We start from the raw sequence: 115343 nt of genomic DNA, 5'->3' as shown, positions 1-115343 counted from the left end.
TGCGATCAATTGCGATTGAGGTTCTGAACTGGCATGATCGGCCGTCTGGCCCGACTCGATAAATTCCCTTTAAAATCACGCTTGAAAATAATGAACACGTGTGCAATATGAACGCGCGTTCACTCTTGAGGAGATGGTTGTTGCGCATGGACTCGATGTCTTATCCGGATACATTGGCGGCTCGCGCCGAACTCTGCCGCAGCGTTATTCTTTCCGCCGGGGAACTGGTGCTGAAAGGTTTTCAGGGCGAAGCGACGCGCAGCTTCTCGATGAAGGGGCCGCAGGATTTCCTGACGGTGACGGATGCTGCCTCCGAGGCGCATATTCGCGGCGCGATCGCAGCCGGTTTTCCCGATGACAGTTTTTTTGGAGAAGAAGGCGGCGGAGAGATCGGCGACCGCGTCTGGGTGGTTGATCCCATCGACGGCACCGCGAATTTCGCCCGCGGCATTCCGCATTTCTGCATCTCCATCGCTTATGTCGAAAACGGACAAACCGAGATCGGCGCGATCTATAACCCCGCGCTCGATGAACTTTATTTTGCCCGTCGCGGCGAGGGCGCAACGCGCAACGGGCTGCCAATCCGGGTATCGGAGACGCAGCGCTTCGATGCGGCGTCGATCGAAATGGGCTGGTCGACCCGCGTGGCAAATGCCACCTATCTCGATGTCGTCAGGAACCTGCTCGACATGGGCACGAATGTCCGCCGTGCCGGCTCCGGCGCCATGGCGCTCGCCTATGTGGCGGATGGCCGTTCCGATGCCTATCTCGAATTGCATATGAATTCATGGGATTGTCTTGCGGGGCTGCTACTCGTCAGCGAAGCTGGCGGCGATGTCTGCCCTTTCCTGGAAATTGGCAGTATGAGGGAGGGCGGACCGGTGCTGGCCGCAGCCGGCGGTGTTGCCAGGGGCGTCAGCGAGGCGTCGAAGATACCTTTGGCCGAGCGGCAGCCGTCGGATCGGCAGCGGGCGGCGTCGGCCTGATTTCTTGACGGGCGCCCGTCCGTCCAGGGCCTGGCAAGGGCGCTTCGTGCATATGGAGGAATGAAATGGATGGACCCGTTTATGCCCGGCCTGCAATCAGCCTGATTGCGGAAGGGCTCGGCCCGCATAATGCCGCGCTTTATATCGGCGGCAGCGATGGTGCGAGTGATCTCGGGCTCCTGCGCCGGCACGGCATTACCACTGTCGTCAATTGCGCCGTCAATCTCGACATCAATCTCGTGCAGGCGGCGGCGGAAGAGGGCGACAGGCGCCCCGTGGGTTATGGCGATATCCGCTATTACAAGCTTGGCCTGATCGACGGGGAGGGCAGCCCCGACACCATGATGCTGGGGGCCTATTACATTCTTGACGGCGCGCTGCGTCAGACCATGCCGAAACGCGAAACCTATCCTTTTGCCGATGGTGGCAATGTGCTCGTCAACTGCCGCAGCGGTCGCAGCCGCTCCGTCTCGCTGGTGGCGCTTTTCCTGCACAAGCAGCAGCCGCACCTTTACCCCACCCTTGACGACGCGCTGGCCGTGATCCGCACCAGACGGGAATTGCGGCCTGATGAATGGTTCGAGACGCCGAAACCCATGCTTTATGCCGCCGCCCGCCGTGCTTCCGACTGGATCGACATGGTTGACGGCAGAAAGACCGCCCCATCATGCTGACACGTGCGCTTCCTTCCGTCGCCATCATTGCCGATGCGCATTTCCACGACACCGCCGCTGATTTCGGGTTTCCGGGCATGGAGATCGATGGTGAGCGCATCACCATGCGCAGCTGGTCGGACACACGCGAATCCACCCGGGTTTTCAACGAGAGTGCCGATGCGCTACATGCCGCGCTCGATGAGGTGCGGCAGCGCGGCATTCGCCATGTGGTGCTGCTTGGCGATTATACCGATGACGGCCAGCGGGCGACCACCGAAACGCTGAAGGGCATTCTGGAGCGTCATCGCGATGCCCATGGCACCGCCTTTTATGCATTGCCCGGAAATCACGATATTTTCGGCCCGCGCGGCCGGCACCATACCAAGGAATTCCTGACGGATAATGGCCGATGCCTTTCCGTTTCGAGCGATGCACGGCGGGCCGGGGAGCGGGTTGTCGTCAGCGACCGGATGTATTGCGAGGGTTACCCTGTGGGGCTTGGCCCCATGGCAGACTTCGGTTACTTCCGCCAACCGGATTATCTGCATTGGGAAACGCCTTTCGGGACATCTGATGCGTCGGAAGACCGTCTCTACGAGGTACGCTCGCCCGATGGGCGCAATGTCTACCAGCTGATGGATGCCTCCTATCTCGTCGAGCCGGAGCCGGGGCTCTGGCTCATGATGATCGACGCCAATATTTTCGAGCCGCTCGATGGCACGTTCGAGGCGGGCGAGGAAGCGGCCTTCACTGACAGCACTTCCGGCGGCTGGAACGCGCTTTTGCGCTGCAAGCCCTTCATCATCGACTGGATTGCCGATGTGCGTCATAGGGCAGAGGCGCTCGGCAAGACATTGCTCGGTTTCTCCCATTATCCGGCGCTTGATCCCTTTGATGGTGCAAGTGGCGCCGAAGGCGCGTTGTTCGGCGAAACCAATGTCGTGCGCCGTACGCCGCGCAAGGCGGTGGAGGATGCGTTGCGTCAGGCCGGGCTTGCCGTTCATTTCAGCGGGCACCTGCATGTGGAAGGCGTGACGAGACGTGGCGATGAGGAGAATTCGCTCACCAATATCGCCGTACCGTCGCTGGTCGCCTTTCCACCTGCCTTCAAGGTCATCCACCCTTCGCGGCAGGAGATCGCCGTCGAAACGGTGGAAATGGGCGCTCTTCCGGTCAACAGCCGCATTTGCCGGGGTTACGCGCAGGAAACTGCGCTGGCAGGCGAGGGCGAGGACAGGGCGTTTACGGCGGCCAGCTATGTTGATTTTCTGCTGGCCCACAAGCGGGCGCTGATCAGACATCGCTATTTCATCAAGGAATGGCCGACTGAGGTGGTTGCGGCCATTGCGGATAAAACCGTGCGCGAGGTTGTTGGTCTGCTCGGGCGAGAGGGGAGCCCCTCGTTTGATGATATCGCAGCACGTTCCGAACTGCCGATGTTCGAGCTGATTGCCGACTGGTATTGCCTGCGTCAGGGCGCGGGTCTGGCGCTGCCGCACATCCAGCCGCAGAGACTTTCCCTCTATCGGGTGCTGGCGGCGCGTTTCGGTCGTGAGGCCGATCATCATGATGGGTCCGTCGAAAGCTTTATCGAAATCTTCTTCGGTGCGCTCGGCCTGTTTCTTGGTCGCGCTGAAGGCGGCTCAGGCGATTTCACGCTTCGCCTCGCGCCACGGCAAGAGCGTGTAGCGGTGTGATCTGAAGGTTTTGCAACGGGCGGAGCTGCGTCGCGGCCCTGTGCAGAACCGGCGACGGGAACGACAGGCGAGGTGATCCGATGGAATCGGTCGTTGTCAGCATCAATCTGTTCGGCGCGGTGGCGTTGCTGCTTTTCGGCCTCGCGCAGATCAGGGACGGAATGTCGCGCGCCTTCGGCGCCAAGCTCCGCACCGGTCTTGCCGCGGGCACGCGGGGCGGATTTCGTTCCTTCATTGCCGGTCTCGTGGCGACAATTGCCCTGCAGAGTTCGACCGTGACCGCGCTGATGGTTGCCTCCTTCGTTGAAAAAGACCTTATCGCGCCGGCCATGGCGCAGATCGTGCTGCTCGGCGCCAATGTCGGCACCGCGATGACAGCGTGGATTGTCGCGCTCGGGCTTGGCTGGCTGTCGCCGATGCTCATCCTCGCGGGCGTCATCCTGCTGCGGGGAAAATCGGCCCAGCGGCAGGGAGCGGGTGCGGCTCTTGCCGGGGTCGGCTTGATGCTGCTTTCCCTGCATCTTCTGTCGGCCGCGACCGATCCCATCAGGCAATCACCGGCGCTCAGCCTCTTCATTACCATGCTTGGCAATGCCTGGCCGGTGGCGCTGGTTTTCTCCGCCATATTGGCGGTGCTGGCATCCTCCAGCCTTGCCGTCGTGGTTCTCATCCTGTCGCTTGCCGCCAGCGGCGGCATCGAAACGAGTCTTGTCATCGTTTTGGTGCTGGGCGCCAATCTCGGTGGTGCGGTGCCGCCGGTGCTTGCGACCCTGAAAGCACCCGTGGCAGCGCGCCGGGTTGCCGTTGGCAATCTCATCGTCCGGGCAGTCGGCTGTTTTCTGGCGCTGCCTCTTGCCGGATATGGCGCGGCCTTTCTGGATATGTCACCCTTCTCGCACGCCAATCTTGCGGTCGATGCCCATCTTTTCTTCAATCTGGCTGTTGCCGCCATCGCATGGCCGCTCTCGCCGCTGCTTTTGCGGGTAACGAAGGCAATGCTGCCGGAAAAAGAGGGAAGCGAAAGCAGTCGCAGCTATCTCGACAGTCACGATCTCGATCAGCCGGTTGCAGCACTTGCCGGCGCGAGCCGCGAGGTGCTGCTGGTTGGCGACCTGATCGAGCGCATGCTGCGGCAGGCGAGTGAGGCGATGCGCGACAGCGATGTCGCGAAGCTCAACGACATCAGCACACTCGAAGGCCGGGTCAACCGTATTCAGCATGACATCAAGGTCTATGTCTCGAAGGTCGGGCAGGATGGGCTGAGCCGCAAAGACCAGCGCCGCGCGATGGATATTGTTGAATATGCCATCAATCTCGAACATATCGGCGATATCATCGAGAAGGGCATTCGGCCGGAAATCGCCAAGAAGATCGATCTCGGCCTCAGGTTTTCCGACGACGGCAAGAGCGAGCTGGAGCGTCTTTTCGCCGTCACGCTCGACAATATCCGCATGGCCCAATCCGTCTTCGCCACCCGCAATGCCGGTCTTGCCCGGCGGCTGGTGGAGGTGAAGGAAGATGTGCGCCGCCTCGAAAAGCAGTCATCGGAGCGCCATCTGCAACGCCTGCGCGACGGCCGGGCCGACAGCATCCAGACCAGCTCCGTGCATCTCGACATGCTGCGTGATCTGAAACGCATCAACGCCCATATTGCCGCCGTCGCTCATCCTATCCTCGATGAAAGCGGTCTCCTGATCGAAAGCCGTATCAGGCAGGCGGTTTAGCGCGCCGTGATGCGCTCCACCATGGAAACGGGCACGACCTGAAGCCGCGTTTCCGGCTCGTCACTGTTGAGTGCGGTCAGGACCTTCTCGGTCAGGGCATCAAAGGATTGGGCAACGGTCGTCAACTGATAACTCTTCCAGCCGGCCTGCGGAATATCATCGAAACCGACAATCGAGAGATCTTCCGGTACCCGGCGGCCCATTTCCAGCCGCGCGGCGTCCATGAAACCGAGCGCCAGCAGATCGGTCACGCAGAAAGCGCCATCGATCGCCTTGTCCACCAGCAATTCACAACCGGCCTGATAACCGCTGTCATAGCTAGTCGGCCCGCCGGACCAAGGAACGACCTCGATCCCCTCGACCGTCATGCGCTGGGTGAAGGCGCCGGCGCGGCGCAGCTGCGCCGGGGTCTGGCTGCCACTGGAAATGACCGCGACCTTCCGGCATTTGGCCGCCACGAGCCGCATGGCGGCCAGATCGGCGCCGTGGGAATCGTCGCTCAGCACCATATTGGTGTCGGTGCGGTCGAGACGCTGGTTGATGAGGATGAGGCGCACGCCGTTGGCGATGCATTCGTCGACAATCGAGGCCGGCGGTTCACCGGAAAGAACGACGATCGCCTGGGCGCGGAACTCGAAAAGAAGCTCGATCAGCGGCGCGATGTCCTTGCGGGCATCCGCCGCATTCAGCAACAGGCATTGCAGGCCACGCCGCAGGAGGCCGATGCTGAGCAGATCGAGCTGCTTTGAAATGAAGGGCGAACTCAGATTGGCGCCGACGACCCCGATGAGGTTGGAGCGATCATTATTGAGGCCCTGTGCCAGACGGTTGACGCGATAACCAAGTTCCTGCGCGGCTTTCAGCACCTTGCGCCGGACTGCTTTTGAAACGCTGCCGCCGGGAGTGAAGGTGCGTGAAACGGCGGAGCGTGAAACCCCGGCTTTTTTCGCCACCTCTTCGGCCGTCACGAACCCTCTCGCCATTCAACTCCCCCGTTGCGAAATCCTATGCCTGATACCACAGGCCATATGGCATCGGCTATTCCAATCGAAATTTTTCGGTTGCGCGCCGTTCGCTCCCGGAGCGCCGATCGTACCTGTTCTGCGAAAACGTCTCATCCGTTCCATTATCTTCGTGTGAGGTAAAACATTCCTCTCGACCGCCGTGTTCAAAAGTTACAGTTTTGTGACAAAAAAGCATTTTAAAACAAATAAATAAGTTAGTGATCACGTGTGCATTTTTTCGTTGACAAAACGCCTTTTAAGACTGATCATGCATTCCAAGGTCGAGCAGGATATGGAATTTTTATTCCACATCCGTTTTGCCGGCGATGTTTTCGGGAGGAGCTGGGATCATCGTTATTGGCGGGTTCGGCACCCGCTTCAGAAGCATTGATGCATTGCTGAAGGTCAACGCACGCGCCGCCTGTTTCGCAGGCTGCGCGAAGGCAGATGCTTGCCGGCGTGTCGGGGCAATGGCGTGGCCATACGGGGAGAGATAATGGCTCTTTTAAGTGAATCAACGAAGGCGGAGGCATTGGGGCGTCCCCCTGCGACCGCGCCTTCGGCATGGCAGGCCTGGCGATACCGCCTCAAGGTCGCGCTCCGGGAGCCGACGACGCTGATCGGCGTTCTGACGGCCCTGCTTTTTACCTATCTGATCGTCGTTCCGATCATTTCGATTATTCTCGACGCCGTCCGCGTCCAGTTCGGCCATGAACGGCGTCTTGGCAAGGATGTTGGCGACCTCACGCTTTATTATCTCGACAGGGCGTTTTTCTCGCCTGTCGCGACAGACCTTTTCTGGCGGCCGCTCTTTAACACGCTGACAGTGGCTTTCGGGGCGATCGCGCTTTCGCTGGTCATCGGCACCGTGCTTGCTTGGCTTATCAGCCGTACGGACATGTTCGGTCGACGCTGGTTCGCCACCGCGCTGATCGTGCCCTATATGTTGCCGGCCTGGACCTTCGCGCTGGCATGGACGACCCTGTTCAAGAACCGCACCGTTGGCGGCCAGCCCGGCTGGTTCGAGGCTATCGGCCTCACACCACCGGACTGGGTTGCCTATGGGCGTTTCCCGATCACCATCATCCTTGCCCTGCATTATACGCCTTTCGTCATCCTGCTGTTCGGCTCGGCACTTCGCCGCTTCGATTCGCAGCTTGAAGATTCCGCGCGTATTCTCGGCGCTCATCGTTATCAGGTGGCCTTGCAGGTCATCCTGCCGCTGATGCGCCCGGCGCTGCTGTCTTCCATGGTGCTGATCTTTGCGAAGTGCCTTGGTGAGTTCGGCGTACCCTATGTTCTCGGGCTGCCCGTGAAGTTCGAAGTCCTGTCCACCTCGCTGTTCCGCAGCATCGCCTCGCGCCAGACCGGTGTTGCCGGTGTCGTTGCGGCCTCGATCATGCTCATCGGCATCATCACGCTGATGATCGATGCCCGCCTCGTTCGCGAAGCGCGCCGGTTCGTGACCATCGGTTCGAAAGGCTCGATGAACCGGCAAAACCGCCTCGGCAAGATGCGGCTTCCGGCAACCGGCTTTGCGGCTGCCATCTTCATCCTCAGCGTCGGTCTGCCGCTTCTGACGCTGGCGCTCTCGACCATCATGAAAATGCCGGCCAAATTCACGCTCGACAACTTCACGCTCGATTACTGGATTGGCACCAACCTCAACACCGTGGCTTTGCAGACCGGCGTGCTCCTGAGCCCCGATCTCTGGGCGGCGGCGAAAAACACGATGATGATCGTCGGGCTTGCCTCGCTGACATCGGGCGTTCTCGGTCTCCTGGTCGGTTATGTCGTCATCCGCACGCCGGTGCGCGCCCTGTCGGTCTATCTGCGACAGGTAACGTTCCTGCCCTATCTCGTGCCCGGCATCGCTTTTGCCGCCGCCTATCTGTCGCTGTTTGCCGTTCCGCGCGGGCCGATGCCGGCGCTCTATGGCACGGTGACGATCCTTATCCTGGCGCTGATTGCCGACCAGATGCCCTATGCCTCACGCGCCGGCATCTCGGCCATGACGCAGCTTGGAAAGGACCCGGAAGAGGCGGCGCAGATTGCAGGGGCCGGCTGGTTCCGCCGCATGATCTCCATCGTCATCCCGATCCAGAAGGGATCGCTGGTGACGGGGGTTCTGTTGCCCTTCATTTCGGGCATCAAGGGCTTGAGCCTTTTCGTCATCCTCGCCGTGCCGAGCACGGACGTGCTGACCACCTATTCGCTGCGGCTGGTCGACTACCATTACACGCAGGCCGCCAACGCCGTGGTGCTGATCATCGCCGGCATCGCCTATTTCGGCACGCTGTTGGCCCAGAAACTGACCCGCACAAATCTTGCAGAAGGACTTGGAAGCTGATGCCTACCATCAACCTGCGCGGTGCGCAGAAAAACTACGGTGTAAATTCCGCAAATGCGGTTTCCGATCTCGATCTTGAAATCCGTGACGGCGAATTCATGTGCCTGCTCGGCCCTTCCGGCTGCGGCAAGACCACGACACTGCGGATGATCGCCGGCCTCGAAAACCTCTCCGGCGGGGAAATCCGCGTCGGCGACCGGGTGATCGATTCCGTTACCGATGGCATCTTCGTGCCGCCGGAAAAGCGTGAAATGGGCCTGGTCTTCCAGAGCTATGCGCTGTGGCCGCATTTGACGATCGAGCGCAACACGGATTTCGGCCTGCGTCTGCGCAAGCTGCCGAAGGCCGAACGTGAAGCCCGTGTCGAGCGCGTCATGCAGGCGCTCGACATTGCCAAATATCGCGACCGTTACCCGTCGCAGCTTTCCGGTGGCCAGCAGCAGCGCGTGGCGCTTGCCCGCATGCTGGCCGTCAATCCCGGCGTTCTGCTTCTGGACGAGCCGCTGTCCAATCTGGATGCCCGGCTGCGGCTGGAAATGCGCGCCGAGCTGAAGCGGCTGCACAAGGAGTTCAAGACCACCATCGTCTTCGTGACGCACGACCAGTGGGAAGCCATGACGCTTGCCACCACCATCGCCGTCATGAACGAGGGCACGCTGCAGCAGATGGGCACGCCGAACGACATCTATGATCGTCCGGCCAACCGCTTCGTCGCCGAATTCGTCGGCAGCCCGCCGATCAATATCCTGACCTTCGGCCAGCCCGGCGTCTCGGATGTTGCCGACAAGGCGGAAGCCTATTTTGCAGCGCGTTATCCGCAGCTGCGCGGCATTGCCTCTATCGGTATGCGGCCGGAGGCGATGGGTTATGCGATGAAGCCTGAGGATGTGCCGCAGGGCAGCTTCTCCGGCGAGATGACGGTAACGGGCGTATTGCCAACCGGCGGCAGCTGGATTCTCGAACTCAGAAGCGAAAACCACACGCTGTTCCTGACCACCCATTCCCTGCCGCGTATCGACAGTGGCGACCGCGTGTTCTTCCACGTGCCGTCCGAGGCCCTGCACGCCTTTGACGCCAAGGGGCAGCGGATCACCGAGGCGGACGCCGTTCTACGCAACAGCACCTACAACTGAAAACGCCGATAAAGACGGCTGAAGGAGAAACAGTATGAAGCGGACAATGACGGGTTTGAGCCGGCTGTTATGTGCAACGGCAATTGTTGCGACGTTTGGCAGCGCGGCGAAGGCGGAAGAGCCGTTCGACCTCGATGCCCTGATCGAGGCGGCAAAAAAGGAAAAGCCGATCACCGTTTACGACAGCACCGGCAAGATCGTCGAAATGGCGAAGAACTTTGCCGCGAAATATGGTGTCGGTGCCGAGGGCGCGAAGGTCAAGGCCTCGGCTCAGCTGGAGATGATCATCCGTGAGGCGCGCGCCAACAATATTCAGGGCGATGTCTCGATCATCAGCGATGCGCCGGCGGCGATGGCGCAGCTTATTCCGATGGGTTTTGTCGAAAGCTGGCTGCCGCCGGATATGGCCGGCAATATTCCGCCGGAATATCAGGATCCGCTCACCGTCGTCACCAGCGCCAATGTCTGGGCCTATAATAGCGAGCTTCTCGACAAATGCCCCGTTTCCAACATCTGGGAACTGACCGACCCGAAGTGGAAGGGTAAGGTGGCGATGCAGGATCCGCTCGGCAAGGCCTCCTATGTCGACTGGTTCAACCAGATGGCCAGCCACGGCGACGGTGAAGTGAAGGCGGCCTATAAGGCGCTTTACGGCAAGGACCTCGAAACCGGGGAAAAGAGCGCAACCGCGGCATGGGTGAAGGCGCTTGCCGCCAACGCTCCGCTGCTGACCGATGCCGATGCGGCCGCCGCCGAAGCCGTTGGCGCTCCCGGCCAGAAGGAGCCCTTCATGGGCCTCATCAGCTCGGCGAAGTTCCGCGACAATGCCGAGAAGGGCATGAAACTTGGCCTCTGCAAGGAGCTGAAACCGTGGGTCGGCTGGCTCTATCCGGGTGTCGGCCTGATTACCAAGGGCACGAACAGCCCGAATGCGGCAAAGCTCTTCATCCATTACGTCATGACCGCCGAAGGCATCGCGCCGCAGGCGATCGACGGCAAGATGTCGACCAACAAGGAAGTGAGCCTGCCGGCCGACGAGCCTTCGGGTATCGGCGCCGTTCTCGATGACATTCTGCCCTACAGCATGGCGACCAGCCTCGACGACTGGGATGCGCGTGAAACCTGGCAGGACTTCTGGCGCGTGAACTACAAAAAATAACGGGGGGACCAACTGGTGACGATCACTACTCAGAACAGGAATGGCAATGAGCGCAGGCGGCGGGGGACCGCCTCCGCAATTTGCCTTGGCTTCTCGCTGGCACTCAGCGGGGTCGCCTATGCGCAGGACGCATTTAATCTCGATGCGCTCATTGATGCCGCGAAGAAGGAAAAGCCGATCACCGTTTATGCGGTGACCGGCAAGATCGTTGATACTGCGCAGGCCTTCACCGCCAAATACGGCGTGCAGGCGAGCGGCAAGAAGGTGAACGAGGCGACGCAGGTTGAGCTGATGATCCGCGAGCATCGGGCCGGCAATGTCGTCGGCGATGTCAGTGTCGCAACCGATGTCGCCTCCGCCATGGGCGAGCTTCTGCCGGAGGGCATAGTCACCAGTTGGGCACCGCCGGATATGGAAGGCGATATTCCGCAAAAGCTGCGCGATCCGCTCGTGGTCGTCTCGGACCCGCATGTGTGGACCTACAATACCGAGAAATACGACACATGCCCGGTCACCAACATCTGGCAGCTGACGGAGCCGAAGTGGAAGGGCAAGCTTGCCATGCTCGACCTCTTCGACAAGCCGCTTTATGCCGACTGGTTCAACCAGATCGAAACCCACCACGATGCCGATGTCGCTAGGGCTTATGAGGATCTTTACGGCAAGAAGCTGGAAACGGGCGAAAAAAGCGCAACGGCGGCCTGGGTGAAAGCCTTTGCCGAAAATGCGCCCCTGCTGACGGATTCGAGTTCGGTTGCGGATGCGGCCGGTGCGCCGGGGCAGACCGATCCTTTCTTCGTCATCACTTCGGTGGCGAAATATCGTGACAACGAGGCCAAGGGGCTGAAGCTCGGGCTTTGCAGCGGCGTAAAGCCCTTTTCCGGCTTTCTCTACCCCGGCTTCGGTCTGATTGCCGGTCAGACGAAAAGCCCGAATGCGGCAAAACTTTTCCTGCATTACCTGATGACGGAAGAGGGCATCGCACCCCAGACCGCTGACGGCAAACTCTCCGGCAATACAAAAATCGCCCTGCCGGCGGATGAACCCTCGAAGGTTGCCGATCATCTCGATGAGCTGATGGCGTTCGATGCCGCAACGGCGGCCGACGACCTCGACAAGCGTGAAGGCTGGCAGGATTTCTGGCGGGTAAACTACAAAAAATAAACGGAAGGCGGGCGCCAAGCCCGCCTGTCTTTTCCTTGGGAGGGGAAACGATGAAAAGAACAAATTTGAGAGCGGTGTCAGCCATTGCTGCGGCAATGATCGGATTGTCTGCCATGGCTGCTGCGGCCGAAGAGGCCTTCGATCTGGATAAGATCCTGGCGGCGGCAAAGCAGGAAAAGCCGATCAATATCTATGACAGCACCGGCAAGATCGTCGAGATGGCCGATAAGTTCAGCGCGAAATACGGGCTGAAGGCAACGGGTGTGAAGGTCTCGGCCAATAGCCAGCTGGAGATGATCATCCGTGAAAGCCAGTCCGGCAACGTGCAGGGCGATGTGGTGCTGATCACCGACGCGCCATCGGCGCTCGCCCAGCTTCTGCCGGCGGGTTTTGTCGAGAATTACCTGCCGGGCGACATGGCCTCGAAAATCCCGGCGCAGTTTCAGAACCCGCTGGCCATTTCCACCAACGCCAATGTCTGGGCCTATAATACCGAAGCCCATGACAAATGCCCGGTGGGCAACATCTGGGAACTGACCGAGCCGAAATGGAAAGGCAAGGTCGCCATGGTCGATCCCTTGAGCAAGAGCACCTATACGGACTGGTTCAACCAGCTCGAAGCGCACGGCAATGAAAAGGTGGCGGCAGCCTACAAGGCCCATTCCGGCAAGGAGATGGAGGAGAAGGGCGCGGCAGCCGCCTGGATCAAGGCGATGGCTGCAAACGGCCCGCTTGCCACCGAAGGTGACGACCCGGTGGCGGAGGCGGTCGGCGCTCCCGGCCAGAAACAGCCCTTCTTCGGCCTGCTCAGTTCGGCAAAGTTCCGCGACAATGCCGATAAGGGCTACAAGCTCGGCCTCTGCACCGATCTCGATCCCTGGGTCGGCTGGACCTATATCAAGCTCGGCCTGATGGCTACCAAGACCAGAAGCCCGAACACGGCCAAGCTCTTCATTCACTACGTCCTGACGGAAGAGGGCATCGCCCCGCAGATGAAGGACGGCAAGCTGCCGACCAATACCGACATCCAGATGCCGGCTGACGAGCCTTCGGGGCTGATGAAGGTCGCCGACAGGCTGATGGGTTACGATTCCGCCACCGGTCTCGATGATTTCGACCGGCGCGAGGAGTGGCAGGATTTCTGGCGCGTCAATTACAGGAAATAATCCCGGCTGGCGCGGCATGAACCGCGCCGCCGCCTCTTTCTCATGGGAATGAACAGACTGGATATGCCGATGCAGACATCACGCTCCACCGAACGGGAACCTGAAAATGAGAAGGCGCTTGCCCACTCCGTGCGGCTGATGGAAATCGCCGAGACCGCCGCACGTGCGGTGCGTGATCCGCTGCTGGCCGCGTTTCGCTCCGATATGGCCGTAGACTACAAGGTCGATCTCCACGATATCGTCACCATTCACGACAAACGGGCCGAAGCCGCCATCCGCGCCGTCATTCTCGAAAGGGAGCCCAATTCGGCGATCATGGGTGAAGAAGGCGGACAGATCGGCAGCGGCGCGGTACAATGGTATGTCGACCCGATTGACGGTACGGCGAATTTCGCCCGCGGCCTTGCCTTCTGGTGTGTCTCCATCGCCGCCGTCATCGACGGGAAAACCGTTGCCGGGGTGGTCTATGATCCCGTGACAGACCAGATGTTTTCCGCCGAACTCAAGGCTTCCTATCTGAACGGCGAAAGGCTGCAGTCCCGCAGCGTCGCAGATGAGACGCGCGCGACGCTGATCACCGGCTACCCCGTTTCGCGCGATTTCCGGCTGGATGGGCGGGATGTGGCGCTTGCCAATTTCGGCACTCTTGCCGAGACCTTTTCGACATTGCGCCGGCCCGGCAGCGCCGCACTCAGCATCGCCCATGTCGCGGCCGGCTGGACGGATGCGGCCGCCGGTTTCGGCGTCAATGCCTGGGATGTGGCCGCCGCCATTCTCATCCTCAGGAATGCCGGCGGAACCTATGAGCAGCTGACCCTCGGAAAAGTGGCGGAGGGTTCCGCCGATTTCCTCTGCCCCGGCTATATCGCCACGGGCGAGGGGGCGAGCTATCCAACATTGAACCGGGTGGCACGATCCATATCCGAAGGCCGCATCGCCAATGCCGCGATACGGCTGAACCAAACGACCGCGAAGTTCTGAAGACGTTATAAATGACGGCGGCCATATAGGCGCCGATGGAGACATGACATGCCGCAACCGCAACAGACCCCAGCCCGAGAGCCGGAAAGCGGCGAATTGCCGAAGCTCAGCCGCATCTATGAGCGGCATCCGCTTTATGGCGTCGATCTGTTCATTTCGGGCAAGGAGGGCGCGAGCGACCTTAATCTCCTGCGCCAGAACGGCATCACCACCGTCGTCAATTGCGCCGTCAATCTGGACTTCAATTTCGTGGAGCAGTCACAGGTCGTTTCCGATCATGAAGGCAGTGTCTATGGGCCGGGCGAAATCCGCTACTACAAGATCGGCCTGATCGACGGCGCCGGAAATCCCGATACACAGATGGTGGCGGCCCACTATATCCTGCGCGCGGCGCTGGAGCAGATATTGCCCGACAAGCCGTCCTATCCTCGTCGGGAACGCGGCAACGTGCTCATCAATTGCCGGGGTGGCCGTTCGCGCTCCGTCGCCGTTGTCGCGCTTTTTCTGCATCTGACGCTGCCGGTGGAGTTTCCGACACTCGATGATGCCATCGGATTTGTGCGGGTGAAGCGCGAACTGCCGGAAAACGAATGGTTCAAGGCGCCGAAACCCGTGCTTGCGGATGCCGCCCGCCGTGCCGCTGGCTGGATCGCGATGATCGACGCCGCGCACTGAAGAGAGGCTGCCGTTGCGTCACCTGATTTGGGGGATGCGGCGCACCTGCGGTGTGAGACCCGCCAGATAGGCCGAGAGGTTGCCAGTCAGCATCCTCCCGGCTTTTCGGTCTTAGGCTTCGTTCACCGCGTTGTTCCATGCCCGGACCTTCTCGATGTTCCGTTCCGAGCGGGATACGATCTCGAAAGCGAAGCCGTCGCCGGAAACCCGCTCGCCGACTTCGGGAAGGCGATTGAGACGCCACAGGATGTAGCCTGCCACGGTGGAGTAGCGGTCGGCCTCATCCACCAGATCGATGTCGAGAAGGTAGGATGCCCTTCTGACATCGACGGCGCCGTCGATAAGCCAGGAGCCGTCTTCGGCCTTTTCCGAAATCAGCAGCTCCTCGCCCTCATCAGGGAATTCGCCGGCGATCGCCTCGAGAATATCCGTCGGCGTGGCGATACCCTGCAGCGTACCGTATTCATCGATGATGACGGCCATCTGCAACGGAGACTTGCGCAGCTGTTCCATGACCTGCAGGGCGGTGGCGCTCTCATGCACCACAAGCGGCTGCCGCAGCGAGCTTTCGAGATTCAGGCTGCCGTCACGCAGAAGATCGCGCAGCAGGTCCTTCGTGGCGGCAACGCCGACAAAGGAGTCCAGCTTGCCTTGCGCCAGCATCAACCGGGAATGGTCGAGTTCCAGCAGGCGGTGGCGCAGCGTCTCCGGGTCGGCGTCGATATCCAGCCAGTCGATCTCGGTGCGTGGCGTCATGATCGACACGACGGGGCGCTCGGCAAGTGTCAGCACGCCGCGGATCATGTCCTTTTCTTCGGATTTGAACAGGTCGCTGAGGGTGGCCTGTTCGGCGATAAGATCGGCCGTCTCGCCAAGCGGCTGCTCACCGATCCGGCCGCCGAGAAGCCGCAGGATGGCGTCGGAGGTGCGTTCACGCATATCACCGGCGGTGATGCGCTTTTCGCGGTTGCGCCTGCCAAGCTGGTTCGCCGCCTCAATGAGCACGGAAAAGCCGATGGCCGCATAGAGGTAACCCTTCGGAAGATGGAAACCGAAACCTTCGACGATCAGGCTGAAGCCGATCATCAACAGGAAGCCAAGGCAGAGAATGACCACGGTCGGATGTTTCGACACGAATGTCATCAGCGGCCTGGAGGCCGCCATCATCACCGCCATGGCCACGCAGACGGCGGTGATCATCACCCAGAGATTATTGACCATGCCGACGGCGGTGATGACGCTGTCGAGCGAGAACACGGCATCGAGCACGACGATCTGCACGATGACCTGCCAGAAGACGGCATGGACCACCTTGCCTTCTTTCGGCTTATGCCCGCCCTCCAGCCGCTCGTGCAGTTCCAGGGTTCCCTTGGCAAGCAGGAACGCACCGCCGAGGATGAGGATGAGGTCGCGCCCCGAGAAGGAGAAGTCCGCGACGGTGAACAGCGGCCGTGTCAGTGTGACGATCCACGAGATCGAGAACAGCAGCAGGATGCGCATGACAAGCGCCAGCGACAGACCGATGATGCGCGCCCTGTGGCGTTGGTGTGGTGGCAGCTTGTCGGCAAGGATCGCGATGAAGACGAGATTGTCGATGCCGAGGACGACTTCGAGAACGATAAGGGTGACGAGGCCGATCCAGATGTTCGGATCTGCGAGGAATTCCATGTTCAGGAGCCTTTATGGGAATGGGTGCGAACGCGCAAAGCCCCGGACCGAACATCCGAGGCTGAAAGCTGTCGCGTTGAGGGAAACAAGAAAATCCGAGGCTGGCTTCGCGTCACGCGAGCCAGCCTCGTTCGGTGTCGACTACTGTCGGTACTGTCGCCTTCGTCAGGCATGGGGTGAATTTATCCCGCTATCCGTGAATTCTTGTGCTGGCCGAATTAGCAGATTTTCATCGGACAGAAAAGCGTTTTCATTCATCCCGACCGGATGTGGGCCATTGATGCCGGGTGTGGAATGTTTGCGAAGCGGCGGAATTTGCCTGCCTGGTACCATCACCGCGCGCGGCTTGGCCTCTTTCTGGCGGGGGTCATGCGTCGCGTGATCCAGGCGCCGGCGAAGGCGATCAGAATGGCGATTACCGTCGCCAGAACCGCAAGGCCCAGCCAGTGGACCTCTGTGAGTTCGCCAAACTGTTCCGCGCCCTTTGCCGCGAGCCAGCCCGGGGCAAGCAGCACAGGCACCCAGAGAATGGCGGAGGCGATGTTGGCAGCCTGGAAGCGGCGTTGATCCATCCCGATCATGCCCGCGACCAGAGGAACCGTGCAGCGCAAAGGTCCGAAAAAACGGCCGAAGAACACGGCAAAGAAGCCGTATTTCCGGAAAAAGAGCCGCACCCGCGCGACCCGTTCGCGATAGTGCCGCAATGGCCATCGATGAACCACGCTCGGCCCCAGCCATTTGCCCATCATGTAGGATATGATATCGCCGAGTACCGCGCCGATGATTGCTCCTGTGACCACGGGAAAGGGGTCGATGACGCCGCTGCCGACCAGCCCACCGATCAGGAGCATCAGCGCCGTGGCCGGAATTATGAGCCCGAGAATGACGATCGACTCCCCGAAGGCAATGAAGCCGACAATCGCGCCCGCCCATGCCTGATGTGTGCGAATGAAGGTTTCCGTTGCTTCGAGAAGACTGTCCAAATCGAACTCCGCAGATATTCACGATGACGAAATTGTTACCGCCGCCCGAACCGCCGCCGGTGGCACGGCCGGATCAGTCAATGCTTGACGAGACGGCGGTAAGACTTGTTGCTATCGCGTTTTCCCGCCGATGTCCGATGTCGTTCGCTGGTCTACGGCCTTGCCATCGAGAATGCTTTTGAGGACATCGAGGCGGTCGTTGATCAGCCATCCATAATAGTTTTCGACCGGCAGGCGGGTTTTTGCGCCTGCATCCACGGCTGCCCGCAGGCGTTCGGCGCGCCGCCTCGGCTGGCCGACATTGTAAAGCGTGGCGGTAATGCCGGGATTGCCCGAGATGTCGAAGCCTTTTTCCCTGTAGGCGTCGATGGAATCCCTGATGATGGCGGCGATGTAGATGATGCTGCGGTCGGGGTCCATGACGTCGCGGTAGATTTCCTTCGGCCTGTCCGCCGAGAGTTTCGGCAGGCCGCTCGTTCTGTTGACGAGGTCGGTGACCTGCAACGCCGTCAGTGGGCTGATCTGGCCAAGACCGAAGGTCTGCCCGGCATAAAAGGGCTGGAAGAAGGCACGCTGGAACGAGATGGCCTCGTAGCTGGCGCCATCCACCACCTTGCCGCGGAAATCCTCGTCCCAGACGGTATCGCGGCAGCTCCATTGTTCGGAGGTGGTGGCAAGCGGCTCGCAGGACCGGAATTCCGGCCGCTGGAGGAATGTCTTCAGGGAAACGCCATTATAGCTGAATTTGATATCGAGTTCGGCGTAGGAAATGGCCTTGACGTAATAGGTCTGCAGGCGATCCACGGCCGAGACGTTGAAGGTGTGCTCGCCGACGATGGCGCCGACAATGTGGATCGGGTCGATGCCATAGGCTGCCGCCGCCTTCTTGATCTTGCCGACGAGGGCGGGCTCGCTGTTCAGGAGATCAATCGTCTTGCGGAATTTTTCCTCGTAGGTCGTATAGAAAGCCTTGGTCCGGATCGCCGAGGCTCTCGGTATTTCCGGCTGCTCCGCCGAGCGGTTTCCGGGGGGAACGACAGTCATCTGCTGCGCCACCGCGTAATTGGGAAGGCAGGCCAATGTCAGAATGACGGTGGCTGCGCGGGTGATCTTCGCAAACAGGCTCATGCAGCGTTCTCTGTAATGTGGATTTATTGCGGTGACGGCTCCTTCATAGGCAGGCCCACCATGCATGGCAAGTTGCCGCCGCTCACATTACCGTTGCCGGTGCCACGAGGGGCGTGGACGGTGCGAGGGGAGGAAAACGCCGCTATTATCGGTATCGTTAAAAGTCGAGTGATTTGTTTCAAGTGAAGTCAAGCCGGTAGCGGTAGGTCATGTCATCAGGAGATGGACATGACCTATTTCAAAAAAATACTGCAAGCATGTTTTCTGCTGACCGCTGTGGGCCTGCTTTCGCCGGCAGAGGCTTCGCCCTCGATGTCGACGGGTGCGATCACCTCGCAGCCGGTGGGGCACTATGAATTCTGCCAGCGGCATTCGGCGGAGTGTCAGCCCGTGAAGGCCATGCCGCCGCTTCATCTCACGCCCGACAACTGGAAAACCATCGTTTCCGTCAACAGCACCGTCAATGTCGAAATCGACCAGCGTTCCGATATGGAAGTATGGGGTTACGAGGACTATTGGGAATATCCCTACAAGGGTGCCGGGGATTGCGATGACATCGTGCTGGAAAAGCGCAAGCGCCTGATGGATATCGGCCTGCCGGCCTCCAACCTGCTGATCACCGTTGTCCGTGACGAGCGGGGAGATGGTCATGCCGTCCTCACGGTAAGGACGGATCGCGGCGATTTCATTCTCGACAATATGAAGCCGAAAATCCTCCGCTGGGACGAGACGCCCTATAGCTATCTCAAGCGTCAATCCACCAACCATGCCGGTCGCTGGGTGGATATTGATGGCTCCGGTTCGCCGGCCATCGCCGCGCGGGAGGTCGATCGTGGCACCGCCGTGCCCGCAACCACCGCGCGCCGCAACATCATCGATCTGTTCAGGAACCGCTGAACCAGCGGTTTCCGGGAACCTGCTGCAACACCTAGTCCTGATGTTTCAGGGCATCGACTGCGGCTTCGGCGCGCGCGGCCGCCTCCCTTGCTTCACGCGCAGCATCGGAGGCTGCTTCAGGATCGGTGGAGGAACCATCATAGCCGCCCATGGCGCGCTCCCCTATGCCGATGTGAAAATCCTTCAGCTGGAAAGCGGCAAATGCCAGAAGGGCGGCAATGCCAATAAGCAACCATGTCTTCCTGTTCAGGTTCATTCGCGTTTCCCCGATCATCAGTCGGTGATGTGCAATTCGATCGCCTGTGACGAGAAGCAACCGATGAAGCAGGATATCGGGTCGCCGTCCGTCGTCTGGTCTATCGCGGTATAGGCGAGGACCGGCAGGGATTTCGACGATTTGAGGAAATGATGTTCGTGCGGAGCGGGCAGCCTTGCGACGACGATTGTTTTTGCACGGTGATAGTCATTCACGCCGAACCGTTTCAGCGTTTCGCTGATCGATCCAAGTTCCTCGAAAATCTCCGGAAAGCCGGAAAACCGTGTCGCGCAACAAAAGCGCGTGCCGATGCCGATGGGGTGGCCGTTGGCGTAGGCGCCGATTTCCAGGGCGATCAGCGGCGCTTTTGCACCAAGACCAAGAGCTGCCGCGACGTCTTGCGTCGCCGGTTCAAGCCACCAGCGCAGCAGTTTGCGTTCCGGGCGCGCATTCACGGCTTCAAGATTGCGGTCGAAATGCACGCGGCGGCCAACGACGTAAGGGATCGGCGCTTCGCTGACAAATGTGCCGCTGCCGTGCAGAATGCGCAGCAGGCCTTGTTCTTCCAGTGATGCCAGCGCGCGGCGCGCGGTCATACGGTTGACGTTGAATTCCCGGGCGATGTCCTGGCTGGAGGGAATTTTTTCGCCGGGCTTCAACTGCCCCTGTTCGATCCGCCCGCGCAATGCGGTGGCGACCTGCCGCCAGAGCGATTGTGTTTCTGATGTTCCTTTGTCCATGCGCGGCGTCCGATTGTCTTGCAGATGTCATATGAATGAGTTTAAAGGTATATACCTCTTATTCGAGGTTTATTCCATTTATAACTCATTCATCCCGGTTGTCCGCGTGAATACCAGTATTTCGCGTTATCGCTACATTGTTTGGGATTTTGAGGGCACCCTTGCCGTTCGCAGGGGACGTTATACCGGCGCGCTGGAGGCCGCAGCGGGAATGGCCGATCCCGCCTTCCTCGGCATGGCTGACAATATCCGTCCGTTTTTGTCCGGCGCGTTTCCCTGGCATCGGGCGGAACTCGCGCATGCCTTTGCGGGAGATGCGGAAGGATGGTGGCGCGCCATTCTCACGGCAGCCGAAGCGGCGCTCGTGGCACTGGGCATGGACCGAGGCATGGTGGCGGAGGTCGCAGAACACTCGCGTGAGATCTATCTCGATCCCGCCGGCTGGGAAATCGATCCGCAGGCGATGCCCGTGCTGGCAAAATTATCCGCGGCCGGCTGGCGTCATGTGATCCTGTCCAATTTTGCGCCGGAACTGCCGTTACTGGTGAAAAGCATCGGGCTCTCCGGTTACATGGATGACGTTTTTTCCTCCGGGCAGATCGGCCTTGAGAAGCCCTCGGTCGCGCTTTTTCGTCATGTGGCCGGGGTTCTGGCGCCGCATCGTGCTTGCTGGATGATTGGCGATAATCCCCATGCCGACATTGCGGGCGGCCGGGCCGCCGGTCTCGCGACCATCTTGCTGCGACCTGAAGGCCCGGGGCCCGGACTTTCGGTCACCAAGCTTTCCGCCATTCCCGCCATCATTTTAGAGGAGAACCGACCATGACATGTTCCGAGGCCATCGCCCTGTCGATGAAAGACAGGCTGCGCCAAATCCCGTCGCTGAAAGCGCCGCTTCCGGAGTGCGATCCGCTTGCGCTGCCCGATACGCCGCAGGACGCTTTCGCCCTGTGGCTGGACGATGCCCTCAATGAAGGTATCCGCGAGCCGCATGCCATGACCTTGTCCACGGTGGACGAGAATGGTTGGCCCGACGCCCGCATGCTGATCCTGAAAAACCTCGATAAGCGCGGCTGGCATTTTGCCGTAAAAGCCGAGAGCCCCAAGGGGCGGCAGATCGAAAACAGGTCGCATGTCGCTTTGACCTTCTACTGGTCTGCGCTCGGACGGCAGGTCCGCCTGCGTGGCCCCGCAATCATGCTTTCCGATGGCGAATGTGCGGAAGATTTTCTCGACCGACCCGTCAGTTCGCGGGCCAGCGCCATCGCCTCGCGGCAAAGCGAAATTCTGGAAGCGGGCGAGGGCCTCGAAAGCCGCATGGCCGAGGCGCAGGCCCTCATCGCGGCCAATCCGGATTATGTTTCGCCGGGATGGCGGGTCTATGCCGTTGCGCCTGTTGTGGCGGAGTTCTGGCAGGGGGCGTCCGACCGCAATCACAAGCGGCTGCGATATGTTCTCGCCGGGGACGGCACGGCATGGGACAGGTCTCTTCTCTGGCCGTGAAACCGACCCGGACCGTTGGAAACCGTTTTGGTTTGCCGACGGTCCGGTGTCTCGCTTGTCTTCGGCTTATCGGCTTGCGAGACCGACGCCCGTTTCCTCATCGAAGAGATGCATATCCGACGGGTTGATATCGAGGCCTATGACCTCGCCGGCTTTGACTTCGCTGCGTCCCTGCACCGCGATGATCAGTTCCGTGGATGTGCCGGTTGTGAGGAATGTGGCCGAGCCGGTGGTTTCCACGGCCGAAACGGGCAGCGTCAATGCCGCGCCATTTGCCGCTACGGGCCTTATGTGCTCCGGCCTGATGCCGACGATCACTTGTTGGCCCGGCGGCAAGGCGGCCGGATTGCTGATTGGTTGCTGCGGCTCGCCTTCGCCGAACCGCAACAGAAGCGAAACGCCATCCGGGCTGACGGTAGCCGGAATGAAATTCATCGCCGGTGAACCGATGAAGCCCGCCACGAAACGATTGACCGGGCGGTCGTATAGTTCCAGCGGCGTGCCCTGCTGTTCGATGATGCCATCGCGCATGACGACGACATGATCGGCCATGGTCATCGCCTCGATCTGATCATGGGTGACATAGACAGAGGTTGCGTGCAGGCGGTCGTGCAGCGCGCGGATTTCCTTGCGCATATGGACGCGCAGCGCCGCGTCGAGATTGGAAAGTGGCTCATCGAACAGGAAGGCCTGCGGATTGCGGATGATCGCCCGGCTCATGGCCACGCGCTGGCGCTGGCCGCCGGAGAGTTCGCGCGGATAACGCTTCATCAGCTTGGAAAGACCTGTTGTGGCGGCAACCTCTTCCGCCGCCTTGCGGGCCTCGGCCTTGGCCACGCCACGCATACGCAGCGAATAGGTGAGGTTTTCCTCCACTGTCATATGCGGGTAGAGCGCATAGGACTGGAACACCATGGCCACATCGCGCTTGCGCGGCGGCACGCCATTCATGAGCGTTCCGGCAATGCGCATGTCGCCGGCCGATATGGTTTCCAGCCCGGCGAGTGAACGTAAAAGGGTGGATTTGCCGCAGCCAGAGGGGCCGACAAGTGCGACGAAGGTGCCCTTCCTGATGGAAAGGTTGATGTTCTTCAGCGCATGGAAGGCGCCGTAATATTTGTTGACGCCGGAAAGTTCGATCTGAAGGGTCATTTGAGCGCTCCTGAGGTCAGGCCGGAAACGATGCGGCGCTGCAAGAGAATGAAGAGGGCGAGAATGGGCGTCACATACATGGTCGCATAGGCCATGATGTTGTTCCATTCGCTGGTATTGGGGCCCATGAAGGAATTGAGGCCGACGCTGGCGGGCTGCAATTCGGCCGCCTGTATCATCGATTTCGAATAGACGAATTCGCCGAAGGCCTGCATGAAAATGAGGATGGCGCTGACGAGAATGCCGTTTCTGGCAAGCGGCAGCACGATATTGAAAAACGCGCCGACCCGGGAGTTGCCATCCACCAGCGCCGCCTCTTCCAGCTCCTGCGGCACGGCCATGAAGGTGGCGCGCACCAGCACGACGAAGAAGGGCATGCTTTTCGCCGCTATCGCGAGGATGACCGAAAGGCGCGGATAATCCAGAAGCCCGAATTGCGAGAAGCCGACGAAGATCGGTGTGATCATCAGCGATGCCGGCAGAACCTGCAGCATGAGGATGAGAAACAGACCGATATCCACCCAGACATTGCGATAGCGGGCCAGCACATAAGCGCAACCGACACCGAGAATGGTGATCAACAGCACCGCGCTGGACGCGATCAGCACCGAGTTCCACAGGTAACGCCCCATGTTGCGGCTGTTCCACACATAGGCATAGGTCTGCCATTGCGGATCGCCGGGCCAGAAGGAGGGCGGGTTGGCGAACATCTCCGAGCCGCTCTTAAGCGATGTCAGATACATCCAGTAAAGCGGGAAGAGGTAGATGATGGCGAGCACGATGGCGATTGCCAGCATCAGGCGATTGCGGTTGGTGGTGCTCATCCGCGCACCTCATGCCGTGTGGAACGCACATAAACGATGGAAGCCAGCATGACGAAAACGATCATGATGACGGAGATCGTTGCGCCCTTGCCGAAATCATATTGCCGGAAGGACAGGTCCCAGGCCCAATATTGCGCCACGTTGGAGCTGTTGTTCGGTCCGCCATCGGTAATGGCGGCGAAAAGATCGAATTGCTGCAACGTGAAGATCAGCCCGAGCGAGACGATCGCGCCGATGGTGGAGCGCATCATCGGCAGGGTAATGGTGTAGAAACGTTGCCAAGCGTTCGCCCCGTCCAGCTCCGCCGCCTCGTAAAGATCGCCGGGGATTGAGGCAAGACCGACGGAAAGCAGGATCATGTTGAAGGAGGTGCCGAGCCAGACATTGGCGATGACGACGGCCCAGAGCGAAAAATTCGCATCCGAACGCCAGAAGATATTGCCCGATATCAGGCCGCTTTCCCGCAGGAAGAAATTCAGCACACCGAAATCGCCGGACAGGATCCAGTTCCAGATGGCGCCGACGACGAGGCCGGGCATGACCCAGGACACGAGGAACAGGCCGCGCAGCCAGGTGGCGCCGGGAAAATTCACCCAGAAGAACAGCGCCAGTCCGAAGCCGATGGCGAACTGTCCGGCAATCGAGGCGACCACGAAGGTGACGGTGTTCATCAGGATCGGCAGGGTTTCCGGCTGCCGGAACAGATCGACGTAATTCTTGAAGCCGACAAACGGGCGCACGAAGGTGCCCAGGCTGAACATGTCGACTTCCTGGAAGCTCATGACAATGTTGTAGATGAGCGGCAGACCCGCCATGACGAACAGGAAGCCCAAGGGCAGGGCGACAAGGACGATGTCGAAACCGCGACCGTCACTGACGCTGGAAAACAGTTTTTTCATGAAACATCCTCGCAAGCTCCGCTTGGGGCCGCCGCCGCATTTTGCGACAGGCGACCCCACCGGGAGGAACCCTGCGGATGGGCGTCGGACATTCCGCTCGCCCGTCCATCCAATCAGCCTTCGACCAGCTTTATCTTTTCAGCGGCCTGATCGAGCGCGGCTTTCGGCGTCATCTGTCCCGACAGGGCGCCCTGGATGGCGTCCTGAATGGCCTTGGAAATCTTCGGCCATTCGGGTGAGGGGCCACGTGGCTGCGCATATTTCAGCTGCTCGACAAAGGTCTTCAGCGCCTCATCCTTCAGCGCATTGCCGGTGGGCGGTACGGGAACATCCGAGCGCGCCGGCAATTGACCGAAGTTCTTGAACATATCCTTGTCTTGAGACGCGAAGAATTCGATGGCCTTGAAAGCCTCTTCCGGGTGCTTGGTCTTGGAGAAGATCGCCCAGTTATAATCGCCCATGGCCGAAGACCGGGGGGCGTCCGGTGTAGGCACCGGCAGCAGGGCAACACCCCAGTCGAACTTAGCGTCCTTCAGCATGCGGTCGATTTCCCATGGGCCGGAAATGACCATGGCGGCATTGCCGGCGTTGAAGGTGGCGGTGGAATCCCACTGGCTGCGCGTCAGCGTGTCCGGTGACGCCAGCTTTTCATCAAGCATCAGTTTCCACGTTTCGAGCGCTTTGACGGCACCCTCGGTATTGATGTTTTTGTAGGTCGCGCCCGCCATCTGCGCCCAGGGCAGGAACTGGAAGGTGCCTTCCTCATTGGCCTTGGCGCTGAAGCTGATGCCATAGACGTTCTTTGAAGGGTTGGTCAGCTTGCGGGCTGCTTCCACCAGCTCGTCCCAGGTCTGCGGCGGTTTTGCCGCATCGAGCCCGGCGGCCTTGAACAGGTCCTTGTTGTAGTAAAGCGCAATCGTATTCGTCGCCTTCGGCACGCCGAAATATTTGCCGTCCCACATCACCGATTTCAGCGGCCCGGGAAAATAGTTTTCCGTCTTGATGACATCCGACTTGGCGATCATGTCGGTCACGTCAAGAAAGGCGCCGCGGGCGGCGAACATGGCGTGGTTGGGGTTGTCGATGGCGATGATGTCGGGCGCATTGCCGGTCGAATAGGCGCGCATCGCTTCGCTCACCACATCGTCGAACTGCAATTGCCGATATTCGATCTTGATGCCGTTATTGAGCTTGTTGAACTCGTTTATGAGGTTCGGTGCCGGCTGGATATCACGATCCAGCGACCACAAGGTCAATGTCACGTCCTCTGCGTGGGCGGCAATCGCGCCGGCGGATACGCCCGCCAGCACAAATGCGCCGGCCATCATGCATTTCGCGATACCCATAATCTCCTCCTTTTGGTTATCGTCGCTGCAGTTTTCGGAAACCTTCTCCCCAAAGGTTTCCGTTATGTCGGATCGACGACGAAATCGCCGCCGCGGCATTTTTTCAGATAGTTCAGGCCATGCACCTGGCCCGTCATTTCCAGCGCATCGCGATAGACGGGGTCATGCCAACCTTCGATGTCGATGGAGCCGGACCAACCGGCAAGGCGCAGTTCGGAAATAATGTCGGTCCAGTTGCTGTCGCCAAAGCCCGGCGTGCGCATGAAGACGAACTTCTCCTTGCCGAAAATGCCGTGCTCGCGAATGACGTCCCAGCGGATGGTCGCGTCCTTGCCGTGCACGTGGAAAATCTTGTCCGCCCATTTGCGGATCTGCGGCAGCGGATCGATGAGATAGACCATCTGGTGGCAGGGTTCCCATTCGATGCCGATATTGTCATCCGGCGTTTCGTTGAACATCATTTCCCAGGCGTCCGGATTGTGGGCGATGTTCCAGTCGCCTGTCTGCCAGTTGCCGTCCATGGCGCAGTTTTCAAAGGCGATCTTCACGCCCTTGTCGGCGGCGCGTTTTGCAAGCTCGCTCCAGATTTCCCTGTATCGGGGCAGGCTCTCGGGCAGGGGCTTGCCACGCAACCGGCCGGTAAAGCCAGCAACACAGGTCGCGCCAAAATGATGGGCATTGTCGATGCAGTCTTTCCAGCCCTGCAATGTCTGCAGGTCGATCTCGGTTTCTTCCAGCGGATTGCCGAACATGCCGAGCGTGCTGATGGTGATGTCGCGCTCACCGATCGCCTCGCGGCAGCGCTTGCCGAGTTCAGCGATGTCCTGACCGTTGGTCGTCTGCCAGAAGAACGGCTCGAAGCTTTCAAAGCCGAGATCGGCGATCTGGCCGATGCGCTCAGCCGCCTGTCCCTTGGTGGCGCTGACCATGGTGCCGATACGGATGGATTTTGCCGGATTGCTCACGTCTTTCAGTCCTTATGCTGCAATGGAAACACGCTGACCAAGGCGGGCGCTTTCAATCGCGCCGATCACCATGGCAAGGCTGTTGATGTTGTCGAAAGAGGCCGTCTCCGGCATCCGGCCGGTGCGGATGGACTCCAGGAATGACAGAATGACGCTGGCGTGGCCGCGTGTATCCCGTTCAGAAACGCTATCGGAAACGTTTACGGTCGTGAAACCTCGCAAGAGGCCCTGTTCATCGCCCGCCACAGAAGCCGAGAAACCGTCTTCACCATCCCAGAGGATCATTCCCTTCGAGCCGATCAGCCGCCAGCGGGCTTCCCAGCTGGTTCTTTCACCCTCGGCGCACCAGGAGCCACGATAGGTGAAGACCACATCGTTGGAGAACTCAAAAATGGCATTGGCGCTTGCCCCGTGGGCATACCAGGAACCGGCCGGGTTCTTTTCCACGCAAAAGACGGAGAGGGGTTTTTCATTGGCGACAAAACGGGCTGCGTCAAAGGTATGGATCGCCATGTCGAGAAGCAGGACGTTCTTCATCTCTTCACGGAAGCCGCCGAAATGAGGGCCAAGGAAAAAATCACAATGAATGGCCGTCAGATCACCAATGATGCCGTCTTCCACGGCGCGTCGTAGCCGCCGGACACCCGCCACGAACCGCCGATTTTGCACTACCGCGTGGACTTTTCCGGCGTTTTTGGCCAGTTCCACCAGGCTCGCCGCCTCTTCCATCGATGCCGCAAGCGGCTTTTCGCTGAGCACATGGCACCCGGCCTCAAGGCCTGCCGCGACCACGGCAAAGCGCGCCTGCGGAATGACGACATCAAATAATATGTCTGCTTTTGTTTGCGCCAGCACCTCACGGAGATCGGTGCCGATGACCGCGTCCACCAGCCCGAATTCTTCGGCAAGTGCGCGGGCCGTGCCCTCGTTCAGATCAACCAGCCCGGCGATCCTGATCGCGCAGGCGATTTCCGGCGTGGATTGAATGGCGCGCAGCCAGCCTTTGGCCATGGCTCCGCACCCGCATAAAACGGCGTTGAATGTCATCTCATCTCCCCGGACTCTTTCGCAAACTCCTCTTTGCGCAAAGCGTCGTAAACGTTTACGAGACTATGACGATGATGTTAGATATGTCAAGACCGTAAAGGGGCGCGTTGATTGCGCATCCGGTTTGGGAGGGGAATGCATGAAAGGAATCCGTCAGCTTGCCGATTACCTGGAGATATCGATAGGCACCGTTTCCCGTGCCCTGAACGGCAAGCCCGATGTGAACGAGGAAACGCGCCGTCGCGTTCTGGAAGCGGCGGAAAAGCTTGGTTATGTCGCCAATCAATCGGGCCGCAGCCTGCGGCAAGGCACCACCAATGTCATCGGCCTGATGACAGGCAGCGACGCGCAGACGGTGGAGAATTCCGACAACTTCTTCATGGGTGTGACGGATGGCCTGCAAAGCGTGTTTTCCGGCCACAATCTCGATCTGATCGTTCTTCCCTGTCCGGGGGAGGAAGATCCGGACGAATATCTGAAGCGCATGGTGGCGCGCCGCATGGTTGACGCGATGATCATTTCCTCGACCCGTCGGATCGACAAGCGTGTTGATTTCCTGAAACAGACCCGTCTGCCTTTTGTGGCGCTCGGCCGCACCTCGTCCAGCACGGACCATGCCTGGATCGATCTCGATTTCGAAGGCGTGGCGAAAAGCGCCGTCAACCGGCTGGTGGCCGCAGGTCATCGTACCATTGCGGTGGCGGCTGCCGACAACGACATCAATCTCGGTTATGTCTTTCTGGAGGCCTATAAACGCGCCCTCGAGGAAAACGGCATAACATACGATCCGTCTCTGGTTATCCGCACAAAATCGAGCGAGCAGGGCGGATATCATGCCGCCAGTGAGTGGCTGCAGATGCGGCCGCGGCCGACAGCCATCGTCCTGATCTATGAGTTGATGGCGGTTGGTCTTTACCGGCGGCTTGCCGAAGTCGGCCTCAAACCGGGGCGCGATCTCGCCGTCATCGGTTTTCGCGACGGCCCACGCGGCCAGTTTCTCGAACCGCGCCTGACCAGTTTTCGCATGTCGCTGCATGATCTTGGCGTAACGGTCGCCCAGACGCTTTTATCGACCATGCCGGCCTTTGCGCCTTTCTATCCGGATCAGGCCCGCCATTGCATCTGGCCGATGCAGCTTGTGGCGGGAGAGAGTGATCTTGCCCCTTAGGCGCTAACACCCGGGCATCAGGGCGATAGCATCGGTAGCGGCGGCTCGCCTATGTCAGAGTTTGTAGTCTTGAATGCTCACGACGCCGAATGGATTAAATTTGTAACTATCGTCCTCATAGCGCATGTCATTGGACAGGGTGGCATGATGAGCCGCTACTGTCGTTTCCACACCATCGCGCGCCATCTGATCGGCAATATCGTCCATCAGCGCGGCGATCTTCAATTGCTCCGGATTGGTTGACGGCAGGTTTTCGTCTTTCCGGATAAAGCCCACCTCGATATCAGGCAGCCCGACCAGATGAAATCCGACGCTTGCCATGCCGTTGGCATCGTCGCCGATCGGTCGGCGTGCGAAAGCGAGACGGCAGGTTCTGGCAAGCGCCAGCAGATCACCTGACGCGGCGTCGCTGCGCGACTGCTCGAAAAGCTCTTTCCAGCGCCGTGCTCCATGCGCGACGCCTGCGCTTTCGCCTTTGACGGCGATGGCGCCGTGGTCGAGCATATGTTGCACGAACTGCAAGGCCGTGGCGGATATCATGACCGCATTTTCCGCGTCCATCGACGGGCCAAGCACATAAAGAACCGAACCGTGTCCCGCGACAGCCTCTTCGTCGGCCTCCTGATAGGTGTCCGGGTCAACACGATCCCAGCACACACTGAAGGATCGCTCCATCCGGTCGTCCGGTTCATCCTGCGAATATTCCTCATCGATACTGAAATCGGCAGCAAATGTGTCGACTGCGGTGCGAGCGCTTTGTTGGAGCGCTGCCAGACCTTTTTCTGTTCCGAGGAAACACAGAACATGCCGGGGTTTATATTCGGACCGGGATTCGGCAAAGGCCGATGATTTGCTTGCAGCTTTGCCGAGGGATGGCGCGCCCAGAACAAGGCTGCCCAAAAAAGCGAGAACACCGCGACGCTCCGAATTCATCCGCTACCCCCAAATGGCTTCGTCAACAGGATGGGGGAGTTTTATATCGGTATATTCATGCAGGCCATATGACAGGCGTCTTTTTATGGTTCCTCAGCCGTCGAAATTGGTCATACCCGCCAAAAGAGTGGTGGCGAAAACGCCTGCGCGCTTCGCCACCACAACATCGAAGAAGATCGACCGGGGTTATTTGGTGGTGTAACCGCCATTGACCAGAACGGTCTGCCCCGTCATCCACCAGCCGTCGGTAACGAGAAAGCGGATATAGGGAACGATGTCCTCGATATCGGTAAGGCCGGTCTTCGAGAAGCCGGAGAGGGCCGCTGCGCTCTTGTGATAGGCCTGTGCTTCCGGCGTCTCCTGCCCGTAGAAAAACGGCGTGTCCATCGGTCCGGGACCGATCGCCGTCACCGAGATGCCACGTTCGCCGAATTCCTTGGCGGCGGCGCGGGTGAAGTGTTCCACCGGTGCCTTGGTGCCGGCATAGCTCGCGTAAAACGGCGTGAATGCTCCGAGCAGGGAGGTGACGAGGGTGCAGATCTTGCCATTGTCGTTGACGTGGCGGCCGGCCTGTTGGAGGAAAAAGAAGGCCGACTTGGCGTTGACGGCGGTCATCTCGTCATATTCGGCTTCCGATGTTTCGAGGATCGGTTTCTTCAGCACCTTGCCGACCGTGTTGATGGCGATATCCGGCCGGCCGATGGCGGCGACGGCATCGGCAAACAGTTTTTCGACTGCGCCCGCTGTGGTCAGATCGGCCTGAAGGGCAACGGCCTCCGCGCCGGCTGCCTTCACGGCCGCCACGGTTGCGTCGGCATCGGCCTTTGTGGCGGGGCTGTTATAGTGGATGGCGATTGCGCCTGCGCCCTGGCTGGCGAAATCGCGTGCGATCAGCCCGCCGAGGTTTTTCGCGCCGCCGGCGATGATGACTGTTTTACCTTTGATGGAATGATCGGTCATGGGGTTGGCCTCCTTTGCCGGTGCGCAGCGACGTTTGCCGCGCTTTCATGTCGCAAGGATATCGTCTAGAATTACGCGATAAAGGCCACCATTCTGACATGACTTGTCAGAAAATCCGCACAGTGAAGGATGTCCGTTGGATCGCATCGACCTGTTCCGCATCTTCGCGCGCGTCGTAGACTGCGCGAGTTTCACGCGGGCCGCCGATACGCTTGGCATTCCGCGCTCTTCGGTTTCGGCGGCGGTGCAGGAGCTGGAGGCACGCGTCGGCGCCCGCCTGCTCAACCGCACCACGCGCAAGGTCTCTCCAACCGAGGATGGATCGGCTTTTTACGAGCGGTGCCAGCGGCTGATCGCCGATGTCGAAGATGCGGAAAACCTGTTCCGGCAGAGCGCGGCGCAACCTTCGGGGCGGCTGCGGATCGATGTGCCGGGCCGGATCGGCCGCCTTGTCATCGCACCCGCCCTGCCGGAGTTTCTCGATCTTTACCCGCAGATCGACATCAGCCTTGGTGTTACGGACAGGGCCGTCGATCTGGTGGAAGACAATATCGATTGCGTGCTGCGCGTCGGTCCGCTCAGCGATTCCGGTCTCATCGCAAGGCCGATCGGCAAGCTGCCGCTGATCAATGTCGCCAGCCCCGCCTATCTGGAGCGTCACGGCACGCCGCAGTTCCCCCATGATCTTTCCCGCCACTGGGCCGTCAATTATGCGTCGCCCTCCAGCGGGCGCGTGGAAAACTGGGAATGGCTTGAAGGCGAGGCGCTGCATTCGGTTTCCATGCGCGGCCGCGTCACTGTCAACAGTGCCGAGGCCTATATCGCCTGCTGTCTGGCCGGTCTCGGTTTGATCCAGATACCCGCTTATGATGTCAGTCCGCATCTCGAAAGCGGTGAACTGGTCGAGGTCATGCCCGCCCATCGGGCTGAGCCGATGCCGATGACGCTGCTTTATGCGCATCGCCGGCATCTGTCGCGGCGATTGCAGGTCTTTGCCGACTGGCTGGAAGCTCTGTTGCGGCGGCAGCTGCTCTAACCTGCCGGCGCGATATTGTTCGGGCGAGATTGCGCTGGAATGGTTGATTGATTTCCATCAGGAAGACGATAGTCGTTATAGTCGTGCGGGCGAAAATACTGAACGTACGGGCAGACGATGCGGAGGAGCTTGGGGATGGCGTCGAAACGGCAGGGCAGGCGTGTCACGATCACGGATGTTGCCGAACGGGCAGGGGTCGGCACGGCAAGCGTCGACCGGGTCCTCAATGATCGCGGCAATGTCAGCGAGGCGGTCAGCAAACGGGTCTTGCAGGCGGCAAAGGAACTTGGCCTGCGCCGCATGTTGCCGCAGGCGCATCGCAGGCTGATCCGGATCGATGTCATCCTTGCCCGGCCGGAACTGCCGCTCATCGCCCGCATGGGCTTCGAGTTCCGGCGGATCGCAACCTCACTCGACAGGTCGATCGTCATTCACCGGACGGTGCTGGAGGATGAGCGGCCGGAAACCCTGGCAAAGGCGCTGGCAAAGACCGGCTGCGATGCGGTCGTCTCCTATATGCAGGATCATCCGCTCGTCCATGCAGCGGTGGAGGAGCTGAGCGCCCGGGGCATTCCCGTCGTCACCGTCATCTCCGACGTTCCCGGCTCGGCGCGGATCGGTTATGCCGGCACGGATCACTATCGCGCCGGCCGCTCGGCCGGTTATTTCATCAGCAGGATGGCGCGCAAACCGGGGCCAGTCATCCTGCTGTGCAATCATCTCGGTTTCCAGTCACATGCCGACCGTGTGCGTGGGGTCACGCAGTTTCTGGCGGAAAAGGCGCCGGGCTGGCATGTGGCGCGCATCGTGGAAGGAGGCGACGACCGCGCCCGTTCGGAGCTTCAGCTGCGCGAGGCCTTTCATGCCGAGCCCGATACCGTCGCCGTCTACAATGTGGGAGCGGCCAATATCGGTGTGGCGCGGGCCATCCGCGCCGATATTCTACCGGATCGCCCCCTCTTTGTCGGGCACGAACTGACGCGCAACACCGCTGCGTTTCTGCGGGAAGGACTGATGTCGCTCACGATCGACCAGAGCCCGGAACTGCAGGTGCGGCTGGCGGTTAACATCCTGCTTCGCCATTTCGAATTCTTCGATGCCGGACAGGGGGCCTTTCCACCTGAAACGGAGGTGCCCATCGTCCTTTACGGGCCGGAAAACCTCCCGAACCCGCTGCCTTTCTGAGAAGTCGCAAGGCTGATGGTTTTCCATCAGTGTGGCATTTGCCGGGCGCGATGCGCCGGGGCATGTTTGCCGCGTCCGAGGGCGTTCTCGGCCGGTCAAAGGCGGGCGTCTCTCCAGGGAGGAAACATCATGAACGACATCATCGCCCCCGTCCGGTGGGGCATACTCGGCGCCGCGCGCATCGCGGACGGTGCCATCATTCCGGGCCTCGTCAAAAGCGCCGTCTGTGAGCCCCTCGCCATCGGTGCGCGCAGCGTGGAACGGGCAAGAACCATGGCCGACCGGCACGGTATTCAGCGCGCCTATGGCGGCTACGAAGAGGTGCTTGCAGATCCTGACGTCGAGGCGGTCTATATTGCCCTGCCGAACCATCTGCATGTGGAGTGGACCCGCAAGGCGGCGAGGGCCGGCAAACATGTCCTGTGCGAAAAACCGGCAGCCATGACGGCGGCGGAACTCGATCAGCTCGGGGATATCGATCCGGCGCTGAAGATTTCCGAGGCCTTCATGGTTCGCCAGCAGCCGCGCTGGATCAGGCTGCGGCAAATCCTTCAGGCGGAAGACTATGGCCGGCCGCTTTCCTTCTCCTCGCTCCTGTCTTTCATGATGACCAATGAAGCGGATTTCCGCCAGAAGCCGGAATTCGGCGGTGGCGCCTATTACGATCTCGGCTGCTATACCGCCATGGCAGCGCGTTATGTTTTTGGTTCCGAACCGAAGCGCGCTTTCGCAGCCGCCGCCCATAATGCCGGCGGCATCGACATGTTCACCTCGGTCATCCTCGATTTCGGCGACGGCAGACACGCGACCTTCATGGTTTCGATGGCGCAGGCCTCCTCGCAATCGATCCAGATCGTCTGCGAAAGGGCCTTCATCTCGCTGCCGCAGGCCTATGTGCCCTCGCGTGTCAGCCCCAACATCATCGCCATCGACACCTCGGCCGACCACGCGAATTCGGACATCCATACGCTCGAATTTCCGCCGCTCGACCAATACGAGGAAGAGGTGACGAACTTCTCCCGGGCGATCCGCGGCGAGGCGGTGCCCTATTTCGACATGCGGGACGCGCGGGCCAATGCGGCCGTGGCCGACGCGGTTTTCGCCTCGGCGAAAAGCGGCGCATGGGTTGATGTGAAAGGATATTGAAATGACGATCAAACTTGCCCTCATCGGCGCAGGACGTATCGCAAAGGTACATGCCCGGGCGATTGCCGGCAGTGACGATGCCGAACTTGTGGCCGTTACGGACGCCCTGCCGGCCGCAGCGGAAGCTCTGGCGCAGGCCTCGGGAGCGAGGGCGGCGGATGTGGATGTCATCGCGGCGGATCAATCCATTGACGCGGTGCTGATCTGCACACCGACCGATACCCATGCCGACCTCATCGAAAAATTCGCGAGAGCCGGCAAGCACGTCTTCTGCGAAAAGCCTGTCGATCTCGATCTTGCCCGCGCCGAAGAGGTGGTCTCGATAGCCAGGGCGGCGGGCGTGACGCTGATGCTCGGTTTCAACCGCCGTTACGACCCGAATTTTGCCGGCGTGCGCGCCGCGATCGATGCCGGGCGCATTGGCAATGTCGAAATGGTGACGATCACTTCGCGCGATCCGGGGGCGCCGGACTTGTCCTATGCCGCGCGTTCGGGCGGCATTTTCCGTGACATGACGATCCATGATCTCGATATGGCGCGTTTCCTGCTCGGCGAAGAGCCGGTTGTGGTGTCGGCCCATGCTTCGGTTCTCGTCAAACCGGAGCTGAAGGACATAGGCGATTTCGACAGTGCCACCGTCATTCTCGAAACGGCGTCGGGGCGGCAGGCGGTCATCACCAATTCGCGCCGCGCCACCTATGGTTATGACCAGCGGGTGGAAGTGCATGGTTCGCTCGGCGTCGCCCGTGCGGAAAACCAGCATGAGAACACGGTCGTCATCGGCAATGCGGATGGTTATCGCAGCGCGCCGCTGCAGAATTTTTTCATGACGCGTTACACCGCGTCTTATGCCGGCGAGATCGCTGAGTTCATCGCGGCCCTCAAGGAAGGCAGGCAACCGGCCACCACCGGTGAGGACGGCGTCGTGGCCCTCAAACTTGCCAATGCCTGCGTGCAATCGGTGGAAACCGGAAAGCGCGTCGCGGTTTAAGACAAACCGCAGCAATTGCGTGGCGCGTCACAATCTGGCGCGTCGTGCTTCAGATTTGCAAGCCGGAGGAGCGCCTGACAATCAGTTCCGGCGCGATCACGAGGTTGCGGATCGGTGCGGATGGTTCGTTAAGTCGCGTCGTCAGCGTTTCAACGGCGGCGGCAACCATGTCCGGCACCTTCTGGCGGATGGTGGTGAGCGAAATCGGTTCGGAAGCCGCCATGGGTATGTCGTCGAAGCCGACGACTGCCACCTCATCCGGCACCCGGAAGCCATGCCCGGCAAGCCGGCTGATGACGCCGAGCGCAATGAGGTCGTTGGCCGCGAAGATTGCGGTCGGGCGGTCCTTGCGGGCCATCAGCGCATCGGTTGCCGCGCTGCCGGCGTCGACGTCATACCGGCCTTCGGCGATGATGGGCTTCAGGCCATGCCGCTGCATCGTGTCGCGATAGGCGTTTGCGCGGCTGTTGGCGCCGGCGCCGGTGCCGCCGGTAATATGGGCGATGGCGCGATGGCCGAGCCCCAGCAGAAACTCCGTTGCCAGCCGGGCGCCGAGCGCATCATCCGAGCTTACGCTTTCCACCATCTCCTCGGCCAGGTTGCGGCCGATATAAACCGTTGGCAGCAGCTTGGAAACGGCGGCGATCTCTTCCCGCTCTCCCGGCGCGCCGATGAGGACGAGGCCGGCAATGCGCTGGTCGATGAAGGCGCGCAGCGTTGCGGCCGTGCCGGAGACCGCCAGCATGGCGAAATAACCTGCATCCCGCAGAGCTTTATCGCATTCGCGCGCCAGCATTGCTTCGTAAGGGTTGAGCACATCGCCGACAACAAGGCCTATCGAACGGCTCTGGCGGCTGGCCAGTGTCTGGGCGGCAAGGTTCGGCGTATAATTGAGGCTGGCGGCAGTAGTGAGGATATGGGCCTTCGTGTCGCTACGAACTCCGGGGTCGTTTCGCAGTGCGCGCGACGCCTGCGAGCGCGAAACACCCGCCGCCTTGGCGACATCTTCAAGCGTTACTCCGGGGCGGGCGGGAAAGTTGCTCATGCTTTCCTATAAAGAAGGCTGGTGGAAACTGGCAAGCGCCGGCGCTTTAATTTCGCGGCGCGGCCCCGGCAGGCGTCATTTGACGCCTGCGGATTGTTCGATGCAGAAGCGCAGGGTGGTTGCCGATGTGGCGACGGCTTCGAGCGGCGGCATGGAATAGTCCTCGTTCTCGATGCTGATGACGTCGTCGTAACCGGCCTTGCGCAACGCCCTGACAATATCGAGCCAGCCATGCACGGCGGTGCCGTGGCCGAGCGAGACGAAATTCCAGGACCGGCCTTCGACCGGCATCACATGTTTGGTGTCGAGCAGGCCGTCGATCCGGGCGCGCAGTTCGATGCGCGAATCCTTGCCGTGGACATGGTAGATGCACTCACCCAGCGCCTCGATGGCGGAAATCGGATCGCCGCCCATCCAGATCAGGTGGCTGGGGTCGAAATTGACGCCGACCGTTGGCCCGACCGCGTCGCGCAGGCGGAAGAAACTCTCGCTATTATAGACACACTGGCGGCCGTGCTGCTCGACGCAGATCTTCAGGCCCTTTTGCCCGGCTGCTGCTGCGTATTTTCTCCAGAAGGGCAGAAGCCTTTCGCTCCATTGCCATTCCAGCATCTCCATGGCCTCGAGCGGCCAGGAGGAGGTGATCCAGTTCGGGTTCCGGTCCTCCGGCCCGCCGGCGGGAAGGCCGGACATCATGACGATCCGTTCGACGCCGAGCAGGACGGCAAGTTCCAGCGTGTCATAGGCAAGTTTGCTGTCGTCTACCCCGATCTTTCCCGGATGCAGCGGATTTCCCGAGCAATTCAGTGCCGATATTTCGAGGTTTCGTTCCTTCAGCATACCCTTCAGGCGATCACGCGAAGCCGTATGGGCAAGCAGATCGGCGATATCCACATGCGGTGCGCTCGACCAGCCGCCAAGTCCGAATTCGACATGGGTGAGGCCAAGTTCTGCGATCTGGTCGAGGCAGGCGGGAAGCGGCAGCGCGCCGAAGCCGTCGGTATTGAGACCAATTTTCATCATTTGCTCCTTTGGCATCAGGCGGCGGCGTGCCTGACCTTTACGGGCCGGTTGGTATCTGCGCTCTGCTGGATCGCATCGAGGATTTCGCTCGCGCGCAGGCCGTCGAGGATGGAGCCGTTCGTCATCGGCCCGCCCCTGGCGATGGCGTCGAGGAATTCATGGATCATGAAACCGAAGACCTCGGCATAACCGATGGCGACGCCGTCATGCGGCACCGGCAGCAGCGCGGCGAAAGGCAGAGCCGGATGGTTGGCGACGATGGTGAAGGGCGACTGGCCGGAACCGTCGAAACGGGCGATCTCGTAATGCGCCGGCGTGCGGGAACTGTAGCGAACCGTGCCTTTCGTGCCGGTGATCGCAACTGTCAGGCTGTTGCCCATGCCCACTGCAACGCGGCTGGCAAGAAAGGTGCCCTGGCAACCATTTTCGAAACGCAGCAGGGCGGACATGACGTCGTCATTGTCGACCGGCCGGCTTTCCGTGCTCAGCGCCACATGATTATGACCGATGCTGGCGCCGGCCGGCAGGAAGCGCTGCTTGATGGAAATGGTTGCGATTGCACCGGCGATCTCCTCGACTTCACCGCACAGGAAGCGGGCTATATCGACGGCATGGGTGCCGATATCGAGTAGCGCGCCCGGTCCGGCCCGGTCCCGCTCATAACGCCAGCTATGGGGCAGCTGCGCGTCGGCGGCATATTCGCTTTCATACTGGACAAGCGTGTTGACCGGTTCGCCGATCTCGCCGTTCTGGATCAATTGCCGGATTGCCGCGATGGCGGGGATGCGGCGGTAGTTGAAGACGGTTGCGGAAACGGTGGCAGTCGTTTTCGATGCCTCATAGATACGGGCTGCCGTTTCCGCATCAAGCGCCAGCGGCTTTTCGCAGATGACGTGTTTGCCGGCCGCGAGTGCGGCCAGCGTGACCTCCGCATGCAGGAAATTCGGCAGGCAGATGCTGACGATGCCGATTTCCGGATCCGCAAGCACGTCCTTCCAGTTCGAAGCGATGGTTTCGAAACCCCAGCTTGTCGCCATCGCGGCGGCAAGCTCGCCATTGGCGTCACAGATGGTCTTCAGGCGCAGGCCGGGGAGCCGGTCAGAGAACCGGTCGATATTGACCCTGTAGCCGAAGGCATGCGCAGCGCCGATCATGCCGGCGCCAATGACCGCAATTGCCGATCCTGTCATATGTTCCTCCCAGAGACGGATATGTGATCTGTCATTTTGATATGAGAGCGATCCCATATTGTCAATATCGCTGTGATCTCCATCGGGGATGGGCTGGTTGTCGTTGGGTTTCCCGTATTTTGCAGGGCTTTGTCCATCTGCGCCAAGGCTAACGGCTTGGCCAGAAATTCTGGCGCGTGGGAAATAATTGTGATGGGATTCAATCAAGCCCTGCGGTGCGGACCCTTCATTACCATTATCGAGGTTGACAGATTGAGAGCGCTCCCATTATTGGTGACAACAAGGGTTGAGGAGCCCTTGGTCAACGTGGCGCCGCACGCCGGCGTATTGAGGAGGAAACGATGAAATCCCTACTGTCCGCACTGCTTTTGTCGTCCGCGCTTTTTACGACGGCGAATGCCGCCAATATCGGCGTTGCAATGTCGAGTTTCGATGACAACTTCCTGACGATCCTGCGGCTTGCGATGCAGAGCTCGGCCGAGGGCAAGCCGGATGTTCAGCTGCAATTCGAGGATGCCCAGACCGATATCGGCAGGCAGCTCGATCAGGTCAATAATTTCGTCGCCCAGGGACTGGATGCGATCATCGTCAACCCGGTGGATGCCTCGGCGACCCAGCCGATTACGGCCGCCGCCGCTGCCGCCGGCATTCCGCTGATCTATGTGAACCGTCAGCCGGTCGAAAAACTGCCGGAGAGCGGCGTCAGCTTCGTCGGCAGCGATGAATATCAGGCCGGCACCCTGCAGATGACCGAAGTGTGCCGCCTGCTCGGCGGCAAGGGCAAGGTCAACATCATCATGGGCGATCTTGCCTATGAGGCCGCCCGTGTCCGCACCAAGGCGGCCGAGGATGTGCTGAAGAAACCGGAATGCGCCGGTATCACGGTTGCCGACAAGCAGGCCGGCAAATGGACCCGCATTTCAGGCGCCGACCTCGTTACCAACTGGCTGAGCGCCGGCCTCGATGTCAACGCGATCATTGCCAATAATGACGAGATGGCGCTTGGCGCGATACAGGCGCTGAAGGGTGTGAAAAAGCCGCTTGGCGCCGGCGAAGGCAAGATCGTGGTTGGCGGCATAGATGCAACGCAGGATGCGATGAAGGCCATGAAGGCGGATGAGCTCGCCGTCACCGTGTTTCAGGATGCGGCAGGGCAGGGCAAGGGTGCATTGGAAACCGCGCTCAAGATGATCGCCAAGGAGCCGGTCGAACAGAACGTCTGGATTCCGTTCGAACTGGTAACCCCCGCAAACCTGGCCACCTATGACAGCCGCAACTGATGCTCTACCAGAATAGATGCATGGCGGCGGGGGCGCCGCCATGCAATGCCGCTTTGGTCAGATGTAGTGCAGCTGACGTTCGGCGACGGTGAGGGTGATCTGCTGGCCGGGCGGCGGGTAAAGCGCATCCTGCGCGCTTGCATGTTCGACCTTGAGCGCCACGCCGGCCGCATCCAGCTGGTAACGGACCGTGGGGCCGACGATGCTGATGTCTTTCACCTCGGCGGTGAAGGCCACGCCAGTTCCGTCCGGCGCGTTGCCGATCGTGAAGGCGTGTGGCGGGATGATGCAGGTCCGCTCGAAGCGGTTGCCGGTGATGCGTGACATGTCTTCGGCGGTGATGATGTTGGCGTCACCGATGAAACCGGCGACGAACAGGTCGGCCGGCCGGTAATACAGCTCTTGCGGCGACGCGGTCTGGGCGATGCGGCCGGCATTCATCACCGATATGCGGTCGCCCAGCGACAGGGCCTCGTCCTGATCATGGGTGACGAGGATGCTGGTGAGGCCGCTTTCGCGCTGAATGCGTTTCAACTCGTCACGCAGGCGCTTGCGGATCTGGGCATCGAGTGCGGAAAGCGGTTCGTCCAGCAGAAGCAGCTTGGGTTCGAGCACCAGCGCACGGGCGAGCGCCACGCGCTGTTTCTGGCCGCCGGAAAGCTGATGCGGCCGCCGCTCGGCGCGGTCGCTGAGGGAAACGGTTTCGAGCACGGCGGAGACCTTGTCGTCGATGGTCTTTTTTGCCAGCCGGCGCTGTTCCAGACCGAAAGCGAGGTTCTGCCGCACCGTCATATTGGGAAAAAGCGCATAATGCTGGAACACCATGCCGATGCCGCGATCCTTCGGCGGCAGGGTGTCGATGCGCCGGCCGTCCAGCGTGATCGATCCGGACGAAGGCGAAACGAGGCCGGCGATGGAGCGCAGCAATGTCGTCTTGCCGCAGCCGGACGGCCCCAGCAGCACATGCATCTCACCCGTGTCGATGCCAAGCTCGATGGCGTCGAGAACGGTGGCGTTGCCATAAATGGCGCTGATATTATGGATCGCAAGATGGGTCATGATGCACGCTCCGTTTCCCGGACCATCCGAAAGGCGATCAGGGTAAAGGCAAGGATGAGCAGGAAATAGAGAATGACGATGACGCTGGTGATGCGGCCGCTGAGGCTGCGCTGGGCGAACATGTACATTTGCAGCGTTTCGAAATTGCCGCCGACCAGCATCTTGGCGTAGACGAATTCGCTGAACAGCGTCGCGAAATTCAGCACGATGGCAACCGCGATGGACGGCAGGATGCTGGGCAGGACGACGCGTCGCAGAATGGCGAGGTCGCTCGCGCCGATCAGCCGGCCGGCATCCAGAAGCTCGTTGATGTCGAGGTTGCGCAGGCCGTTCTTCACGGCGATGTAGAACATCGAAAAGCAGAGCGGCACATAGGTCAGCACCAGTACCAGCGGTGAGCCGCCGATCTGCAGCGGCGGGGCGGAAAATATCCTGAGATAACCGACCACCAGAATGATGCCGGGTGCGGCATAGGGCAAGATCACCAGCCGGGCGAACCAGCGGTCAAGTGCGGGCCAGTAGATATGGGCGGAAACGACCGCCGGGACGATGATGAGGGTCGCGATAGTCAATGCCGCCGCTGCAACCAGCGTGGAGCGCAGCAGGGCTGCGTGGAAACGCGGGTCCGAGAGGATGGTGACGAAATTATCCACCGTCAGCCCGGCCGGCAGCAGGGTTCCGGACCAGTCGGTCGCCACCGCATTCAACATCGTCGCCAGCAGCGGCGATATCATGATGAGCGCCATCAGCCACAGAAACAGGCTTGCGCCTTTGAAACCCTGCTGCGTCATCGGCGCTTTTCTCCCGCCAATATCTGGCTTGCGGTGATGGGCACGAGAAGCACGACCAGAAGGCATATGGCGATGGCATTGGCGAGATTGGGATCGGAGAAAATATCGCCGGATACCAGTTCGCTGATGCGGATGGTGACGACATTGATGCTTGTGCCGGTCAGAGCGAAGGTCGTCGCGAAAGTGCCCATGGCATTGGCAAAGAGCAGAATGGCGATTGCCAGCAACTGCCGTGCGACGGTGGGCAGGCCAACCCTCAGCCAGAACCGCAGCTTGCCGACGCCGATCAGCGCCGCCGCCTCTTCAATATCCTGACCGACGGCGGCGAGCGCTGGCGTGATCAGCAGCGTGGCCAGCGCCACCTGAAAATAACAATAGGCGATGATGAGCCCGGTAAAGGAATAGACGTTAAAATCGTCGATCAGCCCCAGTTCCTTCAGCAAAAGCGTGAACATGCCGTTCAGCCCGAAGAGGAAGATGAGCGCCATGGCGAGCGGTACGCCGGCGAAGTTGGCGCCAATATTGGCGAAGGCCATGACGATGCGGCGGGTGCCGCCCGATCTTGCCCGCAGCGCCACCGCCACCAGAAAACCGAGAACGAGACCCGTTCCCGTGCTGATGAGCGAAATGATCGTCGTGGTCGCGAATGACTGAAGATAAAAGGCATCCGTGAGAATGGTGCGGTAATTGGCAAGTGATAGCACACCGCCGGCGAAAAAGCTGTCAGTGACGACACTCGCCAGCGGCCAGAGGACGAGAATGGCGATAACGCCGAGAAACGGCGCTGCCAGCAGCCGCATTTTGCGGTTCTGCACGCTCATGCGGATAACAGCCCTTGCGGTACGGGCAGGCCATGATCGGCAATGGCGAGAAGCGTGCAGAGCAGTCCGGCAATATCCGTCTGTGCAAGCTTCGCATCCGCAACCGGCGTAAAGGCCTCGCCGAATGTATAGAATGGCACCAGAGCCTCGGTCTCATGCGGCCCGCCGTGATTGCCGTCATCGCTCATGCCGTGATCGCTGGTGACGATGATGCTGTAACCCGCAGCGCGCCAGGCTGGCAGATACCGCGCCAGGAGATCGCCGGCGTTACGGGCGGCGTTGCGATATTCCCGCGAGCTGCCGCCGTGTTTGTGGCCTTCATTGTCGATATTCATCGGGTGGATCAGCAGGAAATCCGGACCATGCCGGCGCAGCAGAACATCCGCATCGGCAAAGACATGGTCGTCCGGATAATGATCGGCCCAATAAAACGAGCCGTGATGAATGCCGCCATCGAAATTCTCGATATGGCGGAATTCCGGGGAGAAGGGTGCCTGATTGTAAAGTTCGAAATACCAGTGATAGGCGGAGGCGGCAGTGGTGCGGCCGGCCGCACTTGCCAGCGAGAAGACATTGGGAAAGCGGGAGCGGCGAACCACGCCGTTGCTGGTGACACCATGAACCACCGGCGGCAGTCCGGTCATCAGCGTTTCGTAAAGCGGCCGCGAAATCGATGGCAATTCGCTGCGCACGGCGCGGATACCGGCCTTTCCGGCGGTTGCCAGACCTTCCATATATCCGAGGCAATCCCTTGCCGTCGTATATCTGAGGCCATCCAGCAGGATGAAGATCGTCTTGTGCATCGCTTTCGTCTCGCCTGTTTGTGGTTCGGTTTGCCCGAGCACTTTTTAGCACGTTCCGCGGACTCGTTGCCCGCGGAACAGTCGTTCGGTTTTCAGGGCGGTTGCCCGATTACATCTTCGGGGCGACGCTGGCGCGCCAGAGATTGACCAGCTTGCCGGCGGCCTGGGTCCAGACGGCGGCATTGATCGGGCGGGCCTTGGCATATTGTTCCGAAGGCAGCAGGCGTTCCTTCGCCTCGGCCGGCAGGGTGATGCGGTCGACGCGGATCGGACGGGCATAACCAATGGCCAGGTTGATCTGGCCGGCATCGCTGAGGATATATTCGCGCGCCAGCTTGGCGGCATTGGGCTGCTTGGAGAATTTGTTGATGATGGTGGCGTAACCGCTGGTGACCGAACCGTCAGAGGGGATGACGACCTTGAACTTCTCGCGGCCAACCACGTCGCGGTAGTTGAGGGCGTTGAAGTCCCACATCGGCGCGACCTGGATTTCGCCCTTTTCCATCGTGGCCGGGTTTGCACCATTGGCCAGCAGGCGGCCTTTTTCCGCAAGCTTGGCGAAGAGGTCGACGCCCGGCTGGAGGTTTTCCTCACCGCCGCCCATGGCGATGGCGGCAGCCAGCACGGCGGCATTGTCCTGTGCACCGGAACCGACATTGCCGAGCGAGACCTTGTAGTCGCCCTTCAGCAGATCGGCCCAGGAAGCGGGCGGGTTCTTGACATCGGCGGAGATCAGGAAGGCGATGGTGCCGGTGTAACCGATGACCCAATGGCCGTCCTTGTCCTTGGCCCAGTCGGGGATCTGGTCCCAGGTCGTGGTCTTGTAGGGCTGGGTGACGCCGCGGGCGACAGCGATCGGGCCGAACTCGAGACCGACATCGCCGATATCAGCCGTCGCATTGGCGCCTTCATTGGCGAACTTGGCGATTTCCTCACCGCTGCTCATGTCCGTATCGGCGTGTTTCAGGCCGTATTTTTCGGTCAGCTGGTTCCAGGTGTCCTTCCAGTTCGCCCACCCGTCCGGCATGCCGACGCTGTAGATGGCGCCTTCTTTGCGGGCGGCCGCTTCAAGGGCAGGAACGTCCTGTGCCTGGGCGGTGAGGGGAAGGGAAAAAACGGTGAGAAGGGAAAGGGAAAGGATGGAATTTTTCACGGGGCTTGCTCCTTGGTCTAGACCAGTTGCATGCTCATTATCGGTTCGCTATGACAGGCCAATGACGTTTTCGGCGCGGACATGACGCGCCCGTTATTTTTTAACGGCGATGGAATGAGGGCGGCGATGCCAGCCAGAGAAACGACAGGCGGCAACCGCGATATCGAAGCCGGCCGGCGCGGCGGGCTGGAACAGCAATTGCGCCGGGCCATTGCCGCAGGCGAGGTGGTGAAGCATGGCCGGCTTCTCTCCGAGAGACAATTGATCGCGAAATACGCCACCACGCGCATCACCCTGCGCGAGGCGCTTTTCCACCTCGAGATCGACGGCCTGATCTTTCGCGAGAGCCGGCGTGGCTGGTTCGTTTCCGGACCGCGCCTGATTTACAGCCCGCTGCACCGTTCCCACTTCCATCGCATGGCCGCGGAGCAGGGGCGCTCCGCCGAAACCCTGCTGGTGGAGGCCGAGGCCGCAGCGCTGCCCGAAGAGCTTGCGCCCCTCATGCGCTGTGCGCCGGGAACACCATTCTGGCGCATCCGCAGAAAGCGCAGCATCGACGGCCGGCTGGTGCTTTTCGTCGAACACTATCTTTCGATGGAGATTTTCCCCGATATCTTGCAGCACGATCTCACCCGGTCACTCACGACGATTTATCAGGATACTTATGCCGTCACCTATGGTCCGGCCTATTTCGAAATCAATCCGGTCGCGTTGCGGGGATATCCGGCTCATCATCTTGGTTGCAGCGAAGGGGCTTACGGCCTGAAAATCACGCGCGTCAATCAGGACCAGCATGGCCGCATCATCGATTGCGATCTCGAATATTGGCGCCACGATGCCATTTCGGTGCGGGTTGAAACCGGCCAGCCGGAGCAGCCGGCCGGCTGAAGCTCGAATATCTTCAGGATTGCGGCAGCAGCACGCCGACGGCGAATTCCTCGTCCGTCGCGACGTGGCCGATCTGCGTCTTGCGATATTCGCTGGGGCTGAAACCCCGCTCGGCCCGCAAGGTGCGTGAAAGATGCGGCGCGTCGCAAAAACCGGTGGCAAGCGCGATCTGGGTGATCGTGTCTTCCGTTTTGCGTAACAGGGAAAGCGCACGGTCCAGCCGCAGTTCGAGATAGACTTTCGATGGCGTCGCCTTCAGGTCACCGAGAAAACGCCGTTCGAGGCTGCGACGGCCAAGACCGAGGTCGCGGGCAAGTTCAAGCACGGTTCTCGGCACTTCGATATTCTGCTGCATGCGCAGGATCGCCTTTTTGACCAGCGGGTCCGTGGCTCTGCGTGCGCTCTGCTGGCCGGGCTGGGGTTTTTCGCCGCTCAGTGCGCTGTCGATCATCATGATGTTGAGGCTCTTGATGGCGGCGGACTGGCCGACATGGCGCTCCACCAGGAAGGCCGCCAGATGCGCGGAGCCGTGGCCGCCCGAACAGGTCAGCCGGTCGCGATCGATAACGAAAATCTGGTCGGAGACCATCTGCACCGTGTCGAAACGGTCGAGAAAATCCTGATGGTGGAACCAGCTCACGCAGCAGCGATAACCATCGAGCAGACCCGCTTCGTGCAGAATGAAAACGCCAGTGCAGAGCCCGATAATGGGAGTGCCGGCCGCTGCACGCTGTTTGAGGAACCGCAGCGCTTCCGGCGGCAGGGCGCTGTGATCGCTGATCAAGCCGCCGGCAACGACGATATAGTCGTAATGCCCGGCGTCGATCAGCCGCGTGTCGGGCTGCACCTTCACACCGCAGCTCGATTGAACGCTGCCCATGGTCGCCGACAGCACCGACCATTCGCAGAGAATTGGGCGCGAGCGGTCGGCCTCGTCGGCGGCAAGGCGTAGCACATCGACGAAATTTGCGAAGGCCGACAATGTGAAACGGTCGGCAAGCAGGAAAGCGACGCTGAGGCGTTTCTTGGCGCGGTGAGAGGTCATGGCGCAAATATTCATGCAAAGAGACGCGATTGTCCAGCCGCCGCAACGCAAATCTTCATAGCTTTTGCGACACGAGATTTTTTTAACCATCGGGTCTGCTCATGACGCGTTTTAATGCTTTCAATCTTTTGAAGAACGCCCTGACCGGCCACAAGAACTGGGACGAGCAATGGCCGGACAGCCAGCCGAAGGCCGAATATGACGTGGTCATCGTCGGCGCTGGCGGCCATGGTCTGGGCGCTGCCTATTATCTCGCCAGCCAGCACGGCATCACCAATGTCGCCGTCATCGACAAGGGCTGGCTCGGCGGCGGCAATACCGGCCGCAACACGACGATCATCCGCTCCAATTATCTCTATGACGAAAGCGCCCGGCTTTACGATCACGCCGTCGATCTGTGGGAGAATTTGAGCCAGGAACTGAACTACAACGTCATGTATTCGAAGCGCGGCGTGCTGATGCTCGCCCATAACGTTCACGACGTGCAGAGCTTCAAGCGTCACATTCATTCCAACCGCTTGAACGGCGTCGATAATCGCTGGCTCACGACTGAGGAATGCAAGGAATATTGCCCGCCGCTCAGCATTTCCCCCAATGCCCGTTATCCGATCATGGGCGGTGCGCTGCAGGAGCGTGCCGGCACGGCGCGCCATGATGCGGTCGCCTGGGGTTATGCGCGTGGTGCCGCCGCCCGCGGTGTCGATATCATCCAGAACTGCCCCGTTACCGCCATTCGCCGCAATGCCGATGGCTCCGTTGCCGGTGTCGAAACGGCGCGTGGCTTCATCAAGGCAAAGAAGGTGGCAGTTTCCGCTGCCGGCCATACATCGGTCGTGATGGACACAGCCGGTGTGCGCCTGCCGCTCGAAAGCTATCCGCTGCAGGCGCTGGTGTCGGAACCGATCAAGCCGATCTTCCCCTGCGTGGTCATGTCCAACGCGGTTCATGCCTATATCAGCCAGTCAGACAAGGGCGAGCTGGTGATTGGTTCGGGTACGGACCAGTATACCTCCTATTCGCAGCGCGGCGGCCTGCCGCTGATCGAGCATACGATTGCGGCCATCGTCGAAATCTTCCCGATCTTCAACCGCATGCGCATGCTGCGCAAATGGGGCGGCATTGTCGATGTGACACCGGATCGTTCGGCCATTCTCGGCAAGACCCCCGTGGCCGGTCTTTACGTCAATTGCGGTTGGGGCACGGGCGGTTTCAAGGCCACACCGGGCGCGGCGCACACCTTCGCCTGGACCATAGCCAAAAACGAACCGCACCCGATCAACGCGCCGTTCACGCTGGAACGTTTCCGTTCCGGCCGCCTGATCGACGAGGCCGCCGCCGCCGCCGTGGCGCATTAATTCACGCATTTTCCGGACGTAAAACCGCTTCGCACTTTTACTGGAAATGCTCTGAGGATACGACGATGCTTTTGATCCGCTGCCCCTATTGCAACGAAACATTGCCCGAAGCCGAATTCACCTATGCCGGGCAGGCCCATGTCGTCCGCGCCGCTGATCCGTCGTCGCAGAGTGATGAACAGTGGGAAGAATTCCTGTTCATCCGCGAAAACGTCAAAGGTCCGCATTTTGAGCGCTGGCGGCATCTGCATGGCTGCGGCCGCTTCTTTAATGCCGTGCGCGATACGGTGAGCGACCGGTTCCTTACGACCTATCGCGCGGGTGAGCCGCGTCCGGAGCTTTCTTCCCTGACCCGCGTGACCGCAAGTTCGGAGGTGTCGAAATGAATTCCTATCGCGTTTCCGGCCGTGGCCGTGTGGATGCCGCCCGCTCGGTAAGCTTTACCTTCGACGGCAAGACCTATCGCGGCGTGAAGGGCGATACCGTCGCCTCGGCACTGTTGGCCAATGGCGTGCATCTTATGGGCCGCTCGTTCAAATACCACCGCCCGCGCGGCTCGGTTGCGGCGGGTTCCGAAGAGCCGAATGCGCTGATCGGCACCCGCCGTGGCGCCGGTCAGTTCGAGCCGAACACCCGCGCCACGGTGCAGGAAATATGGAACGGGCTGGAAACCACCTCGCAGAACAAATATCCGAGCCTGAAATTCGATATCGGCGCGGTCAACGACATGGCCTATATGCTGTTTTCGGCGGGCTTCTACTACAAGACCTTCATGTGGCCGAAGAGCTTCTGGAACAAGGTCTACGAGCCCTTCATCCGCGCGGCGGCTGGTCTCGGCGTTTCGCCGGCGGAGGAAGACCCCGACACCTATGCCTCGCGCAACCTGCATTGCGACGTGCTGATCGTCGGCGCTGGTCCTGCCGGTCTCGCTGCGGCGCGTGCGGCGGCGGTGGATGGTTTGAAGGTCGTGCTGGTCGATGAAAATGCCGAGGCCGGCGGCACGCTGCTGTCCGAGCCGCAGGCGAAGATCGATGGCAAGCCCGCGTGGGATTGGCTTGCGGATGAGTTGAAGGCGCTGAAGGAGCGCGGCGTCAGGGTCATGACCCGCACCACGGCCATTGCCTATTACCACCAGAACATGATCGGCCTTTGCGAAAAGCTGACCGACCATCTGGAAACCGTACCGAAGGACATGCCCCGCGAGCGCCTCTGGCGGGTCAGGGCGCGTCAGGTGGTGCTGGCGCAGGGCGCGTTGGAAAAGCCGCTGGTCTTCCACGGCAACGACCGTCCGGGCGTGATGCTGGCAGGTGCTGCCCAGACCTATCTCAACCGCTATGGCGTCAAGGTCGGCAACAGCCCGGTGGTGGTGACGAGCCATGACAGCGCCTGGTATGCGGCCTTCGATCTTCACGGCGCAGGCGCACGCGTTCAGGCGATTATCGATACGCGCGCGACGGTGCGGGAAGAGCTGGTGAATGAGGCACGGGCGCTTGGCATTCCGGTCAAGCTGTCGCATACGGTGACGGCGACCTCCGGGCGGCTGCGGGTCAAGTCGGTCCGCGTCAACCCGGTCAAGGGGGCGACGGTCGGCGCGGGACAGGAGATTGCCTGCGACGCGGTGCTGATGTCCGGCGGCTGGACGCCGTCGCTGCATCTCTTCTCCCATACGCAGGGCAAGCTCGCCTGGGATGACGAACGGACGACCTTCCTGCCTGCCCTCACCAATGAGGATTGCGTGATTGCCGGGGCCGGACGCGGGCTCTGGGGCATCGAGGCGGCGCTGAAGGACGGCGCGGAGCGCGGCCGTGAAGTGGCCACAGCACTCGACAAGGCGGCCAGTGCCAGCGCCCATGCGGTGGAACATGACCGCACTGGCAGCGGCGTGTCGTACACCGAACTGCCAAGCGACCGCGATGCCGGCAAGGCCAAGGCTTTCGTCGACTACCAGAACGATGTGACCGCCAAGGATTTGCGGCTTGCGGTGCGCGAGGGCATGCGCTCCATCGAGCACGTCAAGCGTTATACGACCAACGGCATGGCCACCGATCAGGGCAAGATGTCCAATATCAACGGCCTCAACATTGCGGCGGAAGCGCTTGGCAAACCCCAGCCGCAGGTTGGCCTCACCACCTTCCGCCCGCCCTATACGCCGACGACCTTCGGAGCCTTCGCCGGTTATCACCGCGGCGCGCATTTCGAAGTGACGCGCAAGACGCAGATCGATGGCTGGGCTGAGGCGCATGGCGCGGTCTATGAGCCGGTCGGGCAGTGGCGTCGCGCCTGGTATTTCCCGAAGCCGGGCGAAGACATGGACGCAGCGGTCGGCCGTGAATGCCGGGCGGTGCGCCAGAGCGTGGGCATTTTCGATGCTTCGACGCTCGGCAAGATCGAGGTGGTCGGTCCTGACGCGGTCGAATTCATGAACCGCATGTATACCAATCCCTGGTCGAAGCTTGCGCCCGGCCGCTGCCGTTATGGTCTGCTGCTCGGCGATGACGGCTTCATCCGCGACGACGGCGTCATCGGCCGCATGACCGAAGACCGTTTCCACGTCACCACCACGACAGGCGGTGCCGCCCGGGTGCTGAACATGATGGAGGATTACCTCCAGACCGAATGGCCCGATCTCAATGTCTGGCTTACCTCCACCACCGAGCAATGGTCCACAATCGCGCTGAATGGCCCGAATGCGGCAAAGCTGCTTGCGCCGCTGGTGGAAGGTGTGGAACTGACGGAAGAGGCTTTCCCGCATATGTCCTGCGTGGAATGCACGGTCGCCGGCATGCCGGCGCGACTGTTCCGGGTGAGCTTCACCGGCGAGATCGGCTTCGAGGTCAATGTGCCGGCTCCGCTCGGCCGCAAGCTCTGGGAAATCCTGTGGGAGGCCGGCCAGCAATACGACATCACCGCTTATGGCACTGAAACCATGCATGTTCTGCGCGCCGAAAAGGGTTACATCATCGTCGGACAGGATACCGACGGCACGGTTACGCCCTATGATGCGGCGATGGGCTGGGCCGTGGGCAAGGCGAAGCCTGATTTCGTCGGCAAACGCGGTCTTGCCCGCCCCGATCTCGTCGCCAAGGGCCGCCGCCACCTCGTTGGCCTTCTGACTGAAGACCGCTCGAAGCTGGAGGAGGGGGCGCAGATCGTCTTTGATCCGAAACAGCCGATCCCGATGAAAATGGTGGGGCATGTGACCTCCTCCTACCATTCGGATGCGGTCGGCCAGCCGATTGCGCTGGCGCTGGTCGAGGGTGGTCATGAGCGGATGGGCGAGACCGTCTATATCCCGATGCTGGACCGTACCATTGCCGCGAAAATCACCGGGATGGTGTTTGTCGATCCCGAAAACACCCGCCTGAAAATCTGATCCGGAGATGACAATGAACATGCGTGTTTCCTCCCCCATTTCCGGCCCCTTGGCTGAAAGCAAGGCGGCGCGGGTCAGCATCCTGCCGGCGCAGGCGCGGCTGTCGCTGCGCGCCCGTGGTGATGTCGCGTCACTCGGCGCGGCACTTGGCCTCACCCTGCCCGAGCGGATAGGCGCCTGCGTCTCGGCTGGCGAAAGGCAGGCCGTGCGCCTTGGTCCCGACGAATGGACGATCCTTGCCCCTGCCGGTGAAGTCGGCGAATTGATCGCGGCCTGCGCCGGCGTTTATGCCGGCCATCCGCACAGCCTTGTCGATATTTCCGGTCGGGAAGTGACACTGCTGATCGAGGGGCCGCGAGCCGCTGAACTTCTGACGCTTGGCTGCGCCCGCGATATCGACACGATTGCGGTGGGCGAAGCCCGCCGGACGATTTTCGACGGCGTGACGGTAGTGCTCTGGCGCGATGCGGAAGACCGTTTCCGAATGGATATCTGGAACAGTTTCCTGCCGCATCTTGGCCATTTGCTTGAAACCGGCTGCAGGGAACTTGCCGCTGAAATCGCCTGAACTCGCCACGGTTTCAAAACTGTCCGAGTGCTGATCCATCAAGGGGGAGCAGGATTTTGACCATCTATGTCATGAAAGTCTCGTGCCCGGCGCGCAGCGGCATCGTTGCCGCCGTATCCGGATATCTCGCGCGGTCCGGCTGCAACATCAACGACAGTTCGCAATTCACCGATCAGGAGACCGGCCGTTTTTTCATGCGGCTGAGCTTCGTTTCGGAACAGGGGCTGGAGCGCGACGCCCTCTTTGAAGGCTTCGCTCCAGTCGCCGTGGATTTCGACATGGATTACGATTTTCATGATCTCTCCCGCAAAACCAAGGTGGTGATCATGGTGTCGCGCTTTGGCCATTGCCTCAACGATCTGCTGTATCGCTCCCGCATCGGCGCCCTGCCGGTGAAGATCGTTGCGGTGATCTCCAATCATCTCGATTACCAGAAGCAGGTGGTGAACGAGGATATTCCCTTCCACCACATCCGTGTCACGCCGCAGACGAAACCGGAGGCCGAAGCGGAAATCCTGCAGGTGGTGCAGGATATCGGTGCGGAACTCGTGGTTCTGGCCCGCTACATGCAGGTTCTGTCGGACCGGCTCTGTCAGGAAATGTCGGGGCGCATCATCAACATCCATCATTCCTTCCTGCCATCGTTCAAGGGCGCCAACCCTTATAAGCAGGCCTATGAGCGCGGTGTGCGGCTGATCGGCGCGACTGCCCACTACGTCACTGCCGATCTCGATGAAGGGCCGATCATCGAGCAGGATACGATCCGCGTGACCCATGCCCAGAGCGGCCTCGATTACGTCTCGCTTGGCCGCGATGTTGAAAGCCAGGTGCTTGCCCGCGCCATCCACGCCCATATTCACCACCGGGTCTTCCTCAACGGCAACAGAACCGTGGTGTTTCCCGCTTCGCCGGGGGAATATGTGTCCGAGCGCATGGGATAAGTGCAGCAGAGCGCGAGAGCGGGAGCTTTACTCTTCGGGCGGCTGCTCCATGTCGCCGCCCTGCTCCTCCTCCAGGCGCTTCGCGGACCGCGCGGCGGGATAGGCGCCTGTCATGCTGGCGAACTGAATATCGTTTTCAGCAAATGCATCCTTCAACATCGAATAGGCCTTGCGCCGCACCACTGACGATTGCCCGCCGGCGCGCAGCATCATGCCGAAACCGAGCGTCATGCCATATTCGCCGAAGTGCTCGACACCCTTCAGCTTGACGGTCTCGATGAGGAACGGCCCGAACTCCGGATCCTCTTTCAGTGCCTTGCCGATCTCCTTGGTGATGGCCTTGACCTTGGCGATATCGGTATCGAAGGCGACGGTGACCATGAATTTATCGATCGACCAGTCACGGCTCATGTTTTCGACCGCGCCGAGCGACCCGAACGGCACGGTGAAGATCGGGCCGCGATGGTGGCGCAGCTTGACCGAGCGGATGCTGAAGGATTCCACGGTGCCGCGATAGGAACCGCTTTGAATATATTCGCCGACACGGAAAGCGTCATCGATCATGTAAAACACGCCGCTGATGATATCTTTCACCAGCGTCTGTGAGCCGAAACCGATGGCGATGCCGAAAATGCCGGCGCTGGCCAGCAGCGGTCCGATATTGACGCCGAGTTCCGAAAGCGCCGTCATGACGGCGACTGCTGCGATGATGATGCCGAGCATGTTGCGCAGGATCGGCAGAATGGTCAAAAGCCGGTCGTCCTGCGGCTGGCCGCCGGAGTGGCCGCTCATTGCGTCGCCGGCAGGGACGCTCAGTTCCAGCCGGCGGGCGATCATCGACTTGATGGCGATCCATATGAGATCGGCAAGCAGCAGGATGAGTGCGCCGTGCAGGACGCCGACGACGATGGAGGTGAGCAGGGCACCATCCGGCAGGGAATCCGGATGGGCGCGGACGAGGAAGATCAGCCACACGATGGCCGTTCCGACGATGGCGAGCCGCACGCCGCGCTCGGCCAGAACGGGGCGAAGGTCGCTCTCACTGTAACCGCCAATATCGGTTGCGAGTTTCCGCGCGGCAATGCCGAGCGTCGAGGCAAGACCCGGCAGGACAAGCGCATAAAGTCCGATCCAGAACAGCACGCCTGCGCCGGCCAGGCGCAATCCGAAGAGGATGATGAGGCAGAAGATCAGCGCGACATCGATCGCCCGCGTCCGTTCAGAACCCGGATCGCCGCCGGGCCGCCGCCATATCCAGAGGCCGGCGAGCAGAAACAGGAGGCCGACCAAGCCGGTGGACAACAGACCGAGCGTATCGCGCGGAACGCCGAGATTTTCGAGCGTCCTGAGCAACGCCCAGCAAAACCCGGCAAGCGTTGCAAGCCAAGTCCAGCGGACGATCCAGAAATCGCGCCGCGGGCTGGCTTCGCGGCCAACCACCTGTCGCAACAGGCCGGAAACGGCAAAAAGCACCGGCAGGAGAATACTCATCACAAGCCAGGGCAGCAGAACCGCGCTCAGCAGGGGCGGCCACTGGATGCTGAGGAACATGGCGGTTGCGACAAGGCCGTATCCGAAAAGGGGCAGGAGCCGCCTCGACACGACGGCCGAGGCATATTTGCTGATATCCCCGCTGTTTTTGCGGGATGCGTGCATGACGATGATGCGGTTGGTGACAATGCCGCCGGCAAGGCCCGCGCCGAACAGGACAAGCACATGCAGCAGGAAAATAACGGGACCATAGGCGCGGATCGCGTCGCCAAGCCTTCCTGATGCGGAGGCTATCTGCGAGGACATCGTCGGCAGGTCGGCCATGATGCGGGCAAGATGCTCGCGCCGCTTGCTCGCCCACTGGTCGAGATCGCTCAGCTGACTTGGTGATGCCGTTTGCGGAGGCGGCTCCGCGCCGGTTGTCGCAAGTTTCTGTGCCAGCAGGGCGCGAACGTCGTCCTGACCGAGAAGTTGCAGCAACTGGTCAACCTTTTCTTCCGTCGTCTGCCCGGGCGAGGCCGCCTTCACCGGTGGCTGTTCCTGCGCGAAAAGGCCGGTCGCTCCGAGCGCGACGAGCGCGATGGCGATAGCTGCAATCCGTCTGAAAAGGCAGTGAAGGGTGGTCATCCGGCTCTCCCGCACCAGCCGGGAAGATGCCGTGCTTCGTGCGAGCGCGCCAGTTCCACGGCTTTTTCTATCGTCTCGTTAAAGGAATGGCGCAGGTCTTTGCCGCTCACCCGGCGGCGGAAAAAATCCGCCCAGAGAAATTCGGTGAAAGGCGCTTCGATCTTGGCGAAACCGCCGGCATCGCGAACCGCGCCGGCCAGCGAGCGGAAAGGGTCGTCCTCGAGATCGACGATCCGCTTTGGCAATTCATCGATGGGACAACGCCTGCCGTCGGCGTTGAAGGGGTAAACAAGACTGCGATGATCCATCACCGACCAGAACTCCTGCCGGCCGAGATGAGAGAGATCGGCAACGATGCTGGTCAGGACATGTTTCACGCCCTCGTCATGCAAAGCCAGCGCAAGATGATGATGGTCGACCAGATAGAGACGCTGCTTGTAGCCGATGACGACGGGCACCATGTGGTGGCCGAGAAAATCCGGTCCTTTTTCATCGCGGATGGCGGCCCATTGTTTGCGCTTGTTTTGCACCTCACGCAGGCCGACCGTCATCTGGGTCGGTCTGAGCGCGGTGATTTCAATCGGGCTGAGGTGGGGTTCAAGAGGCTGTGGCATGGCTGTTCTCCCGGCCCATGGCCGTGGTTACGGCATCATCGACGCTGAAACTGCTGTGCGCCACCAGATTGTCTCCGCCACCGGCGAGCAGCAGGTCCCGGACATGGTCGTGCATGCGGGCATAATAGACCGTGGTGCCGCCACGCTGCATCGCCGTATCGAATTCCAGCAGCGCATCGAGCGCGGTGGAATCCAGTTCGAAACTTTCCTCGAGACTGATGATCGCGACATGCAGTTCCGGCCTTGCGGCGATACGTTTGGTGACGGCGGCAAGGATCGGCTCGGCATTGCCGAAAAACAGCGGCTGCGCCGGGCGCAAAATGATCATGCCGGATATGTCCTTGGCATCCGGGTGGCGTTCCATGTCAACGAAATCGTGGCTGTCGCCCAGCCTTCCGAGATGCATCACGTGCGGCAGGGAAAGCCGGCGGACAAAGACCGCGAAGGACAGCGCCACGGCAACGAGCATGCCGTTCAGAACGCCGAATGCCAGCACGCTGGCGGCGGCGGCAAGCGCCAGCCAGGCGTCGTTGCCAAGCCGCCACAAGCGGATGATCGGCGTCGGATCGAGCGCGTGCAGCAGGGCTACGGCGATGACGGCTGCCAGCACCGCCTGTGGAATGTAGGCGAACCAGCCGGAGGCGAGCAGGCTGAAGATTGCTAGGCCGATTGCGGCGATGGCCGAGGCGAGGCGGCTCTGCGGGCCGACCGCCTCGCTTGCCGCACCGGCGGAAAAACCGGCGCCGACCGGCATGCCCTGCACGGCGGCGCTGGCGATATTGGCAAACCCGAAGGCCCGCAATTCGCGATTGGAATCGACGCTCTCGCCATGGCGCAGCGAAAAGCTGCGGATCGTGCCCCAGGATTCCGCAAAGAGAATGAGGACCAGCGGCGGCGCGAAGCGGGCGACATGCGCGACATCATCGAGCGATACCGAAAGCGGGCCGGCCCATATTCCGGCAAGGTCGATGGGGCCGACAATGGCGACGCCGCGGCTTTGAAGATCGAGCAAGATAGAGGCGGCAATACCTGCCACGATGACGACAAGGCTGCCGGGAATGGCCGGGCGCCTGCGCAGGAATAGGAGCAGCGCAAGCGCGGTAAGGCCGACGGCGATGCTTTCGGGGCTCCAGTCCCGCGGATGGGACAGGATCTGCAAAAGGATCGCCAGAGGTTCCCCGGTCGCTTCCTTTGTTCCAAAGAGGCTAGGTAATTGCTTGATCGTGATCAGGATGGCAAGGCCGAACGCAAAACCCCGCAATACCGGGCGTGAGATTACGCTCGACAGCGCGCCGAGCCGCGTGGCGGCCGCCAGAAGAAACAGGATGCCCACCAGCGCGACAGAAATGGCAACAAGCAGCATCTTCTGCGCGGGGGTGACGGAGAGCGTGGCCAGCATGGCCGCCAGGATCGCGGCGGAGGACGATGTGGGGGACACCACCGCAAACCGGCTCTGGCCAAAAACGGCATAGACGATGCAGCCCATGATGGCCGCGAGAATGGCGTGCTGGGCCGGAACGCCGGCAATTCCCGAATAGGCGATGGCTTCCGGCAGCATCAGGCCGGCGATCGACAATCCAGCAATCACATCACGCCGGCTCAATGTCACGGACATGGGGTTTCGACCGCATCGGCGCCACTGGAGGCGATAGAAGTTTCACCCGGCAAGATCACGATTCTCCACCCTGTTACCGCGCTGGCATGAAGGTTTCACCCATTGCGGATACAAGTCAAAGTTTAAATTGCGTGACCGAAATATTTCAGTCGTTCCGTGTCCCGCCGTCGTTGGAACATCCGCTTTCCGGCGGGCAAGGAAGCGGCCGGAAGGCCAATCTCAGCCGCCATATTGCTCGTCGGTAACATGTTCCAGCCAGTCCACCACCTTGCCGTCCTTGACCTCCTGAAGCGCGATATGGGTCATGGCGATATTGGGTGCCGCGCCATGCCAGTGTCTTTCGCCGGGCGCGAACCACACGACGTCTCCGGGGCGGATTTCCTCCACCGGGCCACCCTCGCGCTGCACGCGGCCAAAGCCGGAGACGACGATCAGTGTCTGGCCGAGCGGGTGGGTATGCCAGGCGGTGCGGGCGCCGGGCTCGAAGGTGACCTGGGCGCCCTGCACCCGCTCCGCATCAAAGGGGTTGAAGAGCGGATCGATGCGGACTGTTCCCGTGAACCATGTCTCGGGGCCTTTGGCGGACGCTCGGGTTCCTGCGCGTAATATTTCCATGGTCATTCTCCTGTCTGATATCGTGTCACGATTGGATGTGGGAATTTGTCTATTGTCCACCGGGGGGCGTAAAAATCTGATCGAGTGGCAGGCTCCGAAGCATTTTCCAAATGCCTGGCATTTTTCCTGTTTCTCTAGGTTATCTCATTCTTTTGCGAGCATTTTTCGACACTGAAGATATTTGTTCCACGGCCTTTCAGACGTGATGACAAAAATTATTCTCGGGATTGACTCATTTATGAAACCGGTTACATTCGCTTATGTAAACGGTTTCATCGTTGAAAACCGTGCTTGGAGGAGCAAATTTTCATGTTTAGACATTTGATGGCTGCCGCTGCGATGGTGCTGGCGGCCGGCACGTCCGTGCACGCGCAGGAACAGAGCTTCAAGATCGGTCTCTCCAATTCATTCGTTGGTAGCGAATGGCGCACGCAGATGATCGAAGAGGCTCAGGCTGCCGCGAAGGCGTGGGGCGAAAAGGGCGTCAAGGTCGAGGTTGTTGTCCAGAGCGGCAATGTTGATGTGCAGGGGCAGATTGGCCATATCCGCAATTTCATGAACCAGGGCGTTGATGCGATCCTCATCAATCCCGGCAGCCCGACGGCCTTCGATCCGATCTTCGCGCAGGCAAAGGCGCGCAATATTCTCGTTATCGCCACTGACGCCGAAGTGTCCTCGAAGGATGCGATCTATGTCGGCATCGACCAGAAGGCATGGGCGGCACAGTCCGCGCAGTGGCTTGCGGATGCGCTGAAGGGCAAGGGAAGCGTCGTCGCCATCAACGGCATCGCCGGCAACCCGGCAAACGAGGCCCGCGTCGCCGGTTACCGCGAAGTGTTCAAGAAATACCCCGATATCAAGGTGCTGAACGAAGCCAATGCAAGCTGGGATCAGGCGCAGGGCCAGCAGGCCATGCAGAACCTGCTTGCCACCTATCCCGATATCAGCGGCGTCTGGGTGCAGGACGGCATGGCGGACGGCGCATGGCGCGCCATCGAAGCCGCCGGCAAGACCAAGGACATTGCCGCGACCGGTGAAATCCGCAAGGATTTCATGACCCGCTGGGAAAAGGAAAAGTTCAATTCCGGCGCTTCGGTCAATCCTCCCGGTGTCATGGCCAGCGCGCTCAACGTCGCTGTCCTGAAGCTGCAGGGCAAGGAATTCAAGGACGGCGTCTTCCGTGGCACCTATGGCAACGCCATCTATATTCCGATCCCCTTCGTCAGCAACGACAACCTTGCCGACAATATCAAGGCCGCCGATGGCAAGCCTGGCTACTGGTCGGTCACGGCAACCGTGACGCCGGAGCAGGCCGGCGAGTTCTTCAAGTAAGACCGCTCTCGGGCTGGCGGCGAACGCCGGCCCGAACCACAATTTCGTGTGCGGAGAGGGCCTTGGCCATCCGCCTGTGACAAGCAATATTCGGGGACATGCGATGGCGAACGCTTTGGAAGCGGCCGGCATAACGAAGAATTTCGGCGCAGTGCGCGCGCTTTCCGCCGGCAGGCTGACCGTCGGTCGCGGTGAAATTCACGCGCTGCTGGGCGCCAATGGCTGCGGCAAGAGCACGCTTTGCAAGATCGTTGCGGGCGCGGTCGCGCCGACCAGCGGCACGATCCGGTTCAACGGTGCGGAAGTACGCTTCAAAAGCCCGCGGGACGCCGAAAATGCCGGTATTGCGCTGTTTTATCAGGAACTCAGCCTCGTTCCGCAGCTTTCGGTCGCCGATAATATCTTTCTCGGCCGCGAGCCGAAACGCGGCATCTTTGTTGACGGCAAAGCCCTGAAAGCCGAAGCGGCGAGACTAATTGCGCTGTTTGACGGCGTGGCGGGCGAGGGGCTGGAGCCGGACGCAATCGTTGGCAATCTGCCGCCGGATCAGCGCCAGCTGGTCGAAATCCTCAAGGTCTTCGCGCAGAATGCCAGCCTGATGATCATGGACGAGGCGACGGCGGCGCTCGATGGCCGCCAGTCCCAGCGCTTTTTCGAGATACTCCGGGCCAAGAAGGCGGACGGTGTCTCGACCATCATGATTTCCCACCGTCTCGACGAGGTCTTTGCCGTCTGCGACCGCATCACCGTGATGCGCAACGGCGCGACGATTTCCGAACTCGATACGGCGGCAACCACCCGCGAAGCCGTCGTGCACGACATGGTCGGCGATGTCCGCGCCGCACCCGACCGCCAGCAGGGACGCGCTGCTGCCGCGCCCAGCCTCAAGGTGACGGATGTTGCGGGTGATGGCGTTCGTGGCGTTACCCTAGAAGCCTATCCGGGTGAAATCGTCGGTCTGGCTGGTTTGCAGGGGCAAGGCCAATCGGCCCTGCTGAAAGGCCTCTTCGGCGCGAATCCGTTTGCAACAGGCCAAGTCCGCTTCGAGGGCCGTGAAATCACCATCGGCAAGCCTTCGCAGGCGGTTCACAACGGTTTTGCCTATGTTTCGGGCGATCGCGGTCGTGACGCGTCGCTTCAGGGCCGGTCGATCTTCGAAAATCTCGTCGCCGCGCTCATGGTGCGCGAAAAGATGCGGCTCGTTCGGCCCGCAACTTTGAGGCCGCGGGTGCAGAAGGTCGCTGATGATATGAAGACAAAGTTTGCCGGCATGGACATGCCAATCGGCACGCTTTCCGGCGGCAACCAGCAGAAGATCTTCATTTCCCGCTGGCTTGCGACATCGCCGAAACTGCTGCTGCTCGACGACCCGACCAAGGGTATCGATCTCGGCGCAAAGGCCGATCTCTTCGCGCTGATGCGGCAACAGGCCGATGCCGGCGCGACCATTCTTCTCTATTCCTCGGAAGATGCGGAAATCCTCGAATATGCCGACCGCATTCTCGTCTTCAACGGCGGACGCATCTCTGCGGAACTGACCGGAGCCGACATGACATCCGTCAACATGACCCGCGCCGCCTATGGAGACGCCGCATGAATTCCCAAGGCGTTCTGCGCAGGCAACCCTGGATCATCACCCTCGTCGTTCTGGCCGTTCTCGTTGCCGTGAACACGTTTCTGCAGCCATCCTTCGTTCAGCCCTCCGTGCTGCAATCGAACCTGACGACGTTTCTGCCGCTGATCCTGGTCGCCATCGGCCAGACCTACGTCATTCTGGCCGGAGATATCGATCTTTCAGTCGGCAGCATCGTGGCGCTCGCCAATGTCGTCACCGTCAGCGTCATCGCCGCACTCGGCGGCACGACGGGTGCTGTCTTCGCCGGCATGGCGGCGGGTGCGGCTGTCGGGCTGCTGTGTGGACTGGTCAATGGTTTCTTCATTTCCGGCCTGCGCTTCCAGCCCATCGTCACCACTTTCGCGACCGGCATCATCTTCGCCGGTCTGGCGATCTGGGTCTTGCCGCAGGCAGGTCTTCCTGTGCCGGAAGCCTATTGGCAGACCTATTCCGGCAGCTTCATCGGCCTGCCCTTCGTGCTGTGGGTACTGCTGGCAGGCATCGCCTTCACGCTGATCGTGTCGCGCATTCCTTTCCACACGCATCTGCTTGCCGTCGGCGGCAATCGCACCGGCGCCTTCCAGACGGGTCTGCGCCTTTCCGGCATCCGCATCGGCGCCTACATGATCTCCGGCCTGTTCTCGGCGCTGGCAGCGCTCTGCCTGACGGGTGAAACGGCCTCGGGCGACCCGCTGCTTGGCGCAAGTCTGGCGCTGTCTTCCATCTCGGCCGTGGTTCTGGGCGGCACCGCGCTTTCCGGCGGTTTCGGCAGCTCGACCGGGTCGATTGCCGGCGCGCTGGTGCTGGGCATGATCGGCAATGTGATTTTCTTTGCGGGCCTGCCCTTCGAGTACCAGACACTGGTGCAGGGTTTGATCGTGCTGACGGCGCTGGCCGGCGGTGTTCTGGTGACGAGGCGTTGACATGACCAATCCCGGCTTGCAAATCAAAACCGTCCTTACCGATCCTCTGACCATCGCCATTGGCGCATCGGCCTTCCTGCTGCTGGTCGGCGAATTGCTGTCGCCCGGCTTCGCACAGGGCTCGCAGATCGTGCGGCTGCTGACGATTGCCGCCATTCTCGGCATCGTCGCGGCGGGCCAGAACCTCGTCATCCTCGGCGGCCGTGAAGGCATCGACCTGTCCGTCGGCGCGATGATCTCGCTTGGCGCCGTCCTTGCCGGCAATATGATGAACGGCCAGAATGCCGGCATTCCGCTCGCCATTCTCGTTGCCGGCGGTATTCCCTTCCTGATCGGCCTCATCAACGGCCTCGGCATCACCTTCGTGCGCATTCCGCCGCTGGTCATGACGCTTGGCATGACGGCGGTCATTCAGGGCGGGCTGGTCGTTTATTCGCAGGGCGTTCCATCAGGTGCGGCAGCGCCCCTGCTGGCGGGTTTCATCAACCGTCCGCTCGTCTTCGGTATTCCCGGCGTGTTGTTCGTTTGGCTGGGCATCGCCGCGATCATGCTCTTCGTGCTGCGCCGCACCGCCTTTGGTTTCGCTATATATGCCATCGGCTCCAACGAGCGGGCGGCGACGCTCACCGGATTGCCCGTCTCTTTGATCCGCACGCTGCTTTATGGCCTCTCCGGCCTGTTTGCCGGGCTGACCGGGGTGTGCGTCATCGGTTACACCGGCACGTCCTTCATCTCCGTCGGCGACCAATATGTGCTTCCGTCGATCATTGCGGTTGTCATCGGCGGCACCTCGCTTGCCGGCGGTGCGGGTGGATATGTCGGAACCATGGCCGGGGCAGTTGCGCTCACCATTCTGCAAAGCGTACTGATAACGCTCAACCTCGATGTATGGGCACGGCAGATCATATTCGGTGTCACGTTGCTAGCGCTGATGCTGCTTTATGGCCGCCAAAAGCAGTTGCGTGTGTGACAGATGAGCAAAGACCAAGGTTCTAATATCAGGGAAGTTGCAGCTCTCGCGGGCGTTTCCATCGCGACCGTATCGCGGGCGCTGCAGCAACCCGACAAGGTTCGCCCGGAAACCAGGAAGAAGGTTTTCGACGCCGTGCGGCAGGCGAACTTCGTTCCCAATGCGCAGGCGGCCAGTTTCCGCCGCCAATCCAACAACACCGTCATCCTACTCGTTCGCGATATCGGCAACCCGTTTTATCTCGAAATCTACAAGGGCGTGGAAGAAGCGGCGGGCGAAGCGGGCTTCAAGGTGCTGATGGGCGATGCCCGCAACGACGAGAACCGCGTGGCGACCCATATCGACATGGTGCGCCAGAAACATGCCGACGGGTTGATCCTGATGACCGGCCAGTTTCCCTCCGAGCTTCTCGATCAGGGCGACGCGCTGCCGCCGATCGTCATCGCGTCGGAAACGGTGCCCGGCCTCGCGCTGCCGACCGTCAAGGTGGACAACCGTGCCGCCTCCATGAATGCCATGCGGCACCTCATCAAGGCGGGGCATAAGGAGATCGTGCATCTGGCCGGTCCCGTTCCGGAAAGTCTGGCGCAGGAACGTTTCGACGGTTACCGCGCGGCACTTGCCGAGGCTGGCATAACCTACACCGACGAACTGGTGGTGACGGGCGATTACAGCATCGAAGCCGGCCGTCAGGCGATAACCGGTCTTCTCGAAGGTGGCATCACCTTTACCGCGATCTTCGCATCGAGCGACCAGATGGCGATTGGCGCGATCAGCGAGTTGCGGGCGCGTGGGGTTTCGGTTCCGGCCGACGTCTCCGTCATCGGCTTCGACGACATCATCTTCGCCAACGCGTTTGAACCGCCGCTGACGACGGTGCGCCAGCCCCGCCAGGAAATGGGCCGCAGGGCCATGGCGCTGATGGTGGACAGATTGAACGGAAAACGCACGGCTGAAACCGTCGTGCTGGATACGGAACTGGTGGTGCGCGGCTCGGTCGCGCCCTGCCGCCCGCCGCATCGGTAGCGGCCAGACTGTGAATGCAAGGAGTGTAAGGACATGAAGACGATCAAAGGCCCGGCAATTTTCCTCGCGCAATTTGCCGGAGACGAGGCCCCTTTCGACACGCTCGACAATCTCGGCCAATGGGCGGCTTCGCTCGGTTACAAGGGCATTCAGGTGCCGACCGATCCCAAACTCTTCGATCTGGAAAAGGCCGCCGCCTCCAGGACCTATTGCGACGATATCAAGGGCCGTCTGGCCGAGATCGGCATCGAGATCACCGAGCTTTCAACGCATATTCAGGGCCAGCTTGTCGCTGTTCATCCCGTTTATGATGAAATGTTCGATGGTTTCGCGCCGGCCGAATTGCGCGGCAAACCGCAGGCGCGGCAGGAATGGGCCGTCAATCAGCTGAAGTATGCGGCGAAAGCCTCGCAGCACCTTGGCCTCAAGAGCCATGCGACTTTCTCCGGCGCGCTTGCCTGGCCGTTCGTCTATCCGTGGCCGCAGCGTCCGGCCGGGCTTGTCGAAATGGCTTTTGCCGAACTGGGCAAGCGCTGGACACCCATTCTCGATGCCTTCGAGGAGAATGGCATCGATCTCTGCTATGAGCTGCATCCGGGTGAGGACCTGCATGATGGCGTTACCTTCGAGCGTTTCCTTGACGCCACCGGTAATCACCCGCGTGCCAACCTGCTCTACGATCCCTCGCATTTCGTGCTGCAGGCGATGGATTATCTCGGTTTCATCGACATTTACCACGAGCGAATCCGTGCCTTTCACGTCAAGGATGCCGAGTTCAATCCGACTGGCCGTTCCGGCGTTTATGGCGGTTATCAGAGCTGGGTCGACCGGCCGGGGCGGTTCCGCTCGCTCGGCGACGGGCATGTCGATTTCGGCGCGGTGTTTTCCAAGCTCACCCAATATGACTTCGAGGGCTGGGCGGTGCTGGAATGGGAATGCGCGTTGAAGCACCCGGAAGACGGCGCGCGTGAGGGCGCGGGCTTCATTGAAAACCACATCATCCGCGTGACGGAGCGGGCCTTCGACGATTTCGCCAAGAGCGGTGTCGATGATGCCGCCAATCGTCGCCTTCTTGGACTTTGAAAGGGATAGCCATGTCCTCCGCTACAAAGAAATTCGATAGCCGCCGTATCCGTCTCGGCATGGTCGGTGGTGGTCAGGGCGCCTTTATCGGTGCGGTGCACCGCATCGCGGCCCGGCTGGATGACCGTTACGAGCTGGTGGCCGGCGCGCTTTCCTCCGATCCCGCGCGTGCTAGCGCTTCGGCAACCCTGCTCGGCATTGCGCCGGAGCGCTCCTATGCCTCGTTCGAGGAAATGGCGGCATCCGAGGCTGGTCGGGAAGATGGCATCGAGGCGGTCGCTATCGTCACCCCCAACCATCTGCATTTTGCTCCGTCCAAGGCATTTCTCGACGCCGGCATCCACGTCATCTGCGACAAGCCGGTGACCGCGACGCTGGAAGAGGCGAAGGCGCTGGCCGAGATCGTCAGGGCATCCGACAGGCTGTTCATCCTGACGCATAACTACACCGGCTATGCGATGCTGCGGCAGATGCGCGAGATGATCGCCGATGGAGCCATCGGCAAGCTGCGCCACGTTCAGGCCGAATATGCGCAGGACTGGCTGACCGAAGCCGTCGAAAAGATGGGTGCGAAGGGTGCGGAATGGCGCACCGACCCCAGCCGCTCCGGCGCCGGCGGGGCAATCGGCGATATCGGCACCCATGCCTTTAACGCCGCTGCCTTCGTCACGGGCGAAATCCCGACAAGCCTTTATGCCGATCTGACGTCGTTCGTTCCGGGCCGGCAGCTGGATGACAGCGCCAATATTCTGCTGCGTTATGAAAGCGGCGCCAAGGGGATGCTCTGGGCGAGCCAGATCGCGGTCGGCAATGAAAACGCGCTGTCGCTCCGGGTCTATGGCGATAAAGGCGGGCTTGAATGGCACCACCGGGTGCCGGACGAACTGTGGTTCACGCCTTATGGCGAACCTAAGCGGCTTATCACCCGCAACGGCGCAGGCGCAGGTGCTGCTGCCAACCGTGTCAGCCGCGTGCCGTCCGGGCACCCGGAGGGATATCTCGAGGGTTTTGCGACGATCTACCGCGAAGCCGCAGATGCAATCATCGCAAAAAGGGAGGGAAAGACAGCCGCCGGGGAGGTGATTTACCCCGGCATAGAGGATGGCCTTGCGGGTCTCGCATTCATCGATGCGGCCGTCCGGTCCAGTCGGACCTCGTCCTGGGTAGGGATCGACATCTAGATCATCGCATATCGAGGACGGACGACGCAGGGCACAGGAGGCGGTGCCCGGCATGACCCGGCCGGAAGGCCGGGTAAGGCGTGGGCACACGTGTCGTCACATTGATCAAACGGAAAGGGAGTTACGCGTTTGAAAACGTTCAAGTCAAAATTCGTGAAGATGGCAGCCGTCGTCGCATTGGCGGCCGGCATCACGAACCCGGTTCTGGCCGAAGACAGCAAGACGCTGCCGATCGCCGCGCAGATGTACACACTACGCAACGCGGGATCACTTGAGGAGCAGCTTGCCATCCTCAACCGCGCCGGCGTTTCGGCAGTCGAAACGGTGGATATGCAGAAGGTCAGCGCCAGCGAACTGAACGCGCTTCTGGAAAAGCACAAGATCAAGGTCATTTCCTCGCATGTGCCGATCGACAAGCTGCGCGGTAACCTCGATGAGGTCATCACCGAACAGAAAGCCGTCGGCAATCCCGTCGTGACCGTGCCGTTCCTGAAGCCGGAAGACCGCCCGAAGGACGCCGCAGGCTGGACCGCCTTCGGTAAGGAACTTGGTGGTTATGCCGACAAGCTATCCACGGCAGGCCTCTCCATGGCCTATCACAACCATGACTTCGAGATGGTCAAATTCGACGGCAAGACGGCGCTTGAACTGCTGCTCGACGCGGCAGGCCCGAAGCTGCAGGCCGAAGTCGATGTCGCCTGGGTGGCGCGCAGCGGCAATGATCCGGCCGAATTCCTCGGTACCTTGAAGGGCAAGGTTTTCGCCATCCACGCCAAGGACAATGCACCGGCCGGCACGGCGGAAAACGAGCGCGGCTTCGCCACACTCGGCACCGGCACGCTCGACTGGAAAACGATCCTGCCGGCGGCAAAACAGGCCGGCGCAAAATGGTTCATCCTTGAGCACGATCTTCCGCTCGATGCCGAAGCGGTCGTGACCAAGGGCAACGCGTTCCTGAGCGAACACCTGCCGACCATTCAGTAAACACTGCCAGTAAACCAGAACCGCTCCCCGGCGGCCGGTTTCGCCGGGGCGCATGAGGTTCGACAGACGCATATGCATTTTCCGACGCATCGCGACGGGAAGCGCTTTGTCTCGTCGTTTTTCCACGTCACATCGGAGGAGTTATCATGGCAAACAATCATTATGATGCGATTGTTGTCGGCTCGGGCATTAGCGGAGGCTGGGCCGCAAAGGAACTCACGCAAAAGGGCCTGAAGGTCCTGATGCTGGAGCGCGGCCGCAATATCGAGCACGTCACCGACTATCAGAATGCGGACAAGGAAGCCTGGGATTACCCCCACCGCAACCGCGCCACGCAGGAGATGAAGGCGAAATATCCCGTCCTCAGCCGCGATTACCTGCTGGAAGAGGCAACGCTCGGCATGTGGGCCGATGAGCAGGAAACGCCCTATGTCGAGGAAAAGCGCTTCGACTGGTTCCGTGGCTATCATGTCGGCGGCCGCTCGCTGCTCTGGGGCCGCCAGACCTATCGCTGGTCGCAGACGGATTTCGAAGCCAATGCAAAGGAAGGCATCGCCGTCGACTGGCCGATCCGCTATGAAGACGTCTCTCCATGGTATGATTATGTTGAGCGTTTCGCCGGCATTTCCGGCAGCCGCGAGGGGCTGGATATTCTCCCTGATGGCGAATTCCTGCCGCCCATTCCGCTCAATTTCGTGGAGCAGGATGTGGCGAGCCGGCTGAAGAAAGCCTTCAGGGGCACGCGCCACCTCATCAATTCGCGCTGCGCCAACATCACCCAGGAACTTCCCGATCAGGAGCGCACGCGCTGTCAGTTCCGCAACAAGTGTCGTCTGGGCTGTCCTTTCGGCGGCTATTTCAGCACGCAGGCATCGACCCTGCCTGCGGCGGTCGCCACCGGCAATCTTACGCTCAGGCCTTTCTCCATCGTCAAGGAAATCTTGTACGACAAGGACAAGAAGAAGGCGCGTGGCGTCGAGATCATCGATGCAGAAACCAACCTCACCTATGAATATACCGCCGACATCATCTTCCTGAATGCCTCGACGCTGAACTCGACATGGGTGCTGATGAACTCGGCTACAGACGTCTGGGAAGGCGGACTTGGAAGCAGCTCGGGCGAACTCGGCCATAACGTGATGGACCACCATTTCCGCATGGGCGCCACCGGCCAGGTGGAAGGTTTCGAGGACTTCTACTTCAAAGGCCGCCGCCCGGCGGGCTTCTACATTCCGCGCTTCCGCAATACCGGCGACGACAAGCGCAAATATCTGCGCGGTTTCGGGTATCAGGGCTCGGCCAGCCGTTCGCGCTGGGAGCGGGAAATCGCCGAACTCAATATCGGTGCCGATTACAAGGAGGCGCTGACAGAGCCCGGTGGCTGGACCATCGGCATGACCGCCTTCGGCGAAATGCTGCCCTATCATGAGAACCGCGTGAAACTGGATCAAGACAAGAAGGACAAATGGGGCCTGCCGGTCCTGTCGATGAATGTCGAGATGAAGCAGAACGAACTCGACATGCGCGAAGACATGGTCAATGACGCCGTCGAGATGTTCGAGGCGGTCGGCATCAAGAACGTCAAGCCTTCGCGGGGCAGTTACGCCCCCGGCATGGGCATTCATGAAATGGGAACGGCCCGCATGGGACGCGACCCGAAAACCTCCGTCCTCAACGGCAACAACCAGGTCTGGGATGCGCCCAATGTCTTCGTGACTGACGGCGCCTGCATGACCTCGGCCTCCTGCGTCAACCCGTCTCTGACCTACATGGCGCTGACGGCGCGTGCGGCCGATTTTGCCGTTTCCGAACGCAAGAAGGGGAATCTGTGATGAACAGACGCGAACTGCTGAAACTGATAGCCATTGCCACCGGCCTTCCGCTGATCGGCGCGGATGTTCTGACGGCTGCGGAAAACGCTGCCAAGCCCGCCAGCGCAGCCCATGTCTTTACCCCGGAGGAAATCCGCTTTCTGGATGAGGTGGCCGAAACCATCATTCCCCGCACCTCCACGCCGGGGGCGAAGGATGCCGAAGTGGGTGCATTCATGGCCGTCTATGCGGCCGACTGCTACACCGACGAACAGCGGACACTCTTTCTCTCGGCAATTTCCGACATCGAGAAGCGCAGTCAGGCCGAACACAAGAAGGCCTTTCTTGAGCTGACGGCAGAACAACGGCAGGCGCTGCTTTCGGCGCTGGACAAGCAGGCCAAGGCGGAACAGACACCGGCAAAGCCGCATGCCTTCACGCTCGTCAAGCAATTGACGCTACTCGGCTTCTTCACCTCGAAGATCGGGGCCACGGAAGTTCTCGTCTACGACGAGATTCCCGGTGGTTTCGAAGACCGCGTTCCCTACAAGAAGGGCACGCCCGCCTGGGGCACGACCTGAGGAGAATTGTCGGCCCGTCCGCGTTTGCGGGCGGGCCGCATTCATGCGGCAAGACAAGGATGACATGATGCGCAATATATCAATCATCGCGGCGGCAATGCTGACCGCAGGCGCCATTCCCGCTCTCTCGGAGGGCGATGTTGCCAAGGGGGAGGCGGTCTTCAAGCGCTGTTCCGCCTGCCACGCCATCGGCGAGGGCGCGAAAAACCGGGTCGGCCCGCAGCTTAACGGCATCATCGGCCGTGCAGCGGGCGGCGCGCCTGACTATACTTACTCGGCTGCGATGAAAAAAGCGGGTGAGGACGGTCTTGTCTGGACACCCGAAGAATTGCGGGATTTCATCAGCGCGCCCAAAAAGAAAATACCCGGAAACAAGATGGCGCTGGCCGGCATCAGCAAGCCGGAAGATCTGGACAATCTCATCGCCTATATCGAAAGCGCGGCTTCCAAGCCCGCTGAATGAGAGCGGCGGGACAGACGGGTCGAGGCGCGGCCCTTGGCGAAGGCCGGCGGCATGGCGACAGGCACCTGCGCGCTACACCTGGCTTGCTTCGCCTTCCGCCAGCTGGGCAAGGCCCGGCAGGTTGCAGACCAGAAGCTTTTGTCGCCCACCCTGCACCAGTCCCTTGGACTCCCAGCTGGAAAGGATGCGCGAGACCGTGTGCAGCGTCGTGCCGGTCATCTCGGCAATATCCTGCCGCGAGATCGGGAAGTCGATACGGATGCCGTCTTCCTCCTTGCGGCCCGCCTGCTGCGAAAGGCGCAGCACGGCATGGGCCACCCGGCGCTCCACTTCCTGCGTCGACATTTCGCGGATGCGCGTATGGGCTTCCTCCAGACGCTGGCCGATCGTCTGCATGGCGGAAACGGCAAGATGCGGGTTCTGTTCGACGAATTGCGGCCAGAGGTCCGTCTGCCACGACAGGATGACGCTTTCGGCTGCCGTCGTGGCGGTGCCGGGATAATCGGACCGTTGCAGCGCTCTTGCGAAACCGAAGAGATCACCGGGATGCACCACGCGCACGATGATCTGCTGGCCGTCATGCGTCACCTGTGTCACCTTCAGGCGGCCGTGGATAAGCAGGAAGAAATGCGTTGCCGACTGGCCCTGCTCGAAAATGGCTTCGCCCGGCGGCACCAGCCGGGATGTGGCGTGGGTCAGCAGTCCGTCCAGCTCATCGTCGGCCATCTTGGCAAACAAGGCCAGCGACCGGATGACGCTTCGGTCAATCTTCACTTGCACCCTCTCCGGTGATCGGACGATCCTCAAGGTGATTGCAGTGGCAATCGAGGATCGGCCTTTTCTGTATTGTCAGCATACAGCACTATCACCGGCGGCAGAAGATCAAATGATATGAATCAAGCACTTGTTTTAATTGACGATTGTCAGGAAAATATGGCAGTGGCACGAAGCTTTTCGAGAAGCGGCGCGTACCAGCGTGTGTCTCTCACGAGCCTGAACCCGAGATTATCAGGCGGTACGCCAACGGCGCAGCCGCCGCTTTTCGGGTTTTTGACAAAGGCGCTCATCGCCGCCCGATGTTTTCCCGAAGCGACGGGAATGCCGCAGGAGGCGACGCTATCGATCGCCTCACCATCCTTGCCGAGCGTCACGCGGTGGCTGCAGCTGGACGTCCATTCCCAGACATTGCCGCCGAAATCGGCAAGGCCATATTCGTTTTCGCCGAAGCTGCCATAGGATTGCGGAACGGGGTTGCCCGAGGCCTTGCGGCTGGTCTGCCGCTCGTAATCCGCCAGCCAGCGCAAAGCCGGGTTTTCACTGTCCGCGGCGATACCCAGCGTCTCATCCGGGAAAAGCGAGCCGGCGGCAAAGGCAAGTTCGGCGTCGCTCGGCAGGCGCCAGACCTCGCCTGTCCGCTCGCTCAGCCACTGTGCATAGGCGCGGGCGTCGTCCTGGCTGATACCGGTTGCCGGTATCTCGCTGCCGACTGGAGCGGCAAAGCCGGGTTCCGGCTGCTGGCAGCCGCCTTCCGCCACGCAGCGCGCATAATCCGCGCTCGATACCTGATATTTCATGATCGTCAGACTTTGCCGCATCGCCACGTCGACCATCGGCCCATCGACGGCATAACCATTGCGGAAATATTCGCCCTCCGCCCGGTAGGTGAAATGTCCGGCGGGCACTGTAACGACCTGTGGAGCCATCATGGCCGCGCGGTCATCAATGCCGCTGCGGATGATCCCGGACTGGAAACCGATGGCCGTTGCCAGCAGCGTTGCAATCGAGAGCGGGAGAAGAAGCGAGACGGCATTTGGGAGGTGGCTGTTGCCGGGAATGCCCATGGGAACCTGCCTGCGTCGAGAAGACGCCAAAGTTCGGGCCTGCTTTCAGGCCGCATAGCAGAAGGGGGAGCGCGCCGCGACCGCTGGCGGCGGCGCGCTCCCGTTTGTGTCAGATGCTCGATGGGGCGAGCACCGCCTGCATCAGGCTGTTGTTCCATTCACCGGTAACCTTGAAGTGAGCGGCTGCACCCAGCTCGAAAGCTTCGATGAGGTTGTGGTTGACATAAGCGTAGATGCCGGGCTGCTCGAAGGTATAGAAGGCCGCACCCGCCGTGCCGCCAGGAATGAACCAGGTTTCCTGGTCGAGATCCGGCGGGTTGCGGAACTTGCCCGTCGCCCAGACATAATCGCCATGGCCGCCGATGAGGTGCGGACGGGTATCACGGTTTGCCTGCGAATGGACGATCAGCACCTTCTCGCCAACGGCGGCCTGAAGGGCGTGTTCCCCGGTCAGGGCGCCGACTGCGCCGTTGAAGACGATATGGGTCGGCGTCAGCTTGCGCATCACCTCCAGCGTGTCGGCCATGGCATCGCCGGCGCTTTCATATTTCTTGAAATTGCCGTTCTCGTCGCGAGGGATGTAGAAGTCCTGCTCGCCGACATAATAGATCTTGTCGTAAACAAGCTCCTTGCCGTGGCCGTCCGTCAGGCCCTCGCGCGGCAGCACCATGATCGCGCCATTCATGCCCGAGGTGACGTGCCACGGCACCATGCCGGGAGGTGCGCAGTGATAGACGAAGACGCCGGCCTTGGTGGCCTTGAAGCGCAGGATCGCCTTTTCACCGGGGTTGACGATGGTGAGCCCGCCGCCGCCGAGCGCGCCGGTGGCCGAGTGGAAATCGATATTGTGCTGCAGCTCATTGGTATCGGGGTTGATGAGGGTCAGTTCGACATAGTCGTCCTGGTGCACCACCATCAAGGGGCCGGGAACCGAACCGTTGAAGGTCATGGCGTGGACCTCGGTGCCCTTGTCATCGAGGATCATCTTCTGCTCTTTGATCGTGAGCGTGAACTCGACGATCTTCGGTCCGCCTTCGGCTTTCTGCGTGTGGGCGTGCACGAAGGGCGGTTTGACGAGATCAACTTTTACGCGAGGAAGCGCTGCAATCTCAGCGCTCGTCAATGGCTTGGCTGCGGCTTTCTTTTCCTCTGCCGCGCTCGCTGCCGATGGGATGATCATGGGGGCTACAGCCCCTGCAAATGCTGCGCCTGCGAGAATATTACGCCGTGTGATGTGGAAGGTTTCCGTCATCATTCTTCTCCTATCCCTCTTGGGGCAGAGCATGTTTCGCTCTGTCACAGCATTTGTAGCGGAGGGGCGGAAATACAATTTGAGATGGAGCAAACTTCGCTTTCGGCACCCTGCGACATTTTGGCAGGCGGCTGAAGGCCGGTGTGGAAGCGTCGCACCGCCTCTTTGCCTGTTCGCAAAGAAGCCGGACGGGCTTGCGTCTAGACATATGTCAAGACCAAGCAAGGAGCATTATAATGAGTGGCAGCGAAACCGTTCTCACCCAAGGGCGCAGCCGGCCAAAGGGCGGCATTCCAAGAGGGCTGGCGCGCACCGGCCCGGTTATCTTTTCTTACGGCTTCCGGCCGTTTTTCCTCGGCGGCGCCCTGTGGGCCATCGTGGCGATGGTGTTGTGGATCGCAGCCCTTTCGGGCTTCATCGACCTCGGCGGGGATTACGGCGCACCGAACTGGCATGCCCATGAGATGCTGTTCGGCTTCGCTTCGGCGGTGCTGGCCGGCTTTCTTTTGACGGCCGTGCCGAACTGGACGGGGCGGCTGCCGGTATCGGGCAAACCCTTGGTCGGGCTGTTTGCGCTCTGGTGCGCCGGCCGGCTTTTCCTGCTTGTGCCGGACCAGGTGGGCGTGGTCACCGCCGCAGCCGTGGACGGGCTTTTCCTGCCGGCACTTCTGGCGATCTGCGCGCGCGAGGTCATTGCCGGGCGAAAATGGAAGGACCTGAAGGTGCTGGGCGGGCTGCTGGCGCTTTCCGTTGCCAATATCATATTCCACGTTGCGGCGATTGGGGGCGATCATAGCCAGATCGCGACCCGCCTTGCGGTCTCGGCCTATACCGTGCTTGTCATCATCGTCGGCGGCCGCATCGTGCCGAGTTTTACCCGCAACTGGCTGAACCGCTTCGGCCGCACGGATTTCCCCGTGCCCTATAACGGCTTCGATACCGCCGCCATCCTCACCGGCATCGCTGCGCTTGCTGTCTGGACGATAGAACCCGAGAGCATCGTGGCGGTGCCAACGGCGCTTCTGGCGGCGTTCATGCACGCCGTGCGTCTGATCCGCTGGCGCGGCTGGACGACATGGCCGGAGCAGGTGCTGGTGGTGCTGCATGTGGCCTACGCCTTCATTCCCGTCGGTTTCATTACCATGGCGCTGGCGGCTCTTGACGTCATGGATACACGCTCCGTCCTGCATGTCTTCACCGTCGGCGTTATCGGCTGCATGATGCTTGCGGTGATGACGAGAGCAAGCCTTGGCCATACCGGACGCAAGCTCGCGGCCAGCAGGGTCACCATTGCCGCCTATGCGGCGCTGATCGCCTGCGCGCTGCTGAGACCGGCAGCCGAGTTCTTCCCCGGCGCGATGATGCATCTCTACGCTTGCTCGGCGCTCTTCTGGATCGTGGGTTTCGGTCTCTTCTGCATTGAATATGGGCCGATCCTGATGCGTGAGCGCAAACCGCTGAAAGCCTAGATTGCTTGCGATACTGCCAAAAACGAACCGCCCCGAAGGTAACTTCCGGGGCGGTTCGGTTTCGGGGATTTGATATCCGGCTTAATGCGCGCCGACGCCGGCGCGGATGAAGATGCGGAACGCCGTGCGCGCCTCGTCGAAATTGCCGGCCCATTGATGGCCCCGGGCCAGAAGTTCCGGGTAAAGGAAAGTCGGCTCCTGCGGCATCAGCACGAAGATCACGGCACCCGGCGGAAGACGGTCGAGTGCGGCAAGCGTGCGGCTCGTCTGGCCTTCGGTCGTCTCATCGCTCAGATCGAGATAGATGACCGGATCGGGCCATATCTGCGGCTCCTCGGCATTGCCCGCAAGCGCCGGTGACACGGAAATCTGTTCGGTCTCAGTGGATTGCGGCGTAAACAGCACTTCCCAGTCGCCGCCGCCGATTTCCCTGACCTGATGGTCGAAACCGCGCTCGGCCATCACCTTGAACAGCGGAACGGGCCGGAAGGTGGCGTATAATCGCAGCGCCTCACCGGGAGCAAGCCCGGCCACGGCTTCCATGATGGCCGGAAAGGGCTCGCCGCCGCTCAGCAAAAGCGGCCGGACATCGAGTTCCCTGATCATTTCCGTCATTGCATCACCTCATCTGTCGGCTGGCGGCGGCAAGGGCCATCCGCCAGAGGTCTTTTCACCACACCGCCGGGGCAGGGGTCAATGTTCGGATCCGCAGCAGCATTCGCAGCCGGACATATCGTCCTCGGAACCTTCTGCCTGTTCTTCCAGCCGGCCGATATCGAGACGCCAGACGTCCGGACCCTGTTCGAGATATTCCCAGCCGAACTGGCCGGGGAAATTTGTGGCCAGCTGGTAAAGCAGTGGACGGGGATCGTGATCGCTGGTGATCTGCAGCGATTGCCCCTCATTCAATGCGCTTAGCGCACCGAAAATGCGCGGATGGCGTTCGCGATGCGGTATGATGCGCACATCGATATTGTTTGCGGTTTGGGCTTCGGACATAGGCTGGCTCCACGGCCGCGGATGGAATGATGTCCGGCGGTGCGGCCGACCGACGGACTGGAAAAACCTATCCGCCGGGTGGTCGCGAGACATTGTCGCCGCGCAAACAAACCTGAGATTCGTCAGGTTCGTCTGCGTGACATGCGTCAGCCGGCAAGGCTGCGATAGATTGCCGGCAGCGCCGATGGCAGCTTGGCGATCCTGTTGACGATGGCATAACCGTTCTGGCCGAACATGGCCGGAATATAGGATTGCGCTTTGCTGTCCACCGTTACGCCGAAGACGCTGACGCCCGAGCGTCGCGCCTCGGAGACCGCGCGGCGGCTGTCCTCGATGGCGAAGCGGCCCTCATAGTGGTCGACATCGTTCGGCTTGCCATCCGTCAGCAGCAGAAGCAGCTTGCGGCGCTCCGGCCTTTCACGCAGCTTGGCGCTGGCGTGGCGGATGGCGGGGCCGATGCGGGTGTAGAAGCCGGGTTTCAGCGCCGCGATGCGACGCTCGATAGTGTGGCCCATCGGCTCATCGAAATCCTTCACCGTTTCCACCCGCACCCAGGAACGGCGGCGGGAGGTGAAGGTCAGGATTGAGTGACTGTCGCCGCAGGCGGAAAGCCCGTGGGCAAGCACCAGCAGGGCTTCCTTCTCCACATCGAGCACCCGGCGATTGTCGAACCAGGCATCGGTCGATAGCGACACGTCGACAAGAATAGTCACGGCGAGATCGTGCGCCTGCGGGCGGCTTGCCATATGAATGCGGTCGCTGCCCTGTCCGCCGGCGGCAATATCGCTTCTGGCGCGAACCACGGCGTCAAGATCGAGATCATTGCCGTCAAGCTGGGCGCGCAGCATTTCGTGGCGTGGCCGCAGCACCTCGAATTGCCGCCTGACCCGGCGGATGAGGCTTTTGGTGTCCGGGTCGGGTTCCGGTGCCGCCTCGGCGTCTTTCGCTGGACCGGCGATGACCCGGCAATGATTGGCGAGATAGGTACCGCTGCGATAATCCCATTCGGGATAGGTCAGCTCCGCCGTCAGCGGGGTATGGTTCAGTGCTTCAGGCGGCAGGTCGAGATCGAAGCGGAAGCGGGCGGAAGGCCGTCCCTTTCTTTCACCCAGCGTCATATCGTCAAGCTCGTCCGCCGCACTGCTGTCGGCATCGTCGCTGTCGTCACCCGGCCGGTCGACATTGACCATCTCAGCCATGGCGAGGATTTTTTCGAAACGGTTGAGGATGAAGGGGCTGCGTTCGGTCTGGCGGTTCTCGGCCTTTTCGCGCACGGCGATATGGCGGGTCGCTTCCGCGCCCTGCGGCGCGGCACCCGCTGCCGGCTGGTCCTCGCTTTGCCGGGCATCGGATGTTTCGCGCAGCAGCGTGTCCGGCCATAGCGGCACCGGCAGCATCGGCAGGTAGCGCGGCGGCGCTTTTTCCGGAAGACCGGCGGGTGGCGCATGGCCCTCGATCCCTGCCGCATCGGCGAGCATGGAAAGCACCCGTTGTTCCACCTGCTGCTCCGCCTGCGGCAGCGGCCGTTTCTGCCGCACCGCGAGCATGGCGGCGCAAAGCCGGCGATAACGGGTCTTCATTCCGGGGAAGGCATGGATGACGGCTTTTGCCAGTTCTGCGGCGCGGTCGAGCCGGGCAAGATCGTTGCGAAGCGGGTCGGCGGTCATGACTGGTTCAAGCGGCATCATCGCCATGGCGGCGGCGAGCCAGAGATAGAGATCGCGGTTGAGGCAGCGGTCGGGAAACAGATCGAGCACCGGCGGCAGCATCAGCGTGGCATGATCGCGTCCTGGCTGGGCGAGCTTCTCTTCGCCAAGACCCATGCGCTGGCGCAGCCTCAGCCGGTGGCTGGAAGTGCGGGCGCGGGCCGGGGCGATCTGCACCGCATGTTCACCGCCAAAACCGCGGAAACATATGGCCAGTACGGCCTGCATATCCTCCAGCTTCACGGCATGATCCGGGAAGCGCAGCCATGTGCCGGTTTCGCCGATCAGCCTGTGCCAGGCGCGGCCGACGGTTTCTTCCAGTTCCAGAAAGTCCAGCATGGTTTATCCTCATGGCATCGGACCGGAACGCGCGGGGCCGCGCAATCCGGTGTGGATATCAAAGCGCCTATCGAATGATCGCATCCGCGACTTCATGCAGCGCGGCCTTCACATCGGGCTCGTCAGTCAGCGGTTCGATCATGGTCGCGCGCACGGCCTGACGGGCGGGAAGGCCGGTATCGATGAGGCTGGCGCAATAAACGAGCAGGCGGGTGGAGACGCCTTCTTCCAGATCGTGGCCTTTCAGGCCGCGCAGCCGGTGGGCAAGATCGACGAGCGGCTCGACATCGCGCGCATCCAGCCCGCTTTCATGCGAAACGACGGCGATTTCCTGCTCCTTGGGCAGAAAATCGAATTCAATGGCGACGAAACGCTGGCGGGTGCTGGGTTTCAGGCTCTTTAAAAGGTTCTGGTATCCGGGATTATAGGAAACGACGAGCATGAAGCCCGAGGGTGCTTCCAGCACTTCGCCGGTGCGTTCCAATGGCAGGATGCGGCGATCATCGGTGAGGGGATGCAGCACGACAGCCACATCCTTGCGCGCCTCAACGATCTCGTCGAGGTAACATATGCCGCCTTGGCGCACGGACCTCGTCAGCGGGCCGTCCATCCACACGGTTTCGCCGCCTTTCAGCAGGTAACGGCCGGTCAGATCAGCGGCAGCAAGATCGTCGTGGCACGAAACCGTGGAAAGCGGCAGGCCGAGTTTCGCTGCCATATGGCTGACGAAACGGGTCTTGCCGCAGCCTGTCGGGCCTTTCAGGAGCAGCGGCAATTGCCGCACCCAGGCGCTTTCGAACAGCGTGCATTCATTGCCGAGCGGGGTGTAGAACGGCGTGTCCGGCTGGGGCTGAGGGATCGGACGGAATATCGTGTTCATGGTAGTCTCCATGTTTGTTGATAAGGAACCGGCTCTCCGGGGGAAAAGGAGAGCCGGTCCGTTTCTCATTCGGCGGGCTGCACGAGGCGGGCAACGTCGCCCTGTTTCTGCTTGCCCGGCACCAGGATTGCCCAGATGAACATGACCGCCGAAATGAGAACCGCGAAACCAGAACCGAGACGGATCCAGTAGAAGATCGCCAGCTGGTCCTGCACATCCATGAAGCTTTCGCCCATGACCCGCTGAAGCTGGATCTGCACCACGCCGGCGAATGTCAGCGCGAAGGTCATCACCGACATGGCCGTGCACATGACCCAGAAGCTCGTCATCGAAAGCCACTGATTATAGGGCGCACGTTTCTTCATTTCGGGAATGGCATAGGCCATCATCGCAAGGTTCAGCATCACATAGGCGCCGAAGAAGGCGAGGTGCCCGTGAGCGGCGGTAAGCTGCGTGCCGTGGGTGTAATAGTTCACCGAAGACAGCGTGTGCAGGAAGCCCCAGACGCCGGCGCCGAAGAAGGCCATGACCGAGCAGCCGATCGACCACAGAAGCGCGGCGCGGTTCTCATGTTTGCGGCCGGCCTTCCAGGTCATGACGAAGGTGAAGATGACCATGGTGAAGAAAGGGGCCACTTCCAGCGTCGAGAACAGCGAGCCGATCCATTGCCAGTAACCCGGTGCGCCGATCCAGTAATAATGGTGGCCGGTGCCGAGAATGCCCGAGAACAGGGCAAGGCCGACGATGACATAGAGCCATTTTTCCACCACTTCGCGGTCGATGCCGTTGAGCTTGATCATCAGGAAGGCGAGGATCGACGCCATGATCAGTTCCCACACGCCTTCCACCCACAGATGAATGACGTACCACCAGTACATCTTGTCGAGCGCCAGGTTGATGGGGTTGTAAAAGGCGAAGAGGAAGAAGATCGCCAGACCCCAGAGGCCGAAGAGCAGGATGTTGATGACGGTGGTCTTGCGGCCCTTCAGCGCCGTCATGGTGATGTTGAACAGGAACATCAAAACGACAAGCACGATGCCGACCTTGATGGCGAAGGGCTGTTCGAGGAATTCGCGGCCTTCATGGATGCGGAACATATAACCGACCACGGCAACCGCGGCGGCCACCAGGAAGATCCAGAACTGCGCGATGGCGAGCTTGGGGCTGTAAAGCTCCGTTTCCGTCTCTTCCGGCAGAAGATAGAAGGTCGAGCCCATGAAGCCCATCAACAGCCACACGACCAGCGCATTGGTGTGGATCATGCGCACGATGTTGAAGGGCAGAAGCTCGGAAAGCGTGTTGGGCAGCACGTAGATCGTCGCGGCGATGACGCCGAACAGGATCTGCGCCACGAACAGCCCGATTGCGCCGTAAAAATACAGCATGGCGACTTTTTGCGTCTGATATTTCATCTCGTCATCTCCTTGCCGTCAACCTCAACCCGCATCGTTCGGCGGCCAGTTCTGCGTCTTGATCCGGCTCGTCCATTCGAGGAAGTCGACGAGATCATCGAGTTCCTGTTCGGTGAGATTGAACTGCGGCATCTGGCGCCGGCCCTCGATGCCGGTGGGCTGGGCGGCCATCCAGGCCTTGATGGAATCGCGCGCCGTCTCCTTGTCTTCCACGCCGCCATAGCGCTTCCAGACATTGCCGAGTTCGGGTGCGAAATAGGCGCCTTCGCCGAGCAGCGTGTGACAGTTGATGCAGGAATTTTTCTCCCACACGTGTTTGCCGCGCGCGACGCTTTCCGTCAGCGTGCTTTCATCCGTCGAGGTGGTGCGCATGTAATAATGGCTATGGGCGGTCAGCCCGACGAATATGGCGAAGAAGAAGATGGAGCCGCCGTAAAAGACGTTTCGCGCTCCTGTTTTGGTCAGGCGTTCTGCCATGCCAATGGTCCTTTCCATCCGGAAGACCGCTTATGCGGACTGGCTTGATCGAACCCTCTTGCCGGAATTTGCCGGCAGGCTTCGGATCTCGCACCTTTCTAGCCGCTGGCTGCCGGCGTTCTTTGCCATTTGGCAAACAAGTGGAGAGGTGGTGTGGTCCGCCTTTTCAGAACGACAAAATGCCCTGCAGGAACGCCCGCAAAAGGGCTGCGGCGGCGAAGATTGCGGGCCATGCCAGAAGTGCCGTGCGCAGCAGGCCCCGCTCTTCGCCAAAACCCAGAAAGTCGTCGATGACGCGTCTGGATTTCATGAGCGCGAAAAGCAGCATCAGGCAGGCGGCGGCAACCGGTGGCAGAAGCGCCGCCTTCCACGAGGTGACGACGGCCGTACCGGCGAGAACGAGAATGGCGAGCACTGCGAAACTTCTTGCAAGCTGGCGGGAGGTGCGGTGGATCATGACTGTCAAACCAGATAGACGATGGGAAAAATGACGATCCAGACCAGATCGATGACATGCCACAGCGTCGTCACCAGCGTGATGTTCTCGTTTTTCGGGAAGACCGCGACGAGAAACAGCAGCACGGCCACGAAGACGACATGCAGCAGGTGGAAGCCGGTGAGCAGGAAATAAAGCTCGAAGAACGCGCCATAGGCTGGATCGGACGCGAAGGCGATTTCGGTGGAATATTCATGGAGCTTCACACCGACGAAAGCGAAACCCAGCAGGCCGGTAAGGACAAGCGCCCGCCTTTTGCCCGGCAGCGCGGTGTGGTGGCTGGCCGCGACGGCCGCCTGCCAGCCGCTTGCCAGCAAAACCAGGGTGTTGAAGCCGGCAAGCTGCGGCTGCAGATGTTGGCGCGCGGCGGCGAACGCATCGGGATTGAGTGCGAAGGCAATGATGAAGGCGCCGGTCAGCGCGCCGAAGGCGGCAAGTTCGCTCCAGACCAAAATCCACAAAAGCAGGTTTCCGCTTTCCTCTTCCGTATTTATCGCCATGGCCTCGCCCGTAATTGTAAAACAGCAAGCCACGCTTAGGCGTCCTCAAACCCCGCTTCTTTGCGGTCGGTCAAAGAAGGGAGCGCGCAAAACCCTATTGTCATGACAAAGCGCAACTCTGGAAAATGGAGCTTCCCATGAACGACGCGCAGGTCGGGCTGATTGTCGCAACCCCTATTATCGTTGGCTTTGCGGTGCTGTTGTACCGTATGGGTGTGTTGCAGCGCATGGGCGCGGTTTCCGCCGTACTCGCCTCCGTGGCCATTGCTTCGGTGCTGTTCCTGAACCAGTGAGAAGACAGTCGGATGCTTGAACTTGTCGCCGCTCTTTCGCTTTTTGTGGCGCTGCACTCCATTCCCGCCGTGCCTGCCGTGCGCGGCCGGTTGATCGCGGCCATTGGCCGGCCCGCCTATTTCGGGGCTTATTCCGTGGTCTCGCTTCTGGCGCTGGGCTGGGTGTTTTATGCCGCGCTGTCGGTGGATTATATTCCGCTCTGGGATGTCGCGCCCTGGCAGGCGCATATCACCTTTCTGGCAGCGCCGATTGGTCTGTTTTTCGTGCTGGCCGGTCTTCTCAGCGTCAATCCGCTTTCCATTTCCGTGCGGCAGGGAGATAAACCGGGGGCAATCGTGCGCATCACGCGGCATCCGGTGCTCGTCGGTTTCCTGTTCTGGTCGCTCGGCCATGTCGTGCCGAATGGCGACCTGCGTTCCGTTATTCTCTTCGGTGGCTTTGCGTTGTTTTCCCTTGGGGGAATGGCGATGACGGAAAAACGCGCGCGGAAAAGACTGGGTAATGCATGGAGCGCGGCGGCGGCTAAAAACGCAACGATCCCTTTCGCAGCAATCCTTTCCGGCAAAACGCGCCTCGCCGTGGACGGGCCGATGCTGCTCGCCGCGGTACTGACAGGGTTGACGGTCTGGTGGCTGCTGGCCGGTGGCCATGCCGCGCTCTTTGGCGCGGATCCCATGGCCTATTTCTGATCGCTCACGACGTCTTCACCACATGCGGCTGCCATATCGGCGCCTGCGGTGCGGAGCCGATGCCGAGTTGATCGATGGCGCGGGCGGCGAGTTGATCGACAATATCGAAGACGCTTTGCGGCCTGTTATAAAAGGCCGGCACCGGCGGCATGACGATAGCGCCTGCCTCCGTGACAGTGCACATGTTGCGCAGATGGATGAGATGCAGCGGCGTCTCGCGGGTCATCAACACCAGCTTCCGGCGTTCCTTCAAATGCACATCGGCGGCGCGGGTAAGGAGATTGTCCGAAAGCCCGGTTGCAATGGCCGCGAGCGTTCGCATGGAGCAGGGGGCGATGATCATGCCCGCCGTCGGGAAGGAGCCGCTGGCGATCGCCGCGCCGATATCGTCGATGGCGTGATTGACGCCGGCGAGCGACAACATCCGCCCCAAGGCTTGCGCACCTTCCTCATGCAGCACGGTGCGTCTGGCGGATTGCGACAGGACGAGATGGATTTCGACGTTTTTCATGTCGGCGAGGCGCTCGATGATGCGCAGTGCAATGCCGGCACCCGATGCACCGGTGACGCCGACCACGACACGGCACGGGTTCATGGCCGTTCTCCAAGGCCAAGATCACGCCACATCAGATCCACCTTTGCGATGACGTCAGGTGTCATGGAGAGCACGCGGCCCCATTCGCGCTCCGTCTCCGGCGGCAGCTTGCGGGTGGCGTCCAGACCCATCTTGCCGCCGAGGCCGGCTTTCGGCGAGGCGAAGTCGAGATAATCGATCGGCGTATCGTTGATGATCGTTGTATCGCGCGAGGCGTCGAAACGGGTGGAAAGCGCCCAGACGACATCCGCCCAGCTGCGGACATCAATATCGGGATCAACCAGAATGATGAGCTTCACATAGCTGAACTGCGGCAGCATCGACCACAGACCCATCATCACCCGCTTTGCCTGGCCGGGATAACGCTTGTCGATGGAGGCGACCATGACGCGGTAGGAACAAGCCTCCGGCGGCATCCACAGATCGACGATTTCCGCAAACTGCCTTTTGACGAGCGGCAGGAAAATCTCGAGCATGGCTTCGCCGAGAACCGAGGGCTCATCGGGCGGCCGGCCGGTATAGGTGGAAAGATAGATCGGGTCGCGGCGCGTGGTGATGGCTGACAGCGTCATGACCGGAAAGGCTTCGACCGAATTATAATAGCCGGTATGATCGCCATAGGGGCCTTCGAGTGCCGTTTCCGTTGCTGAGACGGTGCCTTCCAGCACGATCTCGGCATTGGCGGGCACCGGCATCGGCACCGTCAATGCCTTTGCGATGCGGCTTTTCGAGCCGCGCAACAGGCCGGAAAAACCAAGCTCGCTGATATGTTCGGGAAGCGGCATGACGGCGGAAAGAATGGTGGCGGGATCAGTGCCGATGGCGACGGTTACGGGCATATCCAGCCCGCGCGCCTGCCACAGCCGGTGGTGCTGCGCGCCGCCGCGATGCGCCAGCCAGCGCATGATCACCCTGTCCGGCCCCAGCACCTGCATGCGATAGATGCCGACATTGATATCGTCGGGATCATCAGGCGAACGGGTGATGACCAGCGGCCAGGTGATGAGCGGAGCCGGCTCACCCGGCCAGCACCATTGCACCGGCAGGCGGGCAAGATCGACCGCGTCACCCGTCAGTATCTTTTCCTGCACCGGCGCGCGCGAGACGTTGCGTGGCCGCATGGACAGTGCGGCCTTTAGCAAAGGCAGCTTACCCCATGCCTCGGCCATGGATTTTGGCGGCCGTGGCTCGCGCAATTCGGCAAGCTTTTGTCCAAGCGCGGGCAGGCCGCCCGTCTCGAGCCCCAGCCCCCATTCGATGCGCTGCCGCGTGCCGAAGAGATTGGCAAGCAACGGCATGTCCCGTACCTTGCCCTCATGGTCGACGGGTTGTTCGAAAAGCAGGGCCGGCCCGCCATCGGCGAGCACGCGGCGGTGGATTTCGGTGATCTCGTGCAACAGCGAAACCGGCTGGCGGATTCGCCGCAGCTGCCCGCGTTCTTCCAGCAGCCGGATGAAACCGCGCAGATCGGCTGCGTGGGCGGGTTTCGTTTCTGTCTCTTTATCTGTCGGTTCGTCTCTCATGCCGCCTGTTTGCAGGCGGCAAAGCGGCATGTCCTTGCGCTGCCGCAAATGCGGCTTCAGTGCGAGCGAAGATAGTCGGCGAGAACGAGGGCGTGGTTGTGTTCGGTATCGTGGGCGGCATAAAGCAGCGTGATGCGGCCTTCCGCCATCAGCGCCTTCATGCGCGCCACGGCATCGGAATTGGCCGCCAGTTCTTCGTCATAATGCCGGGTGAATTCCGCAAAACGTGACGGCATATGGGAAAAGCTCTTGCGCAATTCGTTGCTGGGCGCGATCTCCTTCAGCCACAGGGAAAGCTTTGCGTCTTCCTTGCGCATGCCGCGTGGCCACAGCCGGTCCACCAGAACGCGTGTGCCGTCGTCGTCGCTGGCGGGTTCGTAGATCCGTTTGATCCTTATATCGGGCATGGCGGCCTCCATTATTCTGCAAGCGAATGATTTATAGCGCCTTTTGCGAATTCGTGCGCGAAAATCACCCTGTCTTTGCGTTCGCTCAAACCGCCACCCGTGCGCCGCGGCTAGGTTGCCGCCCGCAACTGAGCCGACAGGACCCTTCATGAGACCTTTTCCCGCCGCCATCGCCCGCCCACTGAATTTCCTGCCCCTTGCCGTGGTGCAGCGAGCGACGGCGGCGATGCTGGCGCAGATCATGAAACGGCACCCGGATATGTTCGGCCGGCTCGGTGAGCATAACGGCAAGCGCTATGCCTTCCTGCCCGTCGATCTCCCCTTCGCCTTCATGGTTGAACCGGCACGTCCCTCCATCACCGTCAGCCGAAAGGGTCGCTTGCCCAAGGTGGATGCGGCGGTGGAAGGGCCGCTTTTCATGCTGCTGGCACTGATGGAGGGGCGGCAGGATGCCGATGCGCTGTTCTTCTCGCGTGATCTCAGTGTGACCGGCGACATGGAGGCGATGCTGGCGCTGCGCAATGCGCTTGATGACAGCGGCATTGATCTGCCGCGCGATCTCGGTGCATTTGCCGGGCCTTTCGCGCCTGTCGTAACGGGCCTCGCGAACCGCCTGCGCGGCCATGTTCTATCCGAAACACGGGGAGGTGAGGCATGGAACTGATCTGTCCCGCGGGAACGCCCGCTGCCTTCCGCGAGGCCGTGGATGCCGGAGCGGATGCCGTTTATTGCGGCTTTCGCGATGAGACCAATGCCCGCAATTTTCCCGGCCTCAATTTTTCCCGCGAAGAGCTTGCCGAAGCCATTGCCTATGCGAAGAAGCGTGGTGTGCAGACCTTCGTGGCGCTCAACACCTTCATGCGCGCTGGCAATGAGGATATCTGGTATCGCGGCGCGGCCGATGCCGTGAAGGCGGGGGCGGATGCGCTGATCCTCGCCGATTTCGGTCTGATGGCGCATGTGGCGGAAAACCATCCGCAGCAGCGCATCCACGTCTCCGTGCAGGCCTCCGCCTCCAATGCTGACGCTGTGAATTTTCTCGTCGATGCCTTCGGCGCGAAACGCGTGGTGCTGCCGCGCACGCTGACGATTTCCGACATCGCCCGGCTGGCGCGGCAAATCCGCTGCGAGATCGAAATCTTCGTGTTCGGCGGTCTCTGCGTCATGGCGGAGGGGCGCTGCTCGCTCTCGTCTTACGCCACCGGAAAATCACCCAACATGAACGGCGTCTGCTCACCGGCAAGCCATGTGCGTTACCGGCAGGATGGGCGGGAGCTGGTATCGGAACTCGGCGATTACACCATCAACCGCTTTCCGGAAGGCGAGGCGGCGGGTTACCCCACGCTGTGCAAGGGCCGTTTCGAGATTGCCGATGACAAGTCCTATGCCTTCGAGGACCCGGTATCGCTTGACGTGATGGACCAGATCGATGCCTTGCGCGAAGCGGGGGTCAGCGCGCTGAAGATCGAGGGCCGCCAGCGCGGCAAGGCCTATGTGGCGGAAGTGGTGTCCACCCTGCACCGGGCGCTGGCCGCCAGCGCCGAAGAACGGGGACGGCTGCTCTCGCGCCTGCGGCTTTTAAGCGAAGGCCAGCGCACCACCGTCGGTGCTTACGAGAAACGCTGGAGATGATGGCGATGGCAAAAACCGCAAAGGCCACATTGGCGCTTGGCCCGGTGCTTTATCTCTGGCAGGGCGAAAAATGGCGGGATTTTTACTTCCGCATCGCCGATGAGGCGCCCGTCAGTCATGTCTATCTCGGCGAAACCGTCTGTTCCAAACGGTTTCATTTCACCGAGCCGCATCTGGCCGAGGTGATAGAGCGGCTGGAGGGTGCCGGAAAACAGGTGATCCTCTCGACCCTCTCTCTGGTGACGCTGGAGCGGGAAAGCCGCCAGCTGCGCGGCCTGATCGCCGACAGCCTCTATCCGGTCGAGGCGAACGATCTTTCGGCGCTCGGTATGTTGCATGGCACGCCGCATGTCGTCGGGCCGATGGTGAATGTCTATAATGCCGCCACCGCGCGGCTGCTCGCCTCGCGTGGGGCAAGCGCCATCTGCCTGCCGCCGGAACTGCCGGTAACCTCGGTGGAGCGTATCGTGGCGGAGACACCGGATGTGGACTTCGAAATCTTCGCCTTCGGCCGCCTGCCGCTCGCCATTTCCGCGCGCTGCGCCCACGCCCGCGCCAAGGGCAATATCAAGGATAATTGCCAGTTCGTCTGCGGTGACGACCCGGATGGATTGCCGGTGCGCACGCTTGACCGGCAGTCATTTCTGGCGCTGAACGGCGTGCAGACGGTGTCGCACACCTGCCAGTCGCTGCTTGGCGAATTGCAGGATCTGGCCGCCACCGGCATCGCCCGCTTCCGCCTGTCGCCGCAGGATTGCGACATGGTGGCGGTGGCGCAGATCCATGACGATGTTCTGGCCGGCAGGCGGGATGCGGCAGATGGCCTTGCACGTCTCGGGCAAATCTATCCGGACGTGCCTTTTTCCAACGGTTTTCACCACGGGCAGGAGGGGGCCGCCTGGGTCGCCCGTGCCCGCAACACGGCGCATGGGGTGAATGCATGACGATGAACGGGCAAAGTGAGCAAATGCCGTCCGCGGTGGCACCGGGCGGAGCGGATATCGCGGCGGCAATCCATCTGGTGCGCGACATTGTCTTGCAGAGTGCGCTTGATTGCGGCTGCCGCGACAGGGTGCATGAGGCGCTGCGTGAACTCGAGGATTTCGAGCGCCAGCGCAATATCGTCAAGCTTCTGGCCGCCGCCCGCGAGGAGCGGCGCAAGATCGCGCTTTTGACCGAGATGCTCTGCGATTTCGCCGAAGACGACACGGTGGATGAAGGTGTGGTCGAAACCGCAAGCCTGATGTTTCTCGACATCGCCGCCGCCGCCCAGGAAGGCTCGCGCATCCTGCGCGAAGCCCTGTCGCTTAAGACAGGCGAATAGGCGTGGTTTCCGGCGCTGTTTGATCCTGCGCAAAGATCGGGCGCTTGCAAAATGTCATTTCCAGATGGGTGACGTGCCTGTGGCCGGAAGGTGGGCCTTCAGCGGGCGTCACGCGCATCATGGCGCTTCCGGCGCGAACAAGGATCAGGACCATGGCTCATCTCACCCGTCGTCAGGCGCTTTCGGCCCTTTCGGGATTGACGGTCGCGACACTTGCCGCACCGCATATTCTGAAGGCGGAAGCGCCGCTCACCCTTTATGGCCCTCCTGCCGCGCCGTCGGCCGTGCTGGCCCATGCGGTCAAGGGCGGGTTCCTGAAGGATGTCGCGCCGGAGGCCGTCTTCAAGGCCTGGAAAACGCCGGATGAAATGCGCGCCGCCGTCGCCTCCGGTTCCATGGGGGCGGTGGTGATGCCGAGCTACGGCGCCGCCAATCTGCATAATCGCGGCCTCGGTCTCGGGCTGTTGAACGTGCTGACAACGGGCCTGCTTTATATCGTGTCCAAAGACGAGGCGCTGAACTCCCTGCAAGGCCTTTCCGGCAAGACGCTCGCTCTGCCGTTCAAGAACGACATGCCCGATTTCGTGATGCGCCGGCTTGTTACCGAAAACGGCCTGAAGCCCGGCGACATCAAGCTGGAATATGCCGCCTCGCCGCCGGAAGCCGTGCAATTGCTGCTGACGGGCCGGGTGGACGCGGCGCTGCTCAGCGAACCGGCCGCGACCGCCGTGCTCATCAAGGCGAAGTCGTTTTTCATGACCGTTCACCGCACCATCGATATCCAGCGGGAATGGGCAAAGGTGGCGGGCAAGGCCGAAATCCCGCAGGCGGGTCTCGCCCTGACCTCGCAGGTTCAGGAAAAGCTCGGCAAGGCGGGCATTGAAGCTTTGCAGACAGGCATGGAAGCCGCGCTCGCAAGTGCCGTGGCCGATCCGCAGGCTGCGGCGGCGGCCGTCGCCGACGCGCTGGGTTTCCCGTCTGAGATCATTGCCGCTTCCTTCCCGACGAGCCATCTGTGCGCGCTGAAGGCGAGCGCTGCGCGCAGCGATCTCGAGGCTTTTTATGACGAACTCGCCAAGGCCGAGCCGGCCATCATCGGTGGGCGGCGGCCGGATGACGGATTTTATCTGGTGTAGCAGGCATGAACCGCATTCTCGAAAGCCTTGGCTGGACGGGCCGTTACCTTTGGGCGGGCTGGGCCGGGCTTTCCGGTATCTTCTGTTTTCTCGCCGCCTGGCAGGCCGGGCATGAGATTTACGGCTCCTTCATCCTGCCTTCGCCGGGGGAGACCTTTGCTGCGATCGGGATGCTTGCCAGGCGACCGGATTTCCTTGTCATCCTGTCGCAGAGCGCCGTCAGGGCCCTTGCCGGTTTTGCCATTGCCGCTGGCGTCGGCACCGTTGCGGGCCTTCTGGCGGGCTATTCCTTTGCGGCCATGCGGCTGATGAAGCCTGTTGTCACCGTTCTGCTCGGTGTGCCGCCCATCGGCTGGATCGTGCTGGCGCTGATCTGGTTCGGCTCGTCGGGCGGCACGGCCGTCATGACCGTGGTTATCGGCTCGGCGCCGGTCTCCTTCGCCGGCGCGCTGGAAGGTGTCGCCAAGCGGGACCGTCAGCTGGAGGTGATGGCGCAGGCTTTCGGCGCTCGATGGTTCTATCGTCTGCGCACCGTCACCATGCCGCATGTTCTCTCCTACCTCTTCCCGGCCTGGACGACGACGGCCGGAAGCGCGTGGAAAGTGACCGTCATGGCCGAGCTTCTTTCGAATTCCGGCGGCATTGGCGGCGAACTGGCCACCGCACGTGCTCTGTTCGACATCGCGCAGGTCAGCGCCTGGCTTACCATCACGGTCGGCCTTGCGCTGCTGACCGATTACGGCCTGCTGCATCTGCTGCGCGAGGCGCTGGAACGCTGGCGTGCGGCCGGGCTGCCATGGGGTGTCAAACGATGAGCGACCATTCCGCCCTCCGTTTCGAGCAGGTCGGCCACGCCTTTCTCGGCCGCAGCCTGTTCGAGAATTTCGATCTCAGCATCGCGCCGGGGGAAACCGTGGCGCTGCTTGGCCCTTCCGGCAGCGGCAAGACGACGATTTTGCAGATCGCGGCCGGTATCATCGATCCCGTTCGCGGCCGGGTGCATCGCCGATATCGCCGGCAGGGTCTGGTGTTTCAGGAGCCGCGGCTGCTGCCATGGATGACATTGATCGACAATATCGCCTACGGCCTTGCGGCGGCCGGCATGCCGAAACGGCAACGGCGTGAGACTGCGGCACGCTTCGCCTTGGAAGTGGGTCTGGAAGAGACGGATTTCCGCAAATATCCGGTCGAACTTTCCGGCGGCATGCGCCAGCGCGCCGGGGTGGCGCGGGCGCTGGCGGTGGAGCCGGACATGCTGTTTCTGGATGAGCCCTTCAGCGCCGTCGATGTCGGCCTGCGCAGGCATCTGCAGGAGCTTCTGGTGGCCGCCGCCGGAAGGCGCGGTTTTTCCACGCTCCTTGTCACCCATGATCTTCACGAAGCGCTGCTGGTGGCCGACAGGCTGATCGTCTTGTCGGGCGTCGGCGGCCGCGTCATTGCTGCGCATAGGCCCGCCGGTTCGCCGGGCCATCGCATGGCGCGGGCGGTGTTCGATGAAGCGGAACGTCTGGCCGAAACTGCGGCTTTTGCCGAACTGTTTTCGGCAAAGGAGCGGGGCAGATGAAACCGCCGCCGATCCTCTCCGAAGCCCTGCGCCTGTTTTTTCCCCTTGCCGCCCTGCACGGTGCGGTCTGGCCGTTCCTGTGGATCGTCGTTGGTGGTTATGCCCTGCCTTTCGCCGATGCCGTTCCGCCGTCGCAATGGCACGCCCATGAGATGATTTTCGGCACCTATGGCATGGCGCTCGCCGGGTTTCTCGGCTCGGCCGTGCCGGAATGGACGGATACCAAGCCGGCGCAGGGAAGAACGTTGCTATATCTGGCCGTCCTCTGGCTGCCGGGCCGCCTGATCGGTTTCGTGGGGGCCGATGCGTGGAGCCTGCCTGCCGGCTTTTTCGATGTGGCGTTTCTGCTCGCGCTTTCGCTCCTCATCGGCAGGGCCATGCTGGTGCGGCGCACCGGGAAGCATCTGGCATTCCTCGTCTGGCTTTTATTGTTTACGGCCTCGGAAGCGGGCGTGCGTTATGCATGGTGGGCTGGTGATCTGGAACTCGCCGCCCGCTGTCTGGAGGCGGCATTGTGCATATTCACCGTGCTGTTTTCGCTTTCGGCGGCGCGCATCAATGTGGTCGTCATCAACCTAGCACTCGATCCGAGCGGTGAGACCACACCCTATCGGCCGCATCCCGGCCGCCAGCATATGGCCGGGGCCATGGTGACGCTTTACATGGCGGTCAGGCTTGTTCTTCCGGAGAGTGATATTTCCGCCTGGCTGGCGCTTGCGGCCGGTGCCGCGTTTTTCGACCGGCTGGCCGAATGGTTCATCGGCCGCGCCGCCTTCAGGACCGAGGTGCTGCTGCTCGGCGTCGGCAATGCCTTTGCCGGTGCGGGGTTTCTGGCGCTCGGGGCGACGCGGCTCGGTTTTTCCATCACATCCGCCGCAGGCCTGCACCTCTTGTCGGTGGGCGCGCTCGGCTGCGCCATCATGGCCGTATTCATCATCGCCGGTCTTAGGCATACGGGACGTGATCTGACGCACCTGCCCTGGCAGGCGCACATCGCCGCCGCCCTGATGGTGACGGCCGGGCTGATCCGTATCCTGCCCGAATTCGATGTCGCCGCGATCCTGTCGCCCTATCATCACGGTCTCAGTGCAATAGTGTGGGCAGCGAGTTTTGGTGTCTGGTTGCAGGGCTTTCTGCCCTTCCTGCGGGCGCCGGGCACCGACGAGGCGGGAGCCTGCGGATGAGCGCGCAGCTTTCCGCAGCCGTGACGGCAGCGACCTTCGCCCGCTTTCACCCTGTTTGTTTATTTTTTCGGCAAAAGCCCAATAAGAAATCAGTGACTTAGGCTGGCGATATTGATGAATGTTAGTTCTGATAAATAATCAATAAAATCAAGTGGTTGAATATTTTTGCCTTTTGGCTGATGATGTCTCGAACCGAACAGGAAACGCGAATATGCCTAAAATAGTCGCGCCTCAACAAGTGGATGACAAGCCAAGCCGGACGAGGGAGCTCGTGACGTTTGCCGTTCTGGCCTTCGGCATATGGCCCGTTCTGGCGGTTGGATTTGTCGGGGCCTATGGCTTCATCGTCTGGATGTTCCAGATCATTTACGGGCCGCCGGGACCGCCCGGTCATTGAGGGTGAAATGACGATGGAAGTCTCTCTCAGCCGGCGCGATTTCCTGCGCGGCGGGCAAAAACGGGAAACGCGTATCTGTCCCCCCGGGGTCGTGTTGAGCGACCTCGCCGCCTGCAGCGGTTGCGCAAAATGCGTGGAGGCCTGTCCGACCGGCATCATCGCCATGGCGGATGGTTTGCCTTCGGTGGATTTCTCCGCCGGTGAATGCACCTTTTGCGGCAAATGTGCGCAAGTCTGTCCAGAGCCGGTTTTTGCGACCCCTGCGGCGCAGCGCTTCGATCATGTCATGGCGATCGGTAAAGGGTGTCTCGCTTTCGGCAATATCGATTGTCAGGCGTGCCGCGATGCCTGCCCGACCGAGGCCATCCGGTTTCGGCCCCGCCGCGGCGGCCCCTTCGTGCCTCAGCTTGTCGAAGATGCCTGCACCGGCTGCGGGGCCTGTATATCCGTCTGCCCGGCCGGCGTGATCGAGATCAAGGCAATAGCCATGGAGATGCAATATGCCTGAAAATACAGGCCGGTATCATGTCTCAAGCGCCGTGGTGGCGGTGATGCCGCAGATGCGGGACGCCGTTTTCGCGGCACTTTCAACGCTCGACAATGTCGAGGTTCATGGCGAGGGCAATGGCAAGATCGTCATCGTCATAGACGGCACGAGCACCGGCATGCTGGGCGATACGCTCACTTATATTTCGACACTCGACGGTGTGATTGCCGCCAACATGGTTTTCGAACACGTCGACACAGAGGAGACGAGCGGCGATGAGCAGCGAACTGACGCGGCGTGATCTATTGAAAGCCCATGCCGCCGGCATTGCGGCGGCAACGGCGGGCATTGCGCTGCCGGCCGCCGCCCAGCCGGTACCGGGCGGTGTTTCCGCCCTGCAGATCAAATGGTCCAAGGCGCCCTGTCGTTTCTGCGGCACGGGCTGCGGCGTCATGGTCGGCGTCAAGGAAGGCAAGGTGGTTGCCACCCATGGTGACATGCAGGCGGAGGTCAACCGTGGCCTCAACTGCATCAAGGGCTATTTCCTGTCCAAGATCATGTATGGCAAGGACCGCCTGCAAACCCCGCTGCTGCGCAAGAAAAACGGCGTCTACGCCAAGGATGGCGAATTCGAGCCGGTAAGCTGGGACGAGGCCTTCGACGTGATGGCCGCGCAGTGCAAGCGGGTGCTGAAAGAAAAGGGGCCGACCGCCGTCGGCATGTTCGGCTCCGGGCAATGGACGATCTTCGAGGGCTACGCCGCGACCAAGCTGATGCGCGCCGGCTTCCGCTCCAACAATCTCGATCCCAATGCCCGCCACTGCATGGCGTCCGCCGCTTACGCCTTCATGCGCACCTTCGGCATGGATGAGCCGATGGGGTGCTATGACGATTTCGAACATGCCGATGCCTTCGTGCTCTGGGGCTCGAACATGGCGGAAATGCACCCCATCCTTTGGACCCGCATCGCCGACCGGCGTCTGGGTTTCGACCATGTGAAGGTGGCGGTGCTTTCGACCTTCACGCATCGCAGCATGGATCTCGCCGATATCCCGATGGTTTTCAAACCGGGCACGGATCTCGCGATCCTCAACTATATCGCCAACCACATCATCAAGACCGGGCGCGTCAACGAAGACTTCGTGAAGAACCATACGAAATTCGTGCGCGGCGTCACCGATATCGGTTATGGCCTGCGTCCCGACAATCCGGCGGAGGTGAATGCCGCCAATTCCGCCGATCCGACCAAGACCGAAGCGATCGATTTCGAGACCTTCAAGGCTTTCGTATCGGACTATACGCTGGAAAAGACCGCCGCCATGACCGGCGTGGAGGCCGGCTTCCTTGAGGAACTGGCCGAGCTTTATGCCGACCCGAACCGCAAGGTCATGTCGCTATGGACCATGGGGTTCAACCAGCATGTTCGCGGCGTCTGGGCCAACCAGATGGTCTACAATATCCACCTTCTGACCGGAAAGATTTCCGAGCCGGGCAACAGCCCGTTCTCGCTCACCGGCCAGCCTTCGGCCTGCGGCACGGCCCGCGAGGTGGGCACCTTCGCCCATCGCCTGCCGGCGGATATGACGGTGACAAACCCGGAACACCGCAAACATGCCGAGGAAATCTGGCGCATTCCGCACGGCATCATCCCGGAAAAGCCGGGTTACCACGCCGTGCAGCAGGACCGCATGCTGCATGACGGCAAGCTGAATTTCTATTGGGTGCAGGTCAACAACAACGTTCAGGCCGGTCCCAACACCAAGAACGAGACCTATCAGGGCTATCGCAACCCGGAAAACTTCATCGTTGTTTCGGATGCCTATCCGACCATCACGGCCATGAGCGCCGACCTCATCCTGCCCGCCGCCATGTGGGTGGAGAAGGAGGGGGCCTATGGCAATGCCGAGCGGCGTACCCATGTCTGGCACCAGCTGGTCGAGGCTTCGGGCGAGGCGCGCTCCGATCTCTGGCAACTGGTGGAGTTCTCCAAGCGTTTCACCACCGACGAGGTGTGGCCGGCGGAGATACTCGACGCCAACCCCGCCTATCGCGGCAAGACGCTTTACGAGGTGCTCTACAAGGACAGCGATGTCGGCAAGTTCCCGCTGAGCGAAATCAACGCGGACTACCAGAACCAGGAATCCAGGGATTTCGGTTTCTATCTGCAGAAGGGTCTGTTCGAGGAATATGCCGCCTTCGGGCGCGGCCACGGCCACGATCTGGCGCCTTACGACGCCTATCACGAGGTGCGTGGCATGCGCTGGCCGGTGGTGGACGGCAAGGAAACGCTGTGGCGTTACCGCGAGGGTTACGATCCCTACGTCAAGCCGGGTGAAGGCGTGAAGTTCTACGGCAACAAGGACGGCAAGGCGGTCATCATCGCCGTGCCTTACGAGCCGCCGGCGGAATCCCCGGATGCGGAATTCGATACATGGCTGGTGACGGGCCGCGTGCTGGAGCACTGGCATTCCGGCTCCATGACCATGCGTGTGCCGGAACTCTACAAGGCCTTTCCCGGCGCCCGCTGTTTCATGAATGCCGACGATGCGCGCAAGCGCGGGCTCAACCAGGGCGCGGAAATCCGCATCGTCTCGCGTCGTGGCGAAATCCGCTCCCGCGTGGAAACGCGCGGCCGTAACCGCATGCCGCCCGGCGTCATCTTCGTTCCCTGGTTCGACGCCAGCCAGCTCATCAACAAGGTCACGCTCGACGCAACCGATCCCATCTCCAAGCAGACGGATTTCAAGAAATGCGCAGTCAAGATAGAGCCAGTCGCATGATCAGGAAACACGGATGGATCGCCGCCACTCTTCTGGTCGTGGCTCTGGCGACGGGGGCCGTTGCACAGATGGTGCCGGAATTGTCAGGCCCGCGTGGCGACGCCATGCAGACCGAGCCGGCGAAACCCCTGCCGAAATGGGTGGTCGACGATTTCAGGCGCATGCGCGCCTATCCGGAGCAGCCGCCGGTCATTCCGCATTCAATCGACGGCTACCAGCTGTCGGTCAATACCAACCGCTGTCTGTCCTGTCACAAGCGCGAATTCACGCAGGATTCCGGCGCACCGATGATCAGCGTCACCCACTATATGACGCGGGAAGGCCAGATGCTGGCGGATGTTTCGCCGCGCCGTTATTTCTGCACCGCCTGCCATGTGCCGCAGGCCGATACGCGGCCGCTCGTGCCCAACACGTTTGAGGACATGAGCACGATGGGTGTGAAACCGGCGGGTAGCGAATGATGATCGCCCGTGTGAAAAAACTTCTCGCCTGGCTCTGGGCGGTCCTGACGACACCGGCGGGCACGCTCAGCCTCGCTTTCCTGACGCTTGGCGGTTTTGTCGGCGGGGTCATGTTCTGGGGTGCCTTCAACACCGCGCTTGAAATGACCAACAAGGAAGCCTTCTGCATTTCCTGCCACGAGATGCGGGCCAATGTTTATGAGGAACTGACCCGGACGGTGCATTTCTCCAACCGTTCCGGCGTGCGCGCCTCCTGTCCGGACTGCCATGTGCCGCATGAATGGACGGACAAGATCGCCCGCAAGATGCAGGCCTCCAAGGAGGTCTGGGGCAAGATTTTCGGCACCATCGACACCCGCAAGAAGTTCCTCGACAAGCGGCTGGAACTTGCCCAGCACGAATGGTCGCGCCTGAAGGCCAATGACAGCCTGGAATGCCGCAACTGCCATTCCTCCGCCGCCATGGACTTTACCAAACAGACGCAGCGCGCCGCCGATATCCATTCGAAATACCTGCTGACGGGCAAGGCCACCTGTATCGATTGCCACAAGGGCATCGCCCATGAACTGCCCAATATGGAAGGCATAGACCCCGGCTGGAAAATGCCGCCGGCGCTGGACGACCGGCCGGGGCAGACGGCGTCCGCTGTCGACGATCTGCGTCGCGCGATGACGGATGTGCACCGGAACGTGTTCTGAGCATCAGCCGCGGGTTGACCGTGGGAGGCAGGGCTCAGGCCCGCCCGGCCTCCTCGATGAACCTGCGCAACAGCGGCAGATGCCGCCTTTCGGCGAGACAGACGGCATATTCGTCGATCAGTTCGCGGGCGTCGTCCAGAGGAATGAAGGAAAGGCGCGCATCATGGCCGAATTCCAGATCGGCCACCACACCGCATCCCACGCCGTTGGCGATGGCTTCCCGAACGCCTTCTCTGGACGAGATTTCGATCACTGGCTGGATGGTTATGCCGTGATCGGCAAGGTTCTTCTCGAAAATTTCACGCGTGCGCGAGCCGCGCTCCCGCATAACGAAGGACAGCCCCTCCAGTTCGGCCATCAAAACGTTCTGACGCGCAGCCAGTGGATGCGAGACGGGCACGCATAGCCCAAGTCGCATGCTGAGGAACTTGACGCCGTAAAGGCGGGGGTCATCGGGCGCGCGGGCGGTGATGGCGACATCGGCCCGGTAGTCGATGATCTGCTCCACCACCCGCGCCGAATTGTCGACCGAAAGGGAAAAGGTCAGCTGCGGCCGTTCTGCCTTCAACCGCGAAAGAATGGGAAGCGGCAGGATGGGGCCATCGGCTGCGACGCGCAGATGCCCGCCCGCGGCGCTCTTGCCGCCGCGCAGGAAGGCCTTGGCCTCGTTTTCCGCCTGGAACAGGCGGGCGGTGATCTCGAACAGGCGTTCTCCCTGCGGGCTGAGGCTCACCCCTCGGGGTTTTCTTTCCAGAAGGTTCACGCCGCTGATCGCTTCCAGTTCCCGCACATGGGCCGAAAGCGTGGACTGGCTTATCGCCATGTCCCGTGCGGCCTGGGAAAAACCGCCCGATTGCGCGACGATATGAAAGGCCTTCAGCTGCTTGGTCGACATGGGGTCCTGTTCTGCCGCCGGCCGACACGACTGGCGCCGGTGCAGGAGGATTATCGGCGAAAACGCTGACAACTCCATGACGCCCGCCGGATGACTTCATTAACCTCGCGGCGAAACCGATGGCAGGCATGGGAAATCGCTATGGCGCATTTACGATTTGTTAGGAATTCGTCATCGGCGCGTTAGTCCCGGCCTCTAATCGTCCCGGCATGGCCAAAGGGCCAACCCGTTTCACGCAAAAAGGCCAAAGAGATGACGACCTCCCAGAATTCGATCGCCAATCCCATTGAATCCTCTTCCGACTGGCTGCTGACCATTCCGGCTCTTGCACAACAGCAGGGCATTCTTGTTTCGCCCGGTGGTGCCGGCATGGCGACCTCCTACAGCCTTGTTTATGATGTTTATTTTCCCGCAAGTGGCTCAAGCGGCTGGATGCCGTTCCTGCAGACAGACTTCAACAACGGCAATGACGGCGATATTTTCGGCAAGGTGGGTGTCGGAAGCTACGGTGTCGGCATCAGCGGCGGTTATCACGGTTCGGCAAAGCTGGATGCCTGGAACCGTATCGGCCTGACCATTGAAACGGACGCGGCAGGCGCCGTTTCCATGAAGAAATATGTCAACGGCGAATTCGTCGCCGACCAGAAGATCAACGGCGGCGCCAGCCGTTTTGCGATCGATCTGTCCAAGGGTTTCCTGATCTTCTCTGACGAAGACGGCGAAACGTCGCCGGGTTATCTCAGCAATTTCCTCTTCCTCAAGGCGGTGCTTACGAAGGATGAAATGTCCTATCTCGGAGCGGCGAAAGCTGCCGGCATCCTGCCGGATGCCATGAAGTCAACGGCTGAACAAACCGTCGTTCTGGAAAGCCGTTTTTCCGGTGGGTCGGCCGCGCCGGTTATGGGGACAGGCACGATCACCGGCAAAGGTGTCCCGCTTGAATTCACGACGCCTGCCCAGGCGAATATCCCGGGCATTGGCGAACAGCCCGCCGTTGATCCGGCAAGCGTCATCAGAACCGCGCTCATCAAGGACATGATGGTGACGCCCGATGCCGCGAACGTGACGATCGACCTTTCGCAGCACTTCTCCGGCGAAGACCTCGAATTTACCGTCCAGAACAGCAGAAACGAGACCGTGAAGGCCGTGCTGACGGACGGTAACAAGCTGACGCTCGATTTTGCCGCCCTTGGCCATTCCGATATCCGCGTCACGGCCACCGACAGCGCCGGAAAGAGCGCGACGGACGATTTCCGCGTGCGTGTGGCCGGTCCGAACGCCTACACCATCGCCGTGGTGCCGGACACACAGGACTATGTGTTCCCCGGCATGGGGCAGGCCACGCTGAATGGCATGTTCGACTGGCTTGCCGAGAATTCGAAATCCATGAACATCCGTTTCGTCACCCATGTCGGAGACGTCACGCAGGACAATACGCCGGACGAATGGGCGATCGCCAAGGAAGCCATCACCAGGCTGAATGGCAAGGTGCCTTACGCCATGGTGCCGGGCAACCATGATCAGGGCGGTGGCTCCAGAGACTATTCGTCCTTGCAGTCCACCTATTTCTCTCCGGAATACATGCGTGAACACTCCACGCTGGGCGGTGTCTACGATCAGGAAACGGGCGATTCCAAAAATGCCTGGTATCGTTTCACCGGTGCGGACGGCACGGAATGGATTGCTCTTTCGCTGGAATTCGGTGCCCGCGATGATGTGTTGCGCTGGGCGGGCGAGGTGCTGGCGGCAAATCAGGACCACCGCGCGATCATCACCACGCACAGCTACACCAACATGGGAACGCGTGCCGACAATTATTCCGGTCCGGTCTTCGCTGAAGGCACGGGCAAGGATTACGGGATCGGCAACAGCGCGCAAAACGCCAATGATGGCGAAGACATGTGGCAGAAGCTCGTCTCCAAGCATCCGAATGTCAGCTTCGTCTTTTCCGGCCATGTTTTCGGCGACGGTGCGGAAACCATCGTCAGCTATAACGACGCCGGCTTGCCGGTCTTCCAGATGCTCGTCAATTACCAGAACGGTGTGTCGACGGAAGTGACCGGCAACGGCGACGCGGGACGGGGCGGCAATGGTGGCAACGGCGCCATCCGTCTCCTCATCATCGACCCCGACAACAAGACGGTGCAGACGGAGACCTATCTTTCGGCCCGCGACGAATATCTGGTGGGCGCGCGCGGTGATGCGGAACCCTCGCGCGACGGCAAGGGCAGCACCACGGGCGCCAACGCCTCCCAGATTCAGCCGGTTGTTTTCGGACGGGAAACGATCGATGGCGGCGATACCGGCATCATCACCGCACCGCAGTTCAATCCTTCCAACGGATTGAAGGTCACCCCCGGTTTTTCGCCTGCCGGTGGCGGCGATACATTCGAAAACTATACGCTGGTCTACGATGTGAAGCTGCCCGGCACGCCCGGCCGCCTTGCTTCCATATTCCAGAGCGACCTCAACAACATCACCGATGGCGACCTCTGGCTGAACTATCGTGACGGTTACGCGCTGATCGGTACCGATGGCCGCGATGACGGCCGGCTGCCGCTCGATCAGTGGACGCGTATCGTCATAACGCTGGAGCGCAGCGGCGCCGGTTATACGATGAAGAAATATGCCGATGGCGCTCTCCAGGGAACGCAGACCGTGCAGGGGGTCTACAACATCGGCAAGGCCGGTTTCCTGATCTTTGCCGATGACAGCACGGAAACGCCGGAATTCTCGCTCTCATCCTTCGCATTCCTCGAAAAGACGCTGAGCGAAGCGGAAGTCGCGGGGCTTGGTTCCGTTACCTCGACCGGACCTTACCAGACTGCGCTGCCGGGCGTGAACATGGTGCAGTTCGATTTCACTGACGGCACGTTCAGGCCCTCCCTCGGCAACGGTTCCCTGTCGCAGACCATCGGTAGCGGTGACAACCGCCTGCAATTGACCGGCGCGTTCCGTGAGCATCAGGAAACGATCAGCAATGTCGATCTCGGCACGCCTGTTGTTCAGTTCGTGGCGAAAGCCGGAAATGACCGTACGGTGAAAGCGGATGCAAGCGGCAAGGCGAAAGTGGATCTCGACGCCGGCCAGAGCGTGGACAAGCTCGGTCAGGTCGTGGTGACGCAATGGCTGAACGAGGATGGCGAGGTGATTGCCAAGGGCCGCGAGACCTCGGTGGATCTCGACGCCGGCGTTCATCGCCTCACACTTCGTCTTGTCGATGCGCGCGGAGTGGAGAGCGTCGATCAGGTGAAGATCGCAATTACCGACCGGAATACGCTGCTTCACGAGACCTTCGATGACGGCAATGCGGATGGCTGGTCAGCGCCCGGCGCCCGCTGGCAGGTCGCCGGTTCCGTCGCCTCACGCAATGACAACAGCCGGACGGCGGCGGCCCCCGAGGGTGCTCTGCGCGCTTATGATGGGGCGTCGGGCATCATGCGCTGGACGGGTGATGGCAGTGCTGCCTGGTCGAACTATACCGTTTCGGCCACGCTGCTAGCCGAGGACCAGCATGGTCTCGGGCTCGTCGCCTATTATCGGGATGAAAAGAACCACTACCGTCTGTCCTTCGATATTGCCGCGAATGAGCGCCAGCTGGTGAAAGTGCGCGACGGCGTTGAAACGGTGCTGGCCCGTGAAGTTGCGACCACGCCGTTCGATCGGGATTTCACGGTCGAATTCGCCGTTACCGGCAACCGGCTTTTCGCCACGCTCGATGGCAGGGCGCTGTTTGGCGGTGCGGTGACGGATGCGGCGAGCCCGCTTGCGGGCGGCACCGTCGGGGTCTGGTCCGAAGGACAGCGTCAGGTGTTTTTCGATGATATCATGGTGCGCAAAGGCGCGTTCCATGCGGATGCGGGTCGTTCCCTGCGGGTGATCGATGTCGATGGCGACGGTCGCGTCGAGGTCGAGCTTTCCGCCCTTGAGAGTTTTGGCAGCTCTTCTTCGTCCGGCTTTGTCTGGAGCGAGGAAGGCACCCGGCTCGCCAGCGGCGCTCAGGCCAGGGTTCAGCTCGAGGCCGGGACACATCTCGTTCGCCTCGATATGGCCGATGGCGCCCAGCGGTCGAGCGATACGGTGACGATCGAGGTCGTTGCGGCAAATGATGTGCTGATGCAGGAGGATTTCTCCGACGGCATCGCGCAGAACTTCCGCTTCGTCGATGAGGGCGAGCTTGGCGCGGCTGCGGCCTGGGCCGTCGCGAATGGCGGACTTGCACAGACAGCCAACCGCTACAGCCGCGAACTCGGCGGTACGGGTCTGACTGCGCCGACCTCGCAATGGAGCCTCAACTGGAGCCCGCTCGGCGACGGCATCTATGCGCTTCGCAAGGGAACCTACGCGCTTTACGAGGCTCCCGGCTCGGACGAATGGATGGATAACAGCGTCGAAACGCGTTTCACCTCGGCCTCGCGCGGCGCGGTGGGGTTGCTGCTGCACTATCAAGACGAAAACAACTACATCAAGTTTGAACTCGACAACACGACCGGCTTCCCGCAGCTCTTCAGCCTCACGGACGGTATCGAGCAGACACTCTGGCAGGGGCCGATCCGCTACGATGCCGCCGGTTCCAACCTGCTGCGCGCCGACATTGAAGGCGGCAGGCTTCAGGTCTGGCTGAACGGCACGGCCCTGTTCTCGAAGCCCATCGCAGTTCATGGCGCGGAAAAGGGCACCTTTGGCCTTTATAACTGGCGTGCCGGTGAAGGGGTCAGCTACGACGATGTGCGTGTGGTGCGACTGGATGCTGCGAAGCAGGGCCAGACGCTCGAAGGCGGTGCCGGCAACGATGTCCTGCAGGCGGCAACTGCCGATGTGACAATCCTCGGCCATGACGGCAACGATACGCTCCTCGGCTCTACGGGCGATGATCGTCTCGACGGCGGCAATGGCGATGACGGGCTGATCGGTGGAGCGGGCCGCGATGCGCTCTCCGGCGGTGCCGGCAATGACAAGCTCTGGGGCGATGCCGGCGACGACCTGATTTCAGGTGGCGTGGGCGACGATTTCATCGAAGGCGGCCGTGGCGACGACCTGCTGATCGGCGGGGAAGGGTCGGACCTCTATCGTTACGGGCGCGGCGACGGTTCCGATGTCATCATCGAGCCTGCTGCTCCATCGAGCGCGACGGACATCCTGTACCTCCACGATATCGCCAGAAACGAGGCCGTTCTGCGCAAATATGGTCAATCCGTCGAGATTGAACTGTCGGGCGGCGAAAAACTGTCGCTGCGCAACCAGCTGGCGGATGGCGGTATTGAAATGCTGCGTTTCGCCGATGGCACCAATCTCAGCCGCGGGGCCATCGCCAAGGGGCTCGTGAACCGCGGCCCGGTCGCTGTGGCCGACACACTTGCGGCGATCAATGAGGATGCGGCATCCTTCCTCATTCCCTTCAGCGCCCTGCTTGCAAATGACATGGACGCCGATCTGGACGTATTGACGGTGACCAGCGTTTTCCGTGCCGTTGGCGGAACGGCGGTCCTGGAAGAAACGGGCATCCGCTTTACCGCGGCTGCCAATTTCAACGGCAAGGCATCCTTCAGCTACAAGATCGCCGACGGTCGCGGCGGTTCCAGCGAAGCGGCCGCCGCCTTCACCGTCAAGCCGGTCAATGATGCGCCGGTCGCCGCCTCCATCGCCGTAAAGACCGATGAGGATGTCGCCCTTAAAGGCAGGGTCGCGGCCTCCGACATCGATGGTGACGCGCTTTCCTATGCCATCAAGGCGGATGCCGGTGCCTCGAAGGGCAACGCCAAAGTCGATGCCGCAACGGGTGAGTGGGTCTATACGCCGAACGCAGATGTCAACGGAACCGACAGCTTCACGGTTGTCGTTTCGGATGGCAGGGGCGGCAGCGTCGAGAGCCTGGTGACTGTGACGATCGCTCCCGTCAACGATGCGCCTGTTGCCGTTGCGGACCGGATTGCGCTGGCGGAAAGGGATAGAACGTCCTTCGATCTCGTTGCCAATGACACGGATGTGGAAGGCGACCGTCTTGCACTCGTCAGCGTCGCCGTGACGGCTGTTGCTGGCCTTGCCATAACCAGTCAGCAGGCGGCTGCCGCCTTCTCAGTGGTGGATGGCAAGCTGGTTGTCGATCCTTCCTCCGCCTTTGCGGCGCTGGAGGACGGGCAGCAGGCGACGGTGACGCTCGACTACACGGTTCGTGATGCGAATGGCGGCGAAGCCAAGGGCACCACCACCGTCACCGTGGACGGTTATACCGAATACAACATCGTTGAAGGCGGTAGTGGCGACGACATGCTGATCGGGACCAGCCGCAAGGACATGTTCGAAGCCGGCGAGGGTGATGACACCGTCGTTGCCGGCGAAGGCGACGACATGGTGGATGCCGGAGCCGGCAGCGACCGCGTTCTGGCCGGAGACGGCAAAGATGTGGTCGACGGCGGTGCCGGCAATGACGTGCTGACGGGCGGATCGGGCAACGATGTCCTGAGCGGCGGAGCCGGAAACGACACGCTGAATGGCGGCGCAGGTGATGACACGCTGAGCGGTGGCACAGGCAATGACACCCTGACCGGCGGCAGCGGTGCTGACACCTTCGTCTTTGCCGCGGGCGATGGTCGCGACGTCGTGACCGATTTCGAGGCCGGTGCCGAGGGCAAGGATGTCGTTCAGCTTTCGAAGGATGTCTTCGCCGACTATCAGGCGCTTATTTCCTCCGGCGCCTTCACCAATGGCGAGAATGGCGCCGAGATTGCCTTCAACGACGGTTCTTCCATCACCTTCGTTGATGTCAAGACGGAACAGTTCGTCATCGACGACTTCCGCTTCGCCTGAACCGTGAAAGGCGCATCCGGCCGGATGCGCCTTTTTCCCGCGCGGGCGGCTGTCAACGGCACGTTACCGTCTGCCGCTATCGCCGCCGCGACCTCAACGGATAGTAAAAATGCGTTTTCACACTGCCAATAATAATGCTCGTCAGATCAAGGGTGTGTTTGCCGGCTGCGCCGGCGCTTTCATCGGCATCGGCCTGATGAGTGCTCTGGTCAATATTCTTTATCTCACTGGCTCGCTGTTCATGATGGAGGTCTATGACCGGGTGCTGCCGAGCCGCAGCCTGCCGACACTTGTGGCCCTGTTTGCCATCGTCGTGGTGCTTTATGCATTTCAGGGCCTGTTCGATGCCCTGCGCGGCCGTCTGCTGGTGCGGCTTTCCGATCGCCTCGATCAGGCGCTTTCTTCCAGGATCTACGATGCGGTGATCGGCCTTCAGCTGCGCCTGCCCGTCAGCGGCCGTCAGGCACAGCCGCTTCGCGATCTCGATACGATCCGCTCCTTCCTGTCGGGAAGCGGGCCGATCGCGCTGTTCGATCTGCCCTGGCTGCCCTTTTACATCGCTATTTGTTTCGCGTTCCATTTCTGGCTTGGCGTCACCGCGCTGGCCGGCGCCTTCATTCTCACCGTCATCACGCTGATGACGGAACTTGTGTCGCGGCATCCGGTGGAGGCGGCGGCGGGTCATTCCGCCAAACGTAATCGATTGGCTGAAACCAGCCGCCGCAATGCCGATATTATCTCCGTCATGGGAATGGCGTCGCCGCTGCGCGCCCGCTGGCAGGCGGATAACCGCGCCTATGTGCGCGAGCAGAGATCGGCAAGCGACATCGCTTCCGGTTTCGGCGTGGCCAGCAAGGTGCTGCGTATGCTGCTGCAATCCGGCATTCTGGCGGTCGGAGCCTGGCTTGTCATCAATGAGCAGGCAACGCCGGGCATCATCATTGCCGGTTCCATCCTGTCGGCAAGGGCGCTCGCCCCGGTCGACCTCGCCATTGCCAACTGGAAGGGCTTCATCGCCGCGCGGCAAAGCCGCCGTCGCCTTGAAAAAACACTGGCGCTGTTGCCGGACGGAGCCGCGCGTATGGATTTGCCCGCGCCGCACGCCCTTCTGTCGGTTGAGCGGGTGGGCGCCATACCGCCCGAAGCGGCTGAGCCGGTCCTGCAGGAAATCGCCTTCACGCTCGCGGCCGGCAGTGCCCTCGGTGTGATCGGGGCGAGCGGCTCCGGCAAGAGTTCGCTGGCACGGCTTCTCGTCGGCCTCTGGCGGCCGCTCAAGGGTTCCATTCGACTGGACGGTGCGACGCTCGACCAATGGCCGGCCGAGGCGCTTGCCCGCCATATCGGCTATATGCCGCAATCGGTCGAACTGCTGGATGGCACGATTGCCGAGAATATCGCCTCCTTCGATCCGCAAGCGCGTTCTGAAGGGATCATCGCGGCGGCGCGTGCGGCCCGCATTCACGATCTGGTCGTCAGCCTGCCGGACGGTTACTCCACCGAGGTCGGCGAAACCGGGCGGCAATTGTCGGCGGGACAGAAGCAGCGGATCGCCCTTGCCAGAGCGCTCTATGGCGACCCGTTTCTGGTCGTGCTCGACGAGCCGAATTCCAATCTCGATTCAGAAGGCGAGGATGCGCTGACGGCCGCCATTCTCGGCATTCGCGAACGCGGCGGCGTGGCTGTCATCATCGCCCATCGTCCAAGCGCTCTTCTGGCGGTGGACAAGGTGCTGATGCTTGCCGATGGCCGCCAGCAGGCTTTTGGCCCCAAGGAGGAGGTGCTGGCCAAGGTGCTGCGCCCGGTTGGCGGCGCGGCAGGCGCCCTCAAGATCGTGCAGGCTGCGGAAACAGGAAAGGCATGACGATGGATGAATGGCAGATACTCAAACGCTCGATCCGCAATCACCTTGTTGTCGGAGGTCTCGGGTTCCTGACACTCGTGGGCCTGTTCGGCGGTTGGGCGGTTGGCACCGAGATTGTCGGCGCAGTGATCGCTCAGGGATCGCTGGTGGTGGAAACCAGCCTCAAGAAAGTCCAGCATCCGGCAGGTGGCGTCGTCAGTGAGTTGATGGTGCGTGATGGCGACCGGGTGAAGGCTGGCGACGTGGTCATGCGTATCGATGCGACAATGACGAGAGCCAATCTGGCCATCGTCGTCAAAAGCCTCGATCAATTCACAGCTCGCAAGGCACGGCTTGAAAGCGAGCGGGACCGGGCCGCCAGCGTGGCTTTTCCGCAGGCGCTGCTTGGCCGGGCTGATGACGCCGAGATCGCCGCGATGATGAACGCGGAACAGCATCTTTATGAGACCCGCAAGGCCGTCCGCGAAAGCAAAAAAAGCCAGCTTGAACAACGCGTGCGGCAGCTTCGCGATGAGATAACCGGCATGGAGGCCGAGCGGGCGGCGAATTTTCGCGAGCAGGAAATGGTCGGCAAGGAGTTGAGCCGTTTTCGTTCCCTGCATGAAAGGGGCCTGATGGAGAGAAGCCGGCTCAGCACACTGGAGCGTCAGGCGACGGATATCGAAGGGGACATCGGCCGGCTGATGGCGGGCATTGCCGGTGTCGAGGCAAAGATCAGCGAAACGGCACTGCAAATCCTTCAGATCGATGAGCAATGGTCGGAAGAGGTCGGTTCCGATCTGCGTGAGATGGACGCCCGGATTGGTGAATATGTCGAGCGTCGCGTGGCGGCCGAAGACCAGCTGAAGCGTGTCGATATTCTCGCACCGCAGGATGGCGTGGTGCATCAGCTGTCGGTTCACACTGTCGGCGGTGTCGTGGCGCCCGGCGAACCGATCATGATGATTGTGCCGGAGGTCGACAAACTCGTGGTCGAGGCCAAGGTTGCGCCACAGGATATCGATCAGATTTATTACGGCCAGCCGACGAACCTGCGCTTCTCCGCCTTCAACCAGAAGACCACGCCGGAAATTATCGGAACGGTGGAACGTATTTCGGCGGACGTGACGGTGGATCAGCGAACCGGTGCCAGCCATTATCTGGTGCGCGTCGCCACATCCCCGGAGCAGATAAAGCGGCTGGGTGAGTTCAGCCTGATGCCGGGCATGCCGGTGGAAGCCTTTATCACCACCGGAGAGAGAAGCGTTTTGTCCTATTTTCTCAAACCCTTGCTTGATCAGGCCAACCGCACCTTCCGCGAGGTATGAGAGGCCGCGGCGCCGAACCAGAAATGGAGACCGCCTGTAAAGGCCGCGTGTCCTTTGCATATGCGGTGCCGAATCGCCGACGAAGCCCCGGTAAAGCCGGGGCTTCAGGCTGATCCGTAATATCCGCATGCACCTCCGTCACCGCAAACCGGGGACGGCGGCAGCGTGGTCAAGTCTTCGGTTGCAGGAGAAAATCGTCTCGTGGCGCAGGCGCGTCACAGCTGGGGCCGGTTGGAGGCCGGGACGACGACCGGACTGTTCGGACTTTGTCATCAATTTCACGCCGTGTGCCCATCAGGCACACGGCGTCTTTAATTGCGGAACCGGATCGCGATCTTATCGCAGTCCGGTTCCGTTCATGCTGAAAGGTCAACCGATCTGGGCGTTGTCGTCACGCTTGATGGCGATGAGGGCCGAGCGTGGCAGCTTGCCTTCGCCATCCGGGAAGGGGGCGTCGGGGTGCTGGATGCCAACGAAGTGGGTGCGCTTGTCGCCGGACCAGGTCTGGCCGGTGACTTCGGAACCCTTCGGTGCGGTCAGGAAGCGTTCGATACGGCCGGTGGCCGGGTCGCCCGCCAGCATCTGATTGTTGCCCTGACCGGCGAAGTTGCCTTCGTTGCTGTCCTCACCGTCGGTCTGAATCCAGAGCAGGCCGGTGGAATCGAACATCATGCCGTCAGGCGAGTTGAACATGTTGCCTTCGTTGATGTTCGAGGAGCCGGCGAACGCGTCCTTGTGAACGGCGGGGTTGCCGGCCATGCAGAACAGGTCCCACTTGAACTTGCCGTCGGCATGGTCGTCATTTTCCGGATACCAGCGCACGATCTGGCCGTATTCGTTCTTCTCGCGCGGGTTGGCGGCATTGATGGCCATGGCGTCGCCGCCGGCGTTGGAACGCAGCTTGCCGTCCTTCATTTCGCCACGGCGGCTGTTGTTGGTCAGCGCGCAATAGGCTTCGATGGCGACCGGGTTGATGGCGACCCATTCCGGGCGGTCCATCGTCGTCGCGCCCACCTTGGAGGCGGCCTGACGGGTGAAGACGCAGATTTCGTCGATCTTCATGCCAGTGCTTTCAGGCGTCAGAGCCACCCACTCGCCGGCGCCGTCATCGGCGAACTTGGCGACATAAAGCGTGCCTTCGTCGAGCAGCCTGGAGGTGTCGCCGCCCGGCACGTAAATGCCGTTGGAGACGAATTTATAGAGGAATTCTCCACGCTCGTCGTCACCCATGTAAACGACGACACGGCCGTCGCGGGCAATCACCACGGCGGCGTTTTCGTGCTTGATGCGACCGAGCGCGGTGCGCTTGATCGGAGTGGAGGAGGCGTCCGAAGGATCGATCTCGACCACGTAGCCGGCGCGGCGCGGCTCGTTCGGGTTCTTGGCAACGTCGAAACGCTCGTCGAATTTTTCATAGGCGTAGCGGGTTTCGGCCACGATGCCATAACGCTTGTAGTCATCAGGCAGCTTGAAGGCGGCATCAGTGGTGCCGAAATAGCCGTTGAAGTTCTCTTCACAGGTGAGGTAGGTGCCCCAGGGCGTGCGGCCGGCGCCGCAATTGTTGAATGTGCCGAGACAGTCGATACCGTCAGGATCGGCGGCGGTCTTGACGAGTTCGGAGCCGGCGGCCGGGCCGGAGAGCTTCATCGGCGTATTGTGGTGGATACGGCGGTTGAACGGGCTGTCGAGAACGATTTCCCAGCCTTCGTTGCCTTCCGCGACTTCCATGACGGTGACGCCCTGCATGTTCTGCAGGATCTTCACGTCGTCGGCCGTCTTCGGGTTGCCCTTGTCAGTGTGCGGCAGGTTGATTTCAGGGTTCACATATTCATGGTTGACGGCGATCAACTGATGGGCGCCGACCATGAAGAGTTCCATGCCGTCGGTGTTTTCGCCGAAGACCTTGTCGGAATTCTCAACGCTGACGCCCTTGGCGGGGTCGAGATCGGGAACGTTGGAAAACAGCGGCTGGCCCCATTTGGCGACCGGCTTCCAGCTGTAGCCTTCCGGCACGTGGATGGTGTGGTCGGTTGCGGCGGCCACCGGCTTGAAGGGGAAACGGCCGGCGCCGGCTTCCTGCGCTTGCGCCGAAGTGCTGCTCATCAGGTTGCCGAGCGTGCCCATGGCGGCCGCAGCCGAACCGAAGGCAAGCACGCCGCCGAGAAAGCCACGGCGGGAAATCGCGCGTTCGACCACGCGGTCGAAATCGGTTTCGGCCGGCGGCGGGTTTTGCAGTTCATCCCATTCGTCCCAGGACAGCTTGCTCGTATCGATGTCGGTCATGTCGTATCTCCACCGTTGCATGTTTGGAATCATTCCAACAGGCTGCGTAGCGTCCCAGTGTTTCACACGGATGACGGGAAGGAGTGCTTTAAACATGAGATTCTAGCGGCAGATTTTACCGTTTTTCCCTCAATGCGGGAGAAGGATACGGGTGAGCAGGAAACCTTCGAAGTGGCCGAAGCGGAAGGCAATCTCCCTGCCGGCACACCATTCGCCGCCTATGTCGGCCGTCAGCCGCAGCGATGCCGAGCCGCCGGCATTAAAGCCGGACAATTCGGCTGCCTCGAAAAAGAAAAGCCGTTTGACCGTTGGATAAAGTGCCTTGAACAGGCTTTCCTTGGCCGAAAAAATCAGCCCGGTCATGAAGGGATCGATATCGTTGCCGAGGTTGTGGCGCTCATTCGCCGTCAGTGCCTGCAAAGCGATATCGCGGGCTTCCTCTTCGCTCAAAAGCTTCTCGATATCGATGCCGATGCCACAGAACCTGCTGCCGGGGCCGGCCAGCGCAATTGCCCGGTCACCGCTGTGGGAAATCGCGCCGACCACGCCTTCAGGCCAGGTCGGCGCGCGATCGTCTCCCATTCCGGGAAATATCGCCTGCCCGGTAAGACGGCGTATGGCTTCCGCAGCACATCTGCGTCCCGCCAGAAACTCCGCCTTACGTCTCGGCACCGCCCGCTGGAGCTGCGCCGGCAGGGCAGGGGCCATGCCGGTGCCGGTTTCGTCGTTCGGGCTATACCGAAGGGTGAGGCAATGGCAATCGTCGCTGTCGTCCGGCCAGGGCCAAACGGCCTCCGGTGAAACACCGGAAGCGATTTCGCGATGAAATGCCAGCTCGGTCGCCATATGCTTTTCCCATTTCGCCGACCGGGTCAGGCCGCGAGCGTCGCGCCGCCGTCCACCACGATCTGCTGCATCGTCACATGGCCGGCCTGATCGGAAGCGAGGAACAGCACCGTATCGGCTATATCGTCCGGTCTCGCAATCTTGCCAAGCGGAATGCCGAGCTTGAACTGCTCCGGCAGGCCGGCGACGAGCCGTTCCTTGCCGGTGGGATCGTTCAGCATGCCGGCCAGCATGGGCGTATCGGTGGAGCCGGGTGAGACCACGTTGCAGCGCACGCCATAGGGCGCAAGCTCAAGGGCGGCGCAATGGCTGAGGCTGACCAGCGCCGCCTTGGAAGCGCAATAGGCCATCATGCCGATGCGCGGCACCACGGCGGCATTGGAGCCGACATTGACGATCGCGCCGCGCCGCTGCCGTTTAAAGATACCACTCCATTGCCGCAGCAGATGGAACGGGCCTGCGGCATTGACATCCATGCAGGCTTTCCAGTCTTCCGGCGTCAGGCTTTCGCTGTCACCAAGCCGCAAAATGCCTGCGGCGTTGACGAGGATGTCAAGACCGCCCCAGTCGCTTTCGATCGCGTTGCACACCCGCTCCACCGCGTCCGCGTCGGTGATATCGAGGGCAATCTGGCGGAAGGGAGCCTCCGCTGTGCCGGCCAGAAGGTCGAGGCCGATGACCTCGGCCCCTTCCTCGATGAAACGTTCCGCGATGCGGCGGCCAATGCCCTGGGCCGCGCCCGTCACCAGCACACGCCGCCCGGTAAATCTCTGTTGCGTCATCTTGTCCGTCCGTTCAGGCCGCGAGCCGCTTTTCGTCGATCAGTGTCCACCAGGCGGAAAGTGTGGGCACACGCGCAAGCTCGTCGAAGCCGACGGTGACGCCGCGTTCCTTCAGTTCGCCGGCGAGTTTCATGACCTGCAGGGAATCCAGCCCGTAGAAGATCAGGTTCTCGTCGGGGTCGATATCGCTTTCGTCTTCCACAAGCTGCAGGACACGGGCTTTCAGCCATTCGCGGGTGTCGGCAGTCTCTCCCGCGCCGACAAGGCTTGCGGTGTCGATAACCACGCCGCAGCGCGTCGCCACATATTGCAGCGCCATGCGATGTTCGGCTTCCGAAAAATCGGCAACCCCGTCGCCGATCATGAAGGGCTGGATATCCTTCATGAAAGCTTCCACCGCCGTCATCATGCAGCCGATATGGGCGTAAACGCCGCCGACGATGATCTGGTCGCGGCCCCAGCCCTTCATGCGTTCGGCAAGATCGGACCGCTGGAAGGCGCTGTAGCGCCATTTGGTCAGCACCACGTCATCAGGTGTCGGGGCGAGCTTATCCACCACCTTCTGCAGTTCCGGGTCGACGACGGTGAGGCCCGGTCCCCACATGTCGTTCAGGAGCGCCCGGTCGCCCGGCGGCTGGTCATGCGGCTGGGCGGTATAGATAACGGGGACGCCGTTCTGAACGGCCCATGCCTTCACCTTCGCGAGATTGTCGATGAGGGTCGTCATCAGCTTGCCGTCGGCTTCGTAGAACCGCAGGAAATAACGCTGCATGTCGTGGATGAGGAGCACGGCGCGTTTCGCGTCGGGCTGCCACTTTGTCTTGTTGGCCGGAAAGCTGGTAGCGACCGGCATCGGATAGTCGGAAATGCTGGGGATCGTCATGATGACCTCGGTGGTTTGCTGCGCCAGAGGGCGCTTGATCTCGGATTTCGGGACGCCCTTTCGAGCGTCCCCTTTCGCTCTGTGCTGTGCGTCAGGCGCTGATGGCGACGGGTGTTACCAGCAGGTCGCGCAGGCGCTTTTTGTCGATCTTGCCGACGGCGGTGAGCGGCATGGCATCGATGAAGCGCACACGATCCGGCAGCTTGTAATCCGCGACGCCGAGACCGGCGAGATGCTGGCGGATGGCGGGCGCCTTGAGTGCGGGATTGCGGGAAACGACGAAGACGCAGCTCTTTTCCCCGAGCAGCTCGTCCTGCATCGCCACCAGCGCGGCATGCGTGATATCGGGGTGCCGCAGGATCAGGTTCTCCACCTCCTCCGACGCCACTTTTTCACCGCCGCGATTGATCTGGTCCTTCACCCGGCCAACGACCCGGAGATAACCTTCGGGCGTGCGCTGCACGACGTCGCCGGAATAATAAAAGCCCTGTTTGTCGAAGACCCGGGCGCTGTGTTCGGGCGCGCGGTAATAGCCCCGGAACGTATAGGGGCCACGGGTCGCAAGCATGCCGGCTTCGCCCTCGGGCACATCGTTGCCATCCTCGTCGACAATGCGGATTTCGTCATCCGGGCTGATCGGCCGCCCTTGCGTGGTGAAGACGAGATGGTCGGGGTCACCGGCGCGGGTATAGTTCACCAGCCCTTCCGCCATGCCGAACACCTGCTGCAGGTCGCAGCCCAGCACTTCCGGCACCTGGCGGGCCAGGGCTTCGGCGAAGCTGGCGCCACCGACCTGCAGGAGCTTGAGCGACTTCAGCCGGTCGCGGTGGGCGGGCGCGGCCTGCAGCCACAGCGCCACGGCCGGTGGTACCAGCGGCACGATGTCGACGCCGTGTTTCTCGATGAGGTCGAAGCAGGCGAGCGGCTCCGGATTGGCGGCCATGACCACGGCACCGCCGGCGTGGAACACGCCCAGCGCCCCGGGTGAACTCATCGGGTAATTATGCGCCACCGGAATGGCGCAGAGGAAACGTGTGCGTGGCGAGAGTTCGCAAATCTCCGCGCTGGCCCGGGCGCTATAGTCATAGTCGTTATGCGTCCGGGGGATCAGTTTCGGTGTGCCGGTGCTGCCGCCGGAAAGCTGGAACAGCGCCACCTCGTCTGCTGCCGAAGGGGCGTAAGCCGGCGGATTTTCGGCAGGTGTTGTCAGCCGCCGTTCGAGGCTGCGCCGCTGATCCTTGTCTCCCAGCAGCAGGGTAACGGCGAGCCGGGGAGAGGCGGTCTTCAACTCCTCCAGAAACGCGTCGTCGGCGAAAAGTTCGTGGCTGCGAGAGGCAATCACCAGTTTCGGCGCGATCTGCTCCGCATAGGAGGTCATTTCCAGCCGGCGATGGCTGAAAAGCGCGTTGATGGGTGCCGCGCCGATTTTGATCAGCGCGAAAAAGACGAGGTAGAACTCGGCGATGTTGGGCAATTGCACCAGCGCCGTGTCGCCCGTGCCGACGCCTGCGGCGGAGAGGTGGCCGGCGAGATTGGAGGATTGCCGGTCAAGATCGGCATAGGTGAAGCGGCGGTCGCCGCAGATCAGCGCCGTCGCATCCGGCTGGCGCTGTACCTGTTGGGCAAGCATGTGGCTCAACGGCCTGTCGATCCAATAGCCGCGTTCGCGGTATCGGCGCGCCAGATCGTCGGGCCAGCGTTCAAATTCGATTGTCATGGTGTGTCCCCGGGAAATTCGGTCGGGCTCAGGCGGAAACGCCGCAGGCGTTCAGCATGGTCTTGAGTTTGGTCTGCACTTCGGCCCATTCGGATTCGGGCTCCGAAGCCTCAACGATGCCGGCGCCCGCGAAAAGCCGCACGGTCTGGCGCTGCACGGTGCCGCAACGGATCGTCACCACCCATTCGCCATTGCCCTGCGCATCCGTCCAGCCCACCATGCCGGTGAACAGGCCGCGCTCGAAAGGCTCGACGAAACGGATGAGGCGATGGGCGCGCTCGGTCGGGAAACCGCAAACCGCCGGTGTCGGGTGCAGCAGGCACGCCAGTTGCAGCGCATTGGTCTCGGGATCGGCGAGGCGGCCTTCGATGCGTGTCGAAAGATGCCAGAGCGCGGCCGTGTTGATGAGGGAGGGTTTTTCCGGAACGTCGAGTTCCGCGCAGCACGGCGAAAGCAGCGAACGGATATCCTCGATGACCAGACTATGCTCGTAATGGTCTTTCTCCGAGGCCGAAAGCCGTTCGGCATTGGCCTTGTCCGCCGCCGGGTCGGTCATGCGTTTCGCAGATCCGGCCAGGGGGTTGGAGATGATCTTCTCACCCTGCTTGCGGATAAGCAGTTCCGGGCTGACGCCGATCAGGTCGCCGCCGTCAGGCAGGGGAATGCGGAATTGGTAACCCTCGCGATTCTGCTTTGCGAGGCTTGCCAGCAATCTCTCGACATTGACCTCGGAGGCGAAGGTCAGTTCACGCATGACGGAAAGCACCGCCTTGCGGACGTCGGAATGGCGAAAATTGAGAATGGCATGCTCGACCGCACGCTTGAAACCCGCCTCGTCCGGCAGGCTGTTCTGTCCGACAAGCGCCGGCATGGCCGAATCAGTGGCGGTCGGAATGGTGTCGCGTGGACTCCACTCATAGTTGTCCGGTATATAAAGGCATGAAGGTTCGCTGACATCGAAGGGGATAGCGCCAATCGCGATCGGATTATCCTGTCCGGCCCTGCGTGCCCGCTCGAAAGCGCCTTTTATCGCCTGCTGCAAAGGGCTTGCAACATCTTCACCACCTCTGGCGGGAAGCGTGATGCTTTCGCGAATACCTTTGGCCCGTAATTGTCCGGAACCGGAAGTAAACAAAAATTCTCTATTAAAATCAGTAATTTCGTCGGATTCGACGTCATTCGTCCTGAGTGCTCCCGTTTTCATGGGATGCCTCCTGTTCGAGTGGTTGACGATGGCTTATACTTGATTATGATAATCATGTTTTGTCAATCGGTGCAAACTCACATGCTAAATTTAACCCCGATGCAGGTGGCCTATTGGGTCGGTCGAGAGGCGGATGGGATACTCGGGAAAGTTACGCCCCATCTTTACCTCGAGTTCGACGGGCAGGGATTTGACGCGCAAAAACTGGCCATTGCGGTCGAAAGGCTTTGCCGGCGTCATCCCATGCTGAGCCTCAGGATTGATGCGGAAGGGTGCCAATCCGTCGACCCCTTCGGCCGGCCACTCCGCCTTGATGTCGAGGACCTGACCGCCCTCGATTCGGAGGCTCTGGCGCACCGGCTCGAGGCAAAACGGCGGGACTGGAGCCATCGGCAGACCGATCTGCGCACCGCATCCCCGGCGGCGAT

At 61.2% G+C, this 115343-nt stretch carries 106 protein-coding genes (1 of these 106 only partly in view); 58 read left to right on the top strand and 48 right to left on the bottom strand.

All coding sequences use genetic code 11. The features are described from left to right. Positions 1-146: 146 nt before the first annotated feature. The 4 genes from N434_RS14195 to N434_RS14180 all read left to right on the top strand — a co-directional run bounded on the left by N434_RS14195 (position 147) and on the right by N434_RS14180 (position 5063). Positions 147-986 (top strand): inositol monophosphatase family protein, encoded by an 840-nt coding sequence (locus N434_RS14195; protein ID WP_065117842.1) that lies wholly within the window; start codon positions 147-149, stop codon positions 984-986. A gap of 65 nt (positions 987-1051) precedes the next feature. Next, positions 1052-1660, top strand: a complete 609-nt coding sequence (locus N434_RS14190) for a dual specificity protein phosphatase family protein (protein WP_110758764.1) — start codon at positions 1052-1054, stop codon at positions 1658-1660. Beyond that, positions 1654-3339 carry a metallophosphoesterase family protein gene (locus N434_RS14185; protein ID WP_110758763.1) on the top strand — a complete coding sequence of 562 codons (1686 nt, stop codon included), beginning with the start codon at positions 1654-1656 and terminating at the stop codon, positions 3337-3339. The genes N434_RS14190 and N434_RS14185 overlap by 7 nt, the downstream gene beginning before the upstream one ends. 80 nt (positions 3340-3419) lie before the next feature. Further along, positions 3420-5063 (top strand): Na/Pi cotransporter family protein, encoded by a 1644-nt coding sequence (locus N434_RS14180; protein WP_110758761.1) that lies wholly within the window; start codon positions 3420-3422, stop codon positions 5061-5063. On the opposite strand, the gene N434_RS14175 is transcribed toward N434_RS14180, so the two are convergent. After that, positions 5060-6046, bottom strand: coding sequence for a LacI family DNA-binding transcriptional regulator (locus N434_RS14175; RefSeq protein WP_110758759.1), 987 nt, complete (start codon positions 6044-6046; stop codon positions 5060-5062). The two genes, N434_RS14180 and N434_RS14175, sit on opposite strands and share 4 nt — an antisense overlap. A gap of 517 nt (positions 6047-6563) precedes the next feature. Here N434_RS14175 and N434_RS14170 point away from each other — a divergent pair. From N434_RS14170 to N434_RS14140, 7 genes are all read left to right on the top strand, one after another. Then, a complete protein-coding gene (locus N434_RS14170) occupies positions 6564-8417 on the top strand; it encodes an ABC transporter permease (protein ID WP_065117837.1) in 1854 nt (617 codons plus the stop codon). After that, complete coding sequence (locus tag N434_RS14165; RefSeq protein ID WP_110758757.1) at positions 8417-9550, top strand: ABC transporter ATP-binding protein; 1134 nt, start codon at positions 8417-8419, stop codon at positions 9548-9550. The genes N434_RS14170 and N434_RS14165 overlap by 1 nt, the downstream gene beginning before the upstream one ends. A gap of 34 nt (positions 9551-9584) precedes the next feature. Next, positions 9585-10709, top strand: a complete 1125-nt coding sequence (locus N434_RS14160) for an ABC transporter substrate-binding protein (protein WP_110758755.1) — start codon at positions 9585-9587, stop codon at positions 10707-10709. Positions 10710-10724: 15 nt separating this feature from the next. Next, complete coding sequence (locus N434_RS14155) at positions 10725-11873, top strand: ABC transporter substrate-binding protein (protein WP_110758754.1); 1149 nt, start codon at positions 10725-10727, stop codon at positions 11871-11873. A 95-nt stretch (positions 11874-11968) separates the two neighbouring features. Next, positions 11969-13039: an ABC transporter substrate-binding protein gene (locus N434_RS14150; protein ID WP_502695776.1), complete on the top strand. Its 1071-nt coding sequence runs from the start codon at positions 11969-11971 to the stop codon at positions 13037-13039. Positions 13040-13102: 63 nt separating this feature from the next. Beyond that, complete coding sequence (locus N434_RS14145) at positions 13103-14020, top strand: inositol monophosphatase family protein (RefSeq protein WP_181423984.1); 918 nt, start codon at positions 13103-13105, stop codon at positions 14018-14020. A gap of 48 nt (positions 14021-14068) precedes the next feature. Then, complete coding sequence (locus N434_RS14140; protein ID WP_065117831.1) at positions 14069-14695, top strand: dual specificity protein phosphatase family protein; 627 nt, start codon at positions 14069-14071, stop codon at positions 14693-14695. 111 nt (positions 14696-14806) lie between these two features. On the opposite strand, the gene N434_RS14135 is transcribed toward N434_RS14140, so the two are convergent. The 3 genes from N434_RS14135 to N434_RS14125 form a co-directional block, all read right to left on the bottom strand. Beyond that, complete coding sequence (locus N434_RS14135) at positions 14807-16363, bottom strand: TerC family protein (protein WP_110758750.1); 1557 nt, start codon at positions 16361-16363, stop codon at positions 14807-14809. 332 nt (positions 16364-16695) lie between these two features. Continuing rightward, positions 16696-17346 carry a DedA family protein gene (locus N434_RS14130; RefSeq protein WP_110758748.1) on the bottom strand — a complete coding sequence of 217 codons (651 nt, stop codon included), beginning with the start codon at positions 17344-17346 and terminating at the stop codon, positions 16696-16698. Between the two features lie 111 nt (positions 17347-17457). Further along, on the bottom strand, positions 17458-18474 hold the full coding sequence (locus N434_RS14125; RefSeq protein WP_110758747.1) for a DUF1402 family protein: 1017 nt from the start codon (positions 18472-18474) through the stop codon (positions 17458-17460). Positions 18475-18702: 228 nt separating this feature from the next. Here N434_RS14125 and N434_RS14120 point away from each other — a divergent pair, with 228 nt between their 5' ends. Further along, positions 18703-19371: a transglutaminase-like cysteine peptidase gene (locus tag N434_RS14120; protein WP_065117827.1), complete on the top strand. Its 669-nt coding sequence runs from the start codon at positions 18703-18705 to the stop codon at positions 19369-19371. A 31-nt stretch (positions 19372-19402) separates the two neighbouring features. On the opposite strand, the gene N434_RS14115 is transcribed toward N434_RS14120, so the two are convergent. Both N434_RS14115 and phnF read right to left on the bottom strand, forming a co-directional pair. Further along, complete coding sequence (locus tag N434_RS14115) at positions 19403-19627, bottom strand: hypothetical protein (RefSeq protein WP_110758912.1); 225 nt, start codon at positions 19625-19627, stop codon at positions 19403-19405. Between the two features lie 17 nt (positions 19628-19644). Beyond that, the gene (gene phnF / locus N434_RS14110; protein WP_110758910.1) at positions 19645-20367 is read right to left on the bottom strand and encodes a phosphonate metabolism transcriptional regulator PhnF; all 723 of its coding nucleotides are present in this window, start codon (positions 20365-20367) and stop codon (positions 19645-19647) included. Between phnF and N434_RS14105 the strand changes: the two genes are divergently transcribed. Together N434_RS14105 and N434_RS14100 are read left to right on the top strand one after the other, a co-directional pair. Then, positions 20366-21193 carry an HAD family hydrolase gene (locus N434_RS14105; RefSeq protein ID WP_286172264.1) on the top strand — a complete coding sequence of 276 codons (828 nt, stop codon included), beginning with the start codon at positions 20366-20368 and terminating at the stop codon, positions 21191-21193. The two genes, phnF and N434_RS14105, sit on opposite strands and share 2 nt — an antisense overlap. Beyond that, positions 21190-21870, top strand: a complete 681-nt coding sequence (locus N434_RS14100) for a pyridoxine/pyridoxamine 5'-phosphate oxidase (protein ID WP_236771473.1) — start codon at positions 21190-21192, stop codon at positions 21868-21870. Before N434_RS14105 ends, N434_RS14100 begins: the two co-directional genes overlap by 4 nt. 66 nt (positions 21871-21936) lie before the next feature. Here N434_RS14100 and N434_RS14095 read toward each other — a convergent pair whose 3' ends face one another. The 6 genes from N434_RS14095 to N434_RS14070 all read right to left on the bottom strand — a co-directional run bounded on the left by N434_RS14095 (position 21937) and on the right by N434_RS14070 (position 28103). Beyond that, positions 21937-23022 (bottom strand): ABC transporter ATP-binding protein, encoded by a 1086-nt coding sequence (locus tag N434_RS14095; RefSeq protein WP_110758744.1) that lies wholly within the window; start codon positions 23020-23022, stop codon positions 21937-21939. Then, positions 23019-23846 (bottom strand): carbohydrate ABC transporter permease, encoded by an 828-nt coding sequence (locus tag N434_RS14090; RefSeq protein WP_065117822.1) that lies wholly within the window; start codon positions 23844-23846, stop codon positions 23019-23021. The genes N434_RS14095 and N434_RS14090 overlap by 4 nt, the downstream gene beginning before the upstream one ends. After that, a complete protein-coding gene (locus tag N434_RS14085) occupies positions 23843-24745 on the bottom strand; it encodes a carbohydrate ABC transporter permease (RefSeq protein ID WP_110758742.1) in 903 nt (300 codons plus the stop codon). The genes N434_RS14090 and N434_RS14085 overlap by 4 nt, the downstream gene beginning before the upstream one ends. A 113-nt stretch (positions 24746-24858) precedes the next feature. Continuing rightward, positions 24859-26091 carry an ABC transporter substrate-binding protein gene (locus N434_RS14080; protein WP_110758740.1) on the bottom strand — a complete coding sequence of 411 codons (1233 nt, stop codon included), beginning with the start codon at positions 26089-26091 and terminating at the stop codon, positions 24859-24861. 62 nt (positions 26092-26153) lie between these two features. Next, positions 26154-27056 carry a sugar phosphate isomerase/epimerase family protein gene (locus tag N434_RS14075; RefSeq protein ID WP_110758739.1) on the bottom strand — a complete coding sequence of 301 codons (903 nt, stop codon included), beginning with the start codon at positions 27054-27056 and terminating at the stop codon, positions 26154-26156. 12 nt (positions 27057-27068) lie between these two features. Continuing rightward, positions 27069-28103 (bottom strand): Gfo/Idh/MocA family protein, encoded by a 1035-nt coding sequence (locus tag N434_RS14070; protein WP_110758737.1) that lies wholly within the window; start codon positions 28101-28103, stop codon positions 27069-27071. Positions 28104-28242: 139 nt separating this feature from the next. On the opposite strand from N434_RS14070, the gene N434_RS14065 reads away from it, so the two are divergent. Then, a complete protein-coding gene (locus N434_RS14065; RefSeq protein WP_110758735.1) occupies positions 28243-29271 on the top strand; it encodes a LacI family DNA-binding transcriptional regulator in 1029 nt (342 codons plus the stop codon). Between the two features lie 54 nt (positions 29272-29325). On the opposite strand, the gene N434_RS14060 is transcribed toward N434_RS14065, so the two are convergent. Both N434_RS14060 and N434_RS14055 read right to left on the bottom strand, forming a co-directional pair. After that, a complete protein-coding gene (locus tag N434_RS14060) occupies positions 29326-30204 on the bottom strand; it encodes a hypothetical protein (RefSeq protein WP_110758734.1) in 879 nt (292 codons plus the stop codon). Between the two features lie 186 nt (positions 30205-30390). Further along, the gene (locus N434_RS14055) at positions 30391-31164 is read right to left on the bottom strand and encodes an SDR family oxidoreductase (protein ID WP_110758732.1); all 774 of its coding nucleotides are present in this window, start codon (positions 31162-31164) and stop codon (positions 30391-30393) included. 136 nt (positions 31165-31300) lie between these two features. Here N434_RS14055 and N434_RS14050 point away from each other — a divergent pair, with 136 nt between their 5' ends. The 4 genes from N434_RS14050 (at position 31301) to iolG (ending at position 35522) form a co-directional block, all read left to right on the top strand. Continuing rightward, complete coding sequence (locus tag N434_RS14050; protein ID WP_110758731.1) at positions 31301-32200, top strand: LysR family transcriptional regulator; 900 nt, start codon at positions 31301-31303, stop codon at positions 32198-32200. 135 nt (positions 32201-32335) lie between these two features. Next, on the top strand, positions 32336-33385 hold the full coding sequence (locus N434_RS14045; RefSeq protein ID WP_181423976.1) for a LacI family DNA-binding transcriptional regulator: 1050 nt from the start codon (positions 32336-32338) through the stop codon (positions 33383-33385). A gap of 129 nt (positions 33386-33514) precedes the next feature. Continuing rightward, positions 33515-34531: a Gfo/Idh/MocA family protein gene (locus N434_RS14040; RefSeq protein WP_181423975.1), complete on the top strand. Its 1017-nt coding sequence runs from the start codon at positions 33515-33517 to the stop codon at positions 34529-34531. A gap of 1 nt (position 34532) precedes the next feature. After that, entirely contained in the window at positions 34533-35522 is a 990-nt protein-coding gene (iolG, locus tag N434_RS14035) for an inositol 2-dehydrogenase (protein ID WP_110758726.1), read from the top strand. Positions 35523-35571: 49 nt separating this feature from the next. On the opposite strand, the gene N434_RS14030 is transcribed toward iolG, so the two are convergent. The 3 genes from N434_RS14030 to N434_RS14020 form a co-directional block, all read right to left on the bottom strand. After that, entirely contained in the window at positions 35572-36567 is a 996-nt protein-coding gene (locus N434_RS14030) for a LacI family DNA-binding transcriptional regulator (protein WP_110758725.1), read from the bottom strand. A gap of 75 nt (positions 36568-36642) precedes the next feature. Beyond that, on the bottom strand, positions 36643-37587 hold the full coding sequence (locus N434_RS14025) for a sugar phosphate isomerase/epimerase family protein (RefSeq protein ID WP_110758723.1): 945 nt from the start codon (positions 37585-37587) through the stop codon (positions 36643-36645). A 17-nt stretch (positions 37588-37604) separates the two neighbouring features. Then, complete coding sequence (locus N434_RS14020) at positions 37605-38780, bottom strand: Gfo/Idh/MocA family protein (RefSeq protein WP_110758722.1); 1176 nt, start codon at positions 38778-38780, stop codon at positions 37605-37607. Between the two features lie 341 nt (positions 38781-39121). On the opposite strand from N434_RS14020, the gene N434_RS14010 reads away from it, so the two are divergent. Next, on the top strand, positions 39122-40060 hold the full coding sequence (locus N434_RS14010; RefSeq protein ID WP_110758719.1) for a sugar ABC transporter substrate-binding protein: 939 nt from the start codon (positions 39122-39124) through the stop codon (positions 40058-40060). A gap of 57 nt (positions 40061-40117) precedes the next feature. Here N434_RS14010 and N434_RS14005 read toward each other — a convergent pair whose 3' ends face one another. From N434_RS14005 to N434_RS13985, 5 genes are all read right to left on the bottom strand, one after another. Beyond that, on the bottom strand, positions 40118-41119 hold the full coding sequence (locus N434_RS14005) for an ABC transporter ATP-binding protein (protein ID WP_110758717.1): 1002 nt from the start codon (positions 41117-41119) through the stop codon (positions 40118-40120). After that, entirely contained in the window at positions 41116-41910 is a 795-nt protein-coding gene (locus tag N434_RS14000) for an ABC transporter permease (protein ID WP_110758715.1), read from the bottom strand. Before N434_RS14000 ends, N434_RS14005 begins: the two co-directional genes overlap by 4 nt. Further along, on the bottom strand, positions 41907-42731 hold the full coding sequence (locus N434_RS13995) for an ABC transporter permease (protein ID WP_110758714.1): 825 nt from the start codon (positions 42729-42731) through the stop codon (positions 41907-41909). Before N434_RS13995 ends, N434_RS14000 begins: the two co-directional genes overlap by 4 nt. Next, positions 42728-43534 (bottom strand): alkaline phosphatase family protein, encoded by an 807-nt coding sequence (locus tag N434_RS13990; RefSeq protein WP_110758906.1) that lies wholly within the window; start codon positions 43532-43534, stop codon positions 42728-42730. The genes N434_RS13995 and N434_RS13990 overlap by 4 nt, the downstream gene beginning before the upstream one ends. Positions 43535-43643: 109 nt before the next feature. After that, positions 43644-44687, bottom strand: a complete 1044-nt coding sequence (locus N434_RS13985; protein ID WP_110758712.1) for an ABC transporter substrate-binding protein — start codon at positions 44685-44687, stop codon at positions 43644-43646. Positions 44688-44813: 126 nt separating this feature from the next. On the opposite strand from N434_RS13985, the gene N434_RS13980 reads away from it, so the two are divergent. Beyond that, a complete protein-coding gene (locus N434_RS13980; protein WP_110758905.1) occupies positions 44814-45575 on the top strand; it encodes a UTRA domain-containing protein in 762 nt (253 codons plus the stop codon). A gap of 13 nt (positions 45576-45588) precedes the next feature. On the opposite strand, the gene N434_RS13975 is transcribed toward N434_RS13980, so the two are convergent. Beyond that, positions 45589-46635 carry a GlxA family transcriptional regulator gene (locus N434_RS13975; RefSeq protein ID WP_065117797.1) on the bottom strand — a complete coding sequence of 349 codons (1047 nt, stop codon included), beginning with the start codon at positions 46633-46635 and terminating at the stop codon, positions 45589-45591. A gap of 86 nt (positions 46636-46721) precedes the next feature. Between N434_RS13975 and N434_RS13970 the strand changes: the two genes are divergently transcribed. The 5 genes from N434_RS13970 to purU all read left to right on the top strand — a co-directional run bounded on the left by N434_RS13970 (position 46722) and on the right by purU (position 52857). Then, positions 46722-47975: a sarcosine oxidase subunit beta family protein gene (locus N434_RS13970; RefSeq protein ID WP_110758711.1), complete on the top strand. Its 1254-nt coding sequence runs from the start codon at positions 46722-46724 to the stop codon at positions 47973-47975. Between the two features lie 65 nt (positions 47976-48040). Next, on the top strand, positions 48041-48361 hold the full coding sequence (locus N434_RS13965) for a sarcosine oxidase subunit delta (RefSeq protein ID WP_110758709.1): 321 nt from the start codon (positions 48041-48043) through the stop codon (positions 48359-48361). Beyond that, positions 48358-51348 carry a sarcosine oxidase subunit alpha gene (locus tag N434_RS13960; protein ID WP_110758707.1) on the top strand — a complete coding sequence of 997 codons (2991 nt, stop codon included), beginning with the start codon at positions 48358-48360 and terminating at the stop codon, positions 51346-51348. The genes N434_RS13965 and N434_RS13960 overlap by 4 nt, the downstream gene beginning before the upstream one ends. Before the next feature lie 13 nt (positions 51349-51361). Beyond that, the gene (gene soxG, locus N434_RS13955; RefSeq protein WP_181423974.1) at positions 51362-51916 is read left to right on the top strand and encodes a sarcosine oxidase subunit gamma family protein; all 555 of its coding nucleotides are present in this window, start codon (positions 51362-51364) and stop codon (positions 51914-51916) included. Between the two features lie 56 nt (positions 51917-51972). After that, entirely contained in the window at positions 51973-52857 is an 885-nt protein-coding gene (gene purU / locus N434_RS13950) for a formyltetrahydrofolate deformylase (RefSeq protein ID WP_110758704.1), read from the top strand. A 27-nt stretch (positions 52858-52884) separates the two neighbouring features. On the opposite strand, the gene N434_RS13945 is transcribed toward purU, so the two are convergent. The 4 genes from N434_RS13945 to N434_RS13930 all read right to left on the bottom strand — a co-directional run bounded on the left by N434_RS13945 (position 52885) and on the right by N434_RS13930 (position 57819). Next, positions 52885-54975, bottom strand: coding sequence for a mechanosensitive ion channel family protein (locus N434_RS13945; protein WP_110758702.1), 2091 nt, complete (start codon positions 54973-54975; stop codon positions 52885-52887). Then, positions 54972-55589 (bottom strand): ParB-like protein, encoded by a 618-nt coding sequence (locus N434_RS13940; RefSeq protein ID WP_110758701.1) that lies wholly within the window; start codon positions 55587-55589, stop codon positions 54972-54974. Before N434_RS13940 ends, N434_RS13945 begins: the two co-directional genes overlap by 4 nt. Further along, on the bottom strand, positions 55573-57204 hold the full coding sequence (locus N434_RS13935; RefSeq protein ID WP_110758699.1) for a SulP family inorganic anion transporter: 1632 nt from the start codon (positions 57202-57204) through the stop codon (positions 55573-55575). The genes N434_RS13940 and N434_RS13935 overlap by 17 nt, the downstream gene beginning before the upstream one ends. 219 nt (positions 57205-57423) lie before the next feature. Continuing rightward, positions 57424-57819, bottom strand: a complete 396-nt coding sequence (locus N434_RS13930) for a (R)-mandelonitrile lyase (protein WP_110758903.1) — start codon at positions 57817-57819, stop codon at positions 57424-57426. A 309-nt stretch (positions 57820-58128) separates the two neighbouring features. Here N434_RS13930 and N434_RS13925 point away from each other — a divergent pair, with 309 nt between their 5' ends. The 11 genes from N434_RS13925 (at position 58129) to N434_RS13875 (ending at position 69788) form a co-directional block, all read left to right on the top strand. Further along, entirely contained in the window at positions 58129-59151 is a 1023-nt protein-coding gene (locus N434_RS13925; RefSeq protein WP_110758697.1) for a substrate-binding domain-containing protein, read from the top strand. A 103-nt stretch (positions 59152-59254) separates the two neighbouring features. After that, the gene (locus N434_RS13920; RefSeq protein WP_110758696.1) at positions 59255-60748 is read left to right on the top strand and encodes a sugar ABC transporter ATP-binding protein; all 1494 of its coding nucleotides are present in this window, start codon (positions 59255-59257) and stop codon (positions 60746-60748) included. Further along, positions 60745-61689: an ABC transporter permease gene (locus N434_RS13915; protein ID WP_065117787.1), complete on the top strand. Its 945-nt coding sequence runs from the start codon at positions 60745-60747 to the stop codon at positions 61687-61689. The genes N434_RS13920 and N434_RS13915 overlap by 4 nt, the downstream gene beginning before the upstream one ends. A 1-nt stretch (position 61690) precedes the next feature. Next, positions 61691-62659 (top strand): ABC transporter permease, encoded by a 969-nt coding sequence (locus tag N434_RS13910; RefSeq protein WP_110758694.1) that lies wholly within the window; start codon positions 61691-61693, stop codon positions 62657-62659. Between the two features lie 3 nt (positions 62660-62662). Next, positions 62663-63685, top strand: coding sequence for a LacI family DNA-binding transcriptional regulator (locus tag N434_RS13905; protein WP_110758693.1), 1023 nt, complete (start codon positions 62663-62665; stop codon positions 63683-63685). A gap of 33 nt (positions 63686-63718) precedes the next feature. Continuing rightward, a complete protein-coding gene (locus N434_RS13900) occupies positions 63719-64768 on the top strand; it encodes a sugar phosphate isomerase/epimerase family protein (protein ID WP_110758691.1) in 1050 nt (349 codons plus the stop codon). Positions 64769-64779: 11 nt separating this feature from the next. Then, on the top strand, positions 64780-65949 hold the full coding sequence (locus N434_RS13895; RefSeq protein ID WP_110758689.1) for a Gfo/Idh/MocA family protein: 1170 nt from the start codon (positions 64780-64782) through the stop codon (positions 65947-65949). 129 nt (positions 65950-66078) lie between these two features. After that, the gene (locus tag N434_RS13890; RefSeq protein WP_181423973.1) at positions 66079-66933 is read left to right on the top strand and encodes a sugar phosphate isomerase/epimerase family protein; all 855 of its coding nucleotides are present in this window, start codon (positions 66079-66081) and stop codon (positions 66931-66933) included. Positions 66934-67079: 146 nt separating this feature from the next. Beyond that, a complete protein-coding gene (locus N434_RS13885; RefSeq protein ID WP_110758688.1) occupies positions 67080-68765 on the top strand; it encodes a GMC oxidoreductase in 1686 nt (561 codons plus the stop codon). Beyond that, a complete protein-coding gene (locus tag N434_RS13880) occupies positions 68765-69325 on the top strand; it encodes a gluconate 2-dehydrogenase subunit 3 family protein (RefSeq protein WP_110758686.1) in 561 nt (186 codons plus the stop codon). Before N434_RS13885 ends, N434_RS13880 begins: the two co-directional genes overlap by 1 nt. Positions 69326-69392: 67 nt before the next feature. Beyond that, a complete protein-coding gene (locus N434_RS13875) occupies positions 69393-69788 on the top strand; it encodes a c-type cytochrome (protein WP_110758900.1) in 396 nt (131 codons plus the stop codon). A gap of 72 nt (positions 69789-69860) precedes the next feature. Here N434_RS13875 and N434_RS13870 read toward each other — a convergent pair whose 3' ends face one another. The 3 genes from N434_RS13870 to nirK all read right to left on the bottom strand — a co-directional run bounded on the left by N434_RS13870 (position 69861) and on the right by nirK (position 72881). Next, entirely contained in the window at positions 69861-70562 is a 702-nt protein-coding gene (locus N434_RS13870; RefSeq protein WP_065117779.1) for a Crp/Fnr family transcriptional regulator, read from the bottom strand. Between the two features lie 149 nt (positions 70563-70711). Next, positions 70712-71629, bottom strand: coding sequence for an SUMF1/EgtB/PvdO family nonheme iron enzyme (locus tag N434_RS13865; RefSeq protein ID WP_110758684.1), 918 nt, complete (start codon positions 71627-71629; stop codon positions 70712-70714). A gap of 109 nt (positions 71630-71738) precedes the next feature. Continuing rightward, positions 71739-72881, bottom strand: coding sequence for a copper-containing nitrite reductase (nirK, locus tag N434_RS13860; protein WP_110758898.1), 1143 nt, complete (start codon positions 72879-72881; stop codon positions 71739-71741). A 236-nt stretch (positions 72882-73117) separates the two neighbouring features. Here nirK and N434_RS13855 point away from each other — a divergent pair, with 236 nt between their 5' ends. Next, positions 73118-74350 carry an NnrS family protein gene (locus N434_RS13855; protein ID WP_110758682.1) on the top strand — a complete coding sequence of 411 codons (1233 nt, stop codon included), beginning with the start codon at positions 73118-73120 and terminating at the stop codon, positions 74348-74350. Between the two features lie 81 nt (positions 74351-74431). Here the strand turns inward: N434_RS13855 and N434_RS13850 are convergent, their stop codons facing one another. The 8 genes from N434_RS13850 to N434_RS13815 form a co-directional block, all read right to left on the bottom strand. Beyond that, complete coding sequence (locus tag N434_RS13850) at positions 74432-74965, bottom strand: DUF2249 domain-containing protein (protein WP_110758680.1); 534 nt, start codon at positions 74963-74965, stop codon at positions 74432-74434. A gap of 78 nt (positions 74966-75043) precedes the next feature. Beyond that, positions 75044-75349 carry a DUF2249 domain-containing protein gene (locus N434_RS13845; RefSeq protein WP_181423972.1) on the bottom strand — a complete coding sequence of 102 codons (306 nt, stop codon included), beginning with the start codon at positions 75347-75349 and terminating at the stop codon, positions 75044-75046. Between the two features lie 146 nt (positions 75350-75495). Next, entirely contained in the window at positions 75496-77394 is a 1899-nt protein-coding gene (locus tag N434_RS13840; protein WP_110758676.1) for a nitric oxide reductase activation protein NorD, read from the bottom strand. A 67-nt stretch (positions 77395-77461) separates the two neighbouring features. After that, a complete protein-coding gene (locus tag N434_RS13835; protein ID WP_080821062.1) occupies positions 77462-78274 on the bottom strand; it encodes a CbbQ/NirQ/NorQ/GpvN family protein in 813 nt (270 codons plus the stop codon). A gap of 65 nt (positions 78275-78339) precedes the next feature. After that, positions 78340-79686 carry a nitric-oxide reductase large subunit gene (locus N434_RS13830; RefSeq protein WP_110758675.1) on the bottom strand — a complete coding sequence of 449 codons (1347 nt, stop codon included), beginning with the start codon at positions 79684-79686 and terminating at the stop codon, positions 78340-78342. 24 nt (positions 79687-79710) lie between these two features. Beyond that, complete coding sequence (locus tag N434_RS13825; protein ID WP_046800955.1) at positions 79711-80163, bottom strand: c-type cytochrome; 453 nt, start codon at positions 80161-80163, stop codon at positions 79711-79713. A gap of 166 nt (positions 80164-80329) precedes the next feature. After that, positions 80330-80620: a hypothetical protein gene (locus N434_RS13820; protein ID WP_181423971.1), complete on the bottom strand. Its 291-nt coding sequence runs from the start codon at positions 80618-80620 to the stop codon at positions 80330-80332. Between the two features lie 5 nt (positions 80621-80625). Then, positions 80626-81159: a cytochrome c oxidase subunit 3 gene (locus N434_RS13815; RefSeq protein ID WP_110758671.1), complete on the bottom strand. Its 534-nt coding sequence runs from the start codon at positions 81157-81159 to the stop codon at positions 80626-80628. A 137-nt stretch (positions 81160-81296) separates the two neighbouring features. On the opposite strand from N434_RS13815, the gene N434_RS13810 reads away from it, so the two are divergent. Both N434_RS13810 and N434_RS13805 read left to right on the top strand, forming a co-directional pair. Continuing rightward, complete coding sequence (locus tag N434_RS13810; RefSeq protein ID WP_022557550.1) at positions 81297-81452, top strand: hypothetical protein; 156 nt, start codon at positions 81297-81299, stop codon at positions 81450-81452. Between the two features lie 12 nt (positions 81453-81464). After that, complete coding sequence (locus tag N434_RS13805; protein WP_110758669.1) at positions 81465-82142, top strand: NnrU family protein; 678 nt, start codon at positions 81465-81467, stop codon at positions 82140-82142. Between the two features lie 4 nt (positions 82143-82146). On the opposite strand, the gene N434_RS13800 is transcribed toward N434_RS13805, so the two are convergent. The 3 genes from N434_RS13800 to N434_RS13790 are packed head-to-tail and all read right to left on the bottom strand — an operon-like array spanning position 82147 to position 84667. Further along, positions 82147-82737, bottom strand: coding sequence for a UbiX family flavin prenyltransferase (locus tag N434_RS13800; RefSeq protein WP_110758668.1), 591 nt, complete (start codon positions 82735-82737; stop codon positions 82147-82149). After that, positions 82734-84260 carry a UbiD family decarboxylase gene (locus N434_RS13795; protein WP_181423970.1) on the bottom strand — a complete coding sequence of 509 codons (1527 nt, stop codon included), beginning with the start codon at positions 84258-84260 and terminating at the stop codon, positions 82734-82736. The genes N434_RS13800 and N434_RS13795 overlap by 4 nt, the downstream gene beginning before the upstream one ends. A gap of 56 nt (positions 84261-84316) precedes the next feature. Further along, positions 84317-84667: a DUF488 domain-containing protein gene (locus N434_RS13790; RefSeq protein ID WP_110758894.1), complete on the bottom strand. Its 351-nt coding sequence runs from the start codon at positions 84665-84667 to the stop codon at positions 84317-84319. Positions 84668-84815: 148 nt separating this feature from the next. On the opposite strand from N434_RS13790, the gene ubiT reads away from it, so the two are divergent. The 14 genes from ubiT (at position 84816) to N434_RS13720 (ending at position 96330) form a co-directional block, all read left to right on the top strand. Then, positions 84816-85331, top strand: a complete 516-nt coding sequence (gene ubiT, locus N434_RS13785) for a ubiquinone anaerobic biosynthesis accessory factor UbiT (RefSeq protein WP_110758666.1) — start codon at positions 84816-84818, stop codon at positions 85329-85331. Next, positions 85322-86299 carry a ubiquinone anaerobic biosynthesis protein UbiU gene (gene ubiU, locus N434_RS13780; RefSeq protein WP_110758665.1) on the top strand — a complete coding sequence of 326 codons (978 nt, stop codon included), beginning with the start codon at positions 85322-85324 and terminating at the stop codon, positions 86297-86299. The genes ubiT and ubiU overlap by 10 nt, the downstream gene beginning before the upstream one ends. A gap of 5 nt (positions 86300-86304) precedes the next feature. Further along, positions 86305-87243, top strand: a complete 939-nt coding sequence (ubiV, locus tag N434_RS13775; RefSeq protein ID WP_110758893.1) for a ubiquinone anaerobic biosynthesis protein UbiV — start codon at positions 86305-86307, stop codon at positions 87241-87243. A gap of 23 nt (positions 87244-87266) precedes the next feature. Next, on the top strand, positions 87267-87623 hold the full coding sequence (locus N434_RS13770; protein ID WP_236774427.1) for a hypothetical protein: 357 nt from the start codon (positions 87267-87269) through the stop codon (positions 87621-87623). A gap of 152 nt (positions 87624-87775) precedes the next feature. Beyond that, positions 87776-88759, top strand: coding sequence for an ABC transporter substrate-binding protein (locus tag N434_RS13765; protein WP_110758468.1), 984 nt, complete (start codon positions 87776-87778; stop codon positions 88757-88759). Positions 88760-88764: 5 nt separating this feature from the next. Beyond that, entirely contained in the window at positions 88765-89574 is an 810-nt protein-coding gene (locus tag N434_RS13760) for an ABC transporter permease (protein WP_110758466.1), read from the top strand. Beyond that, on the top strand, positions 89571-90323 hold the full coding sequence (locus N434_RS13755) for an ATP-binding cassette domain-containing protein (protein WP_110758465.1): 753 nt from the start codon (positions 89571-89573) through the stop codon (positions 90321-90323). Before N434_RS13760 ends, N434_RS13755 begins: the two co-directional genes overlap by 4 nt. After that, entirely contained in the window at positions 90320-91507 is a 1188-nt protein-coding gene (locus N434_RS13750) for an NnrS family protein (RefSeq protein WP_110758463.1), read from the top strand. The genes N434_RS13755 and N434_RS13750 overlap by 4 nt, the downstream gene beginning before the upstream one ends. Before the next feature lie 211 nt (positions 91508-91718). Next, positions 91719-91904, top strand: a complete 186-nt coding sequence (gene napE, locus N434_RS13745; protein ID WP_110758461.1) for a periplasmic nitrate reductase, NapE protein — start codon at positions 91719-91721, stop codon at positions 91902-91904. Between the two features lie 7 nt (positions 91905-91911). Further along, positions 91912-92412, top strand: coding sequence for a ferredoxin-type protein NapF (locus tag N434_RS13740; RefSeq protein WP_110758460.1), 501 nt, complete (start codon positions 91912-91914; stop codon positions 92410-92412). Then, positions 92405-92692 carry a chaperone NapD gene (locus tag N434_RS13735; protein WP_065117759.1) on the top strand — a complete coding sequence of 96 codons (288 nt, stop codon included), beginning with the start codon at positions 92405-92407 and terminating at the stop codon, positions 92690-92692. The genes N434_RS13740 and N434_RS13735 overlap by 8 nt, the downstream gene beginning before the upstream one ends. Continuing rightward, entirely contained in the window at positions 92667-95171 is a 2505-nt protein-coding gene (napA, locus tag N434_RS13730; protein ID WP_110758458.1) for a periplasmic nitrate reductase subunit alpha, read from the top strand. The genes N434_RS13735 and napA overlap by 26 nt, the downstream gene beginning before the upstream one ends. Continuing rightward, positions 95141-95632: a nitrate reductase cytochrome c-type subunit gene (locus N434_RS13725; protein WP_110758456.1), complete on the top strand. Its 492-nt coding sequence runs from the start codon at positions 95141-95143 to the stop codon at positions 95630-95632. Before napA ends, N434_RS13725 begins: the two co-directional genes overlap by 31 nt. A 2-nt stretch (positions 95633-95634) precedes the next feature. Next, a complete protein-coding gene (locus tag N434_RS13720; protein ID WP_272869321.1) occupies positions 95635-96330 on the top strand; it encodes a cytochrome c3 family protein in 696 nt (231 codons plus the stop codon). Positions 96331-96364: 34 nt separating this feature from the next. Here N434_RS13720 and N434_RS13715 read toward each other — a convergent pair whose 3' ends face one another. Next, positions 96365-97225: a LysR substrate-binding domain-containing protein gene (locus N434_RS13715; protein WP_065117756.1), complete on the bottom strand. Its 861-nt coding sequence runs from the start codon at positions 97223-97225 to the stop codon at positions 96365-96367. 252 nt (positions 97226-97477) lie between these two features. Here N434_RS13715 and N434_RS13710 point away from each other — a divergent pair, with 252 nt between their 5' ends. From N434_RS13710 to N434_RS13700, 3 genes are all read left to right on the top strand, one after another. Then, on the top strand, positions 97478-104032 hold the full coding sequence (locus N434_RS13710; RefSeq protein WP_110758454.1) for an Ig-like domain-containing protein: 6555 nt from the start codon (positions 97478-97480) through the stop codon (positions 104030-104032). Positions 104033-104141: 109 nt separating this feature from the next. Continuing rightward, positions 104142-105893 (top strand): type I secretion system permease/ATPase, encoded by a 1752-nt coding sequence (locus tag N434_RS13705; protein ID WP_110758449.1) that lies wholly within the window; start codon positions 104142-104144, stop codon positions 105891-105893. A 2-nt stretch (positions 105894-105895) separates the two neighbouring features. Beyond that, complete coding sequence (locus N434_RS13700) at positions 105896-107200, top strand: HlyD family type I secretion periplasmic adaptor subunit (RefSeq protein ID WP_110758447.1); 1305 nt, start codon at positions 105896-105898, stop codon at positions 107198-107200. A gap of 369 nt (positions 107201-107569) precedes the next feature. Here N434_RS13700 and N434_RS13695 read toward each other — a convergent pair whose 3' ends face one another. The 6 genes from N434_RS13695 to N434_RS13670 form a co-directional block, all read right to left on the bottom strand. Continuing rightward, positions 107570-109483 carry a PhoX family protein gene (locus N434_RS13695; protein WP_110758445.1) on the bottom strand — a complete coding sequence of 638 codons (1914 nt, stop codon included), beginning with the start codon at positions 109481-109483 and terminating at the stop codon, positions 107570-107572. A 129-nt stretch (positions 109484-109612) separates the two neighbouring features. Beyond that, the gene (locus N434_RS13690; RefSeq protein WP_110758444.1) at positions 109613-110329 is read right to left on the bottom strand and encodes a 4'-phosphopantetheinyl transferase family protein; all 717 of its coding nucleotides are present in this window, start codon (positions 110327-110329) and stop codon (positions 109613-109615) included. A gap of 26 nt (positions 110330-110355) precedes the next feature. Then, positions 110356-111111 carry a 2,3-dihydro-2,3-dihydroxybenzoate dehydrogenase gene (gene dhbA / locus N434_RS13685; RefSeq protein ID WP_110758442.1) on the bottom strand — a complete coding sequence of 252 codons (756 nt, stop codon included), beginning with the start codon at positions 111109-111111 and terminating at the stop codon, positions 110356-110358. A 13-nt stretch (positions 111112-111124) separates the two neighbouring features. Then, on the bottom strand, positions 111125-111994 hold the full coding sequence (locus N434_RS13680) for an isochorismatase (protein ID WP_065117749.1): 870 nt from the start codon (positions 111992-111994) through the stop codon (positions 111125-111127). A gap of 91 nt (positions 111995-112085) precedes the next feature. Next, entirely contained in the window at positions 112086-113711 is a 1626-nt protein-coding gene (locus N434_RS13675; protein WP_110758440.1) for a (2,3-dihydroxybenzoyl)adenylate synthase, read from the bottom strand. A 28-nt stretch (positions 113712-113739) separates the two neighbouring features. Next, positions 113740-114915 carry an isochorismate synthase gene (locus N434_RS13670; RefSeq protein ID WP_110758438.1) on the bottom strand — a complete coding sequence of 392 codons (1176 nt, stop codon included), beginning with the start codon at positions 114913-114915 and terminating at the stop codon, positions 113740-113742. 81 nt (positions 114916-114996) lie between these two features. Between N434_RS13670 and N434_RS13665 the strand changes: the two genes are divergently transcribed. Next, positions 114997-115343, top strand: partial view of an amino acid adenylation domain-containing protein gene (locus N434_RS13665; RefSeq protein WP_110758436.1) — the start only. It continues 4111 nt past the right edge of the window; the window shows 347 of its 4458 coding nt (coding positions 1-347); the start codon lies at positions 114997-114999; its stop codon lies beyond the right edge, outside the window.

This window comes from Rhizobium sp. UGM030330-04, from assembly GCF_003208455.1.
GTDB classification, from domain to species: Bacteria; Pseudomonadota; Alphaproteobacteria; order Rhizobiales; family Rhizobiaceae; genus Agrobacterium; species Agrobacterium rhizogenes_A.
The sequence above is the reverse complement of the archived record's forward strand: the minus strand, read 5'-3'. Positions and strand labels throughout refer to the sequence as shown.

Excerpts from the sequence above, each read along its gene's own strand:
- N434_RS14145 (WP_181423984.1), top strand. The coding sequence starts at position 13,103 with ATGCCGATGCAGACATCACGCTCCACCGAACGGGAACCTGAAAATGAG.
- ubiV (WP_110758893.1), top strand. The coding sequence starts at position 86,305 with ATGGCAAAAACCGCAAAGGCCACATTGGCGCTTGGCCCGGTGCTTTAT.
- N434_RS13945 (WP_110758702.1), bottom strand. The coding sequence starts at position 54,975 with ATGACCACCCTTCACTGCCTTTTCAGACGGATTGCAGCTATCGCCATC.
- N434_RS14105 (WP_286172264.1), top strand. The coding sequence starts at position 20,366 with ATGCGCGGCGTCCGATTGTCTTGCAGATGTCATATGAATGAGTTTAAA.
- N434_RS13700 (WP_110758447.1), top strand. The coding sequence starts at position 105,896 with ATGGATGAATGGCAGATACTCAAACGCTCGATCCGCAATCACCTTGTT.
- N434_RS14100 (WP_236771473.1), top strand. The coding sequence starts at position 21,190 with ATGACATGTTCCGAGGCCATCGCCCTGTCGATGAAAGACAGGCTGCGC.
- N434_RS13815 (WP_110758671.1), bottom strand. The coding sequence starts at position 81,159 with ATGGCGATAAATACGGAAGAGGAAAGCGGAAACCTGCTTTTGTGGATT.
- N434_RS14185 (WP_110758763.1), top strand. The coding sequence starts at position 1,654 with ATGCTGACACGTGCGCTTCCTTCCGTCGCCATCATTGCCGATGCGCAT.
- N434_RS14125 (WP_110758747.1), bottom strand. The coding sequence starts at position 18,474 with ATGAGCCTGTTTGCGAAGATCACCCGCGCAGCCACCGTCATTCTGACA.
- N434_RS13975 (WP_065117797.1), bottom strand. The coding sequence starts at position 46,635 with ATGAATATTTGCGCCATGACCTCTCACCGCGCCAAGAAACGCCTCAGC.
- N434_RS13970 (WP_110758711.1), top strand. The coding sequence starts at position 46,722 with ATGACGCGTTTTAATGCTTTCAATCTTTTGAAGAACGCCCTGACCGGC.
- N434_RS14040 (WP_181423975.1), top strand. The coding sequence starts at position 33,515 with ATGAACGACATCATCGCCCCCGTCCGGTGGGGCATACTCGGCGCCGCG.
- N434_RS13795 (WP_181423970.1), bottom strand. The coding sequence starts at position 84,260 with ATGAGAGACGAACCGACAGATAAAGAGACAGAAACGAAACCCGCCCAC.
- N434_RS13835 (WP_080821062.1), bottom strand. The coding sequence starts at position 78,274 with ATGAACACGATATTCCGTCCGATCCCTCAGCCCCAGCCGGACACGCCG.
- N434_RS13865 (WP_110758684.1), bottom strand. The coding sequence starts at position 71,629 with ATGGGCATTCCCGGCAACAGCCACCTCCCAAATGCCGTCTCGCTTCTT.
- N434_RS14080 (WP_110758740.1), bottom strand. The coding sequence starts at position 26,091 with ATGGGTATCGCGAAATGCATGATGGCCGGCGCATTTGTGCTGGCGGGC.
- N434_RS14025 (WP_110758723.1), bottom strand. The coding sequence starts at position 37,587 with ATGAAAATTGGTCTCAATACCGACGGCTTCGGCGCGCTGCCGCTTCCC.
- N434_RS13760 (WP_110758466.1), top strand. The coding sequence starts at position 88,765 with ATGAACCGCATTCTCGAAAGCCTTGGCTGGACGGGCCGTTACCTTTGG.
- N434_RS14120 (WP_065117827.1), top strand. The coding sequence starts at position 18,703 with ATGACCTATTTCAAAAAAATACTGCAAGCATGTTTTCTGCTGACCGCT.
- napA (WP_110758458.1), top strand. The coding sequence starts at position 92,667 with ATGAGCAGCGAACTGACGCGGCGTGATCTATTGAAAGCCCATGCCGCC.
- dhbA (WP_110758442.1), bottom strand. The coding sequence starts at position 111,111 with ATGACGCAACAGAGATTTACCGGGCGGCGTGTGCTGGTGACGGGCGCG.
- N434_RS13895 (WP_110758689.1), top strand. The coding sequence starts at position 64,780 with ATGTCCTCCGCTACAAAGAAATTCGATAGCCGCCGTATCCGTCTCGGC.
- N434_RS14020 (WP_110758722.1), bottom strand. The coding sequence starts at position 38,780 with ATGACAGGATCGGCAATTGCGGTCATTGGCGCCGGCATGATCGGCGCT.
- N434_RS13695 (WP_110758445.1), bottom strand. The coding sequence starts at position 109,483 with ATGACCGACATCGATACGAGCAAGCTGTCCTGGGACGAATGGGATGAA.
- N434_RS13725 (WP_110758456.1), top strand. The coding sequence starts at position 95,141 with ATGCGCAGTCAAGATAGAGCCAGTCGCATGATCAGGAAACACGGATGG.
- N434_RS14010 (WP_110758719.1), top strand. The coding sequence starts at position 39,122 with ATGAAATCCCTACTGTCCGCACTGCTTTTGTCGTCCGCGCTTTTTACG.
- N434_RS14160 (WP_110758755.1), top strand. The coding sequence starts at position 9,585 with ATGAAGCGGACAATGACGGGTTTGAGCCGGCTGTTATGTGCAACGGCA.
- N434_RS13735 (WP_065117759.1), top strand. The coding sequence starts at position 92,405 with ATGCCTGAAAATACAGGCCGGTATCATGTCTCAAGCGCCGTGGTGGCG.
- N434_RS13850 (WP_110758680.1), bottom strand. The coding sequence starts at position 74,965 with ATGACGGAAATGATCAGGGAACTCGATGTCCGGCCGCTTTTGCTGAGC.
- N434_RS14085 (WP_110758742.1), bottom strand. The coding sequence starts at position 24,745 with ATGAAAAAACTGTTTTCCAGCGTCAGTGACGGTCGCGGTTTCGACATC.
- N434_RS14030 (WP_110758725.1), bottom strand. The coding sequence starts at position 36,567 with ATGAGCAACTTTCCCGCCCGCCCCGGAGTAACGCTTGAAGATGTCGCC.
- N434_RS13740 (WP_110758460.1), top strand. The coding sequence starts at position 91,912 with ATGACGATGGAAGTCTCTCTCAGCCGGCGCGATTTCCTGCGCGGCGGG.
- N434_RS14190 (WP_110758764.1), top strand. The coding sequence starts at position 1,052 with ATGGATGGACCCGTTTATGCCCGGCCTGCAATCAGCCTGATTGCGGAA.
- N434_RS14070 (WP_110758737.1), bottom strand. The coding sequence starts at position 28,103 with ATGACATTCAACGCCGTTTTATGCGGGTGCGGAGCCATGGCCAAAGGC.
- N434_RS13770 (WP_236774427.1), top strand. The coding sequence starts at position 87,267 with ATGCCGTCCGCGGTGGCACCGGGCGGAGCGGATATCGCGGCGGCAATC.
- N434_RS13880 (WP_110758686.1), top strand. The coding sequence starts at position 68,765 with ATGAACAGACGCGAACTGCTGAAACTGATAGCCATTGCCACCGGCCTT.
- N434_RS14000 (WP_110758715.1), bottom strand. The coding sequence starts at position 41,910 with ATGACGCAGCAGGGTTTCAAAGGCGCAAGCCTGTTTCTGTGGCTGATG.
- N434_RS13800 (WP_110758668.1), bottom strand. The coding sequence starts at position 82,737 with ATGAACCCGTGCCGTGTCGTGGTCGGCGTCACCGGTGCATCGGGTGCC.
- N434_RS14095 (WP_110758744.1), bottom strand. The coding sequence starts at position 23,022 with ATGACCCTTCAGATCGAACTTTCCGGCGTCAACAAATATTACGGCGCC.
- N434_RS13980 (WP_110758905.1), top strand. The coding sequence starts at position 44,814 with ATGCCAGCCAGAGAAACGACAGGCGGCAACCGCGATATCGAAGCCGGC.
- N434_RS13765 (WP_110758468.1), top strand. The coding sequence starts at position 87,776 with ATGGCTCATCTCACCCGTCGTCAGGCGCTTTCGGCCCTTTCGGGATTG.
- N434_RS13875 (WP_110758900.1), top strand. The coding sequence starts at position 69,393 with ATGCGCAATATATCAATCATCGCGGCGGCAATGCTGACCGCAGGCGCC.
- N434_RS13820 (WP_181423971.1), bottom strand. The coding sequence starts at position 80,620 with ATGATCCACCGCACCTCCCGCCAGCTTGCAAGAAGTTTCGCAGTGCTC.
- N434_RS14115 (WP_110758912.1), bottom strand. The coding sequence starts at position 19,627 with ATGAACCTGAACAGGAAGACATGGTTGCTTATTGGCATTGCCGCCCTT.
- N434_RS13910 (WP_110758694.1), top strand. The coding sequence starts at position 61,691 with ATGACCAATCCCGGCTTGCAAATCAAAACCGTCCTTACCGATCCTCTG.
- N434_RS14195 (WP_065117842.1), top strand. The coding sequence starts at position 147 with ATGGACTCGATGTCTTATCCGGATACATTGGCGGCTCGCGCCGAACTC.
- N434_RS14170 (WP_065117837.1), top strand. The coding sequence starts at position 6,564 with ATGGCTCTTTTAAGTGAATCAACGAAGGCGGAGGCATTGGGGCGTCCC.
- N434_RS13930 (WP_110758903.1), bottom strand. The coding sequence starts at position 57,819 with ATGGAAATATTACGCGCAGGAACCCGAGCGTCCGCCAAAGGCCCCGAG.
- N434_RS13920 (WP_110758696.1), top strand. The coding sequence starts at position 59,255 with ATGGCGAACGCTTTGGAAGCGGCCGGCATAACGAAGAATTTCGGCGCA.
- N434_RS13845 (WP_181423972.1), bottom strand. The coding sequence starts at position 75,349 with ATGTCCGAAGCCCAAACCGCAAACAATATCGATGTGCGCATCATACCG.
- ubiU (WP_110758665.1), top strand. The coding sequence starts at position 85,322 with ATGGAACTGATCTGTCCCGCGGGAACGCCCGCTGCCTTCCGCGAGGCC.
- N434_RS13680 (WP_065117749.1), bottom strand. The coding sequence starts at position 111,994 with ATGACGATCCCCAGCATTTCCGACTATCCGATGCCGGTCGCTACCAGC.
- N434_RS14090 (WP_065117822.1), bottom strand. The coding sequence starts at position 23,846 with ATGAGCACCACCAACCGCAATCGCCTGATGCTGGCAATCGCCATCGTG.
- N434_RS13885 (WP_110758688.1), top strand. The coding sequence starts at position 67,080 with ATGGCAAACAATCATTATGATGCGATTGTTGTCGGCTCGGGCATTAGC.
- N434_RS13995 (WP_110758714.1), bottom strand. The coding sequence starts at position 42,731 with ATGAGCGTGCAGAACCGCAAAATGCGGCTGCTGGCAGCGCCGTTTCTC.
- nirK (WP_110758898.1), bottom strand. The coding sequence starts at position 72,881 with ATGACGGAAACCTTCCACATCACACGGCGTAATATTCTCGCAGGCGCA.
- N434_RS14175 (WP_110758759.1), bottom strand. The coding sequence starts at position 6,046 with ATGGCGAGAGGGTTCGTGACGGCCGAAGAGGTGGCGAAAAAAGCCGGG.
- N434_RS14140 (WP_065117831.1), top strand. The coding sequence starts at position 14,069 with ATGCCGCAACCGCAACAGACCCCAGCCCGAGAGCCGGAAAGCGGCGAA.
- N434_RS13830 (WP_110758675.1), bottom strand. The coding sequence starts at position 79,686 with ATGAAATATCAGACGCAAAAAGTCGCCATGCTGTATTTTTACGGCGCA.
- iolG (WP_110758726.1), top strand. The coding sequence starts at position 34,533 with ATGACGATCAAACTTGCCCTCATCGGCGCAGGACGTATCGCAAAGGTA.
- N434_RS13915 (WP_065117787.1), top strand. The coding sequence starts at position 60,745 with ATGAATTCCCAAGGCGTTCTGCGCAGGCAACCCTGGATCATCACCCTC.
- soxG (WP_181423974.1), top strand. The coding sequence starts at position 51,362 with ATGAACATGCGTGTTTCCTCCCCCATTTCCGGCCCCTTGGCTGAAAGC.
- N434_RS13840 (WP_110758676.1), bottom strand. The coding sequence starts at position 77,394 with ATGCTGGACTTTCTGGAACTGGAAGAAACCGTCGGCCGCGCCTGGCAC.
- N434_RS14165 (WP_110758757.1), top strand. The coding sequence starts at position 8,417 with ATGCCTACCATCAACCTGCGCGGTGCGCAGAAAAACTACGGTGTAAAT.
- N434_RS13900 (WP_110758691.1), top strand. The coding sequence starts at position 63,719 with ATGAAGACGATCAAAGGCCCGGCAATTTTCCTCGCGCAATTTGCCGGA.
- napE (WP_110758461.1), top strand. The coding sequence starts at position 91,719 with ATGCCTAAAATAGTCGCGCCTCAACAAGTGGATGACAAGCCAAGCCGG.
- N434_RS13705 (WP_110758449.1), top strand. The coding sequence starts at position 104,142 with ATGCGTTTTCACACTGCCAATAATAATGCTCGTCAGATCAAGGGTGTG.
- ubiT (WP_110758666.1), top strand. The coding sequence starts at position 84,816 with ATGAGACCTTTTCCCGCCGCCATCGCCCGCCCACTGAATTTCCTGCCC.
- N434_RS13670 (WP_110758438.1), bottom strand. The coding sequence starts at position 114,915 with ATGAAAACGGGAGCACTCAGGACGAATGACGTCGAATCCGACGAAATT.
- N434_RS13940 (WP_110758701.1), bottom strand. The coding sequence starts at position 55,589 with ATGCCACAGCCTCTTGAACCCCACCTCAGCCCGATTGAAATCACCGCG.
- N434_RS14135 (WP_110758750.1), bottom strand. The coding sequence starts at position 16,363 with ATGGAATTCCTCGCAGATCCGAACATCTGGATCGGCCTCGTCACCCTT.
- N434_RS13810 (WP_022557550.1), top strand. The coding sequence starts at position 81,297 with ATGAACGACGCGCAGGTCGGGCTGATTGTCGCAACCCCTATTATCGTT.
- N434_RS13990 (WP_110758906.1), bottom strand. The coding sequence starts at position 43,534 with ATGCACAAGACGATCTTCATCCTGCTGGATGGCCTCAGATATACGACG.
- N434_RS13750 (WP_110758463.1), top strand. The coding sequence starts at position 90,320 with ATGAAACCGCCGCCGATCCTCTCCGAAGCCCTGCGCCTGTTTTTTCCC.
- N434_RS14150 (WP_502695776.1), top strand. The coding sequence starts at position 11,969 with ATGATCGGATTGTCTGCCATGGCTGCTGCGGCCGAAGAGGCCTTCGAT.
- N434_RS14055 (WP_110758732.1), bottom strand. The coding sequence starts at position 31,164 with ATGACCGATCATTCCATCAAAGGTAAAACAGTCATCATCGCCGGCGGC.
- N434_RS13690 (WP_110758444.1), bottom strand. The coding sequence starts at position 110,329 with ATGGCGACCGAGCTGGCATTTCATCGCGAAATCGCTTCCGGTGTTTCA.
- N434_RS13960 (WP_110758707.1), top strand. The coding sequence starts at position 48,358 with ATGAATTCCTATCGCGTTTCCGGCCGTGGCCGTGTGGATGCCGCCCGC.
- N434_RS14045 (WP_181423976.1), top strand. The coding sequence starts at position 32,336 with ATGGCGTCGAAACGGCAGGGCAGGCGTGTCACGATCACGGATGTTGCC.
- N434_RS14065 (WP_110758735.1), top strand. The coding sequence starts at position 28,243 with ATGAAAGGAATCCGTCAGCTTGCCGATTACCTGGAGATATCGATAGGC.
- N434_RS13675 (WP_110758440.1), bottom strand. The coding sequence starts at position 113,711 with ATGACAATCGAATTTGAACGCTGGCCCGACGATCTGGCGCGCCGATAC.
- N434_RS14180 (WP_110758761.1), top strand. The coding sequence starts at position 3,420 with ATGGAATCGGTCGTTGTCAGCATCAATCTGTTCGGCGCGGTGGCGTTG.
- N434_RS13790 (WP_110758894.1), bottom strand. The coding sequence starts at position 84,667 with ATGCCCGATATAAGGATCAAACGGATCTACGAACCCGCCAGCGACGAC.
- N434_RS13925 (WP_110758697.1), top strand. The coding sequence starts at position 58,129 with ATGTTTAGACATTTGATGGCTGCCGCTGCGATGGTGCTGGCGGCCGGC.
- N434_RS13935 (WP_110758699.1), bottom strand. The coding sequence starts at position 57,204 with ATGTCCGTGACATTGAGCCGGCGTGATGTGATTGCTGGATTGTCGATC.
- N434_RS13710 (WP_110758454.1), top strand. The coding sequence starts at position 97,478 with ATGACGACCTCCCAGAATTCGATCGCCAATCCCATTGAATCCTCTTCC.
- N434_RS13805 (WP_110758669.1), top strand. The coding sequence starts at position 81,465 with ATGCTTGAACTTGTCGCCGCTCTTTCGCTTTTTGTGGCGCTGCACTCC.
- N434_RS13905 (WP_110758693.1), top strand. The coding sequence starts at position 62,663 with ATGAGCAAAGACCAAGGTTCTAATATCAGGGAAGTTGCAGCTCTCGCG.
- N434_RS14005 (WP_110758717.1), bottom strand. The coding sequence starts at position 41,119 with ATGACCCATCTTGCGATCCATAATATCAGCGCCATTTATGGCAACGCC.
- N434_RS13755 (WP_110758465.1), top strand. The coding sequence starts at position 89,571 with ATGAGCGACCATTCCGCCCTCCGTTTCGAGCAGGTCGGCCACGCCTTT.
- N434_RS14060 (WP_110758734.1), bottom strand. The coding sequence starts at position 30,204 with ATGAATTCGGAGCGTCGCGGTGTTCTCGCTTTTTTGGGCAGCCTTGTT.
- N434_RS13715 (WP_065117756.1), bottom strand. The coding sequence starts at position 97,225 with ATGTCGACCAAGCAGCTGAAGGCCTTTCATATCGTCGCGCAATCGGGC.
- N434_RS13825 (WP_046800955.1), bottom strand. The coding sequence starts at position 80,163 with ATGGCAGAACGCCTGACCAAAACAGGAGCGCGAAACGTCTTTTACGGC.
- N434_RS13965 (WP_110758709.1), top strand. The coding sequence starts at position 48,041 with ATGCTTTTGATCCGCTGCCCCTATTGCAACGAAACATTGCCCGAAGCC.
- phnF (WP_110758910.1), bottom strand. The coding sequence starts at position 20,367 with ATGGACAAAGGAACATCAGAAACACAATCGCTCTGGCGGCAGGTCGCC.
- N434_RS13855 (WP_110758682.1), top strand. The coding sequence starts at position 73,118 with ATGAGTGGCAGCGAAACCGTTCTCACCCAAGGGCGCAGCCGGCCAAAG.